At 46.2% G+C, this 115,343-nt stretch carries 115 protein-coding genes (2 of these 115 only partly in view); 36 read left to right on the top strand and 79 right to left on the bottom strand.

Annotation, left to right across the window (positions count from 1 at the left end):
- The 15 genes from L1076_RS07490 to L1076_RS07560 form a co-directional block, all read right to left on the bottom strand.
- Window positions 1-672: the 5' portion of a protein phosphatase CheZ gene (locus L1076_RS07490; protein ID WP_038872065.1), read on the bottom strand. 69 nt of this gene lie to the left of the window's left edge; only the first 672 of its 741 coding nucleotides appear in the window; its start codon is at window positions 670-672; its stop codon lies beyond the left edge, outside the window.
- A gap of 119 nt (window positions 673-791) precedes the next feature.
- Window positions 792-1,160, bottom strand: coding sequence for a chemotaxis response regulator CheY (cheY, locus tag L1076_RS07495; protein ID WP_017635949.1), 369 nt, complete (start codon window positions 1,158-1,160; stop codon window positions 792-794).
- A gap of 45 nt (window positions 1,161-1,205) precedes the next feature.
- Complete coding sequence (locus tag L1076_RS07500) at window positions 1,206-1,940, bottom strand: RNA polymerase sigma factor FliA (protein ID WP_038882136.1); 735 nt, start codon at window positions 1,938-1,940, stop codon at window positions 1,206-1,208.
- Entirely contained in the window at window positions 1,933-2,820 is an 888-nt protein-coding gene (locus L1076_RS07505) for a MinD/ParA family protein (protein ID WP_038882135.1), read from the bottom strand. Before L1076_RS07505 ends, L1076_RS07500 begins: the two co-directional genes overlap by 8 nt.
- Before the next feature lie 14 nt (window positions 2,821-2,834).
- A complete protein-coding gene (gene flhF / locus L1076_RS07510; RefSeq protein ID WP_237303462.1) occupies window positions 2,835-4,346 on the bottom strand; it encodes a flagellar biosynthesis protein FlhF in 1,512 nt (503 codons plus the stop codon).
- 28 nt (window positions 4,347-4,374) lie between these two features.
- Window positions 4,375-6,474, bottom strand: a complete 2,100-nt coding sequence (gene flhA, locus L1076_RS07515) for a flagellar biosynthesis protein FlhA (protein ID WP_237303463.1) — start codon at window positions 6,472-6,474, stop codon at window positions 4,375-4,377.
- Between the two features lie 239 nt (window positions 6,475-6,713).
- A complete protein-coding gene (flhB, locus tag L1076_RS07520) occupies window positions 6,714-7,844 on the bottom strand; it encodes a flagellar biosynthesis protein FlhB (protein ID WP_038872074.1) in 1,131 nt (376 codons plus the stop codon).
- A gap of 9 nt (window positions 7,845-7,853) precedes the next feature.
- On the bottom strand, window positions 7,854-8,636 hold the full coding sequence (gene fliR, locus L1076_RS07525) for a flagellar biosynthetic protein FliR (protein WP_038872076.1): 783 nt from the start codon (window positions 8,634-8,636) through the stop codon (window positions 7,854-7,856).
- A gap of 8 nt (window positions 8,637-8,644) precedes the next feature.
- Window positions 8,645-8,914, bottom strand: a complete 270-nt coding sequence (gene fliQ, locus L1076_RS07530) for a flagellar biosynthesis protein FliQ (RefSeq protein ID WP_005380488.1) — start codon at window positions 8,912-8,914, stop codon at window positions 8,645-8,647.
- 28 nt (window positions 8,915-8,942) lie between these two features.
- Window positions 8,943-9,812 (bottom strand): flagellar type III secretion system pore protein FliP, encoded by an 870-nt coding sequence (gene fliP / locus L1076_RS07535; protein WP_039974181.1) that lies wholly within the window; start codon window positions 9,810-9,812, stop codon window positions 8,943-8,945.
- The gene (fliO, locus tag L1076_RS07540; RefSeq protein ID WP_038872081.1) at window positions 9,799-10,212 is read right to left on the bottom strand and encodes a flagellar biosynthetic protein FliO; all 414 of its coding nucleotides are present in this window, start codon (window positions 10,210-10,212) and stop codon (window positions 9,799-9,801) included. The genes fliP and fliO overlap by 14 nt, the downstream gene beginning before the upstream one ends.
- Before the next feature lies 1 nt (window position 10,213).
- Window positions 10,214-10,624: a flagellar motor switch protein FliN gene (fliN, locus tag L1076_RS07545; RefSeq protein ID WP_005438697.1), complete on the bottom strand. Its 411-nt coding sequence runs from the start codon at window positions 10,622-10,624 to the stop codon at window positions 10,214-10,216.
- 97 nt (window positions 10,625-10,721) lie between these two features.
- Entirely contained in the window at window positions 10,722-11,768 is a 1,047-nt protein-coding gene (gene fliM / locus L1076_RS07550) for a flagellar motor switch protein FliM (protein WP_038872083.1), read from the bottom strand.
- Between the two features lie 7 nt (window positions 11,769-11,775).
- Window positions 11,776-12,276: a flagellar basal body-associated protein FliL gene (gene fliL, locus L1076_RS07555; RefSeq protein ID WP_237303464.1), complete on the bottom strand. Its 501-nt coding sequence runs from the start codon at window positions 12,274-12,276 to the stop codon at window positions 11,776-11,778.
- A 39-nt stretch (window positions 12,277-12,315) separates the two neighbouring features.
- Window positions 12,316-14,322, bottom strand: coding sequence for a flagellar hook-length control protein FliK (locus L1076_RS07560; RefSeq protein ID WP_237303550.1), 2,007 nt, complete (start codon window positions 14,320-14,322; stop codon window positions 12,316-12,318).
- 264 nt (window positions 14,323-14,586) lie between these two features.
- Here L1076_RS07560 and L1076_RS07565 point away from each other — a divergent pair, with 264 nt between their 5' ends.
- Window positions 14,587-14,901, top strand: a complete 315-nt coding sequence (locus L1076_RS07565) for an NIPSNAP family protein (RefSeq protein ID WP_042605278.1) — start codon at window positions 14,587-14,589, stop codon at window positions 14,899-14,901.
- 36 nt (window positions 14,902-14,937) lie between these two features.
- On the opposite strand, the gene fliJ is transcribed toward L1076_RS07565, so the two are convergent.
- From fliJ to L1076_RS07660, 19 genes are all read right to left on the bottom strand, one after another.
- Complete coding sequence (gene fliJ / locus L1076_RS07570; protein WP_237303465.1) at window positions 14,938-15,381, bottom strand: flagellar export protein FliJ; 444 nt, start codon at window positions 15,379-15,381, stop codon at window positions 14,938-14,940.
- 6 nt (window positions 15,382-15,387) lie between these two features.
- Window positions 15,388-16,707 carry a flagellar protein export ATPase FliI gene (gene fliI, locus L1076_RS07575; RefSeq protein WP_038872090.1) on the bottom strand — a complete coding sequence of 440 codons (1,320 nt, stop codon included), beginning with the start codon at window positions 16,705-16,707 and terminating at the stop codon, window positions 15,388-15,390.
- A gap of 3 nt (window positions 16,708-16,710) precedes the next feature.
- Window positions 16,711-17,511, bottom strand: a complete 801-nt coding sequence (gene fliH / locus L1076_RS07580) for a flagellar assembly protein FliH (protein WP_039974185.1) — start codon at window positions 17,509-17,511, stop codon at window positions 16,711-16,713.
- Window positions 17,512-17,613: 102 nt separating this feature from the next.
- A complete protein-coding gene (fliG, locus tag L1076_RS07585; protein ID WP_038872096.1) occupies window positions 17,614-18,666 on the bottom strand; it encodes a flagellar motor switch protein FliG in 1,053 nt (350 codons plus the stop codon).
- A complete protein-coding gene (gene fliF, locus L1076_RS07590; RefSeq protein WP_095760607.1) occupies window positions 18,659-20,401 on the bottom strand; it encodes a flagellar basal-body MS-ring/collar protein FliF in 1,743 nt (580 codons plus the stop codon). Before fliF ends, fliG begins: the two co-directional genes overlap by 8 nt.
- A 14-nt stretch (window positions 20,402-20,415) precedes the next feature.
- Window positions 20,416-20,727, bottom strand: coding sequence for a flagellar hook-basal body complex protein FliE (gene fliE, locus L1076_RS07595; RefSeq protein WP_038872101.1), 312 nt, complete (start codon window positions 20,725-20,727; stop codon window positions 20,416-20,418).
- Between the two features lie 126 nt (window positions 20,728-20,853).
- Window positions 20,854-22,263: a sigma-54 dependent transcriptional regulator gene (locus tag L1076_RS07600; RefSeq protein ID WP_039974188.1), complete on the bottom strand. Its 1,410-nt coding sequence runs from the start codon at window positions 22,261-22,263 to the stop codon at window positions 20,854-20,856.
- Window positions 22,263-23,300 (bottom strand): ATP-binding protein, encoded by a 1,038-nt coding sequence (locus tag L1076_RS07605; RefSeq protein WP_038882126.1) that lies wholly within the window; start codon window positions 23,298-23,300, stop codon window positions 22,263-22,265. The genes L1076_RS07600 and L1076_RS07605 overlap by 1 nt, the downstream gene beginning before the upstream one ends.
- 192 nt (window positions 23,301-23,492) lie before the next feature.
- Window positions 23,493-24,959, bottom strand: a complete 1,467-nt coding sequence (locus L1076_RS07610) for a sigma-54 dependent transcriptional regulator (RefSeq protein ID WP_038872109.1) — start codon at window positions 24,957-24,959, stop codon at window positions 23,493-23,495.
- Window positions 24,960-25,244: 285 nt separating this feature from the next.
- Window positions 25,245-25,655, bottom strand: a complete 411-nt coding sequence (gene fliS / locus L1076_RS07615) for a flagellar export chaperone FliS (protein ID WP_005438665.1) — start codon at window positions 25,653-25,655, stop codon at window positions 25,245-25,247.
- Between the two features lie 12 nt (window positions 25,656-25,667).
- Complete coding sequence (locus tag L1076_RS07620; RefSeq protein ID WP_039974189.1) at window positions 25,668-25,973, bottom strand: flagellar protein FliT; 306 nt, start codon at window positions 25,971-25,973, stop codon at window positions 25,668-25,670.
- A 3-nt stretch (window positions 25,974-25,976) separates the two neighbouring features.
- Entirely contained in the window at window positions 25,977-27,980 is a 2,004-nt protein-coding gene (gene fliD / locus L1076_RS07625; RefSeq protein ID WP_039974191.1) for a flagellar filament capping protein FliD, read from the bottom strand.
- 20 nt (window positions 27,981-28,000) lie between these two features.
- A complete protein-coding gene (flaG, locus tag L1076_RS07630) occupies window positions 28,001-28,429 on the bottom strand; it encodes a flagellar protein FlaG (protein WP_038872115.1) in 429 nt (142 codons plus the stop codon).
- Between the two features lie 80 nt (window positions 28,430-28,509).
- Window positions 28,510-29,640, bottom strand: a complete 1,131-nt coding sequence (locus L1076_RS07635; protein WP_038872117.1) for a flagellin — start codon at window positions 29,638-29,640, stop codon at window positions 28,510-28,512.
- A gap of 299 nt (window positions 29,641-29,939) precedes the next feature.
- Complete coding sequence (locus L1076_RS07640) at window positions 29,940-31,073, bottom strand: flagellin (RefSeq protein WP_005436889.1); 1,134 nt, start codon at window positions 31,071-31,073, stop codon at window positions 29,940-29,942.
- Between the two features lie 263 nt (window positions 31,074-31,336).
- Window positions 31,337-32,476: a flagellin gene (locus L1076_RS07645; RefSeq protein WP_009707383.1), complete on the bottom strand. Its 1,140-nt coding sequence runs from the start codon at window positions 32,474-32,476 to the stop codon at window positions 31,337-31,339.
- A gap of 173 nt (window positions 32,477-32,649) precedes the next feature.
- On the bottom strand, window positions 32,650-34,896 hold the full coding sequence (locus tag L1076_RS07650; RefSeq protein WP_237303466.1) for a hypothetical protein: 2,247 nt from the start codon (window positions 34,894-34,896) through the stop codon (window positions 32,650-32,652).
- A 120-nt stretch (window positions 34,897-35,016) separates the two neighbouring features.
- Window positions 35,017-36,441 (bottom strand): melibiose:sodium transporter MelB, encoded by a 1,425-nt coding sequence (melB, locus tag L1076_RS07655; RefSeq protein ID WP_237303467.1) that lies wholly within the window; start codon window positions 36,439-36,441, stop codon window positions 35,017-35,019.
- A gap of 88 nt (window positions 36,442-36,529) precedes the next feature.
- Window positions 36,530-37,882: an alpha-glucosidase/alpha-galactosidase gene (locus L1076_RS07660; protein WP_104028092.1), complete on the bottom strand. Its 1,353-nt coding sequence runs from the start codon at window positions 37,880-37,882 to the stop codon at window positions 36,530-36,532.
- Window positions 37,883-38,210: 328 nt separating this feature from the next.
- Between L1076_RS07660 and melR the strand changes: the two genes are divergently transcribed.
- Complete coding sequence (gene melR / locus L1076_RS07665) at window positions 38,211-39,221, top strand: transcriptional regulator MelR (protein ID WP_045405845.1); 1,011 nt, start codon at window positions 38,211-38,213, stop codon at window positions 39,219-39,221.
- A 78-nt stretch (window positions 39,222-39,299) separates the two neighbouring features.
- On the opposite strand, the gene L1076_RS07670 is transcribed toward melR, so the two are convergent.
- The gene (locus tag L1076_RS07670; RefSeq protein ID WP_061036114.1) at window positions 39,300-40,202 is read right to left on the bottom strand and encodes a Dyp-type peroxidase; all 903 of its coding nucleotides are present in this window, start codon (window positions 40,200-40,202) and stop codon (window positions 39,300-39,302) included.
- A gap of 41 nt (window positions 40,203-40,243) precedes the next feature.
- Complete coding sequence (locus tag L1076_RS07675; RefSeq protein ID WP_038864785.1) at window positions 40,244-40,729, bottom strand: DUF2919 domain-containing protein; 486 nt, start codon at window positions 40,727-40,729, stop codon at window positions 40,244-40,246.
- A gap of 142 nt (window positions 40,730-40,871) precedes the next feature.
- Here L1076_RS07675 and L1076_RS07680 point away from each other — a divergent pair, with 142 nt between their 5' ends.
- Both L1076_RS07680 and L1076_RS07685 read left to right on the top strand, forming a co-directional pair.
- Entirely contained in the window at window positions 40,872-41,225 is a 354-nt protein-coding gene (locus L1076_RS07680) for a DUF2956 domain-containing protein (protein ID WP_045421118.1), read from the top strand.
- Window position 41,226: 1 nt separating this feature from the next.
- Window positions 41,227-41,559 (top strand): DUF4156 domain-containing protein, encoded by a 333-nt coding sequence (locus L1076_RS07685; protein ID WP_038864781.1) that lies wholly within the window; start codon window positions 41,227-41,229, stop codon window positions 41,557-41,559.
- Window positions 41,560-41,597: 38 nt separating this feature from the next.
- Here L1076_RS07685 and L1076_RS07690 read toward each other — a convergent pair whose 3' ends face one another.
- On the bottom strand, window positions 41,598-41,885 hold the full coding sequence (locus L1076_RS07690) for a helix-turn-helix domain-containing protein (protein WP_038864778.1): 288 nt from the start codon (window positions 41,883-41,885) through the stop codon (window positions 41,598-41,600).
- A gap of 303 nt (window positions 41,886-42,188) precedes the next feature.
- Here L1076_RS07690 and L1076_RS07695 point away from each other — a divergent pair, with 303 nt between their 5' ends.
- Genes L1076_RS07695 through L1076_RS07710 form a run of 4 tightly spaced genes read left to right on the top strand, consistent with a single transcriptional unit; the run spans window position 42,189 to window position 44,637 of the window.
- Window positions 42,189-42,539, top strand: coding sequence for an ArsC family reductase (locus tag L1076_RS07695; protein WP_038879202.1), 351 nt, complete (start codon window positions 42,189-42,191; stop codon window positions 42,537-42,539).
- A gap of 18 nt (window positions 42,540-42,557) precedes the next feature.
- Entirely contained in the window at window positions 42,558-43,694 is a 1,137-nt protein-coding gene (gene dapE, locus L1076_RS07700) for a succinyl-diaminopimelate desuccinylase (RefSeq protein WP_045405847.1), read from the top strand.
- A gap of 41 nt (window positions 43,695-43,735) precedes the next feature.
- Window positions 43,736-44,434, top strand: coding sequence for a M15 family metallopeptidase (locus tag L1076_RS07705; RefSeq protein ID WP_039976993.1), 699 nt, complete (start codon window positions 43,736-43,738; stop codon window positions 44,432-44,434).
- On the top strand, window positions 44,431-44,637 hold the full coding sequence (locus tag L1076_RS07710; protein ID WP_038864771.1) for a DUF2897 family protein: 207 nt from the start codon (window positions 44,431-44,433) through the stop codon (window positions 44,635-44,637). The genes L1076_RS07705 and L1076_RS07710 overlap by 4 nt, the downstream gene beginning before the upstream one ends.
- Window positions 44,638-44,759: 122 nt before the next feature.
- Here L1076_RS07710 and bamC read toward each other — a convergent pair whose 3' ends face one another.
- Together bamC and dapA are read right to left on the bottom strand one after the other, a co-directional pair.
- Window positions 44,760-45,779 (bottom strand): outer membrane protein assembly factor BamC, encoded by a 1,020-nt coding sequence (gene bamC, locus L1076_RS07715; RefSeq protein WP_038879198.1) that lies wholly within the window; start codon window positions 45,777-45,779, stop codon window positions 44,760-44,762.
- 66 nt (window positions 45,780-45,845) lie between these two features.
- A complete protein-coding gene (gene dapA, locus L1076_RS07720) occupies window positions 45,846-46,724 on the bottom strand; it encodes a 4-hydroxy-tetrahydrodipicolinate synthase (RefSeq protein WP_038864767.1) in 879 nt (292 codons plus the stop codon).
- A 409-nt stretch (window positions 46,725-47,133) separates the two neighbouring features.
- On the opposite strand from dapA, the gene L1076_RS07725 reads away from it, so the two are divergent.
- Window positions 47,134-47,676, top strand: a complete 543-nt coding sequence (locus tag L1076_RS07725) for a glycine cleavage system protein R (RefSeq protein ID WP_038864765.1) — start codon at window positions 47,134-47,136, stop codon at window positions 47,674-47,676.
- A 15-nt stretch (window positions 47,677-47,691) separates the two neighbouring features.
- Entirely contained in the window at window positions 47,692-48,162 is a 471-nt protein-coding gene (gene bcp, locus L1076_RS07730; RefSeq protein ID WP_038864763.1) for a thioredoxin-dependent thiol peroxidase, read from the top strand.
- Between the two features lie 64 nt (window positions 48,163-48,226).
- Here the strand turns inward: bcp and L1076_RS07735 are convergent, their stop codons facing one another.
- Entirely contained in the window at window positions 48,227-49,297 is a 1,071-nt protein-coding gene (locus tag L1076_RS07735; RefSeq protein ID WP_038864761.1) for an AI-2E family transporter, read from the bottom strand.
- Between the two features lies 1 nt (window position 49,298).
- On the bottom strand, window positions 49,299-49,535 hold the full coding sequence (locus L1076_RS07740; protein WP_038864760.1) for a sulfurtransferase TusA family protein: 237 nt from the start codon (window positions 49,533-49,535) through the stop codon (window positions 49,299-49,301).
- A 269-nt stretch (window positions 49,536-49,804) separates the two neighbouring features.
- On the opposite strand from L1076_RS07740, the gene L1076_RS07745 reads away from it, so the two are divergent.
- From L1076_RS07745 to L1076_RS07760, 4 genes are read left to right on the top strand one after another with little or no spacing between them, the layout of a single operon-like run.
- A complete protein-coding gene (locus L1076_RS07745; protein WP_038864759.1) occupies window positions 49,805-51,259 on the top strand; it encodes a M48 family metallopeptidase in 1,455 nt (484 codons plus the stop codon).
- 16 nt (window positions 51,260-51,275) lie between these two features.
- Window positions 51,276-51,626: an arsenate reductase (glutaredoxin) gene (gene arsC / locus L1076_RS07750; protein ID WP_237303468.1), complete on the top strand. Its 351-nt coding sequence runs from the start codon at window positions 51,276-51,278 to the stop codon at window positions 51,624-51,626.
- Complete coding sequence (gene wrbA / locus L1076_RS07755) at window positions 51,627-52,199, top strand: NAD(P)H:quinone oxidoreductase (protein WP_038864757.1); 573 nt, start codon at window positions 51,627-51,629, stop codon at window positions 52,197-52,199.
- A gap of 20 nt (window positions 52,200-52,219) precedes the next feature.
- Window positions 52,220-52,660, top strand: a complete 441-nt coding sequence (locus tag L1076_RS07760; protein WP_038864756.1) for a DUF2069 domain-containing protein — start codon at window positions 52,220-52,222, stop codon at window positions 52,658-52,660.
- Window positions 52,661-52,743: 83 nt separating this feature from the next.
- Here the strand turns inward: L1076_RS07760 and L1076_RS07765 are convergent, their stop codons facing one another.
- Window positions 52,744-54,042 (bottom strand): DUF2066 domain-containing protein, encoded by a 1,299-nt coding sequence (locus L1076_RS07765; protein WP_045421112.1) that lies wholly within the window; start codon window positions 54,040-54,042, stop codon window positions 52,744-52,746.
- Between the two features lie 235 nt (window positions 54,043-54,277).
- Between L1076_RS07765 and L1076_RS07770 the strand changes: the two genes are divergently transcribed.
- On the top strand, window positions 54,278-55,531 hold the full coding sequence (locus L1076_RS07770; RefSeq protein WP_038879185.1) for a uracil-xanthine permease family protein: 1,254 nt from the start codon (window positions 54,278-54,280) through the stop codon (window positions 55,529-55,531).
- A gap of 129 nt (window positions 55,532-55,660) precedes the next feature.
- Here the strand turns inward: L1076_RS07770 and upp are convergent, their stop codons facing one another.
- Window positions 55,661-56,287 (bottom strand): uracil phosphoribosyltransferase, encoded by a 627-nt coding sequence (gene upp / locus L1076_RS07775; protein WP_005533963.1) that lies wholly within the window; start codon window positions 56,285-56,287, stop codon window positions 55,661-55,663.
- Window positions 56,288-56,466: 179 nt separating this feature from the next.
- Here upp and purM point away from each other — a divergent pair, with 179 nt between their 5' ends.
- Complete coding sequence (gene purM / locus L1076_RS07780) at window positions 56,467-57,507, top strand: phosphoribosylformylglycinamidine cyclo-ligase (RefSeq protein ID WP_038879184.1); 1,041 nt, start codon at window positions 56,467-56,469, stop codon at window positions 57,505-57,507.
- A gap of 143 nt (window positions 57,508-57,650) precedes the next feature.
- Window positions 57,651-58,289 (top strand): phosphoribosylglycinamide formyltransferase, encoded by a 639-nt coding sequence (gene purN / locus L1076_RS07785; protein WP_054756511.1) that lies wholly within the window; start codon window positions 57,651-57,653, stop codon window positions 58,287-58,289.
- Between the two features lie 84 nt (window positions 58,290-58,373).
- Here purN and L1076_RS07790 read toward each other — a convergent pair whose 3' ends face one another.
- Both L1076_RS07790 and lpcA read right to left on the bottom strand, forming a co-directional pair.
- Window positions 58,374-59,219 (bottom strand): class II glutamine amidotransferase, encoded by an 846-nt coding sequence (locus L1076_RS07790; protein WP_038864746.1) that lies wholly within the window; start codon window positions 59,217-59,219, stop codon window positions 58,374-58,376.
- Between the two features lie 61 nt (window positions 59,220-59,280).
- Entirely contained in the window at window positions 59,281-59,856 is a 576-nt protein-coding gene (lpcA, locus tag L1076_RS07795; protein WP_237303469.1) for a D-sedoheptulose 7-phosphate isomerase, read from the bottom strand.
- A 359-nt stretch (window positions 59,857-60,215) separates the two neighbouring features.
- On the opposite strand from lpcA, the gene fadE reads away from it, so the two are divergent.
- Window positions 60,216-62,660, top strand: coding sequence for an acyl-CoA dehydrogenase FadE (fadE, locus tag L1076_RS07800; protein WP_237303470.1), 2,445 nt, complete (start codon window positions 60,216-60,218; stop codon window positions 62,658-62,660).
- A gap of 105 nt (window positions 62,661-62,765) precedes the next feature.
- Here fadE and L1076_RS07805 read toward each other — a convergent pair whose 3' ends face one another.
- The 5 genes from L1076_RS07805 to dnaQ form a co-directional block, all read right to left on the bottom strand.
- Window positions 62,766-63,029 (bottom strand): hypothetical protein, encoded by a 264-nt coding sequence (locus L1076_RS07805; RefSeq protein ID WP_005436833.1) that lies wholly within the window; start codon window positions 63,027-63,029, stop codon window positions 62,766-62,768.
- Between the two features lie 343 nt (window positions 63,030-63,372).
- Window positions 63,373-63,765: a DUF1353 domain-containing protein gene (locus tag L1076_RS07810; protein WP_237303471.1), complete on the bottom strand. Its 393-nt coding sequence runs from the start codon at window positions 63,763-63,765 to the stop codon at window positions 63,373-63,375.
- A gap of 293 nt (window positions 63,766-64,058) precedes the next feature.
- Window positions 64,059-65,780: a DUF262 domain-containing protein gene (locus tag L1076_RS07815; RefSeq protein ID WP_237303472.1), complete on the bottom strand. Its 1,722-nt coding sequence runs from the start codon at window positions 65,778-65,780 to the stop codon at window positions 64,059-64,061.
- Window positions 65,781-66,053: 273 nt separating this feature from the next.
- Entirely contained in the window at window positions 66,054-67,304 is a 1,251-nt protein-coding gene (locus L1076_RS07820; RefSeq protein ID WP_237303473.1) for a TIGR03503 family protein, read from the bottom strand.
- 15 nt (window positions 67,305-67,319) lie between these two features.
- On the bottom strand, window positions 67,320-68,036 hold the full coding sequence (dnaQ, locus tag L1076_RS07825; RefSeq protein WP_038864738.1) for a DNA polymerase III subunit epsilon: 717 nt from the start codon (window positions 68,034-68,036) through the stop codon (window positions 67,320-67,322).
- Between the two features lie 58 nt (window positions 68,037-68,094).
- On the opposite strand from dnaQ, the gene rnhA reads away from it, so the two are divergent.
- A complete protein-coding gene (rnhA, locus tag L1076_RS07830) occupies window positions 68,095-68,559 on the top strand; it encodes a ribonuclease HI (RefSeq protein WP_038864736.1) in 465 nt (154 codons plus the stop codon).
- On the opposite strand, the gene L1076_RS07835 is transcribed toward rnhA, so the two are convergent.
- Window positions 68,556-69,311, bottom strand: coding sequence for a class I SAM-dependent methyltransferase (locus tag L1076_RS07835; RefSeq protein WP_038864734.1), 756 nt, complete (start codon window positions 69,309-69,311; stop codon window positions 68,556-68,558). The genes rnhA and L1076_RS07835 overlap by 4 nt on opposite strands.
- 36 nt (window positions 69,312-69,347) lie before the next feature.
- Between L1076_RS07835 and gloB the strand changes: the two genes are divergently transcribed.
- From gloB to L1076_RS07850, 3 genes are all read left to right on the top strand, one after another.
- Window positions 69,348-70,106 (top strand): hydroxyacylglutathione hydrolase, encoded by a 759-nt coding sequence (gene gloB / locus L1076_RS07840; RefSeq protein ID WP_038864732.1) that lies wholly within the window; start codon window positions 69,348-69,350, stop codon window positions 70,104-70,106.
- A gap of 252 nt (window positions 70,107-70,358) precedes the next feature.
- Complete coding sequence (locus L1076_RS07845; RefSeq protein WP_237303474.1) at window positions 70,359-71,945, top strand: LysM peptidoglycan-binding domain-containing protein; 1,587 nt, start codon at window positions 70,359-70,361, stop codon at window positions 71,943-71,945.
- A complete protein-coding gene (locus tag L1076_RS07850; RefSeq protein ID WP_045405594.1) occupies window positions 71,942-72,628 on the top strand; it encodes a YIP1 family protein in 687 nt (228 codons plus the stop codon). Before L1076_RS07845 ends, L1076_RS07850 begins: the two co-directional genes overlap by 4 nt.
- Before the next feature lie 17 nt (window positions 72,629-72,645).
- Here the strand turns inward: L1076_RS07850 and L1076_RS07855 are convergent, their stop codons facing one another.
- The 21 genes from L1076_RS07855 to rpsB form a co-directional block, all read right to left on the bottom strand.
- Complete coding sequence (locus tag L1076_RS07855; RefSeq protein ID WP_104037297.1) at window positions 72,646-73,491, bottom strand: endonuclease/exonuclease/phosphatase family protein; 846 nt, start codon at window positions 73,489-73,491, stop codon at window positions 72,646-72,648.
- Window positions 73,492-73,625: 134 nt separating this feature from the next.
- Window positions 73,626-73,964: a nitrogen regulatory protein P-II gene (gene glnB, locus L1076_RS07860; protein ID WP_005436810.1), complete on the bottom strand. Its 339-nt coding sequence runs from the start codon at window positions 73,962-73,964 to the stop codon at window positions 73,626-73,628.
- A 222-nt stretch (window positions 73,965-74,186) separates the two neighbouring features.
- Complete coding sequence (locus tag L1076_RS07865) at window positions 74,187-74,501, bottom strand: cytochrome c (protein WP_237303475.1); 315 nt, start codon at window positions 74,499-74,501, stop codon at window positions 74,187-74,189.
- 64 nt (window positions 74,502-74,565) lie between these two features.
- Complete coding sequence (gene tilS, locus L1076_RS07870; protein WP_237303551.1) at window positions 74,566-75,912, bottom strand: tRNA lysidine(34) synthetase TilS; 1,347 nt, start codon at window positions 75,910-75,912, stop codon at window positions 74,566-74,568.
- 105 nt (window positions 75,913-76,017) lie between these two features.
- On the bottom strand, window positions 76,018-76,977 hold the full coding sequence (accA, locus tag L1076_RS07875) for an acetyl-CoA carboxylase carboxyl transferase subunit alpha (RefSeq protein ID WP_039976971.1): 960 nt from the start codon (window positions 76,975-76,977) through the stop codon (window positions 76,018-76,020).
- Window positions 76,978-77,023: 46 nt separating this feature from the next.
- The gene (gene dnaE, locus L1076_RS07880) at window positions 77,024-80,503 is read right to left on the bottom strand and encodes a DNA polymerase III subunit alpha (RefSeq protein WP_038864719.1); all 3,480 of its coding nucleotides are present in this window, start codon (window positions 80,501-80,503) and stop codon (window positions 77,024-77,026) included.
- A 76-nt stretch (window positions 80,504-80,579) separates the two neighbouring features.
- Window positions 80,580-81,218 (bottom strand): ribonuclease HII, encoded by a 639-nt coding sequence (gene rnhB, locus L1076_RS07885; protein ID WP_038864717.1) that lies wholly within the window; start codon window positions 81,216-81,218, stop codon window positions 80,580-80,582.
- Between the two features lie 9 nt (window positions 81,219-81,227).
- Window positions 81,228-82,367, bottom strand: a complete 1,140-nt coding sequence (gene lpxB / locus L1076_RS07890) for a lipid-A-disaccharide synthase (RefSeq protein WP_039976969.1) — start codon at window positions 82,365-82,367, stop codon at window positions 81,228-81,230.
- 138 nt (window positions 82,368-82,505) lie between these two features.
- The gene (lpxA, locus tag L1076_RS07895) at window positions 82,506-83,294 is read right to left on the bottom strand and encodes an acyl-ACP--UDP-N-acetylglucosamine O-acyltransferase (protein WP_038864713.1); all 789 of its coding nucleotides are present in this window, start codon (window positions 83,292-83,294) and stop codon (window positions 82,506-82,508) included.
- Window position 83,295: 1 nt separating this feature from the next.
- Window positions 83,296-83,748, bottom strand: coding sequence for a 3-hydroxyacyl-ACP dehydratase FabZ (gene fabZ / locus L1076_RS07900; protein ID WP_009707417.1), 453 nt, complete (start codon window positions 83,746-83,748; stop codon window positions 83,296-83,298).
- 174 nt (window positions 83,749-83,922) lie between these two features.
- The gene (gene lpxD / locus L1076_RS07905) at window positions 83,923-84,954 is read right to left on the bottom strand and encodes a UDP-3-O-(3-hydroxymyristoyl)glucosamine N-acyltransferase (RefSeq protein ID WP_039976967.1); all 1,032 of its coding nucleotides are present in this window, start codon (window positions 84,952-84,954) and stop codon (window positions 83,923-83,925) included.
- 6 nt (window positions 84,955-84,960) lie between these two features.
- Window positions 84,961-85,470, bottom strand: coding sequence for an OmpH family outer membrane protein (locus tag L1076_RS07910; RefSeq protein WP_038864801.1), 510 nt, complete (start codon window positions 85,468-85,470; stop codon window positions 84,961-84,963).
- A 13-nt stretch (window positions 85,471-85,483) separates the two neighbouring features.
- Window positions 85,484-87,898, bottom strand: coding sequence for an outer membrane protein assembly factor BamA (bamA, locus tag L1076_RS07915; RefSeq protein WP_038864709.1), 2,415 nt, complete (start codon window positions 87,896-87,898; stop codon window positions 85,484-85,486).
- A 44-nt stretch (window positions 87,899-87,942) separates the two neighbouring features.
- Complete coding sequence (gene rseP / locus L1076_RS07920; protein ID WP_039976966.1) at window positions 87,943-89,301, bottom strand: sigma E protease regulator RseP; 1,359 nt, start codon at window positions 89,299-89,301, stop codon at window positions 87,943-87,945.
- On the bottom strand, window positions 89,301-90,506 hold the full coding sequence (ispC, locus tag L1076_RS07925) for a 1-deoxy-D-xylulose-5-phosphate reductoisomerase (RefSeq protein ID WP_102389866.1): 1,206 nt from the start codon (window positions 90,504-90,506) through the stop codon (window positions 89,301-89,303). The genes rseP and ispC overlap by 1 nt, the downstream gene beginning before the upstream one ends.
- Window positions 90,507-90,558: 52 nt before the next feature.
- Window positions 90,559-91,401 (bottom strand): phosphatidate cytidylyltransferase, encoded by an 843-nt coding sequence (locus L1076_RS07930; protein WP_039976963.1) that lies wholly within the window; start codon window positions 91,399-91,401, stop codon window positions 90,559-90,561.
- Window positions 91,402-91,413: 12 nt separating this feature from the next.
- Window positions 91,414-92,169 (bottom strand): isoprenyl transferase, encoded by a 756-nt coding sequence (locus tag L1076_RS07935; RefSeq protein ID WP_038864695.1) that lies wholly within the window; start codon window positions 92,167-92,169, stop codon window positions 91,414-91,416.
- A 96-nt stretch (window positions 92,170-92,265) separates the two neighbouring features.
- Window positions 92,266-92,823 (bottom strand): ribosome recycling factor, encoded by a 558-nt coding sequence (gene frr, locus L1076_RS07940; RefSeq protein WP_038864693.1) that lies wholly within the window; start codon window positions 92,821-92,823, stop codon window positions 92,266-92,268.
- Window positions 92,824-92,921: 98 nt separating this feature from the next.
- Window positions 92,922-93,653: a UMP kinase gene (gene pyrH / locus L1076_RS07945; protein WP_005436777.1), complete on the bottom strand. Its 732-nt coding sequence runs from the start codon at window positions 93,651-93,653 to the stop codon at window positions 92,922-92,924.
- 153 nt (window positions 93,654-93,806) lie between these two features.
- A complete protein-coding gene (gene tsf / locus L1076_RS07950) occupies window positions 93,807-94,652 on the bottom strand; it encodes a translation elongation factor Ts (RefSeq protein ID WP_045403995.1) in 846 nt (281 codons plus the stop codon).
- 131 nt (window positions 94,653-94,783) lie between these two features.
- Window positions 94,784-95,512 carry a 30S ribosomal protein S2 gene (gene rpsB, locus L1076_RS07955; protein WP_041853288.1) on the bottom strand — a complete coding sequence of 243 codons (729 nt, stop codon included), beginning with the start codon at window positions 95,510-95,512 and terminating at the stop codon, window positions 94,784-94,786.
- Between the two features lie 395 nt (window positions 95,513-95,907).
- Between rpsB and map the strand changes: the two genes are divergently transcribed.
- From map to L1076_RS07970, 3 genes are all read left to right on the top strand, one after another.
- Entirely contained in the window at window positions 95,908-96,786 is an 879-nt protein-coding gene (gene map, locus L1076_RS07960; protein ID WP_237303476.1) for a type I methionyl aminopeptidase, read from the top strand.
- Between the two features lie 100 nt (window positions 96,787-96,886).
- Complete coding sequence (gene glnD, locus L1076_RS07965) at window positions 96,887-99,511, top strand: bifunctional uridylyltransferase/uridylyl-removing protein GlnD (RefSeq protein ID WP_104028110.1); 2,625 nt, start codon at window positions 96,887-96,889, stop codon at window positions 99,509-99,511.
- Window positions 99,512-99,660: 149 nt separating this feature from the next.
- Complete coding sequence (locus tag L1076_RS07970) at window positions 99,661-100,044, top strand: DUF3461 family protein (RefSeq protein ID WP_038864687.1); 384 nt, start codon at window positions 99,661-99,663, stop codon at window positions 100,042-100,044.
- A 94-nt stretch (window positions 100,045-100,138) separates the two neighbouring features.
- Here L1076_RS07970 and truC read toward each other — a convergent pair whose 3' ends face one another.
- Together truC and L1076_RS07980 are read right to left on the bottom strand one after the other, a co-directional pair.
- Window positions 100,139-100,906: a tRNA pseudouridine(65) synthase TruC gene (gene truC, locus L1076_RS07975; protein WP_105068580.1), complete on the bottom strand. Its 768-nt coding sequence runs from the start codon at window positions 100,904-100,906 to the stop codon at window positions 100,139-100,141.
- Window positions 100,907-100,911: 5 nt separating this feature from the next.
- On the bottom strand, window positions 100,912-101,226 hold the full coding sequence (locus L1076_RS07980) for a YqcC family protein (RefSeq protein WP_038864800.1): 315 nt from the start codon (window positions 101,224-101,226) through the stop codon (window positions 100,912-100,914).
- Between the two features lie 76 nt (window positions 101,227-101,302).
- Between L1076_RS07980 and L1076_RS07985 the strand changes: the two genes are divergently transcribed.
- Both L1076_RS07985 and L1076_RS07990 read left to right on the top strand, forming a co-directional pair.
- The gene (locus L1076_RS07985) at window positions 101,303-102,343 is read left to right on the top strand and encodes a DUF3549 family protein (protein ID WP_237303552.1); all 1,041 of its coding nucleotides are present in this window, start codon (window positions 101,303-101,305) and stop codon (window positions 102,341-102,343) included.
- Window positions 102,344-102,353: 10 nt separating this feature from the next.
- Window positions 102,354-102,653 carry a DUF3301 domain-containing protein gene (locus tag L1076_RS07990; RefSeq protein ID WP_039976952.1) on the top strand — a complete coding sequence of 100 codons (300 nt, stop codon included), beginning with the start codon at window positions 102,354-102,356 and terminating at the stop codon, window positions 102,651-102,653.
- On the opposite strand, the gene L1076_RS07995 is transcribed toward L1076_RS07990, so the two are convergent.
- Complete coding sequence (locus L1076_RS07995) at window positions 102,613-103,098, bottom strand: GNAT family N-acetyltransferase (RefSeq protein ID WP_038864682.1); 486 nt, start codon at window positions 103,096-103,098, stop codon at window positions 102,613-102,615. The two genes, L1076_RS07990 and L1076_RS07995, sit on opposite strands and share 41 nt — an antisense overlap.
- A 905-nt stretch (window positions 103,099-104,003) precedes the next feature.
- Here L1076_RS07995 and L1076_RS08000 point away from each other — a divergent pair.
- The 3 genes from L1076_RS08000 to L1076_RS08010 all read left to right on the top strand — a co-directional run bounded on the left by L1076_RS08000 (window position 104,004) and on the right by L1076_RS08010 (window position 105,555).
- Window positions 104,004-104,297, top strand: coding sequence for a hypothetical protein (locus tag L1076_RS08000; RefSeq protein ID WP_042600062.1), 294 nt, complete (start codon window positions 104,004-104,006; stop codon window positions 104,295-104,297).
- Window positions 104,294-104,737 carry a YaiI/YqxD family protein gene (locus L1076_RS08005; protein ID WP_038864678.1) on the top strand — a complete coding sequence of 148 codons (444 nt, stop codon included), beginning with the start codon at window positions 104,294-104,296 and terminating at the stop codon, window positions 104,735-104,737. Before L1076_RS08000 ends, L1076_RS08005 begins: the two co-directional genes overlap by 4 nt.
- A 92-nt stretch (window positions 104,738-104,829) precedes the next feature.
- Window positions 104,830-105,555, top strand: a complete 726-nt coding sequence (locus L1076_RS08010) for a MipA/OmpV family protein (protein WP_237303477.1) — start codon at window positions 104,830-104,832, stop codon at window positions 105,553-105,555.
- Between the two features lie 55 nt (window positions 105,556-105,610).
- On the opposite strand, the gene L1076_RS08015 is transcribed toward L1076_RS08010, so the two are convergent.
- The 3 genes from L1076_RS08015 to L1076_RS08025 all read right to left on the bottom strand — a co-directional run bounded on the left by L1076_RS08015 (window position 105,611) and on the right by L1076_RS08025 (window position 107,815).
- A complete protein-coding gene (locus tag L1076_RS08015) occupies window positions 105,611-107,197 on the bottom strand; it encodes an AbgT family transporter (protein WP_038864674.1) in 1,587 nt (528 codons plus the stop codon).
- A 228-nt stretch (window positions 107,198-107,425) separates the two neighbouring features.
- A complete protein-coding gene (gene ykgO, locus L1076_RS08020) occupies window positions 107,426-107,551 on the bottom strand; it encodes a type B 50S ribosomal protein L36 (protein ID WP_005380299.1) in 126 nt (41 codons plus the stop codon).
- Between the two features lie 3 nt (window positions 107,552-107,554).
- Window positions 107,555-107,815, bottom strand: a complete 261-nt coding sequence (locus tag L1076_RS08025) for a type B 50S ribosomal protein L31 (RefSeq protein WP_038864672.1) — start codon at window positions 107,813-107,815, stop codon at window positions 107,555-107,557.
- A gap of 127 nt (window positions 107,816-107,942) precedes the next feature.
- Between L1076_RS08025 and tsaA the strand changes: the two genes are divergently transcribed.
- The 5 genes from tsaA to L1076_RS08050 all read left to right on the top strand — a co-directional run bounded on the left by tsaA (window position 107,943) and on the right by L1076_RS08050 (window position 111,826).
- On the top strand, window positions 107,943-108,638 hold the full coding sequence (gene tsaA, locus L1076_RS08030) for a tRNA (N6-threonylcarbamoyladenosine(37)-N6)-methyltransferase TrmO (RefSeq protein ID WP_237303478.1): 696 nt from the start codon (window positions 107,943-107,945) through the stop codon (window positions 108,636-108,638).
- Between the two features lie 110 nt (window positions 108,639-108,748).
- Window positions 108,749-110,464, top strand: a complete 1,716-nt coding sequence (locus L1076_RS08035; protein ID WP_063344108.1) for a proline--tRNA ligase — start codon at window positions 108,749-108,751, stop codon at window positions 110,462-110,464.
- 182 nt (window positions 110,465-110,646) lie between these two features.
- The gene (locus L1076_RS08040; protein WP_237303479.1) at window positions 110,647-111,315 is read left to right on the top strand and encodes a tellurite resistance TerB family protein; all 669 of its coding nucleotides are present in this window, start codon (window positions 110,647-110,649) and stop codon (window positions 111,313-111,315) included.
- Window positions 111,316-111,428: 113 nt separating this feature from the next.
- Window positions 111,429-111,635: a YaeP family protein gene (locus L1076_RS08045; RefSeq protein ID WP_038864665.1), complete on the top strand. Its 207-nt coding sequence runs from the start codon at window positions 111,429-111,431 to the stop codon at window positions 111,633-111,635.
- Window positions 111,635-111,826 carry a DUF4250 domain-containing protein gene (locus L1076_RS08050; RefSeq protein WP_237303480.1) on the top strand — a complete coding sequence of 64 codons (192 nt, stop codon included), beginning with the start codon at window positions 111,635-111,637 and terminating at the stop codon, window positions 111,824-111,826. The genes L1076_RS08045 and L1076_RS08050 overlap by 1 nt, the downstream gene beginning before the upstream one ends.
- A 92-nt stretch (window positions 111,827-111,918) precedes the next feature.
- Here the strand turns inward: L1076_RS08050 and L1076_RS08055 are convergent, their stop codons facing one another.
- Window positions 111,919-113,283, bottom strand: a complete 1,365-nt coding sequence (locus L1076_RS08055; protein WP_237303481.1) for a sodium-dependent transporter — start codon at window positions 113,281-113,283, stop codon at window positions 111,919-111,921.
- Window positions 113,284-113,642: 359 nt separating this feature from the next.
- Here L1076_RS08055 and L1076_RS08060 point away from each other — a divergent pair, with 359 nt between their 5' ends.
- Window positions 113,643-115,343, top strand: the 5' portion of a protein-coding gene (locus L1076_RS08060; protein WP_237303482.1) for an Ig-like domain-containing protein. 840 nt of this gene lie beyond the right edge of the window; the window shows 1,701 of its 2,541 coding nt (coding positions 1-1,701); the start codon lies at window positions 113,643-113,645; its stop codon lies beyond the right edge, outside the window.

The following is a 115,343-nucleotide window of genomic DNA, read 5'->3' on the forward strand; positions in this document are numbered from 1 at the left end:
CGGATTCAGAATAGGGCCTTCAGCTTCGCTTGATTGTTTAATCTTTTTATCTGACGGTTCTGGCAAAACTTGAGTCTGTTCTTCTGGTTTATTTGCAGAAAAGACGGTCAAGATCTCAACCAAGCGATCTTCCACTTCATTAGAAAGCGTGATCACACGGCGAATAATTTGACCCGTTAAGTCTTGGAAGTCCTGTGCCATAAGAATTTCGGTCAGTTGACCGCGCAACTCAGTACTGTCACCTTCGACTTGAACTAATAGTTCATCGATACGGTGACAAAGTGTTTTGAAATCGCTTAATTCAATGCGTCCGTGCATGAGTTCGTTCCACTGAGGTCGAACTTGTTGAAGGCACTCATGCAGGTTATCAGCGATAGGTAAACAGCACTCAACCGCATCCATCGTTTTGTTTGCTGCCAGTTCAGTTTTATCAATCACATATTGCAGACGGTCTCTTGCATCCGGTATCTCGGCTTTTGCAATTTCTGTCATGCGCTGATCGAGGTTGAACTGCTTAAGTGAATCATGAAGGTCACGGGTTAATGTTCCGATTTCTTTAAGCATCGGATTCCCGTCGCCTTCATATATCGAGGCAACAAGCGTGTTAGCTTGGTCCTGTTCCCCGTTTTCTAGCATCTGAACGAGCGACTTCGCCTGCTCTAGTGAGATCATCCTGAATAGACCCTTTTTTACGTTTAGTGCTTTCTTTTGCTTTTTTGAGCGTCAACCGAGCCACCCTTTTGTATTAGGTATTAGGAGTGATGACTCGAGTAACAAAGAAAAAGAGAGAGTTATAAACGTTCGAAAATTTTATCTAATTTTTCTTTTAGTGTTGCAGCGGTAAATGGCTTAACGATATAGCCGTTAACGCCTGCTTGTGCTGCTTCAATGATCTGCTCACGTTTAGCTTCTGCTGTGATCATAAGAACAGGAAGGTGCTTTAATTCTGCATCTGCACGGATGTGTTTAAGCAAGTCGATGCCTTGCATACCTGGCATATTCCAGTCAGTTACAACAAAATCGAAGTCACCTTTTTTCAGCATTGGTAATGCAGTTAAACCGTCGTCCGCTTCTTGAGTGTTATTGAAACCCAAGTCACGAAGCAGGTTTTTAACAATACGGCGCATTGTTGAGAAATCGTCAACAATAAGGATCTTCATGTTTTTATTCAAAATTGCCTCCACTGAATCGTAAAATCAGTGTGTTTAGTCATTTTGTGTCCACGCACTGAGCTTGGTGCGTAAACGTTGCATCGCTTGACTCAGTATTTGGCTTACGCGAGATTCGCTTACGCCCAACACATCGCCAATCTCTTTCAAATTGAGTTCTTCGTCATAATAAAGCGAAAGTACCAAAGCTTCACGCTCCGGAAGCTGTTTTATTGATTCAACCAGTGCTTTTCGAAACGATTCATCAGCTACGCCCTTAAATGGGTTGCTGTCATCGGTTTCGTCCGCTGGTGAAATCACGTCATCAGAAACACCTAAATCTTCGATACCCACTAACCTTGAACAATTTATGTCGGTCAACGCACTGTGGTATTGATCTAGTGTCATACCAAGATGCGCTGCGACTTCAGAGTCAGACGGGTCGCGATTTAAGATGCCTTCCAGCTCCGCTACCGCTTGGTTAATTTCACGATTATTTTTATGAACAGAACGAGGTACCCAGTCGCCTTTGCGAATGTCATCTAACATTGCACCGCGAATACGGATACCTGCATAAGTTTCAAAGCTCGCACCTTTAGAACCATCATAATTCTGCTGAGCTTCGATAAGACCGATCATGCCGGCCTGAATTAAATCCTCTACCTGAACACTCGGCGGTAAACGGCCTAACAGGTGATGAGCAATACGCTTGACCAACACAGAATAACGTTCAATGAACGCCTGCTGGCTATTAAACTTGCCATGTTGGTCGTAGGTAATCGCTTTATTCACCAAAAGGGTCCTCTGTGAATTCAGTACGATTTAGCAACCTTTCAACAAAGAACTCTAGGTGTCCACTTGGTGTTTTCGGCAGTGGCCACGTTAGTGCTTTGTTCGCTAATGAGCTGATTGCTAAAGCCGCTGGAGAACGAGGGAATGCATCCACAACGATCTTTTGTCGTTTAACGGCTTGTCGAACTTTGTCATCCAATGGAATACATGCTACGAGTTCAAGGCTGACATTCAAGAAGCGCTCTGTGACTAGCGTCAACTTTGCGAATAATTCTCTGCCTTCACGGTAGCTTCTGACCATATTTGCAACAACTTTGAAGCGTTGGACCTGATGTTCTTTACTCAACAACTTGATTAATGCGTAGGCATCTGTGATAGAAGTCGGCTCGTCACAGACAACAACCACAACATCTTGAGCTGCTCGTGAAAAACTAATCACCATGTCAGAAATGCCCGCTGCTGTATCAATCAGCAGTACGTCCATTTCTTCTTCAAGACTACCAAATGCACGGATGAGTCCAGCATGTTGAGCAGGAGATAGCTCGGTCATGCTTTGTGTGCCAGAAGTTGCAGGGACTATCTTTATACCATAAGGGCCTTCAACAATCGCATCTTTTAGCTCACATTCACCCGCAAGGACATGCCCAAGGTTACGTTTTGAACGGATTCCGAGCATAACGTCCACATTGGCTAGACCTAGGTCAGCATCGAGAACCATCACCTTCTTGCCTTGGCGAGCCATACAGATCGCCAGACCCAGTGTTACGTTTGATTTACCCACACCACCCTTGCCGCCAGTAACAGCAATTACTTTAGTCAATGATGGTTGTGTTAAGCGACGGAGGCCGCTTGCTTGATCGTGTATCATATTCTCAGTCATAGTAGTCCGCCGCCCTAGAGTCCTTCGCTGTCACTGTTCCAAAAGTGAGGTTCGTTCTCTGTCGACTTCTCTAACAGTTCATTTGCTTTCGCAATCATGTATTTTGGTTGTGCTATCACAATGTCTTCTGGCACGCGCTGACCATTGGCGATGTATGCCACTGGCATCGCATTCTGAATCACGACGCTGATAAATTCACCCAAGCTCAATGATTCATCAAGCTTAGTCAAAATACAGCCCGACAGCGGAATGCGTCGGAAATGATCCAGTGTTTCTTGTAGAACACGACGTTGTGCGGTAGCTGGCAAAACAAGGTAGCTATGAATCACTTCTCCGCTCTCTTGCATCAGGGTATCAAGCTGTTCAGAGAGCCTTACATCTCGCTGCCCCATCCCTGCCGTATCGACCAAAATCAGTCTTCTGTTTCGTAGCTGATATATAACATCGGCTAACTCGTTAGAATCTTTAGCAACTCTTACGGGACAACCCATAATTCTTCCGTAAATTGAGAGCTGCTCATGCGCACCTATGCGATATGTATCTGTTGTCACAAGGGCTACGTTATCGGCACCAAACTCCATAGCCGCACGTGCTGCCAGCTTCGCAACGGTCGTGGTTTTACCCACTCCTGTCGGGCCAAGCAGTGCAACCACGCCACCACGCTTTAAAATATCTTGTTTTGGAATCGTGATTTGATCTGCAACAAGAGAAAGCAGTGCTTTCCACGCTCGCGCTGGTTTAGTGTCTTCTGGGATATAGCATGCCATTTGATCCGCAAGCTCCGGGGACACACCCATTCGCTCTAAACGTTTGATCAGCATGGCTCTTAGAGGCTCACGGCGCTCAACTTCTTGCCACATCAAACCAGAGACTTGGTGCTCAAGCAGACGACGAATTGATGTCATCTCTTCTCGCATGTTCTCCAGCTCATCCGCTGCGTCTTCACGCTCATCCGCAGGACGGCGGCGATCGTAGCGGGTTGGGTCCAACTTTGGCGTCGGACGCTCAAAACGGCTGTCTTGAGCAATCAACTTCGCCAAGGGCGAGTCTGGTTGGTAAGGCGCTGGCTTTTCTTGGTTATAGCTTTCACGATGCTTATTTTGGCGTTGCAACAATGCCGATAGCGAATCTTCATTTTCCGCTACGTGGTCATCTGACTCAGCGGCACCGCCACTGTATTGCTTGAGCATGTTCGCGAAACGTTTTGTCATCGAGCCTGATTTTTCATTGTTCGCGTTTAGGCTGATTCTGTCTTCATCTAAACGGCGATCTTGATAACGCTCAGACGCGGATGATGACATTTGACGAGGTTCGCTATAACGATTCGATTGAGCTGCGCTGCGATTAGGAAGCGACTGCGCTTGCGAAGACGGTGCCGCATTGGACTCACCATCTATTGCCGCAACGATCTCGACACCGCCCGCCACTTTCTTATTCGACATGATCACCGCTTCTGCACCAAGTTCTTCTTTCACTTGGAGCAGCGCCGTTCGCATGTCTTTGGCAAAAAATCGTTTAATCTTCAAACTATGAATCCATTAATGATGCGCGGGATCAGTTACCCACGGCTTGCACAATTCTGATCTGTTTCTCGTCCGGTATTTCTTGGTAAGACAGTACGCGGAGGTTAGGTATTGTGTTCTTAACAAACTTCGCCAGTGTGGAACGCAATACGCCAGACGTCAGCAGAACCGCAGGCTCACCTTTCAGTTCTTGCTCTTGTGTCGCTTGGCTCAAGGACGACTGAAGTCGCTCGGCTAACCCCGGTTCTATGCCCGCAGATTCGCCCCCTGATGCCTGCATGGTTTGATGCAATATTTGTTCCAGTTCAGGAATGAGTGTTATCACCGGCAACTCTGGTTCTATACCATTGATTTCCTGAACAATTAGTCGCTTCAGGCTAATGCGCACCGCTGCCGTTAAAATGTCAGGTTCTTGACTCTTACTCGAGTACTCGGCCAACGTCTGCACTATGGTTCTGATATCGCGAATAGGGATGGCTTCGTTAAGTAGGTTTTGTAGCACTTTGACCACCACACCTAATTGCAGTTGATCAGGGACGAAGTTCTCCACCAACTTAGGTGCGCTACGACCAAGCATTTCCAATAGGTTCTGTACTTCTTCATGACCAATCAGCTGTGATGCGTTGTTGGTGAGTAGTTGACTTAGGTGCGTCGCCAATACAGTAGAAGAATCAACAACGGTATAACCAAGAGCTTGTGCATGTTCACGTTGCTCTTCACGAATCCAAACCGCTTCAAGACCGAACGCTGGGTCCATGGTTGGTTCGCCTTCAATCATGCCGTAAACCTGGCCAGGGTTAATCGCTAGTTCTTGGTCGGGACGAATCTCGGCCTCACCAACAGCAACGCCCATCAAGGTAATACGATAGCTGTTTGGGGTCAGTTCTAGGTTGTCGCGGATATGAACCGCAGGAATAAGGAAACCGAAGTCTTGAGAGAGCTTTTTACGCACGCCTTTAACACGTTCAAGCAGTTCGCCACCTTGGTCTCGGTCCACCAATGGGATCAAACGGTAGCCCACTTCCAGACCGATGATATCGACTGGTTGTACATCATCCCATGACAATTCGCGTTGAGAAATGGGTTCGCTGCCATCTTCCGCTTTGGCGGGTAAGGCCGGTTCTTTGGCTTTTTGTTTTTGCTTCTTATCAAGCCAGTAAGCAGCAGCACCAGCAACAGCGGCTAATGACAAGAACGAGAAATGCGGCATACCCGGCACGATACCCATCACACCAAGAATGGCAGCGGTGATCATGAGAGCTTTCGGGTTGTCGAACATCTGGAAAATCAGCTGCTCACCCATGTCTTCATCAGTATTTTGACGCGTTACCATCATCGCTGCAGCGATAGACAGTAGCAACGATGGAATTTGTGCCACCAGGCCGTCACCAATGGTCAGGAGCGTGTAGATTTGCATCGCTTCAGAGAAGCCCAAACCATACTGTGCCATACCAATCGACAAACCGCCGATGATATTGATGAACAGGATTAAGATACCGGCAATCGCATCGCCTTTAACAAACTTAGACGCACCATCCATTGAACCGTAGAAGTCGGCTTCTTTGGTCACTTCAAAACGGCGTATGCGTGCTTGGTCTTGGTCAATCAAACCGGCGTTCAAGTCTGCGTCGATCGCCATCTGCTTACCCGGTAAAGCATCCAGTGTGAAGCGAGCACTTACCTCAGAAATACGACCCGCACCTTTGGTGACCACCATAAAGTTAATGATCATCAAGATTAGGAACACGACCAAACCCACGGCGTAGTTACCGCCAATCACAACGTTACCAAAGGCTTCGATTACGTTACCAGCGGCGTTGCCCCCTTCATGACCGTAAAGAAGTACCACACGCGTAGACGCCACGTTCAATGCAAGGCGCAATAAGGTTGCAATAAGCAGTACAGTTGGGAATGCAGCAAAGTCGAGTGGACGACGTGTGTAAACGGTCACTAACAACACCACCATGGCTAAGGCGATGTTAAAGGTGAAGAATAAATCCAGCAGGAACGCAGGAATAGGCAAAACCACCATCGCAAGGGTGGCCAGTACCATAACAGGCGCACCAATGGCAGGCATGGAACGCTGTGGGATCTTTGGCAATTTATCTGCAAATGGCAGGCTTAACTTCATACTGCGAGGTGTCTCAATCGGTCTGGAGCATCACGTAACTGAAAGCAGTAATTAAACGCTTATAATGAGTACTACGCGACGGCTTTAGCCTAAAAGTTTAGGTATTGTTGTTGATTAACGCGTTATAAGCAATGTGTGTACCATGATTAACGCCAAAATAATGACTAATCGCTCAAAGAAATCACAATCCTTTGATCTAATGCGAATTTTTGTCTACTTCACCCATGCAATTATTTTCATTAGTGGCGATGTTCCGGTGGGATTGGCAAATCGTAATCTTGGATCTTAGGTCGCTGACCGCCACGTTTACGATATTGCTTAAGCTGGAACACAAATGCGAGAACTTGTGCAACGGCAGTAAACAGTCCGTCGGGTATTTCTTGTTCTAATTCGGTGGTGTGATAAAGCGCACGCGCCAGTGGTGGAGCGGGTACAATGGTAATGTCATGTTCACGCGCCACTTCTCGGATTTTCATCGCCATGTGGTCAGTACCTTTGGCAATCACCACAGGCGCACGGTCCGTTTTCTGCTTATAGCGCAGTGCTACCGAAAAGTGCTCAGGGTTGGTAATGATAACGTCCGCTTGCGGGACATCCGCCATCATTCGGCGCTGTGCGGCTTCCCTTTGCAACATGCGAATACGCCCTTTTACTTCTGGCTTGCCTTCGGTCTCTTTGTATTCGTCTTTAATCTCTTGTTTGGTCATCTTAAGTTGATCGGCATGCTGCCAGATCTGAAAGGGAATATCGATCGCGACCACAATTAACAGCGAACAACTGATAAGCAAAATGAAGTTGAGTAGGATATCCAAAGCATGGAAGATGTTTTGCGGATACACATCCATACTGAGTTGAATCAAGTCCGCTTGTGAGGCTTGAATGAGGTATATTGCCATCCCCGTAACAAGTGCGACTTTCAGGATGGACTTGATAAGCTCCACCCAACTCTGCATACCAACCATACGTTTTAAACCGCTAAGTGGGTTCATTTTGGACAGTTTTGGCATTGCCGCTTCAGCAGAAAAACTGATGCCCCCGACCCCTGCGGCTCCAATCATGGCAGCAACAAACAAGGTGATGAGAATCAAAAACAGTGGAAACAGCAAATCTGTCATCGCGCCAAACGCAATATCAAACAACTTTGCAGTATCAAAGATCTCTTCTCGCTTGAGATCAAATAAACGGCTCATAATAGAAAACAGTGAGCGTGCTAAAGCATCACCAAACCACATTAAGGCGATCGCGCCCACAATCAGCACAGAGGCGGATGCGAGCTCTTTAGATCGAGCAACTTGCCCCTTCTCTCTGGCTTGTTGTAACCGTCGGGGGGTGGCTTCTTCGGTGCGTTCTTGACCGTCTGACTCTGCCAATCCAGCCTCCTAGCAATTCAAGCGAATGAGGTTACAAATCTGCTCCTCACCCACAGCCCAGAACAATTCATAATGGCTGTATAAACCCGCCAGAATGTACCAACAAAGCAGCAAGCCCACCATCAAAGCGAATGCAAAACCGAGTGAGAAAATATTCAACTGCGGTGCAGCACGCGTCATTACACCAAATGATAAGTTGATGGTAAGCAATGCGATGATGCCAGATAAAGACATACTCAACGCCGTTTTAAACATGATGCCTAGCCAACTTGCCATCTCATAGAAGTCGACACTTCCTAATGAGCCAGAACCAATTGGTAAGGTTTTAAAACTGAACACCACCAGCTGCAGCATTTTTAAGTGCCCATCGGTGGCAAGGAAGAACATAGTTGCCAAGAACATAAAGAGCTGACCAAGCAGTGGCGTGTTCTGCCCATTCGCAGGGTCAACCATGGAGGCAAAACCCAAGCTCGATTGCATACCGAGGATCTGACCAAGCAGAACAAAGGTTTGGATCATAAATTGAGTCACCATGCCCATGGCAACGCCAATAATGATTTGCTCAGCGATGGTCATGAAACCACGGAAAGAGAGCAATTCAATGTCTTGTGGCACAGCGGGAATAGCAGGCGCAACCGCGAAGGTGATCGCTAAGCCAAGGTATAAGCGAATTCGAGGTGAGACGAAGCGTGCCCCAGTTACCGTCATCACCATCAACATGGCAGAGATACGGGTATAGGGCCAGAAGTAGTTTGCGATCCAGTCTAGGACGATATGAGTTGGATACTCCATACGCGCCTCTAGTAGAGCACCTGTGGTAAGCGTTCTATCAGGCCGTAGAAGTATTCCATCAGCATTTGCGTCATCCAGTGGCCGAACAACATCAGAGCCAACAAAGTGACAATCAAACGCGGCAAGAAACTCAGCGTCTGTTCGTTGATGGAGGTTGCCGCTTGGAAAATCGCCACGACTAGACCAATCAGCAAGCTGGGGATAATAATGGCACACACCATGATCAGCACCATCCAAAGTGCCTCACGGAAAAGCTCGACAAACATTTCTGGAGTCATGTCTTACCCTCTTCTCTCTGTGGCCAATCTAAAGGGCAAAACTGCCGGCAAGTGTCGACAATATCAAGTTCCACCCATCCACCAGTACAAACAGCATCAGCTTAAATGGCAGCGATACGATCATTGGCGATAGCATCATCATACCCATTGCCATCAAAACAGAAGCAACAACCAGGTCGATGATCAAAAACGGTAAGAACAGCATAAAGCCGATCTGGAATGCCGTCTTAAGTTCAGAGGTAATGAAAGCTGGGATCAAGACCGCCATCGAGACATCTTCTGGGTTGGTCACTTCTTCACCTGACATGGTCACGAAGGTTTCCAAATCTTTGATGCGAGTTTGTTTGAGCATAAAAGCTTTCATCGGCGCTTGTGCCGCATCAAAGGCTTCACGTGCTGTCACTTGCTCGTTCAAATAAGGTTGTACCGCTTGATCGTTAATTTCATTCAAGACAGGCGACATGATAAAGAACGTCAAAAATAGCGCGATACCAATAATGACTTGGTTAGAAGGCGTTTGTTGTAGACCCATTGCCTGTCGCAAGATGGACATAACCACCACGATACGGGTAAACGACGTCATCAAAATCACCATGGCTGGCAAGAAGCCAAGCATGGTCATCAAAGCAAGAATTTGTAGAGTAACCGAGTAGTCTTCGCTGCCATCGGCATTGGTCGTCATGGTAAAGGCGGGAATCCCTCCACCATTGCCCACTGACATACTGCGGCTTGAGCCCGACTCACCCTCCATTGCCTTAACCGTCACACTGTCGCCCTGCGCTAGATTGGCAGGCAATGATGATTCCTCTGCTTGTGCAAAAGAAAGCGAAGAAAACAGCACGCCAACGAGCAACATAAAGGTGCTCAGCATCAGGCGGATTGAATTATCCTTTGTCATGTTTTTTTATCAGTTGGCTAAATTGACTAGCAAATGCGCTGGTCGCCAACGCTTCCTCTTTCAATGGCGTTTCAAGCTTGGCCAAGGTTTGGATAGATTGACTTGTAATGCCAACCAAGAACTGTTCTTCACCAACCTGAACAACCGCAATGCGCTCTTTGGTGCCGACTGGTAACTGACTGACAATACGCAGCCCTTTCTGTTGCCCCATCGCTGGAACTTGCATGCGTTTTAGCAACCAAGCCAGTAATAAAATCACACCAATCACAAGCACTAAAGAACCTAACGTGGTTGCTAAATCTAGACTCGTTGGCGCGGCTGCAAATGCATAAGGAGCACTCAGCATTAAGCCGAGTGCTCCTGTAATTTGCTTCAATCGCGTTTTGATTGAACTGCTCATATTAGCGCAGCTTTTTAATGCGTTCAGTTTGGCTGATCACGTCGGTCAGACGAATACCAAACTTGTCATTGACGACAACGACTTCACCATGAGCAATCAAAGTACCGTTAACCAATACATCTAATGACTCACCAGCTAGACGGTCAAGTTCCACAACCGAACCTTGGTTCAATTGCAGCAGGTTACGGATACTGATTTGCGAGCGACCCACTTCCATCGAGATGGTCACTGGGATATCCATGATGGTGTCGAGTTTACGACGCTCATCTTCCGTAATTGGAGCAGAAGTATCTTTTAACTCTTCCAGTGGCGCTGCCAATATCTCATCAACATCGATTGAAGGTGCAGACGGGTCTTCGCCAAGAGCGGCTGCCCATTCGTCTGCTAGCTTTTGATCGTCACTTGGTTCCATTTTTCTGTCCTGTGTTAAGCCTTGCTTACGCCTTTTTGAGTCTCGTCACCAATGACATTGAGAGAGACATCTTGGCGGCTTGTTTTAGCAAGGATTTTTAATCGTTTGTATCGTCGTCATTCTCAAGTTCAGACATGATGTCTTTACCCAAGAAGGCTAAATCGGTTTTGACTACGTGTGGACGCTCGATTTCTTCAGAAACTTGCACGGCAAGCTTGTCGTCAGAACGCCCCATTTTCACACGGTAAGTCGGCAAATCTTCGATGAACATAGTCGCGTGTTCTGGCATTTCAATCGGGATAACATCACCCGGCTGCAGTTCCATCAAATCGCGAAGAGAGATGTCTTTCTCTAACAAGTTCACACGGAAGTTAACCGGGCAATCCATAATTTCTTCGCGCAAAGCAGAGCTCCAACGAACGTCAGTTTCCATCTTGTCGGATTGCACACCTGCATCAAGCAGTTCGCGGATTGGTTCAACCATGGAGTAAGGCATCACTACGTGGAAGTCACCGCCACCGCCATCAACTTCGATGTGGAATGAACTCACGACAATAACTTCGGTCGGACTCACGATGTTTGCCATACTTGGGTTCACTTCGGAATCGAGGTATTCAAATTCCACCCCCATCACTGGCGACCACGCTTCTTTGTAATCTTCGAAAACAATTTTCAGCAGAAGCTGAATGATGCGACGTTCGGTTGGCGTGAATTCTCGGCCTTCGATTTTAGCGTGGAAACGACCATCACCACCGAAGAAGTTTTCAACCAAGATAAACACCAAACGTGCTTCCATGGTGATCAAGGCTGTGCCTTTGAGTGGACGAAAACGCACCATATTCAAACTGGTCGGAACGTACAGCGTATTTTGGTATTCACCAAATTTCATCATCTGTACGCCGTTAATCGACACCTCAGCGGTTTTACGCAACATGTTAAACAGGCTGATTCGCATGTGTCGTGCAAAGCGCTCATTGATAAGTTCGAGCGTCGGCATCCGACCACGGACAATCCTGTCTTGAGACGAGAAATCGAAACTGACGGCACTTTCGTCGCCGGCATCTATGGGTTCATCGACGTCATCAACATCGTCAACCCCATGCAGGAGCGCATCAATCTCGTCTTGGCTTAATAGATCGGTCACGTTTTACCTATTGAATTACAAAATCTGTAAACAGTACTTTCTCAATCACTGGCTTACCAACTGCCGCGTTCAATGCCGCTTTGATGTCGTCTGAAGCGCGATCTCGCAGTTCCACACGACCCGTAGGTGAACGAAGCTGCTCTACGGTTGCCGATGCGAAAGTCGACAACAAAGAGCTTTCAATTAGTGGGGAGTGGTAACGAGCTAATTGCTCATTTTCACTACCGCGCACCATCAGCTGTGCTTTGATTTGTACCAGTCTGTCGCGACGGTCACCCGTCACGTTAAAAATAAACGGTTGTGCAATGTTAACGTAAGCAATGGGCTCTGCAGCGGTCGTGGCTTGCGCTTGCTGAGTTTGAGCGGCTTGCGCAGGCTCGCCAGAACCCATTAAAAAGAAGGCTGCTGCACCACCACCGATAAGCAACACCACTACCGCAATGATGATGACCAGTAGTTTGCCTTTTCCTTTCGGTGCATCAACACCTTGTAGCTGTTCTTCTGCCATTACTGTCTCTTATTGTTCTGTTTTTTCTAGGCCGCTATTTTATGCGTAAAAACTAATTCCATCACGCTTTGAGGCCACATTCAAATCAAGATTCACGTCGGCATCAAAGTTTTCATCTGACTGGCCAGAAAATCCACGACCTTGTCCGCTTTGACCATTTTGATCCGCATTCGCATAGCCACCTTGCTGCTGACCACTGCTTTGTTGTTGCACTGAAGAATCCGCCAGTTGCATGCCTTGCTGCGCCAACATTTCTCTTAGACGAGGCAGTGTTTGTTCAATCAAGTCGCGTGCTTGTGGGTTTGCTACCGTAAAATGAACGTTGGCAAGATCGTTGTTCATTGTCATGCGGATTTGCATACGACCAAGTTCTGGTGGGTCAAGACGGATATCGAGGTTCTTTAAGTTCTTCGACATCATCATTTGCACTTTCTCAGCGACTTGATCATTCGCCAGCTCTTTGGTTAGTTGCAACGGCAACTGAGCTTGCTGAGCGGCATCCACTCTTGTTTGTTGCTGAGCTGTCATACCTTGTTGACCTGCTGCCGCTTGAATTTGTCCCGCTAAACTAGGTTGTGGTTCCGGTTTATCTTGCTTATTCGCAGCACCTTTTAATGCGCCAGCAGCAAGGCCTGCATTCATGACCTTCTTACTCAATTCAGCACTCGATGCTGCGTGATTCACAGGATTCATCGTTGAAGCCGCTAGTGCCTCTGGCATCACAGACATTGCAGCTTTATCGACATTTGGCGTTGCTGCAGTTTGAGCGTTCACTTGTGCGGTCGTATGCTTTAGTTCCTGCGCGGCAAGTTGATGCGCTTGCTGAGCGGTCACCATTGAAGCAACCGTTCTAGAATTGTGTTGAGCTGCTTGATGTTCTGCCATCGCGACTTTTACATCACTTGGTAAGGCAACAAATTGAGCCAACTCTTGCTCTGGAATATCCGCAATAAGTTCGCCCGTTTTTAGCCCTTCAATGATATCGTTCTCTTGCTTAGAAAGCGGCTTTCCTTGCGCTAACTTTGTATCGATGACGTGTAGTTCATCGATAGAGATGCGTTTTACGTCAATCGTTTCAGCGTCGGCGGACAAGGTTTGTTGAAACGCCTCAGATCCAATAACCGGCTGCGCACCTTGTGTGACAACTTGGCCGTTAACCGCAGCTTGCGTCGTCGCGTTTACGGTTGCTTCTGCATGCATGGCTTGAGTGTTTGGTGAATTCCAATCAATTTGTGCTTCTGTCTTAGGGTGTGGGCCAATTGGTTTACCGTCGGCATCCAAAGTCACCGTTTCACCTTGTTTCGACACGGTAATCTCACCTTGCGGTAACGTATTTGACGCTGCTAGTTCGATCTTTTGCTCTGGTGATAACGGCTTACCATCCACTGTCATCATTGACTTTGCTGCAAATGCTGCCTCTGGTGGCAATGCTTTGCCGCTATCAACTAAAGACTCATTAGTTTTTAGCGCTTGGTTTGCTTGCTCAATTCGACCAAGCAACTGTTGACCTTCTCCCATCGCACTCTTTACGTTATCACTCTGTACTTGAGTATCGGATATGTTCTTTTGAGTCCCACTCGCCACCACGGACGTATCCCCTGCGTGGCCAGAATCAAATTTTGTATCAACAGGGACTTCACTGCCGCTCTTTGAAACCGATGAATTTACCCCAACAGTGTCAACATCAGAATCTACAGGCGTCGCTTTACTACCTTGATCGCTTGTTGCCTTTGTCTCGCCTTGAATCAGCAACGCATCGGTCGATTCGGTTGACGTGGTCTTCTCACCTTCTGTTGTGACTTTTTCTTGGCTCTCACCTTCAGAGCCTGTCGAGGCCACTTTCAGGCTTTCGCTTTCAATTTCTGTTGATGCTTCTGGCGTGTCAGACTTCGCGACTGCCTTTTCTGCTTTTTGTGAATCCGTAAATACCCCAGCTAAGGTTTCAAAAAAACCTTTGCTTTCAGGGTTTTCTGCATCAACTTTTGAAGACGCATCGGAAACCGATGACTTACTGGTTGCAGAAACATTCGACAAATTCACATTCATATAGACACTCTCGTTATCGCCAGCGTGAGTCATTCCACTGCCGGATTGCCTTGCATGGCAAAATTAGGTGATTGGAGAACCCGTTTGGCAAATAGAATTGCAAAAATCACGCCAACGCATAACGTGAGTTTTCTGACGCTCATCAGGCCCGATTGAATGATGGAATCAGGATCAACCTCAGAAGAAACGGCTTAGTTCGATGAATTTGACTCAAACGCTTTCAAGGCGTAAACAGTAACCTTGCTCAACCGACGAGGACCGACTGTGAAAGTAACAGAATTACGCCAATACAAAATCAAAACAGGCAAAACAGAGCAATGGTTAACGTGGATGAAAGACGAGTTGCTGCCCTACCAACGCTCCAAAGGCATGCGCGTATTGAACACTTACGTTCACACTGGCGAAGATGGGCACGATTATTTTGTGTGGTTACGAGAATTTGATAGCGAAGCCGATCGTCAGAGACTTTATGCGGACACTTACAATGATTGGTGGATTAGCAACATTCGTCCAAAAGTGTTTGAGTTGATCGAGCAAGACTCGGTTAAAGTCACTTTGCTTGAATCCGTCGACATGTAGCCAACAAAAACAATACTACATAGCGACAGGGGACGCTTAAAAACGTTGCGGTTTTCGGCTATACAGCAAGGTAGAAAACTCATCCATCTGCTTTTGCTCACGCTTAGCTTCCGCAATTTGCTTTTCTTTCTCGCGCTTATCAATCATCCACTCATAAGACATTCGCTCTTTACGCATGTTTAACCAATAGTCTTGGCAGTTGACGACTTGCTCTTTGAAGTGGGTTTCCGCTTGCTTTTGCTTGGAAAGCGTTTCATCAAGCTGGGTTAAGAATCGGTTTAAGTGACCATATTGACTGGCCGTCAGACCTGCCATACCGCGATCGACTAACTGTTGGCAGTAATCTAAACGGTACTTTTCAATCTGTTCGACTTGGCGGTAGTAGTCTTCAAGCTCTGAGCGTGCTTTGTTCAGTGCCAACACCGCTTGGTCTTCACGCTCTTTCGCTTGATCAAGTAGGAATTCCATCGCGTTATTCATGCGCTATTACCCACCTAAAATGCTTTTCAGCATATTGACACACATATCGTATGGTACGGATTCTTTCATACGTTGTTGTAGGTATTCGTCCAATCTTGGCTTGAGGGTAAACGCACCATCGATCGCTGGATCAGTACCCGGCTTGTACGCACCAATCGACACCAAGTCTTGGTTTTTACGGCAAATGGAGAGCACTTGGCGCACAGCTTTCGACATCAATACGTGTTCTTCGGTGGTGATTTGCGGCATAACGCGGCTCACCGATTTCTCAACGTCAATCGCCGGGTAGTGGCCCGCATCGGCCATTTCTCGGGATAACACGATGTGGCCATCGAGGATCGCACGTGACGCATCGGCAATCGGATCTTGTAGATCATCACCCTCGGTTAAAACAGTAAAGAAAGCGGTAATCGAACCTTGGTCATCACTGCCATTACCCGCACGTTCTACCAACGCCGGTAATTTCGCAAATACCGAAGGCGGATAACCTTTGGTTGCAGGAGGCTCACCAACTGACAGTGCAATTTCGCGCTGGGCTTGAGCAAAACGAGTCAGTGAATCCATCAATAGAAGAACATCTAACCCTTGGTCACGGAAGTATTCGGCAATCGTCAGGGCAGTTTGACAGCCTTTCAAACGCATCAAAGGCGAGGCATCGGCAGGCGCGGCCACCACAACAGAGCGACGGCGTCCGTCTTCACCCAGAATCTCTTCAATGAATTCTTTTACTTCACGTCCACGCTCACCAATCAGACCAACGACAACAACTTGCGCCGTCGTGCCTCGTGTCATCATACCTAGAGTAACGGACTTACCCACACCAGAACCGGCAAACAGACCAATACGCTGGCCTTTACCTACCGTCAATAAACCGTTGATAGCTTTCAGGCCGACGTCGAGTGGTTCGGATATCGGTTTACGTGCCAATGGGTTAATAGGTTCGGCATTGAACGAAGCCCGTTGCTCGGTGTAAAGCGGACCAAGACCGTCCAATGGGTTACCCACACCGTCGATCACGCGACCTAGTAGTTCCATACCAACAGGCAGACCGGCCTCGCTGGTCAAAGGTGTCACTTTCGCCCCTGGTAAGATGCCTGTGATTTGCTCACTCGGCATTAAGAAAAGATTGTCTCCAGAAAAGCCCACTACTTCCGCTTCCATATGACCAGACATGGTTTCGACCAAACACAAACTGCCAATTGGCGCACGGCAACCCGTCGCTTCCAAAGTTAAGCCAACAACACGCACAAGCTTGCCGGAAGCAACAGGGCGTGTTGTTAAACCTTCAACTTTGTAGTTTTTTAAGCGGTCGGCCAAGGCTTGCATGGATTACTCGCTCCCTTGATGGCGATTTGCACCACAAAAGCTGTTCAACACGCTTTTTACGCGTTCTTCCATGCGGTAGTTAATGCTCGATTCACCCGCTGCGATTTGTACATCGCCACGGTTTAGCGCCGGTTCAGAGACCAACGTCCAATTACGGCAATCGAGCTCTTCTTCACCATATGCAGAACGGATGATCGCGACGTCATCGGGGTTCAAATGCAAGGTGATTGGATGACCAGAAATAGGCAACGCTTCTACAGACTGCTTCACCGTATCGAGAATAATTTGCGGATTGGTTTGCACTTCCACGTGTACGACTTCTTTGACTAGGCACAACACCATGTCTATCAGCTGCTTTTCAACCTGAGCGTTCATGAGCTCCAAAGGCTGAGCGAACTGGTTTGCCAAGTTCATGAAGGTTTCGACTTGCTGCTGAATGTACTCTTGTCCTGCCGTCACGCCTTCAACTTTGCCGAGCTCCAGACCTTCTGCATGTCCTGCTTGAATGCCTTCTTCTTTGCCTTTGTCGTAACCTTGTTTAAAGCCCGCTTCTTGACCTTGGTACAGACCCTCTTGATAAGCACCTTGCTTGATCAATTCAATCTGCTCTTCTGTCAGCTCAAGCGCTTGCTCTTCCTCTGGCTCTTCAAAGTTTGGCACCCAACCTGGGTCGTAGTTAAACGCGGTTTGCTTGGCCTGCTTTGCTTTCGGCTCGCCGTAATCAGGCAAACCCCAGCGCTGCGGTTCGATCATCGCATCGTCTTCATCAGGACGGATAAATCCACGTTTTCTATCGCCAGCCATGCTTAACCTACAATCTGTCTATGTTGAAATTGATGTTGAAAATAAAGTGCGTTGTTTATGGAAGTGTATTCCTCCCACTTAAGCAGGAGGAATAAGAAAGGATTATAAGAACTCGTCTGCGCCGCCAGACAGCATGATTTCGCCAGCGTCTGCCATACGACGAGCAATCGCCAAGATTTCTTTTTGCGCCGCTTCTACGTCTGCAACGCGAACTGGTGGCATTGCTTCGATATCGTCACGCATCATCTCAGCTGCACGCTTAGACATGTTCTTGAAGACTTTCTCACGTAGAGAGTCATCGGCACCTTTAAGTGCGCGTTGCAGAACGTCCTGTGGAACGTCACGCAGTAATTTCTGAATACCTTGGTCGTCCACTTCCACCAAGTTCTCGAATACAAACATAAGGTCTTGGATTTGCGTCGCCATGTCTTCGTCTTGGTCGCGAATTTGTTCCATCAAGATACCTTCGACGTTGTTGTCTAGGTAGTTCATGATTTCTGCCGCTGCCTTCAGGCCGCCAATCTTCGCGGCTTGTGCACCCGCTTGACCTGCGAACTGTTTCTCCATGATTTCGTTCAGCTCTGCCAGTGCAGACGGTTGAACTTCTTCTAGGTTGGCAATACGCATCATCAGGTCCAAGCGCACACGTTCTGGGAACTGAGATAGGATTTCTGCGGACTGGTCTGCTTCCAAGTAAGACAAAACTATCGTTTGGATCTGCGGGTGTTCGTTGACAATAATGCTTGCCACTTGGCGAGGGTCCATCCATTTTAATGAATCCAGACCTTTCGAGCCGGTACCCAATAGGATTTGATCAACCAAGTTATTCGCTTTGTCTTCACCCAGTGCAGCAACCAGAGCATTACGCATGAAGTCTTCGCTGCCCATACCAATGTTGGTGTATTTCTGGATGTCTTCCAAAAACGCTCGATGAACCGCTGAGACTTTGTCTTGGCTAAGGTCCTTTGCCTTTGCCATCGCACTACCCACACGCTGAACCTGCTTCGGTTCTAGGTGTCGAATAATGCCAGCGGCGTCACTCTCATTCAGGCTGAGCAATAAGATGGCTGCTTTTTCTTCACCGGTAATGGTGGACGCATCAAATTCTACCGGCAATCCGCCATTTTCATCTTGAGGAACGATATCGTTAGCCATTGTCATTCATCCAATTTTTCACAACTTGAGCGGCAAGTTCAGGCTCGTTTGCAACCAGAGCGCGAACCGCTTTCAATACATCTTCATCTTTGTGAAGGTTAGGCAAATCAATGCTTGAACCAAACTCAAACAGTTCACCGCTTTCGATGTCGCTACCAATCAAGCTGGTTTCGCCATCCGCACCAATTGGCAAGCCATCTGGTCCGTACATTTCGTCTTCGTCGTCGCTCGCTGGGTTGAGCAGTTTCTTCAATGCTGGGCGAACCAACACCAAGACCACAACGATGATCACCAATGCACTTGCGAACCAACGAACCCAATCATTAAAGTTCGGATGTTCCCAAATCGGTGGATCGACCATCTGCTCAAGTTCTGGCTCGGCAAACTTCACACTCAAGACATTGAGTAAGTCACCACGATTTTGGTCAAAACCAACCGTACCGATCAGCACTTGACGAATCGCATTAATTTCAGATTCTGACATTGGGGTGTAAGTGACTTCACCCGTGTCTGGATTCACGCTGCGACGGTCTTTGATAGCTACAGAAACGGTTTGGCGTGCCAATGTACCAGTCTGTTTACGTTCGTGACTGATGGTGGTATCGAGTTCAAAGTTGCGCGTTGATTCTTTACGCACCGAGCCTTGGCCGGTAATTGAGCCATCTTTCATCTGCGCGACGTCTTGTGGGATAGACGCGTCCGCCGGCGGTTGATTGCTCAAAGCGCCAGGAATGCCTGCCACCATGTTACCGTTGTTATAATCTTCGAGTGCGTATTCGCTTCGTGTCGCTGGTGTATTTGGGTCGAAACGTTTGCGAGTCTGCTCTACCGCACTGAAATCCATTTGGATGTCTACTTGCGCGGTGTAGTTACCAAAACCTAGGATTGGCAGCAGAACGGAATCAATTTTTTCTCGTAGCGCTTGTTCTTGGCTGCGTTCAAGTTCTTGCTCTTTACGACGAGCTGCAGAGGCAGGATCTTGTGAGCCTGAGCTCAATAGACGACCGTGTTGATCGGTCACCGTAATACGTGACGTCTTCATGCCAGGAACAGCACTCGCCACCATGTCGACGATGGAGTCAACTTCTTGTTGCTTAAGGCTTGTGCCAGTAGAGAGTGTCAAAAATACCGAAGCAGACGCTTCTTGGTTGTGACGTACGAACACACTGTGTTTTGGCAAAGCAAGAAGCACACGTGCTTTACGCACTTGCTTCATCTCTTCAATCGCTTGCGCAAGTTGGCGCTCGCGGCTGAGCTTCAAACGTTCTTGCTCCAAACGTTGTGATACACCAAAGCCCATGTCTTGCAGCAGAATATCATCACCCGCCTCAGTCGCTTGGTTCACACCTGAACGCACCATGCCGAGTTTGATCGAGTTGTAATCACTCGACTCAACCGAGATGGTGTTTCCATCAAGCTTGTAGTTGATTTTTTGCTGATCAAGATAATCCAGCACTGGGATCAATTCTTCGGTTTCATACGCACCTAGAGGGCGCATTTCCGGCTCTTTCACCCAGAAGAACAGCATCACGATTAACGCAACACAGATAGAGATAGACAGCACAAGCACAACCTGTCGAAGTAAATCGAGGTCACCTACTGCCATATCGAATTTTGACGCACTACGCTCTTCAAGATCTGGGTTTTGGCTATCCACATCCAAATCTGAGCCAGCGATCAGTGCACCATCTGCGCCGCCATCGGTGACGGTTAAATCTGTAGACTTGTCTGCCACACTTATTACCTAAATTACACTGGCATGTTCATGAGATCCTTATAGGACTCAACGAGCTTATTGCGGATTTGTACAGTGGCATCAAATGCAACACTGGACTTGTTACGAGCAATCATAACGTCAGAAAGGGAAACATCAGCGTCACCACGATCGAAACGCGTTTGCAGGTCGCCGGATGTTTTTTGAAGTGAGTTAACGTTATTGATGGCTTTAGTGAGGAGATCGCCAAAATCCGCCCCTACTTTCGCACCAGTTGCAACGGGAGCGGTGTTGGTCGCTTCCACCATCATGGCGCGCATTTGTGCTTGAATACCATCAACTTTCATTGTCACCTCTAAGCCAAAAGTTTGACTATTAACTAAAACTGATTATTGACACAGCAATTACTGTGCCATAAGACAATAGTGCCGTAGTGTACCCACACTTTTGTCCTATGGCTATTGATGTGAGTACTAAGCAGGAATATCGATACCAGCGTCACGCATTTTGGCGAGTTTGTAACGCAGGGTACGTGGACTAATACCTAATTTCTCTGCCATCTCTTTGCGGCGGCCGTTACATTCGATCAAGGTTTCCAAAATGATCGCGTACTCTTGGTCACGCAGTTCACCACCAAGGCCTTCACCACCAGCGGCAACACGATTGATCGGATCCACTTGCGCGACAGGCTTAACATCGGGAACCAAAACCTCAGCATTTTGCACAACAGATTGTAGGCTGCTTGCATCTTGCCAATCTACACCTTCCAACAAAATGTGTTCTGCATCGATGTCACCGTTTTCGCTCAAAATGAGTGCTCGCTGAACCACGTTATCCAACTCACGAACGTTACCCGGCCATGGATATTGAAGCAGTTTATCTAATGCAACTGGTGAGAACTTAGGTACTGGCATGCCCATTTTGCTGCAATGACGTTCAGCAAGATGCGTTGCAAGTGGCGTAATATCCCCCTTACGTTCACAAAGTGCCGGCCATGAAATTGGGAATACGTTCAAGCGGTAGTACAAGTCTTCACGGAAGTTGCCCTCTGAGACGTACTGCTTGAGGTCACGGTTACTAGTGGCAAGAACGCGCACGTCGAGCTTGATGCTCTTGCGGCTACCCAAACGCTCCACTTCTCGCTCTTGTAAAACACGTAGCAGTTTCGCTTGTAAGCTCAAATCCATTTCACTGATTTCATCCAGCAAAATAGTACCGCCTTGTGCTTGCTCAAACTTACCCGGACACGCTTGAACCGCACCGGTAAACGCACCTTTCTCGTAGCCGAACAACGTCGCTTCAAGCATGTTGTCTGGGATTGCTGCACAGTTGATTGCGACAAAAGGGCCATCTTTGCGATTAGACGCATTGTGGATGTAACGGGACATGACTTCTTTACCGGAGCCACTTGGTCCCAAGATCATCACGTTTGCATCGGTGCGCGCGACTTTGTCAGCCAAAGCCAATAGGCGCAGACTTTTCTCGTCCGCCACGACCGCGTCACCGTTATCGTCACTCTTAATTGGTGCGTAACGGCTCACCATGTTCAGCAGTACTTCTGGTGCAAATGGCTTCGCCATGTAATCAATCGCACCTTCTTTCATTGCTGATACTGCGTCTTCAATGTTTGCGTAAGCCGTCATAAGAAGAACGGGTAAGTTCGGCCAATTCTGTTTGATATTGCGTAGCAGAGCCAAACCGCCCATGCCTGCCATTTGTACGTCAGAAACCACGATGTCGACCGCGTTTGACTTTAGTTTTACTAACGCATCTTCTGCACAATCGGCTTCTAACCATTCATACCCTGCCAGAGCCAGAGTATCTACTAGGGCTTCACGAAGACCTTCATCGTCCTCTACGATCAGCACTTTGCTTTGCGCCATTATGATTCTCCAGTATCTGCTTGCACTCGCTCTAGCGGAATGCACATGGTAAAGCAGGCTCCATCGCCCTGCTCTGAAATGAGTTCCAATCGACCGTCATGGGCACGGCAAACCATTTGAACTACAGCGAGCCCCAACCCGGTTCCTTGAGAACGCGTGGTAAAAAACGGCTCCATAATCTTGGCTTGTAGTTCTTTTGGTACTCCCGGCCCGCTGTCTTGCACAGAAATGCGCAGTTCACCGTTAACCGGGCGGAAAAAGACATCTATTTGTGATTCCTTTCCAGACATCTGAATCGCATTCATCACCAAGTTACTCAGTGCGGATGCAATGGCGTTAGCATTGCCTAACAGCTCAGTCTGTTCTTCTTCCACTTCTAAGAAGTAGTCAATGTTATTGTTCTTCAGCGCGGTTTCCACCATCGGCTGGTATTCCGCAACAAGCTGAGCAATGTTAAATGGCTTAATGACTTTATTATCACCACCCTTGGCAAAAAGCAGCATATCATTAACCTGCTTCTCCAAATCGTGCAGTCGATCCATTAATTTGCTTTGAAATCGCTCTCTTGTCGCTGGAGGGAGATTTGGCGCACCTAAATTTGATGCATATAGCATGGCACTCGATAACGGCGTTCTTACTTGGTGAGCCAAAGACGCCACCATGCGACCTAAGGAGGACAGTCGTTGCAAATCACTCACGCGTGATTGCAGCAAGCGTGTTTCGGTCAAGTCGGTGATCAGAATCAGCTGTCCCGTCGCCGAAGCGGAGATCGCCAAGCGAACTTTACGTCCGTTACGCAGTGAGATTTCATGACCATCATCTTCACGCGGATCAAAGACCGCTTGGATGATGTTGAACCATTTCTCGTTGACCAGTGGAATCTCTAGAATTCGATGTGCTTCTGGGTTCGCTTCGCGCACAACACCGTGTGTATCGAGCAAGATCACACCAGCAGGCATCACGTCCAAAACTTGTTTGTAACGCTCTACTTGATTCTCTACTGAGTCTAAATGGGATTGGTTGGTGTTATTGTCCATTCACTGCCTGTCGAAATATCGCCATTTAAATACTAAAACAGCTTGGTAAGCAATTAGCATACCAAGCTGTTTTCTATATTTATCATAGCGTTATGTTATCGACAAGAAGTTGACACTAAGAAAAGTGCGGTTTTATTGTCAGAAAAGATAACAAAACGTTCAGAGTTTAAGCGTATGAACGTCAGACTTTACCTATCGTTGTAGGTTGTATTTACGCATTTTCTCAACCAAAGTCGTGCGTCGCATTCCAAGCATATCTGCTGCTCGTGCAACCACACCACCTTGCGCTTCTAACGCTTGGCTGATCATATTGACTTCCATATCGGCTAATAGCTCTTTCAAGTTCACGCCTTCTGGCGGCAGTGCTTGAGGCGCATTCATGTTGTGGTCCAGATCGCTTTGATCTTCAAAACTGAAGTTCTCAGAAAAGATATCTTGGAACACGTCACGCTCTTGTTCTTCAACCGAAGTAAATGGGTTACCTTCTGGTTGGAACTCAGGAATATCACTGTAACGGTACTTGGTTGGCAGATGGTTTACGTCGACCAAACTGTTCGGGTACAGAATAATCATGCGTTCAACAAGGTTCGCAAGCTCGCGAACGTTACCCGGCCAGTTGTGTTCCATTAAGGAGTTAATTGCACGAGGCGTAAAGCAAATTGGTTGCCCACCTTCGGCTTCCAAACGCGTCATCAGTTCTTGCAGTAGCAATGGAATATCTTGCTTACGTGCTTTAAGCGCCGGCATCTCGATTGGGAATACATTGAGGCGGTAGAACAGATCTTCACGGAATGTGCCATCATCGATCATGTTCTCTAGGTTGCGGTGCGTTGCTGCTACGACACGAACGTTTACTTTAATCGTGGTGTTACCACCTACACGTTCAAAACATCGCTCTTGTAGAACGCGCAGTAACTTCACTTGCATCGACATTGGCATATCGCCAATTTCATCAAGGAAGATCGTACCGCCTTCTGCCAATTCGAATCGGCCTTTACGCGAGGTCAATGCCCCCGTGAAAGCACCTTTCTCATGACCAAACAATTCACTTTCCAACAGCTCTGGCGGAATTGCGCCACAGTTAATTGGCACAAACGGACCATTACGGTAAGCAGAATGGTAATGAATATTGCGTGCGACGACTTCTTTACCCGTGCCAGATTCACCCAAGATCAGGACGTTTGCTTCAGTATTAGAAACTTGTTCAATCAAATGACGAACTTCTTGAATGCCACGGCTTTGGCCTACAAGGCTACGGAAAAGAGTATTTTTGCGTGCGCTTGCAACAACGTTAACGCCTTTGCGACCAAGGAAATCTTTGCAGTGACGCAGTGCTTCGCTAAGTTGTGGGTAGTTCAGCGGTTGCTCTAACTCCCCAACGAAATTTGGCAAGTCATCAACAGGCAGCGGAAACGAGCCCAAGATGAGAAGTGGGATATGGTAGGCTTCATTAAGGTGAGCCATCACTGTTGTCGCAGCACTACCCGCCGAGATGTTACCGACAATACAACCTGACCACACGCTAGACCAGTCTACATCGCCTAGCTGGTCAGAACTGACCGCTTCGCAACTTTCTCCAACAAATTCCAATATATTGCTTATATTTAAACGACTTGGTGCATCGTCATCAATTACAAGCAGCTTTGCCAAACCTTGCATAAGTAAGAATGATTGCCTTTATTATGGGTGTGTTGCGGCCAGACCTTGATTTGCGCAATTGAGTGTAAAAAGGGGGGACCACTCTCAATTAACGATAGACAAAATAGGAAAATCAGCAACAAAAAAAAGCCATTAGGGGCCACTAATGACTTCTATTTTATTTGAATAAAAAAATAAGGCAACCAAGCAATAAAGAGGTGTGAGCTTGATTGTAACTTTACTGAATAACTTTCTGTGCAATCAGACGCAATACCCTACTATTTAAGTAAGGTATTGTTTTGATTATTAAATGCCTACTTCAGCAGCTGTTAGGTTGTGGAATTCAGTCGGGATCTGGTCCCAAGCTGATTTTATCTCACGAATAATGTCGATAACGTCGTCGATCGGTTGAGGATCGTTTTGGTGGTTCGCTGCCGAGATCTGAGTGATCATGAACTCGTAAAGTGAATCTAAGTTTGATGCAATATCACCACCGTCGTCCATCGACAGACAGCTGCGCAGTGCGATGATGATGTCCAACGCTTTACCCAGACGTTCACCTTTTGCAGGAATATTGCCTGCTTGCATTGCTGCTTTACCTTGGATCAGACGCTCAATTGCACCCGCCATTAGCATTTGAATGACTTTGTGCGGAGAAGCCGCGCTCAATTGACTGTCGACTGATACCTTTTTGTATGCTTGCAAAGAACCGCGCATAGTATTCCTCTTTTATATAAATTTTTTGTACTGTTGAAGCGAACGCTGACCATAACGGAACTTATGAAGTTCTTTACCCACGTTAGAAGTCTCTGCCTGCATCAGCTCGACAATTCTTTTGGTACGAATAAGCAAGTTTTGCCATTCTGCTTCCTGCTTTAGCACCGGATTGCTCTCGACAATGGGTAGCAGGTTTTGCAATAACCGTTCCCTGATATCGACCAAACGTTGAATTTCTTCAGCATTAACGTCGACTTTTTCCAGTTCTTTCGTAATTAGTTGATCAATATCACTTATTTCAATGAGTTCATTTCGCATCTATTAGCCCAGCGCGTTCATTAACGCTCCAAGTTGGCCTTGCATCTTGCCAGTAGCGTCTTGCATGGCAGCGAATTTTGCATGAGTGCGCTTCTCTAAGCTGTCCATGCGGCGATCGAGTGCCGCTTGATCATCACTCAGACGATAATTTTGTTCAGTCAGGCTTTTTTCACGAGTACGGATACTGCCAGTGAAACCCGTGATGCCTTGAATCGCATCTTCCACACGTTTGGCAAAGCCGGTATTGCCACCAAAGAACTTCTCTAACTCGTTGAAGTTGTTGTTCAACTGACGATCAAGCATGTCGTAGTTGATTTCTAGCGTACCTTGACGAGTCGTAGTAATGCCAAATTCAGTCAGCGATTTTAGGTCTTCTGGTGCTTTTTCAATGTTGGTCGAAAAGACCGATTTCAACCGAGAATCAGCATTACGAACAGTACTGTCACCCGCTAAAGGCCCGCGTTGACCTGTCGTTGGGTCGACATTCGCTAATGCTTTGGATGTTTGATAGAACGCGTTGTAAGCCGAAACAAAGCTTTCGATATCTGAGCGCACGCTTTGACGGTCATATTCAACACCGATTTCAGCAGGCGGTTTACCCAGCTCTGATTTGCCTTTCAAAGTGAGGTTCACGCCCTCAATGGCATCTTCAATGACGTTGTTGTGACTCGACAACTGCGCAACACCATCCAGCATCACCATGGAGTCTTGTCCTGCTTGGACTTGAGCCATACCGGTGTAAGCCTCGAAGGATTTTTGAGCCTCAGCAATTTTAGCTTCTGCTACATCTATCTTTTCAAGACGTTCACGCTCTTCGGGTTCTAATTTAGCGCGATGGATGGTCTGTGCTTGTTCTTCTGTCAGTTCTCCACGTTCCACTTTTTGGTCAAGCGCTTGTTTTTCATCCGCAATCTTTTCTTCGATCTCGGCTTTTTCTTGCTCTAATTGCTGCTTGGCTTCTTTGGTTGTGACGTAAGAATCAGTCAACGTACCTGAGGCGGTATTGTTCCAGCCCGGTACGTCTGGCGCTTTGGCGATCGCATCTTCGTCCAACTCTAATTCCGGTGGACGGTAAGAATCGAGGAGTGTACCTGAAGCGGTTTCAGTCCAGCCAGGGATACTGTCTTGCGGACGCATACCCGCTCGTTGATTGGCTTTTTCTATCGCTTCTTGACCCGCTTTCGCAGCGGCAGCACCGGCCGCAGAGATCGGTTCATCCGTTGCGCCATCTGGCACATTCTCTGCCGCTTGTTGTTCTTCAGGAGGTATAGGATTGCCGTCTGCATCCAACGCTTCCGGTTGGTTTGCATCGGTTTCAGGCGCTTTTAGAGGCCCTAACACTGCTTCAGCCGCTTCACGTGCTTCTTCAAGCGCATTCACTCGGTCTTCCAGTGTTTTGTATTCGAAATGTTTCAGAGGGCTGCCGGCTTCGGCGTCCACACTGACTTTAAGTTGATGGTCCTTGCCCGACAGGTTCGAAGCAAGGATCAAACGCGGCCCTTCTACGTCGTTAATTAAGGAAGCACGTACGCCAGGGTTATCCTTAGCGCCGTTAATTCCACGAACGACATCAACTAGCTTAGAGCTAGAACGGACATTAACGTCGAAGGTGTCATCACCAAGAGAAATCTGCAGCTTACCAGGACCAAACTTAGCGTCTTCTGGCAGAACGTCAGAAGCCACTTTATGGCTCTGTGCAAGCTGCAACACATCGATAGCATACTTACCGGCTATAGCGTCAGTAGTTGCGGTCGCAGATACGACTGCGTCGTCCGTTGTCTCTACAGAACGAACGGCAAACGCCTTCTCCTGACGAAAGTTCGTCATGAGATTTTTCATCGTATCCAACGATTCTCTGAGTCGCCCGTAGGCACTGATGCTGGCGTCAATTGTCGTACGCTCGTTGTCGATGCGTTGCTGCTTTGGCACACGCTCGGCATCTACAATTTTGCTGACCATGGAATTGATATCCATGCCACCAGACATCCCCAAAGGGCCTAAACTCATCAAATCACCTCAAAAACGACTTACACCTTTTCAACTAACAAACCGCGGTTAGCTGTGTGCTCAGCTAGGCGACGCAATACCACTAGCATTTCTTCATCAGGAATCTGACGAATTACATCACCGGTTGTGGCTTCGTAAATCGTCACGACGTCTCGACCCGATTCTTCATCGACTCGAAACGCCACTCCTTTATTCATGGCGCTCACAAATTCATTCATTTGCTCAACCATTTTCTCGCGCTCTTCTTTGTTCAGCTCTTGGCGGGATTCCGCCATTTCAATCGCAGCTTGAACAGAGAGGTCACGTTCGGTTTCCTTCGCTTTTACAGGCGAAGTGTTACCGTTTGAACTTGCTGTGCTAGGCGTGCCTATGCCATTTTCTTTAGCAACTTTTGTGCCACTCGGTGTGCCGTAAGGCTGGATGTTCGATGCGTAGGAGGATATTTCCATTACAATCTCCCTTCCACCTTATGAGCTAACGATTAGGTCTATCGCTTTGGTGATGGTATCACTAGGCTGAGTCGACCCAATTAGCCCAACAAGCTCAGCGCCGCAGATGGTGACTGCTTTGCTTGTGCCAAGATTGAAGTACTTGCTTGTTGAAGGATCTGCGACTTAGTCATCGCCGTTGTTTCCTTCGCGTAGTCAGTATCTTTAATACGGCTGTTAGACGCGTTAACGTTCTCGTTAATGTTGTCTAGGTTGCTGATTGCGTGGTTGAAACGGTTTTGGAATGCACCAAGAGACGCACGTTGGCTGTCTACTGATTTTAGTGCGCCATCGATGATAGCTACCGCTTCTTGAGAACCTGCAACTGACGTTACGTCGATGTCTTTAACCGTTACGTCTTTAGCATCACCGAAGCCAATTTCACCTGCTAGGTTGCCAGAGAATTCAACATCACCTGTTACTTTTTGAGTAGCAGCGAATACTTGCAGCTTACCGTCCTCACCAACAGACGCTTTAACGTCGTCGCTTTGACCGTTGATGTAAGTTGCTAGCTGTTCAATATCATCGCCTTGCTTTGCAGTGATAGTCAGCTCTTTCTCTTCACCTTGCTTGTTGGTGTAGTTCAGCTTAAGTTCAGTGTTGTCACCAACCGCCCAAGATGCATCTTTACCGTCTTCTGCTGCATAGCTCTTACCGCCCATTGCAGAAGTATCAGAACGTAGGTTACCCATAGAAAGCATGACCGCTTCACCAGAGTCCGCACCGATTTGGAAAGATTGAGTACCGTAAGTACCGTTAAGAAGCTTGTTACCACCGAAAGAGGTTGTTTCAGCGATACGGTTTAGTTCGTCGTTAAGCGCTGTAACTTCTTCTTGGATCGCTACACGTTCTGATTTTGAGTTCGAACCGTTCGCAGATTGAAGCGATAGGTCACGCATACGTTGTAGGATGTTGGTAGATTCATTCATTGCACCTTCAGCAACCTGTGCAATGGAAATACCGTCGTTCGCGTTTTTCACAGCCATGTCTAGACCACGGCTCTGTGCGTTCAAACGGTTAGAAATCTGTAGACCGGCAGCATCGTCTTTCGCGCTATTGATTTTATAACCCGAAGACAAACGCTCCATTGATTTTTGTTGACCTTCAGCCGCCTGGTTTAGGTAACGCTGTGCGGTCATCGCAGAAACGTTAGTATTAACGTTAATCGCCATAGTTGATCTCCTTAAGGCTTTAGTTGATGTACCGTCGTGTCTCTCACCTCACTTAGGTACATCTCATTTCTCTCAGTCCCTTTAACGGCGGCCTATAAATATCCTTTAGGAGAAATTTTCAATTTTTTGCGATTATTTTCTTTGGCTTACTGAAGTGTGATGAATCTCTAATATTGTAACTGGAGGTAACTCAAGCTTATCCAAACCTAAAAAACGGGCATAAAAAAACCCAGCCGAAGCTGGGTTTACTCGCTCATCTCTCACCACGAGCCAATGAGGTTCTTGTCTTAGGTTAGAAATTAACCTAGAAGACTTAGCGCTGAGTTAGGCGCTTGTTTCGCTTGCGCAAGGATTGAACTTGACGCTTGCGATAGAATTTGTGACTTGGTCATTTGAGTCGTTTCTTTCGCGAAGTCAGTATCTTTGATACGGCTCTTCGACGCGTTCACGTTCTCGTTGATGTTATCCAAGTTGCTGATTGCGTGGTTGAAACGGTTTTGGAAAGCACCTAGCTCTGCACGGTGGCTGTCTACGTATTTCAATGCCGCATCAATGATAGCCACAGATTCTTGTGCGCCACCTACTGATGTTACGTCGATAGTATCAACCGTTACTTTCTTACCGTCGCTTAGACCTAGCTCACCAGATAGGCCGCCAGAGAATTCAACGTCGCCTTCTACTTTGTTGTTACCAGCGAAAACTTGCAGTTTACCGTCTTGGTCTACTGACGCTTTTACTAGGTCAGTTTGACCATTGATGTACGTCGCTAGCTCTTCGATATCGTCACCCGCTTTCGCGCTGATGTTGATTTCTTGCTCTTGACCAAAGCTGTCAGTCAGGCTGATTTTCAGGTCGTTTTTGCCCGCTTCAACGTTCCAGTTTTTGTCTTTACCGTTGTCAGCTTGGTAGCTCACGCCGCCCATCATTTTATTGTCTGAGCGCATGTCTTTTAGGTTAAGCATTACTGCCTCACCGTTGTCCGCACCGATTTGGAAAGACTGAGTACCGTAAGTACCGTTAAGTAGACGGTTACCACCGAAAGATGTCGTTTCAGCGATACGGTTTAATTCATCGTTTAGTGCCGTTACTTCTTCTTGAATCGCAACACGCTCAGATTTTGAGTTAGAGCCGTTTGCTGATTGAAGAGATAGGTCACGCATACGTTGCAGGATGTTAGTTGTCTCGTTCATTGCACCTTCAGCAGTTTGTGCAATAGAGATACCGTCGTTCGCGTTACGAACAGCCACATCCAGGCCACGGCTTTGTACGTTCAAGCGGTTCGAGATTTGAAGACCCGCAGCGTCATCTTTCGCGCTGTTGATTTTGAAACCCGAAGACAAACGTTCCATAGAAGTTTGTTGTGCTGAGTTTGCGTTGTTTAGGTAACGCTGAGCGGTCATCGCTGATACGTTTGTGTTTACATTCACTGCCATGGTGATTTCTCCAATTGATTTTCCGATGTAGCGGTTTCCGACGTCTCGGAAAACCAAGTAGTTCTCTCAAAGTTACTTTTATTAACGGCGCATGCCCTGTTTTCTTTAGAAAAAATTTTAGATTTTTTTGAAAATAATTCGTTTGGAGAGGTAATCGTGACGAAGCGGATAAAAAAGCAAAAAAACTTTCATTTTTCGCTAAAGCTTCTTTTCGAATTGTCGATACAGGCTGATTTTGCGTTAAATTCGTGTGGTGCGAACCATTAACCAAGCAGCGTCAAAGCAAGGTTTGGCGCTTGTTTTGCTTGTGCCAGAATCGAAGTGCTGACCTGTTGTAAGATCTGCTGCTTCACCATTTGCGTGGTTTCTTTGGCGTAATCAGTATCTTGAATGCGGCTGTTCGAAGCCGCTAGGTTTTCGTGGATATTATCCAGATTATTGATCGCATGATTAAAGCGGTTTTGATACGCACCTAACTCAGCACGACTGCTGTCCACTGTTTTCATGGCGTCATCTAAAATACCGACCGCCATTTGAGCACCACCCACCGTACTGATATCAATTTTATCTACCGTTCGTTTTACAGTGACATACTTGTCAAGCTCTAACTCATCCCCCAAACCACCACTGAAGGTTGGTCCAGGGTATCCTATGGCATCTTTATAGGACATCAGTAACTGCAGTTGCCCTTCTTCATTAACAGACGCTTTTACTTTATCGGTTTGCCCATTAATGTAAGTAGCGAGTTCTTCTATATCGTCGCCTGCTTTAGCTTCAATACGGATCTCCTGCTCTTCAAAATTGTTATCACGATAGTGGATAACAATATCGTTGTTTCCGTTTTGAACCGTCCAATCGGAGCCGAGCCTTTGAGATGATCTCATAGAAAAGCTAGCAAAAGATTCCGGCTGCATAGTCCGTAGGCCAATTTGTACCGCTTCACCAGCAGTTGCACCGATTTGAAAAGACGATGTGCCAAATGTGCCATTCAGTAGTTTACGCCCACCAAATGAGGTGGTTTCCGCAATACGACTTAACTCATCATTTAAAGCAGAGACCTCTTCTTGCAGTGCAGTGCGTTCCGCTTTGCTGTTTGAACCATTGGCTGATTGAAGCGACAAATCACGCATACGCTGCATGATGTTAGTCACTTCATTCATCGCGCCTTCCGCAGTTTGCATGATGGAAATGCCGTCGTTCGCATTACGCACGGCAACATCCAAACCACGCATTTGCGATTGCAGACGGTTGGAGATTTGCAGACCCGCAGCGTCATCCTTTGCGCTGTTAATACGCTTCCCTGAAGACAAACGCTCCATGGATTGGTTCAACATGTCAGTTGCACTGGTCAAATGACGCTGTGCGACAAGTGCTGCCACATTGGTATTAACGGTGATCGCCACGAGTAAAGGTCCTGAAATTAAGGCTTTGGATACTTATCGACCAAATTGCAGAAAGGTTTAGTGTTTTTTTATGAAAAGTGATGTAGTTACGCATTTCCTGACGAGACAGCGAATAGCAAAAAGCCTAGTGATGGCGCACTAGGCTTTGCATTTATGAGCAAAGACGACTCAGATTATTTTCTTACTTCGCTGCTTGAGTTGGCAGCAAGAGTAACTGTCACATAACTCACTCGTTGTCCGTTAACGTGCTTGTGCTCAGCAGGAACAGACTGCCCATCAACAATAAGCGTCGGGTAATCGCCATAGAACCAAGCTTCCCACTCTAAGCTTTGCTCTGAAATGTTGGTAAGCTTGGAGCGTTCCAAACCGTCGTGGCGCAAAGTTAGCTCGTGCTCTCCCATCGGAAGCTGCTCAACTTGAAGCCAGTCAATATCGGTTGTTAGATGTGACGCGGTTACAACTCGATGGTTTGCCGCATCAGGCTTGATGCCCATCAAGCCCTCAATGGTATTCGAAATAAAGGTAAAAGAGATTTCAGGATAGTCACCGTTAGTACCTTGAGTTGGACGCTCATGGGGCTCGTCTTTGATATCCATGATGTACTGCATCCACTTCCATGCTTCCGCATTGCGATTGTAAGGGAAGTAGGTTTCTGGGATATAAGTGTAAGCCTCAATGTTGTATGGCGCTTCCGGCGTACTGCCTATCCCATCGCCAAGGTTTTCAGCAATAAAGTCTAAGTAGCGGTCGTTACGCTCTCCGGGCTCGGTAATCAACTTCATTGGCATAAACCAGCTGTTTTCTTTGCCGAAGTCATTCATTCGGAAGCCATCACGCTGAACGATATTCACGTAATTGTCCTGCGGTTTATTTGGATCCGCGATACTCCACTCTTCATTAAAGAAGTCTTTAAGTTGCTGCGCTTTCTCTTGCCAAAGCGCCGCCTCGCTGTACTCTTCACGAGCCCCAAGCATTGCAGCATACGCAACCGTCGCTTGGTATTGAGAGCCTATGCCATCACCAGCTTCGATTGGGAATTCGCCACGCTCATTGTAAGTTGCAGAGCCTTCAAAAATACCGCCATAACCTTCGGCAATACCGTTAGAGTCTTGATCGTCGTGAAGCGCGATATAATCCGTTAGCACCTTGGTGTAAAAACGCCATAAATCTGGGTCTTCGATGTAACGCTTGTCTCCTGTCCATTGATATTGCTTCCATGCTTTTTCTACGAACTCAAATTGAGCAGGCACTTCACGTACAAACCAGCTGTCATCTTTGTAGTCAATGGTATGTGGCGTGCCATCAAAGTTAACCGCCCACAAGGTATACCATTTTCTCGATTCCGTAGAATGCTTAGCGAAGGTCTTAAACATCGAAAAGTTTTCGGCATCTAGACCAGCGATTTTGGCTCCGCTGACTTGATGTAAGAAGTCGCGAGAGTAGAAAGCCGTTCGGTCAAAATAACCAGCCCAATAAGATGGGATGTAATCAGCCGTGCCATCACCGTCATTATTGTTCTCATCACGGTTAACCAGATCATGCTGCCCTGTCATAACAAAGCGACGTGTTTTATCAATTGCCCATTCAAACGAATCTTGAAGTTTCTGATTCGAGGACGTGACGACAACCTGCTTCTCTTTTTCAATCGCCGTTAATGTCCATTTTTCTTCTTTGCCATTTGCATCTGTTACTACCGCTTGCACTGGTTGAGTAAAGTCCACGATTTCACCCACATCCAAGCTTGGTCGACTTTGTTCAGAAACCAAAAGGGTACTCACCGTTATGGCACTTAAATCGGTGCCATAAGGCACTTGGAAATCGACGGTTCGCTGAGTTTTATCAATGCCCGTCACACCGACCTGTTGCTCGGCTTTAAATTGGATGATTTGATTAAAACTAACAGGCTGGCTCTTGTTCACTCTTACTAAAGACACACTGTCGACGCTCACCCCACCGACATCAGATCCTGTAAACCAGACTTTAATTTGCTCGCCTTTCTCTAGTGGAATAGCTGGCAGAGTGTTTGGCTTATATATTTCACCCTCTGTATTTTCGTCTTTGGTTTTTTCAATCGTCTGGCTGACTAAAACCTCATCAGTCAGATTACTCAAGCCAAGAATGGCGTCATCACTTGGGCTGCTGATGAACGCGGATAAATCATAAAAGCCCGTCTCAGGAATAGTGACTGTTTGGCTTACATGATGGTTAGTTCCGGTGGCAATCCTCGCCATCGACTCACCAACATAAGCGTCTTCATACTTCACATTGGCAAACCAGTAGCTCCATCCTAAACCGTCATTTTCAAAGGTAGAATTTGAGACAAGGTTGTCGCCTTTCGAAGAATCATCATCAGACGAGCTATTACAACCGGACAAAGCAAGGGCGACAAGAATCGCTGAAGCAAGTATTTTCAGTTTCATTTTTTTCTCGTTCGTAGGGATAGCGTGGTTATTGGATAACGTTTATTCGGGATGCTGCCGGCGACATGAAATAAAGACGCCGGCATGTTTATTGTTAATTTTTAATAGCTATAAGATGCGTTAAACCGCTTGAATGGATTCTGGAGAAACTTTCGTTTTCTCATCAGAATCCTTGGCTACGATATGGTCGTATTTCTCGGTCAGATGGTCCTGAATTTTTTGGTGGTAAGCACCGTTGAGTTTGTAGAAGCGGAAGTACACGACCAGTGCGATGGCAAAGAAGAACGCAGGCAGACCGACCATGATGCATTGCATGCCGAAGACCGTATCAGGGCTTTGTTCCATATTCGGTACATAATCCACTGCGGTCAGTGCGATACCAATGAAGAAAGCCGCAAAAGCTGAACCTGCTTTAACCACCAGCGTTTGTACTGAGTAAGCAATACTTTCGCAGCGAGATCCCAGTTTGTACTCACCGTAGTCCACTGTATCCGCCACCATAATGACGTTGAGTACCCAAAATAGCGCCGTACCGATTTGCAATAACACGCCCGCTGTAGAAATCAGCAGAATGCTTTGTTTGTCGTACATGCCTACGTAGATAAGAACTGCACTGCCTAAGATTGGGAAGCTCGATGCGCACGCCCATAAAACTCGACGTGAGAACATTTGCGCCAATTTAGGGAACAACACCAGTGTAATTAGGTTCGCAATACCAGCGTAAGCCATGTAGTAAGGGAAAAGTTCCTCATTTCCGACCACATAGGTGAAGTAGTAAACCGCAAAGGCTGTGATAATGTTGGTAGCGAGGTTGTATGACAGTGCCATACAAAGCACGCTGGTCAGTTGGTCATTTTTGTAGATAAGCGAGAGGAGCTTCTTCAGCGAGACTTTTTCTTCAGGTTTCGTTATGTCAAGGTTGCTGGTTGAGTAGCGCTCTTTCACGTTACGTAGCGTGATATACGTTGAGACGAGGAAACAACCGACAAGCAAAATCGCAAACACTTGGAATCCAAATCCTTTGTCGTCGCCACCGACATAATTGACGAACGGCATTGCGATAGCGGCGGTAACAATCCATGCAAGACTGGCGAAGAATCGTGGGTATGGCACAAGCTCTTCACGCTCACGTTTGTCCAGAGTGAGTGTCGGAACCAGTGACCAGAAAGGAATATCCATTAAGGTGTAGGTCATGCCCCACAAAATGTAAGTCACTGCTGCATAAGCAATAAGCCATGGTCCCTCGATATGGTGCGCACTAAACAACATGAGCAACACCACTGAGTTGGTGATGGTACCAATTAAAATCCAAGGTTTAAATTTACCCCAACGCGTGCGGGTATTGTTCACGATCCAGCCCATAATTGGGTCATTCACTGCATCCCAAATACGCGCAATTAAGAAGATGGTTCCCACCACGGCAGCCGAAATACCAACAACATCGGTGTAGTAGAACATCAGGTACATGTAAACGATGGTGATAGCGAAGTCTTTACCAAATGCGCCAAAGCCGTAGCTTAGCTTGGTATTCATAGAGATACTCATTTGTTACTCCTTACGCCCCCTCATCGAGAAGGCGCAGTATATTCACGTTATTGTCGTTTTTATTGATATTGGTTTTGTGATTCTGGATTTACTGATGCACCCACGCTGGCAACCAACCTTCGTGTGCTTCTATCAAGTCATCAACAAGGGCATAAATCTCTTCGAGTCCAAGCACTGCTGCAGTGTGAGGATCAAGCATGGCGGCATGGTAAATGCGGTCACGGCTTTCCGTGAGGATGGCTTCTGTCAGCAGCGTTTGAACATTAATGTTGGTCTGCATTAATGCCGCTAAGTGATTTGGTAAGCGTCCTGCTTTGATAGGTTGAATGCCGTTTGCGTCCACCAAACAAGCCACTTCCACACAACAACCTTGTGGTAAGTTGTCAATTAACGCTTCGTTCTTCACGTTGCCGTAGATAACACTCGGCGTGCCTGTCCAAATCGAGTTCATGATAGTACTCGCGTATTCATGTGACTCTTTGACGGTGATTTGATCCGCGTTTTTGAAGTCTTCGAGGTCTTTTTTCCAGTCTGCAATTTGTTCTACACAACGTTTAGGATATTCATCAAGTGGCACCTTATAACGTTCAATCAAATCTGGGCGATTTGGCTTAATGAAATATGGCGTGTATTCAGAAAAATGTTCTGAAGATTCCGTTACGAAGTAGCCCAACTTCTTAAACATCTCGTAGCGGACTAGGTTGGTGCAGCGACCATTGTGGTGCAAACCCGGCTTCGGCGCTTTGCCCGATTCAAATGCCTTAAGCAGTTCAGGATAAATGTCGACATACTCCCCCTGCTCGTTTTTCTTTTCGAGCGTCAGGTAGTAAGCCATGTGGTTAATGCCTGCACAGGTGTAACGAAGGTCTGAGTATTGGATATCAAGGTCGCGAGCCAGCTCTTCCGCCGTCCCTTGCACGGAATGGCACAAACCCACTTGTTTGATATGAGGGTATTTCTCGTACATCGCCCAAGTGTTCATTGCCATTGGGTTAACGTAGTTAAGCATGGTAGCGTTTGGACAGATCGCCGTCATGTCCTCGCATACGCTCCAAAGGTGCGGAATGGTGCGAAGTGAGCGCATGATGCCGCCTGGGCCTAATGTATCCGCAATAGTTTGCTCTAAACCATGACGCTTACAGACTTCAAAATCCGTCACGGTACATGGTTCATAACCGCCAATTTGGAACGCAATAACCACGAAGTCTGCGCCTTGCAATGCCTCTTTCTGGTTTAAGTGGCAAGTTATCGTGCCCGTAGCACCGGATGACTCCATTAACTTGCTTACAACGAGATGTGACTCTTCTAAACGGAGTTCATCAATATCCATCAAGGCAATTTGCGCCCCTTTGAACGCTGGCTTGTGGAACACATCGCCAAGAATGTTTTTCACAAAAATCGTCGAACCCGCACCGATAAATGTGATTTTAGGGCTTTTCATAGTTGAATCCTTTTTGCTTTCATACTTTTGTTTCGATGCATTTAAGTTACACCTGTCGCAAGGCCGAATTCGTCTCAGATAAACCAATCACTCTCCCGTTTCCTAATATTTAAAATCAACCAATAAAAATTCTTAGGAAATGGGATGTTTTTGTGTAAATCACGGATAAAAAAGGTGGGAAGATACACTGAGGCTTGCTAGCACGGCGATTTAAGTCACATAACCAAAATCTTATAAAACAGAGTAATCGGTGTTTTTGAAGCTGTTCTGAGTTTTGTTTCAACAGATTTAGTACAAAGAACTTATACAGTTTCCTAAGAGGTGGGCGATGGCGAAGGTAGAGTCCAAGGCAGAGTTAGATACATTGAAAGTCGTGATTCAAGATAAGTATTCTTCCGAAACGGTTTCTGTAAGCCCACTTTCGCTGTACTCATCCTATGAAAAAATCGATATCGAGCTTAGGCCGCCCCACTCTATGCCGGGTTATCACTGGCATGGACAAGTAGAGGTGAACATTCCTTTTGGCGATGATGTCGAGTACATCATTAACGGCAGCCCAGTGGTGGTGAAAGCAGGCTCGATAGGATTGTTTTGGGCGTCAGTTCCTCATCGGCTCACCAACCCGGGCAAGAGTCATAATATGGGGATCATCAATATTCCGATTCACCACTTTATGTCTTGGACGCTAAATCGAGATTTCGTCAATCAGATCACCCATGGTTGTGTGCTGCAATCAAACGCCAGTTCATTAGTCAGCGAGTTTGAGTTAGCACGCTGGGCAGAAGAAATAAGCCACCCTTCGGAAAGTCGCCAGCAATTAGCGATCGATGAAATTGGCTTGATGTTAAAAAGAATGTGCTTAGATGGTTGGCAACAACTGAGCATCAATAAACAAGAGAAGTCGACCAAGAAAGGCGTCTCCAAGCACTCGCAGTTTTACGTCAGTCAAATGCTGGAATACATTGCCACCCATCATAACCAGCCGATCACGATAAAAGATATTGCAGAACACATTGGATTGCATACTAACTACGCGATGAACGTGTTCCAACGAACCATGCAGATGACCATCAAGCAATACATCACGGCAATGCGGATTAACCACGCCAGAGCACTGTTGAGTGATACTGACCGGACAATTTTAGATATCGCTTTAACGGTAGGCTTTAATTCTAGCAGCCGATTTTATGAGACTTTTCAGAATTATATTGGTGTAACGCCAACGCAATATCGCAAGAAGTCACGCGAAGATCATCGCTGGAGCAGTCACAGTACCAGCCCACTTTACGAACTAGAGAAAGGCGCCATTGATGGCAAAAGACCACTGACAGTCAGTTAGTCTTATCAGGCAAGAATGAGGGGGAAACAAAAAGGCAGATCACTCTGCCTTTTTAATCATTGGAAGGGTAGCGAAGAATTACTTAATCGCCAATTCCGCTAGCATTTCTTGTGAAGGAGCGAAGAAGTACGCACCTGTTACCGCTTTAGTGAAGCGAAGCAGTTGGTCAGTCTTACCATCTGTCACACCGTACATGCTCTCAAGCATCACTTTGATATTGTGGATAGTGTTGCAGTAAGAGATGAACAACAGACCGTGTGCGCCCGTTACTGTGCCGTATGGCAAGCTGTGTCGAACGATCTTAAGGCCTTTGCCTTCTTCTTTGATGTCCACACGACCTACGTGAGAAGCAGCAGGAACATCTTCTAGCTCGATAGAATCTGGTTTAGTACGGCCAATCACTTTCTCTTGTGCAGACACGTTCAAACGGTTCCATGCAGGAAGGTTGTGCTCAAAGCGTTGAACCATCACGTAACTACCACCAGCGAAAGCGCCGTCTTTGATCAACGCAACGTCAGCACGTGCATCGCCTTTCGGGTTTTCAGTGCCGTCGACGAAATCTGTCATGTCACGAGCATCTAGGTAACGGTAACCGTATGTCTCATCAACCACTGTCACGTCTTCTGCTGTGTCTACTAAGAACTTACGTAGAACGTAGAAGTGCAAATCATGACGCGTTGAGTGGCAGTGGATCAGAACATCTACGTCCGACGCAGGCGCTACGATGTCGCCTTCACCCAATTGAGGGAAGTCAATCAACTCTTCTGGCATTTGCATGTTTAGGTGCTGCCAAAAAGATTTGGTGAATGCGATAGAAAGGGTTAGATCTGCACCTGGTTGGCTCGCATTGAGCTCTTTTACTAGCTCAGGAAGCGCTTTCAGTTTCGCCAACACGTTTTCACGGTTTTGGTTCACTTTCAACTGAGTGTAAAGTGCAAATGGACTTGCTTCAGGCACAATCGCAGTTTGAGCTTGTGACATTGAGATTTCCTCTATACATTGCCCCTTGCGGGAGCTTTGTTTTAATTTTTTGCTGGCTGTTCTTCTTTGTGCTCAACCTGTGGCACGTGGAAACAGTCTTTTACCCATCTTCCATTAAGAAGATAGATCATAAACCAAGTTAACAAGGTAATTGTAAGCGCGTTCGCCCAATTGAAAACACCATGTTCGAGATAGACATGATACATGGTCTGCGCCAGTTGAATACCGCACAAGATCAAAGTCATCGCACGACCATGCTGAGTAATTTGATTCACCCAACCTCTGTCAGGATGACGCAAGCCCATCAGCCACATCAATAGCAGGCTTGGAATACCCATCGATAGCCCGAGGTATAACGTATTAGAGTCAGGGTAAACAATCGATAGTATCTTGCTACCGCTGTCTCTACTCACTCCTGCCATGGCAAACACCACCCAAGAGCGCGCTAGGAACATCCATCCTAGCCATAACATAATTGGCGCTTTCAAAAATCCATGAGCGTCGTACTGATCGAATGAGTAACGCACAATATCGTCTTCTTAGTTTCATAAAAATGCCACTTTAACCGATCGCTTCAGAGTTGCAACACCGCAAACATGAGAACTAAAGTTCATTTCGTCATCTTACGCAGGTAAACTAAGGTTAGATTTACAGCGACGTCGAAAAAATATGAAAAAGAAAAACACAACAGCACCCGTTCCTTCCCAAGAAACCCAAACTGAAGCGATGAAAATTGCGAAAGCTACACAGAAGCCAGGCCAAACCAAAGAGCAAACCAGATTGGTCGCTCAAGGCATCGAAAAAGGCATTGCTCAGTACAAGAAGCAACAGAAAGAACGCAATCGACAAGCCGATAAAGCGAAGAAAAAACAGCAAAGAGAAAAGCAGCGCCAACATGAAGATACTGCTGAGCAAGAAATGGGAACGGTTCAAGAGCCAGCAACCAAACCAACCATCTTGCCGTGGGCGTTACTTGTTCTTAGTTGGATTGGTTTTGCCGCCTATATCGTAATGGGGAGATAACATGTTTCGTTATGTGATGACTGGAAGCATCGCACTGGCTTTGATGGGATGCTCAACGCCTTCGACTTTGTCCTCTATACCAAGTGACAGTGTACAAATTCGCATTGATAGCCAATTTAACCCACAACATTGTGAATACCTAGGTGAAGTAACAGGCAGTGAGGGGCACTGGTATAGTTACTTGTTCTACACTAATGACGCAATGATGCAGGGCGCAATGCATGACCTGAAAAACAAGGCATCTGCCATAGGCGCGGACACGGTGTTTATGATCTCCCCTCAAGACTTTGTCACTTCATTTAGCGTGCTAGGTGTTGCCTACCGCTGCCAGTAGGTCTATTTCGAATGTAAAAAAAGCCAGCTATTGCTGGCTTATGCACGAAATCCAAGACTGCTAGCGATATCTCCTTCCCGCTCAAGAACCCATTGAACATCAAAAGGCCCCCAATCTGAAAGTTGGTAATAGCCGTCATTATGACGTCGGCCATCTTGAACGAAGATAAGCTCGATGCCGATCCCCGGTAATGCCTTGAGTACATCTTGAATAGTACGACGAGGCCACCCCGTTCTTTCGATCAATTTTGGTACATTTGGCCTTTCTAGGTTTTCCACCAACAAGGCCAAATATAGCCGCCTTGCAAAAACAGGACTCAATTCCATTGACACCTCCTAAAATTGTGCTGATTCATTATTTCTTTTTTGCCCAGAGAGATGTTGCGTTTGATCAATAACTCGACTTTTCCGTGCTATTTAGCCGAGTTTTTTATCAATCTGGATGCCATTTGGTGGTGGATTGAGCTACTAACTCAAACGAAACAGAGCAAAGTTACGCGAAATATTGTCTGCATCATTTTGTCAGTTTGGTTGCTTCTTGATAGGATGCTTAAACAGCCAAAAACAACGCTACATCGGCCATTCATAACGCAAACCGATGAGTAAAAAACAAAAAGAAAAGGAATTAATATGACGATCACCATGTTCGGCATCCCAAACTGCGACACAATTAAAAAAGCCAAAAAGTGGCTAGAAGCAGAAAACGTAGCATTTGATTTTCACGACTACCGTAAACAAGGTATCGACGCTGCAATGGTTACTGAATTTTGTAACGCCTTGGGATGGGAACAAGTCCTCAACAAACGCGGCACGACTTTCCGCCAACTGACTCAAGAACAGAAAGATTCACTAAACGCAGAGAACGCGATTGCTCTATTGGTGGAAAACCCAGCAATGATTAAGCGTCCAATCTTGAAAGTGCAAGATCAACTTCATATCGGTTTCAAAGCAGACCAATACGCGACCATTTTTAACTCTTAATGTAAGGAATACTCAAGGATGACAGACAGTCCAGTACTGGCACTTGCTAAAGACCTGATCAGCCGCCAGTCCGTAACGCCTGAAGATGCAGGCTGTCAGGATGTAATGATCGAACGCCTAAAAGCACTAGGTTTTGAAATCGAAGTGATGGTGTTTGAAGACACCACAAACTTCTGGGCTCGACGTGGTACAGAAGCGCCACTGTTTGCTTTTGCCGGTCACACCGATGTGGTGCCTGCGGGCAAGCTAGAGCAATGGGACACCCACCCATTTGAACCAACCATTATCGATGGTTACTTACATGGTCGCGGCGCGGCAGATATGAAAGGCTCATTGGCTTGCATGGTGGTAGCGGTAGAACGTTTTATCGCAGAAAACCCAAGCCATAAAGGCTCTATTGGCTTTTTGATCACTTCTGACGAAGAAGGCCCATTCATTAACGGCACCGTTCGCGTGGTTGAAACCCTAATGGCACGCGGTGAGAACATCGATATGTGTATCGTAGGCGAACCTTCAAGTACAGAAGTCGTTGGCGATGTGGTGAAAAATGGTCGTCGTGGATCGATCACTGGTGACCTAACGGTAAACGGGACACAAGGTCATGTCGCCTACCCTCACCTAGCAAACAATCCCGTTCACCAGTCTCTAATGGCGATTCACGAACTCGCGACAACCGAATGGGACCAAGGCAACGACTACTTCCCTCCAACCAGTTTCCAGATCCCGAACGTTTCAGCAGGTACTGGCGCGTCTAACGTCATTCCTGGCGAGTTTAATGTTCAGTTCAACCTGCGCTTTAGTACCGAGCTAAGCAACGACATCATCGTTCAACGCGTAACAAAAACGTTAGACAAACATGAATTGGATTACGACTTAAAATGGACCTTCAACGGCGACCCGTTCTTAACAGATACTGGTGCGCTACTGGATGCCGTAGTTGCAGCAGTGGATGAAGTTAACAACACAAAACCAGCCTTGCTAACAACAGGCGGTACATCTGATGGTCGCTTTATCGCCCGCATGGGTGGTCAGGTGGTTGAACTCGGTCCTGTTAATGCGACGATTCATAAAGTGAACGAGTGCGTGAAAGTTGACGACTTAGAGAAGCTGACTGACATGTACGAAAATACATTGAAGCACCTGTTAGCAAAATAAGCCGCATAAGAACGCACAACAACGTATTTAACGAGAACACCATGACACCAGAGCAACTTACCGGAATCACCGATTCGCATCTGCAATCTACCTTAGTAGGGCAAAAGGCTTTTATGCTTCATCCTGAAGTGGCTGACGATTTGCTTAAGATGATTGAAGCGGCAACCGAAGCCGGCTTTAAGATGGAAATTGCCAGCGGCTTTCGTGATTTTCATCGCCAAAAAGCCATTTGGAACGGTAAGTTTTCTGGTGAATTGCCAATTCTTGACTCGAATTCCCAGCCTCTTAGCAAAGCAGAGTTAGGTGACGAAGAAAAGCTCATGGCGATTCTGCGTTGGTCAGCTCTGCCCGGTGGCAGTCGTCATCACTGGGGCTGTGACTTTGACGTTTATGCTCGCAACTTATTGCCACAAGACACAATGCTTCAATTAGAGCCTTGGGAATACCTTGATGGTCACCAGCGTGCATTCTATCAATGGTTAGCCGCTAACCTTGGCTCATTTGGCTTTTTCTTTCCTTATCAACAAGACTTAGGTGGTATCGCTATCGAACCTTGGCACATTAGCCATAAAGCAGTAGGACAACAGTGCCTCGCGCACCTAACGCCTGCGCTGCTAAAAACTCAGCTGACGCAGCAAAATCAGCTCGATAGCATTGCAGGGATTGAAGTCATACTGAATAATTTGGATAACGTCGTAGAACGATTCATTCAAAATATCACGCCGCCGGAGGCTCTATGATAGAACTGCTAACCAACCCTTGGGTCATTATCATCATAGTGCTCAGCATCGTTGTCGGTAATATTGCTGCGCTTAAGTACACTGCTAAGATGAAGTTTGGTCAGATGGATAAAGGTCGTAAGAACGATTTAGACAAACTGAATGAGCTAGACAAAGAACGCTATGACGATAAAGGCCAAAAGAAGAAAGACGAACCTCGTTAATTTAAGGGTGCTCTTTCACTCAAAATCGTAGACTGAACATTAGACCAAGGCATCGTATTCAGAAGATCAAAAAAGGGACCACTGAGATCCCTTTCGTTTATCTGTCTTGAAGACAATTGTAGCTAGTCTTTCACAACCGCGGCTAATACCGGCGCTAGTGATTTCAAGAATTCTTCTTCTACTGGCTTACCAGAAGAGTCAGTAATGTTGATTGAAGTACGGTTGCCTAAATCACCCAATAGGAAAGTGTACTTACCTGGGGCGAGGTCAACTGGCTTCACGCCGATGTCATTCCAGAATTCATCATCTGGAGATGCGTACTTCGCGGTCACCGTACCTTGAGATTGGCTGCGTTCTTCAATCTTGAAGCCCATCTTCGGTAGTGTATCAGGGAGACGATTCCAAACCACATTGTACTGAGCACGAGCGATGATCACTGGCAGGCCACTGCGATCTTTACCCATTGTGATAGGGATGTGCTTCACAAGCTCTTGCGCCTTACGCTGTGCTTCTTCACGAACGTGTTGATCATAACGCGCCGTTACCAAGTTAGTCATAAACACGTTGTAACGCTCACGGTTAGTACGTGTCACTTCTTTGACTTGGTTGCCTTCGCGCCAGTCAATCAAGCTAACCTTAAAGCCATGACGACCATTCATCTCACCACGAGTGATTTCGTATCGGCTACCGATTTCCATCTCTTCGTCTGGTGAGTTCCAAGTGACCCAACCGGTTTCAATGCGGTTGTCAGTTTGGCTTTCTACAGGAATCTTGTTCTCAGAAACCATCTCTTGAACCGTTCGCCAAACTTTATCCAATTCATCCTTGCGAAGCAGCCATAGTGTCACTTCACCGTCGCTGCTACGATCAAGACGAGCGCCAGGAATCAGTTCCAGTACTTGTTGAGGTGGGCGAATATCCACGTTTTTACCAATACCACCGCTGTAGTTTCCTTGAGGAATGCGGTAGTTAGGGTAAAACTGAGGAACAGCACCTGCGGGTACACTCCACTCTTCCAGAGATGGGGTGTTCAAATACTCGAAGTCGTCTTTTGCTTGACGACGTTGGTTGGCACCGCCTGAACAGGCAGTCAATACGAATACAGCTAGTGAGCTTAACACTAACTGGCTTGAAAGCTTCATTTATACTCCTAAAACACTGAGGGCGTACTTGCCCCCAGCATGAACTTCAATCCTAGTCACTCAATCTTAATAAATGCGGGCGTCTGTTAACGCTTGTTCCACAACTGGCTGAGATTTTTCAGAAAGCTCGACAAGAGGAAGACGTAAACCACCTTCTTCAATCAAACCAAGCTTATGTGCTGCCCATTTTACTGGGATTGGGCTTGATTCAACGAACAGATTTTTGTGCAGTGTCATCAAACGTTGGTTGATAACTTCTGCTTCTTCGTACTTATCTTCACTTGCCAAATGGAACATGTCAGCCATGTCTTTAGCCGCAATATTGTTCGTTACCGAGATAACACCGTGACCGCCAAGTTTAACAAATTCTAGGCCAGTCGCATCATCACCACTTAGTAAGATAAAATCTTCGCCACAAAGTTCACGGTGAAGTGCAATTCGGCTTAAATCACCGGTTGCGTCTTTTAATGCCACGATATTATCAAGCTTTGACAAACGTGCCACGGTCTCAGGCAATAAATCTACTGCAGTACGACCTGGTACATTGTACAAAATTAGAGGTACATCACTCGCTTCAGCAATAGCTTTGTAATGTTGGAACAAACCTTCTTGTGTTGGTTTGTTGTAGTAAGGCGTCACACTCAGGTAACCAGAGATACCAGAATCCGCTAATAATTTGCTAAACGTAACTGCTTCGTGGGTTGCATTTGCGCCCGTACCAGCAATCACTGGGATACGACCGTCCGCAAACTCAACGATTTTATTAACGACCTTTACATGCTCTTCAATGGTCAGAGTCGCAGACTCACCTGTCGTGCCTACTGCCACAATACCGTCAGTACCTGCTTCTACATGGTACTCAACAAGCTTTTGCAGACCATCAAAGTCTACTTCACCATCTGGCTTAAATGGTGTAATCAGCGCTACGATACTTCCTGAAAACATGTTTATCTCCCTCAATTTACTCTTTCTGCATGGTACTGTAATGCGATTGACAAACACAAGAGCGTAAACTCGCTTACAAAGTACAAATGAATGAATAATTACCAGTTGTTAGAGGTCTCGCAACTAAATTGTGAATTTTGTTCTCAATTCCAGCCATTCTGATAATCGTATTGTCTTGTGGCAAGCCATTACCCAACTCAGCTTGCCATCTTAAATTAGCCGCGGAATATACTCTTTCACCTTTAAGCTCAAGTCAGCACTGAGTGAATTAATAGAGTGCTCAACAACCAAAGTGTTCACATAATCAACAAAGCGTTTCCATGAGTTTAAAAAAAGAACTGACTCGACATTTCTCTGTTGTATCTGTGCTAACATCTCTCTATTGAAAGAAAGGACAAGAAGCTCATTTATGAAGCAACATCTGGTACTTACAGCGGTTGGAACGGATCGTCCGGGCATATGTAACCAAGTGGTTAGGCTCGTCACTCTTGCTGGCTGTAACATTGTCGATAGCCGTATCGCTATCTTTGGTAATGAATTTACCCTCATTATGCTACTTACTGGGAATGCCAGTAATGTCACCCGTGTTGAGACACAATTGCCACTGCTTGGGCAAGAACATGACCTTATTACCATCATGAAGCGAACGTCGGCGCACGAGTTGCTCGACAACAGCTACACCATGGAAGTGTTTATTGAATCTGAGGACCGCATCGGTCTTACGGAAAAATTCACTCAGTTCTTCGCTGATAAACAGATTGGCCTACATTCTCTTAGTGCGCAAACCATCAGTAAATCAAAAATTCAGCTCGATGCGGATCAATTCCACATCGCAATCACTGCATCAGTGAGTGCGGACTGTAACCTGATGCAACTGCAAGAAGAATTCGATGAACTTTGTCATACGCTCAACGTACAAGGTTCTCTGAATTTCATTAAAAACACACTATAAGTAAAGGAAATAATAATGAATACGCTGACAGCAGGCTCGCCAGCGCCAGCCTTCTCTTTGCTCGACCAAGATGGCAACACCGTTTCTTTAGGTGATTTTAAAGGTAAAAAAGTTCTGTTTTACTTCTACCCTAAGGCGATGACGCCGGGTTGTACGACCCAGGCAAAAGGTCTGCGTGATGTAAAAGCAGCGCTAGATGAACACAACGTTGTCGTTTTAGGCGTAAGTATCGATCCAGTAAAACGCCTTGGTAAATTCATCGAGCGTGATGAGCTAAACTTCACGCTACTTTCAGACGAAGATCATGCAGTTGCAGACCAATTTGGCGTTTGGGGCGAGAAGAAGTTCATGGGTAAAGTGTACGATGGCCTTCACCGCATCAGCTTCCTAATCAACGAAGAAGGCGTGATTGAGCACGTGTTCAACAAGTTCAAAACCAAAGATCACCACGAAGTGGTTGTGAACTACTTGAAGGAAAACGCGTAAGCTTAGCTTTCATCCAAATACCAAAAAGCCCAGCAATCGCTGGGCTTTTTATTGAAATCAGTTTCTATTCTTGTATCGGTTCGGCTTCTTCCGAGCTTGGCAGCGCGTTCCATACTGCTTTCACCAACGTCGCCAATGGAATAGCAAAGAATACGCCCCAGAAGCCCCACAATCCACCAAACACCAATACTGCGACAATGATAGCCACTGGGTGAAGGTTGACTGCCTCTGAAAACAATACTGGCACTAATACGTTGCCATCTAGTGCTTGAATAATACCGTAAGCAACAAGTAACCAGTAAAACTGAGGCGATAAGCCCCATTGGAACAAACCAACAATCGCCACAGGTACTGTCACCGCTGCCGCGCCGATGTAGGGGATCAGAACGGATAAGCCCACGGCAACCGCAAGCAGCGCTGAGTAACGTAAATCAAGAATCGCGAAGGTTACGTAGCTCACGCCACCAACGATAAGAATTTCAAGCACTTTACCGCGAATATAATTCGAGATCTGCTCGTTCATCTCATGCCAAACTTTGTTCGCCAACTTACGGTTTTTAGGCAGAATACCGCTTGCCATGCGTAGCATTTCTTCTTTGTCTTTCAGTAGAAAGAACACCAACAGAGGAACAAGAATCAGATAAACCGCTAACGTAGCCAAACTGACGAGTGACGCCAACGAACCTTTCACCACGCTTTCCCCTAAGCCTATTGCTTGGTTTTTCGCATTGGTTACCAAGGTTTCCACGATTTGTAAGTTCGCCAGTTCTGGATAACGCTGTGGTAAAGTAGCAATGAACTTTTGCAGACCAGCATACATGTTCGGAATGTCGTTGATTAGGTTGCCGACCTGAGTCCAGATGGTTGGCACTAAACCAAACACCGCAATCAGCATCAAGCCAATGAAAATCAAAATCACCGTAATGACAGAAAAAGTACGTGGAATCCCCAAGCGACACATTTGCGTCACTGGCCACTCGAGTAAATATGCGAGAACGATGGCAACTAACAACGGTGCAATCAAATGCCCGAAGAAATAAATGGTGATAAAGCCGAACAGCAAGATCGCTACGAGGCTCACGGCGTGTGGGTCTGAAAAGCGTCGCTTATACCAACGACTTACCATCTCAAGCATCTTATGATGATTCCTTATTGAAGACTGTCAAAATGAAGTGTTCTGACGTGGATTCGCAATCCACTGTATAGCCTTGATTTTGCAAATACTTCACAATGTCTTGTTTAGAGCTCTTGTCTACAACTTGAATAACAAGCTGTTGAAACTGCGATGTTTCTCCTTGAAACACTTCAGCTGCGTGACGCTTAGCAAGTAACAGTGCCATAGGGCAGCGTTGATCACGCAAATCAAGTAACATGGATTCCATTGTATTGCTCTGCAACTATGATAGGGTTGTATTGTAACGGCTTTTTGAGCTGGTGCTAGTGATTTAAGCGTAGACGACAAAGACTTCTAAATTAACAATTTGAAGTTATGTGTATGACAATTGACGAAACCAATTCGTTTATTTTCGGTCTTATAGCTAGCATATTCATCCGACACGGATGACCATAAAGCCTGTGCTGACGTTGAAAGGAATTCATCTCTCAAGCACAGACTCGGTATTTTGGAGAATCTTTAAACCGTATGTTAAAACGCACTCGCTCGCTAGTTTGTTTATGCCTTGCTGCTGCATTGAGTACACCAACACCTATTTACGCCAATAGCCTTGATCTCCCTGATATTGGTACGGCAGCTGGAGGCACTCTGACGATAGATCAGGAGTTGATTTACGGTGACGCCTACATGCGTATGCTCAGAGCCAGCAGCCCTATTGTTAGCGATCCCGTCATCAATGAATACATTGACACACTTGGACACCGCTTGGTCGCCAATGCGAATGACGTAAAAACTCCGTTCCACTTCTTTATGATCCGTGACCGCAACATCAACGCATTCGCCTTCTTTGGTGGTTACGTTGCCCTGCACTCGGGTCTATTTTTGCACGCTCGTACTGAAAGTGAGCTTGCCTCTGTTGTGGCGCACGAAATTGCCCACGTTACACAGCGTCACCTTGCGCGAAGCATGGAAGAACAAGCTCGTCGCTCGCCAGCTACGATGGCGGCACTAGCTGGTGCGCTGTTGCTTGCTATTGCCTCTCCAGAAGCGGGGATGGCAGCAGTGACGGCGGCAACAGCTGGTAATATGCAGAGCCAAATCAACTACACTCGCTCAAACGAGAAAGAAGCCGACCGTTTTGGTATTGCGACCTTGGCAAAAGCTGGGTTTGAAGCTCAAGCAATGCCTCGCTTTTTTGGTCGTCTTGCGGACGAATACCGTTACGCAAGTAAGCCCCCCCCAATGCTTTTGACTCACCCATTACCAGAAGACCGTATTACCGACAGCCGAGCACGTGCTAGAGCGTATCCACCATTGCGAATTCAACCATCTATCGATTACCACCTGACACGCGCTCGCATTGTAGCCCGCTATGCAGGCATTGATGGACAAGCAGCGATGGGGTGGTTTGAACGAACACAGAAAAAAGCGTCACCAGAAATTGTCCCGTCTTTTGATTACGGTCGCGCGCTGGTGCATTTAGATAATAAGCGTCTCGATAAGGCTGAACCGTTGTTGAAAAAACTGCTTCAACAAGACCCAGCGAATCCATTTTATCTTGATGCCATGACAGATCTGTACATCGAGCAGAAACAGCCGCAAAAAGCCGTAGATATGCTAAGTCGTGCCTTAAAGCGCAATCCACAAAACAAAGTGCTGACCATCAACTATGCCAACGCTTTGTTAGAAGCGAATAAGAATGAAGAAGCCGTACGTATTCTTCAACGTTACACGCACGATAACCCAGAAGACACTAATGGTTGGCACCTTCTATCAAAAGGTAACCACGCACTGGGTCGCAATGACGAAGAACTTGCCGCTCGCGCGGAAATTTTAGCGCTGCGAGCTGGATGGAATAAAGCCATTCAATATTATTCTGAAGCAAGTAAAATTGCAGATCTGGGCAGCTTGAAACAAGCACGATACGACGCTCGTATCGACCAGTTAATGATCCAAAGAGATCGATTCATGGCATTACAATAACGAAATGGAGAAAACCATGTCAGTCGTGATTTATCACAATCCTCGTTGCTCAAAGAGCCGTCAAACACTGGAACTGCTAGAGCAAAATGGTGTGACACCCGAAGTGGTTAAGTACCTAGATACACCGCTTAACGTCGCGCAACTCAAAGTACTTTACACTCAACTTGGGTTCTCTTCAGTTCGCGAAATGATGCGTACAAAAGAAGACATCTACAAAGAGCTTGCTCTAGGTGAAGCGTCAGTGACAGACGAGCAACTGTTCGAAGCAATGGAAAAAAATCCAAAGCTTTTTGAGCGCCCTGTTGTTGTTGCAAACGACAAAGCAAAAATTGGTCGCCCGCCAGAGCAAGTATTGGACATTCTATAAATGGATTGCCAGGTTCTCATTTTGTATTTCAGCCGTCATGGCTCTACAAAACAGCTGGCAAGACAGATAGCAAGGGGAGTCGAGTCGACTCCTCATTGTGAAGCGATTTTGCGTACAGTTGAAGAATTGTCACCTCACTCACAGCCTCCTTCTGATCCAATTGTTACTCTAGAAGAGTTGAAAAAGTGCGACGGTCTTGCGTTTGGCAGCCCAGTTTGGTTTGGCAACATGGCCGCACCACTCAAACACTTTTGGGATCAAACCACACCTTTGTGGGTAAACGGTGACCTTATCGATAAACCTGCTTGTGTGTTTACCTCATCATCTTCTATGCATGGTGGCCAAGAAACCACGTTACAGAGCATGATGACACCACTGCTGCATCACGGCATGATGGTGTTGGGAATCCCCTATTCAGAGCCAGAACTGCACACCACCCAATCAGGTGGCACACCATATGGCGCAAGCAGTGTAGGACAAGAACCAAGTCTTACGGCAGAAGAGATTCGTCTCGCACAGCAATTAGGAAAACGACTGGCAGCGACAGCACAAAAGCTGAAAGGCAGTCAGTAAGCTCAAGGATAAGTAAATCGATGACTGACTCTATCGACCAACCACCTCTCAGCAAGCAAACTCAAACCTATCGTTATATGGCGTTGTTTGGCAATTTAGCGCTACTGGCTTGGGTCGCCATTTGGCAACTGGCCTTATCACCTCACCCACACCTGAGCAGTACCACATTAGCCATTGCTTGGTGTGTTCCGTTACTGCTCCCATTACCGGGAATTTTAGCGGGTAAGCCATACACCCACGCGTGGGCAAACTTTGTGCTGATGCTGTACTTCTTACACGGTTTGACCATTTTATACGTCGATGATGGTGAACGCTGGCTTGCCGTTGTCGAGTTACTACTCACCTCACTGGGCTTCTTGGGTAACATCTTATTTGCACGAGCGAGAGGTAAAGAGCTAGGGTTGAAATTGAAACGCCTTTCTCAAGTTGAAAAGGAAGAGAAAGCCAAATTCAACAAGTAGTCTCGTGAAGTTTCAAAACAAATAAAAAGAGTCGCACTAGGCGACTCTTTTTATTTGTTTGAAACCCCAATCAAGACCGTCGATTAACCAACATCTTCTGGATTTTCTACCGTATCTTTTTCTAACACAGGCGCAATTTCAGAATCCGCATCCAGCTCTGGCTCAACTTGAGCACGAACCGGAGCTTTCCACTTGTAAATAAGGTCATATTGCTCTGGAGCGGGCTGAGCAACAACAGGCTGTTTCGCTTCTATTGCGCTCTGCTCTGCCGTCAACTCTTGAACCACAGCACCACTCTCTGTAGCTTGGCCTTGCTCTGTATCAGCAGGAAGTTGCGCTGGTTGCGCAGGCGCTTCTGGAAGTTGTACCGCCGCCGGTTCTAAACCCGCCATTGGATCTTCGGTGACTTCCAATGGACGAATAGAGGAAGCTTCTTGTTCAAACGCTTGTTGAGAAGCAAGGAGGTGAATAGTCAATGTCACAGCATTGCCTTGTACACGCTTGATCTCGGTACTCGCCACAGAGTTTAGCTTAGTTAGGGAATCCTCTAGGTTGAAGAAATCCATTGCTGATTCAACATCAACCACTTTTACATCGATCTCTTCTGAAGATTTGCTCGAGACAACAACCGCGCTTTTCTTCGCATAATAATCAGCGATACCACCAATCATCGCCGGAATCGCATTCGCACCAGATGCAGAGCCACTACGTGGCGATTGCTTAGACTCAGACAATTGCGTTGGCGCTTGGTCATACAAAGTCCAACGGATCTTGTCACCTTGTACGCGTACAACCAAAACGGCATCCACAGGGTAACGTTGGCTTGCTTGGCTGATTGGGTCAACAAAGCCGCCCCACAAATCAGACACGTTCACACCGGTAACATCATCAAAGTCACCTACAGGCATCGTGATAGGTAAGCCTCGTGACTGTGCCGCATCACGCAACGCTGCAACACTTGAAGAATCAGAATGCTCCCAAGTGATAGTACGGTCGTAACCTTGTTCTTCCACTAACCAAACAAGAATGTTGGCACGACTTGCTGACCACGTTGGCAACTGTGCTTGCGTCAACAATGAACGGATTTGGCCACTATTGAACAGCATCTTCAAACTGCTTTGACCATCAAGTTGGCCGTAACCAAGTTGAGAAATATAGCGAGAACTTGAACCCACTGCTTTCTTAATTACTGGGTTGCTAAGGGAAGATTCGCTGCCTGTTGCACGCACAATCACATCTTGCATACCTTGTTGACGGGCGAGTTCTTCGCCGTCTTTTTGCTCACTGTCGATCGCCACTTCGGCACGATAGATATCCACCTGAGTTAATGCATAAACTGGCAGAGACAACCAACCTATCAATAAGAGAGCTAAATAGCGCATAGTTTTCATAATCCTCTGTACAAGAACACGCATCATAAGCAACTATCAAACGGTGAGCAAGAAGAGTACTGAGTGAATTGTCTGTATTCTGACCAAGTTAAAACCCACCATGAAAACAAACTATTCGTCTCTGTTATAAATCCATACAAAAGTTTGATCTAGGCAACATTGCAATCGATTGCTAGATGATAATATTCGCCGGATTTGTCTGCGTATCTCTGAATAGGAAATAATTATGAAAAACGCGTTACAAGGCGCTCAGATGCTCTTTGTCGCTTTTGGTGCTCTCGTGCTGGTACCACTTCTTACTGGCCTAGACCCAAACGTTGCTCTGTTTGGTGCTGGTGTCGGTACTCTTCTTTTCCAACTGATTACTAAACGTTCTGTCCCTATCTTCCTTGCCTCTTCTTTTGCGTTTATTGCTCCTATTATGTTCGGTATCCAGACTTGGGGTATCGGTGCAACCATGGGTGGCTTGATGGCTGCTGGTTTAGTGTACGTTGGTCTTGGTGCGATGATCAAAGTACGCGGCGTTGGCTTTATTCATAAAATTCTGCCACCTGTGGTTGTCGGCCCAGTGATCATGGTGATAGGTCTTGGCCTCGCTCCTACCGCGGTCAACATGGCAGTAGGTAAATCGGGAGACGGCGCGATTCAATTAGTGAATGGCGATGCGGCGGTGATCATTTCAGCGGTATCACTTTTAACGACTATTACACTAAGCGTGTTCGCGAAAGGCTTCCTAAAGTTGGTTCCTATCGTCGGCGGTATTTTGGCAGGCTACACAGTATCCCTGTTCTACGGCGTGGTTGATTTCACACCGGTTGCTCAAGCAGCTTGGCTTGCAATGCCAAACTTCACTGCACCAGAGTTCAACATCAACGCCATCTTGTTCATGATCCCAGTAGCGATTGCCCCGGCGGTTGAACACGTGGGTGACATGCTTGCTATCTCAAACGTAACGGGCAAAAACTACCTGAAGAAGCCAGGCCTGCACCGCACTATCGCCGGTGACGGGGTGGCAACAATTGCAGCTTCTATGGTTGGCGCACCACCAAATACCACGTACAGCGAAGTAACAGGAGCGGTAATGCTAACGAAAGCGTTCAACCCTGTAATCATGACATGGGCAGCGGTTACTGCCATCGTACTTGCGCTGGTAGGTAAGCTAGGTGCGATTCTACAAACCATTCCAGTCCCGGTAATGGGCGGTATCATGATTCTACTGTTTGGTTCTATCGCAACTGTCGGCCTAAACACACTGATTAAAAATAACGTTGATCTACACAAATCACGTAACCTAGTAATCGTTGCGGTAACGCTAGTGTTTGGTATCGGTGGTATGGCTTTCGGTATTGGTGAGTTCAGTCTACAAGGTGTGAGCCTGTGTGGTATCGTGGCAATCATTCTTAACCTAGTGCTACCACACGACCTTGGTGAAAACCACGTGGTAGATAATGCACAGATGGAAGAAGACAACGCGAAGTAAGTATGGTGCGGCTTGATTGATTTAAGTCGCCCTTCCTGATCTCGTAGCTCGCTTCTAAATAGCAGAGACAAAAAAGGCTTGGTTTTCACCAAGCCTTTATTTTTTTGAAATTCAGTAAAGCAATAATGCTTATTGAGTACCGAAGATCTTGTCACCTGCATCACCAAGACCAGGAACAATGTAGCCTTTGTCGTTTAGCTTCTCATCGATTGCCGCTGTGTATAGCTCAACATCTGGGTGCGCTTTTTCTAGTGCTTCGATACCTTCAGGAGCCGCTACAAGAACAAGAATCTTGATTGCCTGACAACCTTTCTCTTTTAGAAGATCGATTGTTGCGATCATAGAACCACCTGTTGCAAGCATTGGGTCAACAACTAGAGCAATACGCTCATCGATGTTAGAAGCAAGCTTGTTGAAGTATGGCACTGGCTCAAGTGTTTCTTCATCACGGTAGATACCTACAACACTGATACGTGCGCTTGGCATGTGCTCAAGAACGCCATCCATCATACCTAGACCTGCACGCAGGATTGGCACTACTGTTACTTTCTTACCCTTGATTTGGTCAACTTCTACAGGACCATTCCAACCTTCAATGGTTACTTTCTCTGTTTCAAAGTCTGCAGTCGCTTCGTAAGTAAGTAGGCTACCGACTTCTGTCGCTAACTCACGAAAACGCTTCGTGCTGATGTCACCTTCTCGCATTAGACCGATTTTGTGTTTCACTAGAGGGTGTTTAACTTCAACAACTTTCATTTCCATCTCCGGCTTTATTGGCAATATTTAAACAAACCTTCAGATTATACATGATTTTTGCAGGGATATCAGGATAGTTCACTAAAGAAAAAAACCGACGCAAACGTTTGCTATCTGTATTTAACCACTGGTAGAATAGCGCCGTTTTCATATCCAACTTAAAAACCGAGGACTTCCCTGTGAGTGGTAACAACTCTTCTCTTAGCTATAAAGACGCTGGTGTAGATATTGATGCAGGCAACGCGCTTGTAGATCGTATTAAAGGTGCGGTTAAGCGTACTCGTCGCCCTGAAGTGATGGGTGGTATCGGCGGTTTTGGCGCATTGTGTGAATTGCCGACAAAATACAAACAACCTGTACTAGTTTCTGGTACTGACGGTGTAGGTACAAAACTTCGCCTAGCGCTGGATATGAACAAGCATGACACTATTGGCGTTGACCTAGTGGCAATGTGTGTAAACGACCTAATCGTTCAAGGTGCTGAGCCCCTATTCTTCCTAGATTACTACGCAACAGGCAAGCTAGACGTAGATACCGCGGCAGACGTGGTTTCTGGTATTGCTGATGGCTGTGTTCAAGCAGGCTGTGCACTAATCGGTGGTGAAACTGCTGAGATGCCGGGCATGTACGAAGGCGAAGACTACGACGTTGCTGGATTCTGTGTTGGCGTAGTAGAAAAAGAAGACGTGATTGACGGCACGAAAGTGGCAGCAGGCGACGCACTAATCGCTGTTGGCTCAAGCGGTCCACACTCAAACGGTTACTCTCTTATCCGTAAGATCCTAGAAGTTTCTGGCGCAGATAAAAACGAAGAGCTAGCAGGTCGTACTATCGGTGAGCACCTACTAGAACCAACTAAGATTTACATCAAATCAGCACTTAAGATGATTGAGAAGCACGACATACACGCGATTTCTCACATCACGGGTGGTGGTTTCTGGGAAAACATCCCACGCGTACTGCCTGAAGGCACAAAAGCCGTTATCGATGGTAATAGCTGGGAATGGCCAATCATCTTCAAATGGTTACAAGAGAAAGGCAACGTTGAAACACACGAGATGTACCGTACGTTCAACTGTGGTGTTGGCCTAGTCGTTGCACTTCCAAAAGACCAAGCAGACGCAGCGGTTGCTCTTCTTAAAGAAGAAGGCGAAAACGCATGGGTGATTGGTGAAGTCGCTCAAGCAGAAGCAAACGAAGAGCAAGTTGAAATCCAATAACTTGCGAATCAAGCTCAAAAAATAAAAAGAATGAGGACGCGATGTCCTCATTCTGCTATCTGGAACATCGAAAACCATTCTAATAGTAGGTAATTTAGCGGATACGCACTTCAAACCTACAATAGCAAGGCAGTCTCAACATCATGAAAAACATAGTGGTCCTCATTTCGGGTAACGGCAGTAACCTTCAAGCCATCTTGGAAGCTTGCGAAGACAGTATGCCAAATGCACAAGTCGCAGCGGTGTTCTCCAACAAAGCTGACGCTTATGGTTTAGAGCGCGCAAAACAGTTTGATGTGAATGGGCATTTTGTCGATCCAAAAGCATTCGAATCCCGTGAAGGCTTTGATGCTGAACTGATGAAACAAATCGATGAATACCAACCGGACGTAATTGTGCTTGCAGGTTACATGCGTATTCTCAGTGGCGCGTTTGTTTCCCACTACCTGGGTAAAATGATCAATATCCACCCTTCCCTTTTGCCTAAATATCCGGGGCTACACACCCACCAGCGCGCTATTGATGCAGGCGACAAAGAGCACGGCACCAGCGTACACTTTGTCACAGAAGAGTTAGACGGCGGCCCTGTGGTACTACAAGCCAAAGTACCCGTATTTGAAGACGACGATACCGATGCCCTAGCCGCACGTGTGCAGACTCAAGAGCACAACATCTACCCAATGGTGACTAAGTGGTTAGTCGAAGGGCGATTGTCGATGACCGAGGGCAAAGCGTATCTCGATGGTTTTGAGCTAGGAGCTCACGGCTACGCCGCCGAGTAACTCTTAATTCCAAACACCAAACGTAAAAAGGCAGCCATCAGGCTGCCTTTTGTTTTATTCAAATGTTTTACTGCGAGAAAACCATCACTCCAACGGTTCTGTCGGTGCTTGGTTACCCGGCTTCGGCGCTGCAAAGGGGACATCCTCCAGAGCCTTGGCATTATTCAACACCAATTCTCCGACATGGAATAAACCAAACTCACCCGGTTTCATTCGTTGCCATGCCTCATTGCCAGTTAATGGTTGAGTCGCAATCACAGAAACCACATCATTTGGCGTGGTCTCTTCTTGGAAGTTGATTTCGACATCTTCATCCAATAGGGCCGCTTTGCCAAATGGTGCGCGACGCGTAATCCAATACAGATGGTTGGTACAGTAAGTCATCACAAACTCACCGTCACTGAGCAGCATGTTAAACACGCCCTTGTCTCTCAACTTATCACAACACTGAGCAACATAAGTAAAGACCGACTCCATATCCTGAGGTGGCTCAGGGTATTTATCTTCCATCTGTTTGAGCAGCCAACAGAAAGCCATTTCGCTGTCGGTTTCTCCCACCGGACGGTGACGACCCGTATACAAATCTTGGTAGTCAGTCAGCTGACCATTGTGTGCAAAAGTCCAGTAGCGTCCCCACAGCTCACGCGTAAATGGGTGCGTGTTCTCTAAATTCACTCCGCCTCGGTTTGCTTGGCGAATGTGGCTAACCACCGCACGACTTTTTATCGGGTAGTTCTGCACCAACTCAGCGATCTGAGAATCACAACTAGGGTTTGGATCTTTGAATGTTCGGAAACCCTTTCCTTCATAGAAAGTAATTCCCCAGCCATCACGATGCGGTCCAGTGCGACCACCGCGCTGCATCAATCCAGTAAAACTGAAACAAATATCGGTTGGAACATTTGCGCTCATGCCGAGCAATTCACACATGGTTAAACGAACTCCTTACCTTAAAACACCACTAAGCCCAAACGAGGCCAAGCTGAAAAGCTTATTCCATCTCTTTTTCAATCAACTGAATGATGATGTGAATAATCTTAATGTGTACTTCCTGAATGCGGTCTGCGTAACCAAAGTGTGGTACGCGGATCTCGATGTCCGCTAGGCCAGCCATTTTGCCGCCATCTTTACCGGTCAGCGCAATTGTCTTCATGCCTTTCGCTTGCGCGGCTTCAATCGCTTTTAGGATGTTGCCTGAGTTGCCTGACGTCGACAAACCAAACAGAACATCACCTTTGCAGCCCACTGCTTCAACGTAACGAGAGAATACGAAGTCGTAGCCAAAATCGTTACTAACGCAAGATAGGTGGCTTGGATCTGAAATAGCAATACCAGCGTAACCCGGACGGTTTTCACGGTAACGACCTGTTAGCTCTTCTGCAAAGTGCATAGAGTCACAGTGAGAACCACCGTTACCGCATGACAACACTTTACCATCTTGCTTGAATGAGTCAGCAATCATTTTTGCTGCAGCTTCGATTTGCGCGATGTTGTGGTCATCACTTAAAAACTTATTCAGAACTTCAGCAGCTTCGTTTAATTCACTTCTAATCAGATCTTGGTACATAAGACGTTCTCTTTATTATTTCGGCCACAGCAGTGAGGTTGAGGCTCTCGCTTGGCAAATTGTTCTGATGCGAATCTCGCACCGGACATTTCATTACTCTGAGTTTACCCACAAACGAGAATTAGTGTCGATAGTGAACCAACAGATTTGGATTCATCGCGGTAATAAACTTGTTAACTTGCTTACGAAATCATCACTCAACTCCCAACTTTAGAATTTTAACTCTACATAGATCACTTTTTACCCAATCTTGGGTTTTACATTTTATTAATATTTTGATTACACTTATGAGAGCTGGTTAGACCTCTTACCAAAATACAGACGTACAACATTAATAAAGTCTGAAAAGGAAAAAACATATGGACATCTTGCTCTCAATCGTAGCGATGACAGTTGTGTTAGGCATAACGCTCTACCACAGAATGTCTCTCGTGAAATCCGTCAGTCTGCTAACTGCTGCCATGCTAGCTCTGACGATCGCAGGCTCAGTTGGTGTTATTGGCTGGGCACTTTATGTACTTGCCGTTGCGGTATTCGCCGTGTCGGGCATTCGCCAATCACTGATCAGCCGCAAAGCGCTCGTGATGTTTAAGAAAGTCCTACCTGCTATGTCTCAGACCGAGAAAGAAGCATTGGACGCTGGTACGGTCTGGTGGGAAGCGGAGCTATTCAAAGGCAAACCGGAATGGCAAAAGCTTCACGCAATCAAAGCGCCCAAGCTGAGCAAAGAAGAGCGTGCATTCCTAGATGGCCCAGTTAACGAAGTGTGTGCCATGGTGAACGACTACCAAGTCACTCACGAGCTTGCAGATTTGCCACCAGGAGTATGGCAATACCTAAAAGACAACAAGTTCTTCGCCATGATCATCAAAAAGAAATACGGTGGTCTGGAATTCTCTGCATACGCGCAATCTTTGGTACTGCAAAAACTGACTGGCGTTTCTGGCGTGCTGTCTTCTACCGTTGGCGTACCGAACTCATTAGGTCCTGGTGAACTCCTGCAGCACTACGGTACAGAAGAGCAGAAAAATCATTACTTACCTCGCTTGGCTGAAGGTAAAGAGATCCCATGTTTTGCACTGACTAGCCCAGAAGCAGGTTCCGATGCGGGCTCTATCCCAGATTTTGGTGTGGTGTGTAAAGGCGAGTGGCAAGGTGAAGAAGTCCTTGGTATGCGTCTAACTTGGAACAAGCGTTACATCACTCTAGCGCCAGTCGCAACGGTTCTTGGTCTTGCATTCAAACTGCGTGACCCAGAAGGCCTACTAGGTGACCAAGAAGATCTTGGCATCACTTGTGCCCTAATCCCAACTGACCTTAAAGGCGTTGAGATTGGTAACCGTCACTTCCCGCTTAACGTACCATTCCAAAATGGCCCAACTCGCGGTAAAGACATCTTCGTACCGATGGACTTCATCATCGGCGGTGAAAAAATGGCAGGTCAAGGCTGGCGTATGCTGGTTGAGTGTCTATCAGTTGGTCGTGGTATCACGCTACCTTCAAACTCAACAGGTGGCATCAAAACCGCTGCGATGGCGACAGGTGCTTACTCGCGCATTCGTCGTCAGTTCAAACAGCCTATCGGTCACATGGAAGGCGTAGAAGAGCCATTAGCACGTCTAGGTGGTAACGCTTACGTGATGGATGCAGCCAGCAACCTAACCGTGGCAGGTATCGACCTAGGTGAAAAACCTTCTGTTATCTCGGCTATCGTGAAGTACCACTGTACGCATCGTGGCCAACAAAGCATCATCGACGCGATGGATATCGTAGGTGGTAAAGGCATCTGTATGGGTCCTTCTAACTTCCTAGCGCGTGGTTACCAAGGCGCGCCAATCGCGGTAACCGTAGAGGGTGCGAACATCCTGACTCGTTCAATGATCATCTTCGGTCAGGGCGCGATTCGTTGTCACCCTTACGTTCTTGAAGAGATGAATGCCGCATACTCGGAGGCTGGTGACGCCGTTGAGAAGTTTGACAAAGCACTAGCGGGTCACGTGAGCTTTACCATGAGTAACCTAATTCGCAGCATCTGGTTTGGTCTAAGTGATGGCCTAGGTTCAACGTCACCAACCAAAGACGCAACCAAGCGTTACTACCAACAATTGAACCGTTACAGCGCAAACCTTGCTCTTCTATCGGATATCTCGATGGCAGTACTAGGTGGTTCGTTGAAACGTAAAGAGCGTCTGTCTGCGCGTCTTGGTGACATTTTAAGTCAGCTATACTTGAGCTCTGCAACATTGAAACGCTTCGAGCAGGATGGCCGCCCTGTTGAAGATTTGCCATTAGTACATTGGGGCTTGCAAGACAGCTTGAAGCAAACTGAAGCGGCAGTTGATGAGTTCCTAGCGAACTTCCCGAACAAAGTCATTGGTCGTGCACTGCGTGTATTGATCATGCCATTTGGCCGTGTACGTAAAGCGCCAAGCGACAAGCTAGACAGCAAAGTAGCCCGTATTCTACAAACGCCAAGTGCAACACGTTCGCGTATTGGTCGTGGTCAGTACCTAGAACCAACAGAGCACAACGCAGCAGGTAAGATTGAGCTTGCATTGTCTGTGATTCTTCAAGCTGAGCCTGTGTTTGACAAGGTATGTAAAGCGCAAGGTAAACGCCGTCCATTCATGCGTTTGGATATGATTGCTCAAGAAGGTCTAGAGCAAGGCTTCATTACTCAAGAAGAAGCTGATTTGCTGAGAGAAGCTGAACAGCATCGCCTAGATACCATCAACGTAGACGATTTTGAGCCAGAGCTATTGGCCGCAAAGCCGCTGTACCCTCAGATGGAAAACGTCGCTTAAGCGAATGATGGCTTAAACGATAAATAGGAAAGCAAAACGGGAGCCGAGGCTCCCGTTTTTTATTGAATCTCTGCTTCGCACAACACGGCAATCGCAAAGAAGCGCTTATTGTTCGTTATCTTCTTCAACAATAAACGACTGTTCAATTCTGCGCAGTTCTTCCTGCTCTTTCAGCTTAAGTTCTTCTTGAAGCGTCGCTTTACGTTCGTTCAATGCTTTCTTTTCTGACTTAGTTAAGAACTTCACCGCTTTTTTGTTTGCCAATGCGTACGCAACGACATCTTCACCTTTTTCACGACGTTCACTCACGCGTTGCGAGAAACGTTCGTTGTCACGTGCTTTACGTTCAGCTGAAGTTAATTTACTCATTTTTATGCCTTTAATAAGAATACAACAGCCCAATTGCTGCCCTCAGGTAAACAAATGAGAAGTCATTCATATAGCTGATGGCGTGAGTCTAGCATAGATATGTAAAGGAACAGCGAAGTGATTGTGTGTGCGTACTAAAACCTACTGCCGAGTACTATGTAGAGAGTGAAGAGACAAACGCCCCAGCGCGCTGACATTAGATTCTTAGTCTCGCTGGAGCTCGCTAGAATGACAGTTTATTTTTAGTTATCAGGTTACTACACGCACAGTTTTCCTAGGTTTTCGTCATTTTGAACAGTGAGAAACGAACATGATTCAGAACCTACTTACCAAGAGAGCTTAACTAGGCAGACAAAAGATCCGGTTTAGAAAAGAATCCGCCAAATACTCTGACTCCGTAATAGATGTACGTCGCTCTAAAATTCGACATACCATGTTCAAGACATATTTGACGCAGAAGCTTATCCGCTTGCTCTCGACTGCTTTGCGGCAATACTTCTTCTCTCATCAACTGGTATAACGCGTCATGAACCAGAGAAGCTTTAAGAATGTTATTGGTATCAATCGCTGGGCCACTCGCCCCATCCCATGAATAGCCTTGTTTGATCGTTAGCAACCCTTGACCGGATAAACTGAGGAACGGACTATCGAAAGGCTGCGCGAGGGTAATACCGGTTTCAATCTGTTCTTCGGAATGAAGGTTATATTTGTACGTCCGACGTTTTTTGTACTTCATCAGAGACCTCCTAGTCACCTAGCTTCTTCGAGGTACTTAACCTAAAGCTTTTCTGAGAGTTTCTTTAGGTAGTTTTAACATATCAAGTATCGTCACTAAAATTGACCATTCATTTTGAGAAGTAAACAATTGACCATACACTCAGATTCCACTACGCATCAATAAGAAATACGGGAGCTTCTGCTCCCGTATTTTAGTTTTTAAAACTAACAAATGGCTTTTAAATCATAAAATCCATTTCGCTAAAAAGATAAACTAAATTAGTTTTAAAATAGCACTAAATGGCCTATGCCTTATAGTCCATGAATCTTCCAAATAGATTTAGCTTGCTTTGCCAGATACTTTTGTCGAGACTCTATAGACTCTGGAGTCCAAGAATCGTAATGTTCAGAAATAGCTTTAGTTGTCTCAATAGAACTATCTGCTAATGCATTTTTCTTGGTCGCATAATCACTATTACCGATAGATGCATTAATACTTCGTTCTAAAATCACCATATTTGCAAGTCTATAGACAGACTGTGAGTGTCTCGTCTCATTAAACTCACTCCAACCAGACGTTACCTTTTGGGGCAAAATATGTTCAATATTAAACTTGTTAGTCGACAGGTCAACGGCGGCTCCAGATATATGCACTTCCAGACTTTTCAAGATGTATTGAACAACTTTTTGGTTTCGACTATTTGTTGTTCTTAATTGCTTAGCCGCGAAAGCTCCGCTGAACAAGGTATCTGTCGGATAAATATCTCTCAAAGCCTGAATGACAGAGCTAAAAGAATCTAGTTCACCATCCTCAATACGCGTCGCAACAGAACTGTATAAACCTTCTTGGTCCTGTGGAGGCAAACTACATATCACATTGTACCTAAAAGAAATTACTGCAATAGCATTAAGAATTTTAGTAAATGTATTTCTATCATTTACATAGAATTCCCTATAGGCAGACATCAACATTGCAATAGGCTGTTTAACTCCGAACATACTTAACTGAGATAATGAGTCTTTTTCGTCAGCATTCCAAATTTCGCTATTTGGATCACGTAAGTTCGCATAAATTTCAGAGTTAAACTCAAGATCCCTAACAAGCTGAAAAGCCTTCTCATGACTATCAATTGACTTTTGTATGGTTTTAAATAGATCTTTTTTACGGACTAATTTGTGTTTACTATTCCAGAATATACGAAGCAGTTCAGGAAAGCTCTCACTACTTAATAATCCAGTAATACGTTCCCATGATTCCTCCAACTCAATGAGTACAGAGTCATGCGGATCTTCGCTACTTAGAACCGAGAACAAATAGTTCTTCAGCAAATCCGTTGATGATAGCTTTACACCACGAGCGTTTAATGTTTCGAACACCTTAAATGCATTTAGCTCATTAGTTACAGTAATTATTGTGAAAAACAACTTGTCTACCAATGAGTCAATAAAGGCTGTAACTTTCTCTCCACTATCTGGTTCTTGCCCGAAGTAACTAGCAAGCTTGTTTGAATACCACTCGTATGACTTACGGAGAAGATGCTCAGATGACTTTAAATTTCTTTGAGGAATTCTATCGGAATTTGTGGCTATATAAGTTTGATAGAATCTATCGTTATGTTTGTTCAGCGTAAGCTTAGACTTAGCTCGCAAGGTTGTAGGATCAATATAACCGATATAAGCCTCTCTAAGCACTTTCTCACGCTGTTCATTCTTATCTGAGTCTATACCTAGGTCAATTAATGTACGTAAATGATTAAGAGCTGCCAAAATTATGATACTGATAGTAGTAATACGTTGCTGACCATCAATAACTAGTTTGTACTTTTCTCCTTGAACACTCTGAAGAACCAAATATCCCATATAGTGTTCTGTTTCTGCATCTTCCTCTCCGCTATACATAGCTAAGATATCAAACCACAACTCTTCCCAGTTTTCTTCTCCCCATGAATAGTCTCGTTGGAAAGGAGGAATGCTGTAAGTAACATTACTTCCGACCAAAGTTCTAAAGTTGTCATTAGCTGTACTAAGGTTCATTCTGTGTCTCTAAGGCCATATAAAACTCCATTTATAATACCATTTATCTTCAACATGCTATAAAAAGAAACAACGTTCTATGACTCATAGCAACTAAAACGAAAAACAAAGCTGCCCCCATCAAAACTAAAATTGGAGCCCTAGGTTGATAAAACAATCAAGTTGCTCCCGAAACGTAGCTAAGCGTTACGTTATCGACTAAACAACAAATCAAGAATGTATTACAAAAAAACGGAGCCAATCGGCTCCGTTTTCAATTTAAATTCTTGCGCCCTACTTCTTAGGCACCTCTAACTGCATCTCTGGCATGGCTTGGCGTTTGGCTTTGAGCTTGCTCCAGATAATCCAGAATAGAATCACCAGAATCAATGCAATCACGTTGCCGATAGCAATGATGATCATGCTGCGTTTACGTTCGGCTTCACGCTCGGCGATGATGCGTTTTTCCATTTCGATGCGGCGTTGCTCGGCGATCTCAGCTTCTTTCGCCAAGCGTGCAGCTTCTAGATCCACTTCATCGACGACGCTGAATGACTGCTCTTTGATAGGGAAGACTAATGAGCGCTTGGTTGCTAGGTCTGTGGCAAAGACTTCACCATGCCATGAGTACTTACCTAACTCTGGATCATTATCCATATTAAGCGCGGTTTTGGTGCCGTCAGCAGACACTTGACCTTGGCTGTAGCTGATGAAACCGTCTGGTGCTTCTTGCTCTACATTCACCGCAATGGATCCCGGCGTGATCATGCCTTGCTCACCACTAACCACCAGCTGGTGTGGTTGGTCTGCATGACGCGCTTGAATAAAGGTGCGTGTGATTGGCGATGGGTAAACCAGTACCACTTGTTCTTGTGCTCGCAAAAATACGCCATTACCCGACGTAATACGTGCACGGTATTTACCCGGCTCGATATCAATTGGCAGTTGAACAGTGAAGACACCATCCCCTGCTTTTTCATCCAAACCGCGGCCATCATCAGCAAACTCGCCAATCACCATAGGTACAGGACGCGCTTCTTTGATCAGTTCGTCTTCGTTTTCTACAAACTTAGTGAAGGTGACACGCAGATTTACGCGGTCTAGGAAATCACGCAGTACGAGCGGCTTATCGTCTGAAGTCAAACGTGCGGTGAACTTGAGCGCTTCATTCTGATAAAGGCGATTTGGGAACACATCAGTGCTGAGCTTTAGGTGCGAGATCAGACGTATGTTGTTTTTCGGGGTGACTTTTCCGACAGCCTGCCACGGACCTGGCATGGGTTTATCTATCGAGATGATATCGAGGGAAGATTCTTGATACCAACGAACGTTATCGTAGGTGCCCCAAGCGTAATACTTTTTACCGTCAGGGCGGACAAGGACGACGGGCTGAGAGCTCTGTTCACGATAAACCAAAAAAGTAATCTGTTCGATGGTTGGATCGACACGAAAGCGGTTATCTAACAAAGACATGGCGGACTCGCTCGCGGCAAACGCGAAACAACTCCAGAACGCTAAAATAGCGACTGACAAAGCCCTCAACATAGTCTCTCCTATTAACTACCAAATACTGTCGTTCACCAGTTCGAGTCTTTTCTGGTGTGCTTCTACTTCATCGGCAGTTGCACGCAAAACCTTTAGCGCTTTTCTTCCTTCAACACGACGAATGCCTTCCGCTTCACCGTCTTTTTTGTTGGCGTTGAATTCTAGACTCGTTTGACCACCCGTCATTAGGAGGTAAACGTCAGCTAGAATCTCCGCATCGAGCAATGCCCCGTGGAGAGTACGGTGTGAGTTATCAATGCCGTAACGTTCACACAAGACGTCGAGGTTGTTTCGCTTGCCCGGGAAGATTTTCTTCGCCATGGCAAGGGTATCGGTCACCTTACAGTAGTCATCCGTCTTACCAATGCTTGGATTGAGCATTTCAAACTCATAATCCATGAAGCCGGTATCGAAGGGCGCGTTGTGGGCAACCAGCTCGGCACCTTTGATAAAGTCGAGAAACTCTTGGTGTACGGCTGAGTAATCTGGCTTGTCGACCAAGAAGTCATCGGTAATACCGTGGACTTCAATCGCGTCTGGTTGGATTTCACGGTCAGGTTTTAGGTAAACGTGAAAGTGACGACCAGTCAGCTTACGGTTGATGATCTCCACGGCACCAATTTCGATGATGCGGTGACCCATGTAGTGAGGACCACCTTCTAGGTTCATACCCGTGGTTTCGGTATCGAGAACGACAATACGATTATGTTCAGAATTGCTGCTGGTATTCATAAGGTTATGTGTGTCAGACTATGCTTTATTAAATGTTTCGGCTAATAGTACCAAAAATATGACCAAACACGTTGAGATTTTCACAGACGGATCTTGTTTAGGAAATCCAGGCCCTGGCGGTTACGGCATTGTCTTGCGTTATAAGCAAACAGAAAAGACCCTCGCCAAAGGTTACACGCTCACCACAAACAACCGTATGGAAATGTTGGCCGCTGTTGTGGCGTTACAAACGCTAAAAGAGCCGTGCCAAGTGACGTTGACTACCGATAGTCAGTACGTGCGCCAAGGCATTACGCAATGGATCCACAACTGGAAGAAACGCGGTTGGAAAACGTCAGATAAAAAACCTGTGAAAAATGCCGATTTATGGCAGGCATTGGATAAAGAGACTGCTCGCCACCAAGTGGATTGGCGCTGGGTTAAAGGCCACGCGGGTCATCGTGAAAACGAAATGTGTGATGAATTAGCACGCACAGCCGCAGAAAACCCAACCGAAGAAGATACCGGTTACCAAGCGTCTTAGTTTTTACTGCTTGATACCTTTTCTACCGCACTGCCCTCTCTGTTCATCACGCCCAGTGGTGTTAACTTTCTCTTCAAGCGCCAATGTGGCTTGATAGGTTTGAGAGGGTAAGTTCGCTTACGAGCGACGATGTAATACAAACTCCCCGCCGGCGATGCCCAATCCCCCAAGCTGTTTTCCAACCATGTCCACATGGTTTTGTAACGTGTCATCGGAAACAGAGCATAACGTTCGCAATGAATCACCTGATAGTTCAATACCCCTAACCAGTCTTTAATCCGATTCGCGGTGAACATTCGTCCACTCCAAGGCAAATTATTTCTGCGCCAAGGCAACAAACTCGCAAGTCCAGTGAAACTGATGGGGTTGAATCCCGTAATAATAAGATAACCGTCGTCCATCATGACGCGATCGACTTCTCGCAGCAATCGATGGGGATCACTTGCATAGTCAAGCTGATGGGCGAGGACCGCAACATCAAAGCTTTTCTCTAAAAAGGGTAATTCGTAACCATCTGCAATGACATTATGCAACGGGTTCTGGATATCTACGTTGACTTGGTGTTGAATGTTACAACTACAGCTGGTTAGCTCACAGCTCAACCCGCCCAATTTAAGCATGTGGTAACCGAACAATTTCGGACACCACTCGTCGAGTCGGGTTTGGATTGACTCAAGTACCCACGGGCCGTTATTCATTTCTGACCAGGTCGACGGGTGCTGTAAAGTTTTGTTGCTGAGTGCTGGTTTCATTAACCACCTGACTTAAAAGGGTGACGGAGAACGAACGTGTTAGAGATCAAAAGCATACCCGCATTTAATGATAATTACATCTGGCTGATTCAAAATAGCGATAAGCGATGCGCCGTGGTTGATCCGGGCGATGCTAAGCCAGTGTTGGAATATTTGCAGGCTAACGAGTTAACTTTAGAAGCGATCTTAATTACACACCACCACAACGATCACATTGGTGGCGTTCCAGATTTAGTTCATGCGTTTCCTCATGTTGCAGTGGTTGGTCCGAAAGCAGAGCCAATTCCAACCTTAACCAACGCAATGGAAGAAGGCGACAAGCTAGAACTGTTTGGCGAAATCTTCATGGTACTGGGGCTGCCTGGCCACACATTAGGTCACATTGGCTATGTTGGTGACGGTAAGTTGTTCTGTGGTGACGTGCTGTTCTCGGCGGGTTGTGGCCGAATCTTTGAAGGCACACCAGAGCAGATGTTTGAGTCACTAAGCAAAATAATGAAACTGCCGGAAGAGACAGAAGTGTTCTGCGCACATGAATACACGGCAAGTAATGTAGCATTTGCACTGGCGGTTGAGCCGGACAATGAACATTTGCGTCAGTACCGTGATGATGTAAACCGTCTACGCGGATTAAATATTCCTACCCTTCCTACGACGTTACGCAAAGAGAAGTTAATTAACCCATTCCTGCGTGCAACGAACGCAGAGGTCATAAAATCTGTAACAAACCGTATCCAAAATAGCGACCCATGCTCGGTTTTTACAGCTTTACGTGAGTGGAAGAACGAATTTTAACCATTTTCTGCTTGTAACTTTGCTAGACGCAAGTATTATCGTGAGCTGATTTTCATAGAAGCGCCTCTGGCGCTTCTATTGCGTTTGGGGCTGATATAAATCTGTTTGTATTTCACCCAAACGCATAAAGTAGCGGCAAAACCGCCTCTACCCTTAGTTAGTGTTACAAGATGTCTATTATCTTGCGACTGCCACGCACTTTGTTGCGCGACAGGCAGGAGAAGATAAACAGGCCCTAAATAGGCTGAAACCATGCGTTTGAAGTACAGTTGGGCGTTGGCGTTACTATTATCTGGCTGTCAATTGACACAGTCAGATTCTGCAAGCACTCCAACACCAGAAACCAATAAGTCAGAACAAGCTGTTAAGCAAAAAACAGCTCAGGCTGACTCCGAGAAAAAGCAATCGATAGCAAAGAAACCTGCTAAAGAGACGCCAAAAGCCCTTTCCCCTCAGGAACAAGACGATGTGTGGCGACGTATCGGCATGCAACTTGAAATGGACATTCCTGACAACAAGAAAGTGGCTTACTACCGCACTTGGTATTTAAAGCATCCTAACCACCTGCGCACAGTATCTGAACGTGCACAGCCGTTTTTGTACATGATTACCACCCGTATCGAAGAACGTGGCCTTCCGATGGAATTGGCGCTGCTACCGATCGTAGAAAGCTCATTTGATGCTTTTGCCTACTCGCACGGCAGTGCAGCAGGTTTGTGGCAGTTCGTTCCAGGCACCGGCAAAATGATGGGTCTAGATCAGAACTACTGGTACGACGGTCGCCGTGATGTTTATGCTTCTACCGATGCAGCACTGGATTACCTAGAGCAGCAAAGCAAGCGTTTTGACGGCAACTGGGATCAAGCGATTGCGGCTTACAACAGTGGTGGTGGCCGTGTATCGAGCGCAATTCGTAAGAACAAAAAGCTAGGCAAACCAACGGACTTCTTCTCTTTGGATCTTCCAAAAGAGACCAGCAGTTACGTTCCTAAACTGCTTGCACTAGCGGACATCATTGCGAACCAAGATAAGTACGGCATCGACATTCCGCCGATCCCGAACAAACCTGTGCTTACGCAAGTCGATCCAAAAGAACAATTGGATCTCGCGATTGCGGCAGATTACGCTGGCATTGGTGTGAAAGAGCTGCAAGGCTACAACCCAGCTTACAACCAATGGTCGACTGCACCTAATGGCCCACACCAGCTTCTTATTCCTATCGAGAAAAAGGATCAGTTCCTTGCTCAGGTGAAGAAGAACCGTGGTAAAGGCATGAAGGTCGCACGCTACAAAGTGAAGTCTGGTGACTCGCTCAGCGTATTGGCTCAAAAGTACGGTACGACAACGAAAGTTATCCAACGCGCTAACGGCCTAAAAAACAACAATATTCGCGTTGGTCAGTACCTAATGATCCCAACGTCAACAAAAGACGATGCTAAGTACGCGCTTACCGCCGAAAATCGCCTGAACAAAACGCAATCTCAAGCTCGCGGTCAATTCAAACTGACTCACGTTGTGCAATCTGGCGAGAGCTTGTGGTCAATCGCAAAAGAGAACAAGGTTTCTCATAAGTCTTTGGCAAAATGGAACGGCATGGGACCAAAAGACACCTTGCGCGTTGGCCAAAAACTGGTGATTTGGAAGAACTCTGATAAAGGCGCAGTGATTCGTACCGTGTTCTACAACGTACGTTCTGGCGACACCATCAGTGGTATTGCAACCAAGTTTAAGGTGAAGGGTAACGACATCGTGAAATGGAATTCTCTTCAAAAGCAGAAGTACCTGAAACCAGGTCAGAAGCTTAAGTTGTATGTTGATGTAACTAAGGTAAGTGTATGAACCCGTCGAGTAACCCGCTTGTCATGTTGTTGGATATCTTCCGATCGCCAACATCTTGCTTCTTAGCGCTGTATCAGCGCGGAGGTTGGGGGTGGCAGCCGTTCATCATTTTGATGCTCAGCCCATTCCTATTCTGGGGCGCCTACTTCTCGAATGTGGATTTTACTTGGTTAAGTGATCAACTGACCGCTCAGTTCCAACAGATCGATCCAAAGCAAATCGAGTTGCTGGAGCCAAACACGCTGATGGCAAGTGCGATCATCAATGACGTATTCAATCGTTTTGCAACACTGCTGCTATTAGCGCTGTGGTTCTTTCTTGCAACCAAGGCAAGTAAGCAGCAATACGGTTACTGGAAATGGTTCGCTGCTGCGAGTGCGATTTTATTCCCAGCCGTGTTGGGCGATATTGCAAGCTACGCGAGCTTATTGCTGAAGCATGGTCAGGTGATGACTTACGCTGCCGATTTGAATAGCCTAAACGGGTTGCTAAAGTTACCTTTGACCAGTGATTGGTCACACTTTGCAAGCTCATTACCATTGCTATTGCCATGGTACATCGTGCTTGGCTATGGTGTAGTTTTGACTTGGACAGAGTTCGAACGCGGACAGGCTCTTGTGATTGCGAGCCTGCCTTGGATTGCGTTTTACGTAATTTGGGCGTTGTATATCGTTATCGCTTAATGGACCAAGGTAATCCGTTAGTCGCTTAACGTAAACGACACCAACAGTGGATTATGATCGGAAGCGTCGCTCTGCGGCGCTTTCGCGTTTTTGAGGGTTAAACCGCGATAAAACACATGATCAAGCGGCAAGCCTGTAATGAACTGAGTTCGATTGTCTTGGCTGAACTTTGCTTCTTTTAGATTGGCTTTTTGGAGTGCTTTCTTCATTGCCATCACGCGCTCTTCACTCCAACTATTGAAATCCCCCGCAAACAAAATCGGGCCTTTGTGCTCTTTCAATACCCTTTCTAACGCAGACAATTGCGAAGTGTATTCCTCGGTACCAACGGTAAAGTTGATCGCGTGAATGTTCACCACCGCTAATGTTTCACCGTTGCTGAGCCTGTATTTGCTATACAGTGCCGATTTCGGCAAGCGCAACCACGGTTCTTTCGATGTGTACGCACAAGCGAGAATGGGCTCTTTTTGCGCAATGCTGATCACACCAGCACCACTTCCTAATGCTTTAAACGCACTGACTTGATTACTGACCCAATGCCCTTCCACCAGCCAGCTTTTGAAGTCGTCCGTTAAGCTTGCTTCTTGTAACAAGAGCAACTGTTTATTGACGGAGAATGTATCCAACGCTTGCTTCCAGTTGTCTCGGTTTTGTTTGTAAATGTTCCACACTAAGACATTTAGCTCGCCATCCTTATCCAGCACTTGCGGCTTATCAAACTCCATGCAGCGGATATCTTGCTTAATGTTCGTCCCTGTTTGAGTAATAATTTGTGGTTGCTCTGGCACGGTAAAAATCACCTGAAAGCTCACCACCGCAGTAATAATAAGAAAAACTAACGCAAAAGCTAAACGCGGATACATAGGCTTACCTAAATACAAAAATGGCACGCATAAAATGCGCATAATAAAAAAGGAGCCCCAGTCGGCTCCCTCTTAGCTTACTCAAATTTTCACCACATGCTGTAGTGAAATCTTATATCTATCTGGATAACAGATTAGATCGCATCTTCGTCTTCTTCACCAGTACGGATACGCACTACGCGTTCGACGTCTGTTACGAAGATCTTACCGTCACCAATCTTACCGGTTTGCGCCGTTTCGATGATGGTTTCTACACACTTGTCTGCAACGTCTTCCGTCACTACGATTTCTAGCTTCACTTTAGGAAGGAAATCCACCATGTACTCTGCACCGCGGTACAATTCTGTGTGACCTTTCTGACGACCAAAGCCTTTCACTTCAGAGACGGTCATCCCTGTAATGCCTACTTCAGCCAATGCTTCTCGAACATCATCCAATTTGAATGGCTTGATAATCGCTTCAATCTTTTTCATGTTCATCCCTTAAGCTTCAATCGTTTGCGCATATTATCGGTTAGCGCCTCACAACATTCAATCCTTGTTGTGACCAAGCACCTGAAAATCCTGACACTGGTGGGATTTATTTGCGGGCGAATGTAACAAAGTCGCCATTCTCAATCATGCCACCAATGAAAAAGCCAGAGCATAAGTCTGGCTTGGTATGTGTTTTAGTGAGCGTTAATTTGAGGCTAACGCTTACTTCAAGTTCGCATAGTATGCCGCCAAGTTAGCAATGTCCTCATCAGACAGCAAACTTGCTTGTGCCTGCATCACCGCCGCTAAACCACCAGTGCGCTGGCCTGCTTTGTATGCCTTAATTGAGCTAGCAATGTACTGCTCATTTTGACCTTTTAAGTTTGGATAGCCAGGAATCACAGCAATTCCATCTGGTCCATGACAAGCAGCACAAACGCCAGCTTTTGCTTGGCCAGCAGCCACATCGCCTGCCGCCATTGCCTGCCCACTTAACATGGCTAGCGTGATTCCTACGCCCATGATTATTTTCTTCATTGCTTCACCTAATCGATTATTATTTAAAGATATTTTTGTTTTATAACCGATATTGTTGCATGAATTACAACATCTTGCGCCAGATCAGTTCACAGTCTTGACCACTAAAGGCTTGATCAACGAACAGGCCAGCGACGGCAACCACTTTATCTTCATACATTAGAATTGGAATTTGACGACGTTGCCAGCTCGGCACATTGTATTCCTGAAAGAGTTTTTTCAGCTTACGACTGTGGTGACGAGTCGTCGGGTGTGCAGACAAGCCTTCAGGGTTAAATGTAATTCTAAGTCGCTCTGGGTGCGCAGGTAGGGTAATACTTAGCTCACATGACTTGGTACTCAACTCAAGCTCCCCTAACGGCTCAGGAAGCTTTAGAGGCGTATTCAAAGGGCACTCGGCTTGCCACGAGGTCACATCCGAAGTTTCAGCGACCCAGTAGAGTCGATGTTGAAAGCGGCGCACTTCACCTTGCTTGATCTTCAATTTTGGGTTGGCGTCCTGTTGAGCCCGCGCCACTTCATCCCAAATCAGGTTCAACTGCACTTGAGACGGCATATTGGCATTGAGTTTTGCCAGCCACATCCGAATCAAACGTGCGCGCGCCAACTCACTGTGTGCCGTTAAAACGTCAATACTCAAACTCAAATCCGGCTGCATCGCCTGATTGAATGCCGCTTCGAGCAACTCATCTAGCAAGGTCTCTTGCTGGGCACACAAAGTCGCACTGCGTTGCACCGCTTGGTGGATGCTCGGCCAACGTTCAGATAGCTCAGGCACAATGCGATGACGGAGGAAGTTACGATCGTAACGAATATCTTGGTTACTTTCGTCTTCTACCCAATCCAGTTTTTGCTCTCTGGCTGCCGCTTCGATTTGCTCTCGCTTAATGGTCAGTAATGGGCGTATTAATGTCCCACTAGCAAACGGCATACTTTCTGCCATCGATGATAAACCTTTCGGTCCACTGCCACGTTTTAGTGCCAATAAGAAGGTTTCGACCTGGTCATCGGCATGTTGACCGGTCAGCAATAAGTCACCGACTGCGATGTGCTTCGCGAGAGCTTGATAGCGCGCTTCACGAGCTAAAAGCTCAATGCTTTCACCACTGTTGATATCTAGGTTCACGTGTTCAACGGAACATGAGAGCCCTGCTTGCTGTGCCCATTGCTTGCACTTTTGTTCCCAGTCATCAGCATTCACACTCAAGCCATGATGCACGTACACCGCATGGCAGCGAACAGATTTAGAACCTGCTGATTGATTGTCTACCGAATGCGCTTGTTGGTAACGACTCAACAGCTCAAGCAACAGACGCGAATCCACCCCACCACTGAACGCCAAAACGATCTTAGTGTTTGGTTGATGATAGCGGTCGAGAACTTGAGCAAAATTTGAGTAAAGCGATTCCATAAGCAATCCGGTAGAAACAAAAAAAGGGCTGGACACATGCCCAACCCTTTCTATTTTATCTGTTATCTCAAGAGAGATCAGCTAGCGCTTAACGGTGACCGTAATTTAGCAGTAACCGTAGTTCATTAGACGCTGGTAACGGCGCTCAAGTAGCGTTTCGTGATCCAGCTGTTCTAGGTCTTCTAGCTGACGAAGCAGATTTGCTTTCATATTCGCCGCCATTTGAACGTGGTCACGATGTGCACCACCTAATGGCTCTTCGATGATTTCGTCGATAAGCTCAAGCTCTTTTAGACGAGGAGCAGTTAGACCCATTGCGTCTGCTGCTTGAGGTGCTTTGTCTGAATCACGCCATAGGATTGAAGCACAACCTTCTGGAGAGATTACTGAGTACGTTGAGTACTGAAGCATGTTCACGTAGTCGCCTACACCAATAGCAAGTGCACCGCCAGAACCACCTTCGCCCACCACGTTACAGATTACTGGTACTTTAAGACCAGACATCACTTTTAGGTTTTTTGCGATTGCTTCAGATTGGCCACGCTCTTCCGCGCCAACACCTGGGTATGCGCCAGCTGTGTCGATGAAAGTGATGATAGGCATGTTGAAACGCTCAGCCATTTCCATCAGACGCAGTGCTTTACGGTAACCTTCTGGTTTAGGCATACCAAAGTTACGCTTCACTTTCTCTTTGGTTTCACGACCTTTTTGGTGACCAATGATCATCACTGGGCGACCTTCAAGGCGTGCAATACCACCAACAATAGCTTTGTCGTCTGCAAACGCACGGTCACCCGCCAATTCATCAAACTCTTCAAACGCGTGCTGGATGTAATCCAATGTGTATGGACGTAAAGGGTGACGAGCCAGTTGAGCTGTTTCCCATGCGCCTAGGTTGCTGAAGGTTTTCTTCTTAAGTTCTAGGCTCTTTTTCTCAAGCTGTTCGATTTCTTTATCAAGGTCAACTGCAGAATCACCACCGTGACGAGATACGTCACGTAGCGCTTCAATTTTCGCTTCTAGTTCTGCAATCGGCTTTTCAAATTCAAGAAAGTTTAGGCTCATCTATGAATCCTTTTTGACTCAGCGTCTAACATATTGCGCTGAATTTTTAGTTAAATTCGAGTTCTACCTGGCCTTTGCCAAGTAACTGTTTTAAATCGTCTAGCAATGTATCACTTGGCGTTACTCGCCATTCGGTGCCCAATGTTAACCGCGCTCTGGCGTCGGCACGCTGGTAGTATACATTGACAGGTACGGTTCCGGCTTTGTACGGTTCTAAAATACGCGTAAATTGCTCAAAGAATTTATCGTTAATTTGGCTCGCATCGATGGATACTGACAAACCACGTGCATATTTTTCACGTGCACTACCAAGATCCATGACCTCACGCGCCGACATTTTAAGGCCACCATTGAAGTCATCAAAGCTGACCTGTCCAGAAACGACCAAAATTTTGTCTTTTTCGAGAAGTTCTGCATATCTATCGAGCGCATCCGAGAACAACATCACTTCCATTCGACCACTTCTGTCATCCAAAGTCATCAAACCGATGCGTGTTCCGCGCTTCGTTGTCATCACACGAGCTGCAATAACCAAGCCCGCAACGGTCACAGATTGATCACGTCGAGTTGGTGTCGCATCTTTTAGTCGACAACTAACGTACTTATTTAGTTCCTTTATGTATGCGTTTACTGGGTGGCCTGTCAAATACAAACCTAGCGTCTCACGTTCACCCTCTAACCATACTTTCTCTGGCCACGCCGGAACTTGGGTGTATTTGTGTTCCACTTCTTCCGGAGCATCGGTCAATACGCCGAACATATCAGTCTGACCAAATGCTTCAGCTTGGTGATGTTGGCTGGCCGCTTTGACCGCGTCATTCAACGATGCCATCAACGCCGCACGATGTGGACCAAGTCGGTCAAGTGCGCCCGCGTAAATCAGTTTTTCGATAACGCGTTTGTTGACCTTTTTCAGATCGATGCGCGCACAGAAGTCAAACAGATCAATGAAGTGACCGCCTTTATTCCGCGCTTCTAAAATCGCATCAATTGGGCCTTCACCCACACCTTTAATTGCGCCAATACCGTAAACAATCGCGCCGTTTTCATCCACGTTAAAGCGGTATAAACCGGAGTTAATGTCTGGCGGTAAGACGGTCAGTTTCATGCGGAAACATTCGTCTACAAGGCCAACGACTTTTTCCGTGTTGTCCATATCTGCGGTCATTACCGCTGCCATGAACTCTGCTGGGAAGTGCGTCTTTAGCCATAGCGTTTGGTAAGAAACCAACGCATAAGCTGCCGAGTGCGATTTGTTAAAACCGTAACCTGCAAACTTTTCTACCAAGTCGAAGATTTTCATCGCCAACTCGCCATCGACGCCGTTAGCAATCGCGCCTTCTTCAAAGGTGGCACGCTGCTTCGCCATCTCTTCAGGCTTTTTCTTACCCATCGCACGACGAAGCATGTCCGCACCACCAAGGGTGTAGCCAGACAGTACCTGTGCAATCTGCATTACCTGTTCTTGATACAGGATGATGCCGTAAGTGGGATCCAGAATCTCTTTAAGTGATTCGTGTTGCCACTTTTCATCTGGATAAGAGATCGCTTCTCGCCCGTGTTTACGGTCGATAAAGTTATCTACCATGCCCGACTGTAGCGGACCGGGACGGAAAAGGGCTACCAGTGCGATGATGTCTTCGAAACAGTCCGGCTGAAGACGTTTGATCAGTTCTTTCATACCACGCGATTCCAGCTGGAATACCGCAGTAGTTTCTGAGTTTTGTAATAGTCGGAAAGACGCCGGGTCCACCAGCGGGATCGATTCAATCTGAACGGATTCTTTACCCTCACGTTCTAAACGTGGGTTAATCAGGCCCAGCGCCCAGTCGATGATGGTTAAGGTACGTAGCCCCAAGAAGTCAAACTTAACCAAGCCAGCGGTTTCAACGTCGTTCTTATCGAACTGAGTAACGGGAAAGTGGCCTTCCGCATCAGCATAAATCGGCGCAAAATCGGTGATCGTGGTAGGTGAAATTACAACACCACCCGCGTGCTTACCGGCATTTCGTGTACAACCCTCTAGGATACGACACTTATCGATCAGCTCTTTGACTTCTTCATCGGCGTCGTAAAGCTCTGGTAGCGCTGGCTCAGCTTTAAACGCTTTCTCTAGCGTCATACCTGGGTCAGGCGGAACCAGTTTCGAGATACGGTCAACGAAACCAAATGGGTGGCCCAATACACGGCCAACATCGCGGATTACCGCTTTTGCCGCCATGGTACCAAACGTGATGATCTGCGATACCGCATCACGACCGTACATTTCTGCTACGTGGTCAATAACTTGGTCACGTTTGTCCATACAGAAGTCAACGTCGAAATCGGGCATGGAGACACGTTCTGGGTTCAAGAAACGTTCGAAAAGAAGGTCATATTCCAACGGGTCAAGGTCGGTGATCTTCAGTGCGTATGCCACCAAAGAACCAGCACCCGAACCACGACCTGGGCCTACTGGAATCGCATTGTCCTTCGACCACTGGATGAACTCCATTACGATCAAGAAGTAACCCGGGAATCCCATTTGGTTGATTACGTCGAGTTCGATTTGAAGGCGATCGTCGTATTCTGGTCGACGCTCTTTACGCTCGGCTTCGTCTGGGAATAGGAACTCAAGACGTTCTTCCAGGCCTTCACGAGATTTCATCACCAAGAATTCGGTTTCTTCCATCCCTTCGGTTGGGAAGGCTGGCAGGAAATATTCACCGAGACGAACCGTTACATTACAGCGTTTAGCGATTTCGACACTGTTTTCCAGCGCTTCAGGAATGTCGGCAAACAGCTCGCACATTTCCTCTTCCGTACGCAAATACTGCTCTGGACTGTAGTTCTTTGGACGTCGTGGATCCTCTAGGGTGTAACCATCGTGGATCGCAACGCGGATTTCATGAGCATCAAACAAGTCTTCGCTGATGAACACCACTTCGTTAGTTGCAACAACTGGCAGTTCTACCTCTTCTGCCAATTCAATCGCAAAGTGAAGGTAGGTTTCTTCATCTGGGCGACCGGTTCGAACCAATTCTAGATAGAAGCGGTCAGGGAAGTATTGGTTATAAAACTCGACGCAGCTGTCGACAACTTTACGGTTGCCTTTTAGCAATGCCTTACCGATTTCACCGTTTTTCGCACCAGAAAGAATGATAAGTCCTTCTGACAGTTCCGCTAACCATGCTTTATCGATAACAGGCTGATGTTGAACGTGACCACGTAAATACGCTTTGGAAATCAACAATGTTAGGTTTTTATAACCGGTGTTGTCCGCCGCTAATACGGTCAGTTGTGTCAGTTCCTCGCCAAACTCATCGGATTGCATTTTAAAGTCTGCACCAATGATTGGCTTAACACCACTACCGTGAGCTGTGCCGTAATATTTCACCAAACCACATAAGTTGGTGAAATCGGTCAGTGCCATTGCTGGCATGCCGAGTTCGGCGACTTTCTTAACGAGCGGTGGAACTTTGTTGATACCATCCACCATCGAGAAGTCACTATGGACACGAAGGTGAATGAACTTGGGATCTGACATTAACAGGTACCGTAAAACTAAATCTTGTTGGGAATTCTAACCTAAGGGCTGGCTTATAACACCAAGCAGCCGCTAATTATTCTTCAATACCAAGCGCTTTCTTCACTGGCTTGAAGCTCTTGCGATGTTCACTGATCACGCCGTGCTCTTCAATCGCTTCAAAGTGCGCTTTGGTTGGGTAACCTTTGTGCTTTGCAAAACCAAACTGTGGGTATTGCTTGTCCAATTCTTCCATTTCTTGGTCACGAACCACTTTTGCAATGATTGAAGCCGCGCTGATTTCCGCAACTCGCAAATCACCCTTCACCACCGCTTGGGAATCCATTGGCAACTGCGGACAGCGGTTGCCATCGATAAGTGCGAGGTCTGGCTGCACTTTCAAACCGGCAATTGCACGTTGCATGGCAACCATGGTGGCTTGCAATATGTTAAGCTCGTCAATTTCTTCAGGAGAACAGCGGCCGACCGCCCAAGCTAAGGCTTTCTCTTTAATTTCGGGCAGAAGTGCGAGACGTTTTTTCTCGCTCAGCTTTTTCGAGTCGTTCAAACCCTCAATTGGGTTATTTGGATCTAAGATAACCGCAGCGGTAACAACGTCGCCGACAAGAGGCCCACGCCCTACTTCATCTACACCCGCAACCAATTGGTAACCTTGTGGGTATTCAAACGGTGGGAGCTCTACTTTCGCTTTGGTCGTTTTTGGTTTTACAGCCATGGTAAATCTCTATTTTTCAATCAGTTTTAGAACCGCATTTGCAGCCTGTTGGTCCGCGTCTTTGCGTATCCAGTGATGCATTTCCGTAAACTTATCCAACATCTGTTGGTTATCGCTCTCTAGTAAGCGAGACACTTCAGTGAATAAGTTTTCTGGAGTGCACTCTTCTTGCAGGTATTCTTTTACTAACTCGCTATCCGACAAAATGTTTGGTAATGACACGTATTTGGTTTTCAATAGTCGCTTAGCAAGAAATGCCGTTACAGCATTAACACGGTAACCCACCACCATTGGGCGTTTAAGCAACATACATTCAAGTGCAACGGTGCCCGAGGCTAACATCACGGCATCAGAGGCAGTAATCACGTTACGTGCTGTATCGTCCACCAACTTGAAATCAAGCTCTGGCGCATGTTCTTTCCATGCTTGCTCAAATTGTTCACGGCGTTTTTGATTCACCAAGGCAACAACAAAACCAAGATCTGGGAATTTTTGATGCAGTTTTTTACAGGTTTCAATAAACGGTTGAGAGAGCATTTTTAGCTCGCTGCCACGGCTACCCGGAAGTACCGCTAACCATTGTTTGTCTTGTTCTAAACCAAGCAGTTCACGTGCAGGAGCCTTGTCTGAATGCAGAGGAATGGCATCTGCCAATGTGTGACCAATGAATTCACAAGGCACATTGAATTTGTCGTAAAACGCTTTTTCGAAAGGTAAGAAAGCCAATACTAGGTTGGTTGCCGCTTCAATCTTGAAGATACGTTTTTGACGCCAAGCCCAAACAGAAGGGCTCACGTAGTGTACCGTTTTGATTCCTGCGTTTTTTAAATCTAACTCAACACGTAGGTTAAAGTCTGGTGCATCGATCCCTACAAAGACATCCGGCGGATTTGCAGTGAAATACTTAATCAGCTCTGCTTTCACTTTTAATAATCTTGGTAAGCGACCCAGAACTTCAACCAAGCCCATCACAGCCAACTCTTCCATTTCAAACAGTGACTCACAGCCTTGCGCGATCATTTTAGGGCCGCCAATACCGACAAATTCTGCGTCTGGGTATTGTTCTTTAACTGCTTTGATGAAGCCTTCGCCAAGAGTATCGCCTGACAGTTCTCCGGCAATGATGCCAATACGTAGTGGTCTTTCCATCTTTCTTTCGCTTTTTCCTATGCGCTTTGGATAGAGAGTAATATCCGAGGATCTTGCTATTTTACCCTATCCATAAAACACAAAAAGACCGCAGCCCAATTGGGCGCGATCTTTTCTCATTAACCGCACATTCGTAAATTAACGAATGATGCCACGTTCCGTTGTTTCCAGAATGTCTGAGAAACGTTTTACTGCTGGCCACTCTTGTGCCATTTCAGCAAGGATCGGCTTCACTTCTTCTAGCGTTTTACCTGAGCGGTAAAGCTCTTTGTACGCTTTTTGCAATGCACGGATTTCTGGTTTTTCAAAACCGTTACGCTTCAAACCAACCAAGTTCAAACCAAATGGTGTCGCATGGTTACCTTGTGCAAGTACGTAAGCTGGTACATCCTGAACAACCGCAGAACAACCACCAACGTAAGCGTAAGCACCTACCGTACAGAATGGGTGAATCGCAGAAAGTGCCATAACGCCGGCATGGTCATCAACCGTTACGTGACCGCCAAGAATCGCGTTGTTGCCAATGTGAGTATGGTTACCAACGATAACATCGTGAGCAATGTGCGCGTTAACACACAGCAAGTTATCATCACCAATCACAGTGGTTGCTTTGTCTTGGACAGTGCCACGATGAACCTGAACCGCTTCACGAATCACGTTGCGGTCACCGATAACCACTGTTGTATCTTCGCCACCGTACTTCTTATCTTGGTTTTCTTCACCAATGACAGCATGTGGGAAAATGCGGTTGTCTTTACCAATTGTGGTGTGACCTTTGATCACTACGTGAGACATCACTTCCGTACCTTCACCGATCTCTACCGTTGAGGTGATGTAAGTGAATGGACCAACAGTCACGTTAGCGCCAATTTTCGCGCCTTCTTCTACCACCGCAGCTGGGTGGATTTTAGCGGTTTCATGAATCATATTAAAACTCTCGACGAGCACACTTCAGCTCTGCTGAACATACTACTTCGCCGTCAACCTTCGCTACACCTTTGAATGCAGCAATGCCGCGACGCTCTTTCAAAAATTCTACTTCAATAATCATTTGGTCGCCTGGTACTACTGGTTTACGGAATTTTGCACCGTCAACACTTGCGAAGTAGTACAGCTCATTTTCAGTTGGCGCACCAAATGATTTAAATGCAAGTAAGCCTGTCGCCTGCGCCATCGCTTCCAGAATAAGAACACCTGGGAAGACTGGCAATTGTGGAAAGTGACCTGTGAACTGAGGTTCGTTAACCGACACGTTTTTAATCGCGTGAAGGTACTTCTCTTCTTGGAAGTCAATCACTCGGTCGATCAATAAGAATGGGTAGCGATGAGGTAGTAGCTCTTGAATTTCAGAGATGTTCATCGTTTTCTTTTCAGTAGTCAAAGTCGTCTTCCTATATCAATACTCAACAACCAAGATGGCAAGGCAGCGGCAAAAGCCACTTAATCAGGAAATGCCTGCAAAGTGTATACCAGCTTGGTGATAAATCTACTTATAGCGCGTCATTATAGAAGAAAAAGACCCGCATTTCGCGAGTCTTTGTTCAGAATTATGGAACTAAGATTCTTCTTTCGGTTCCAGCTGCTTCTCAACAGCTTTCAGGCGTTTGTTCATATCGTCAATGCGATGAACTCGAGTTGCCGTCTTACGCCACTCTCGGTTCGTTTGCAGTGGAATACCTGACGAATACAAGCCTTTCTCTTCGATACTGCGCATAACCATGCCCATACCGGTGATAGCTACGCCATCTGCAATCGTAATATGTCCGTTAAGAACCGACGCGCCGCCGATCTGGCAGTATTTACCAATTTTGGTACTGCCAGCGACAATAGTACCACCTGGCATCACGGTACCATATCCGATCTGCACGTTATGAGCGATTTGAAGCTGGTTATCAAGAATCACGTTGTCTTCAATGATGGTGTCTTCAAGTGCACCACGGTCAATCGTGGTACATGCACCAATCTCAACACGATTACCGATGCGCACTGAACCAAGCTGAGGAATTTTGATCCACTCGCCTTTATCGTTCGCGTAACCGAAACCGTCTGAGCCGATGACTGTGCCAGATTGAACCAGACAGTCATCGCCAAGTGACACTTCATGATAGATAGTAACATTAGCCCAAAGCTTGGTGTTGTTGCCTAACTTTGCGTTTTTACCGATAAAACAGCCCGCACCAACAATAACGTTGTCGCCAAGCTCTACACCCGTTTCAATCACTGCATTTGCACCGACTGCTACGTTTGCACCCATCTTCACGTCTGCTGCAATCACGGCACTAGGTGCAATGTCTTCAGCAGGCTTCGGTGTGGTATCCATAGCTTGAACCACACGAGCAAAAGCTACATAAGGGTCAGCGACAACAAGCGCATTGCCTGTACACTGCTCTTTGTGCTCTTCCTTCACCATCACGACTGTCGCGAGACATTCAGCAAGGTGCTTTGCGTATTTTGGGTTAGACAAAAAGGTAACGTCACCTTCTTGTGCTTTATCCATTGGAGCTACACGGCTTACGACGAGTGACTCGTCACCAAATAGCTCTCCCCCGGTAATTGTCGCCAACTCGGCTAATGTTAATGTCTTCATAACTTCTTATTTTAGAGCTTTAATTACGTCTTCAGAGATGTTGTATTCTGGCTTACCGTACTGAAGAGAAGAAATATCGATTACCATATCGTAACCTTTCTTCGTTGCTACTTTCTTCACAGCATCTTGAATCGTTTTGAATAGCTTCGCTTTTTCTTCAGCTTCACGACGTGCGCTTGCTTTCTCTAGAGCTTGAGCTTTTACTTTGTACTCGCTGTCTAGTTTAGCGATGTCGATACGTAGCTTTTCAACTTCGTCTTGGCCTAGAAGTTGGCCATCACGCTGTAGCTTTTCAATCTTAGTCTTCGCTTTTGCTTGGATAGACTTCAGCTCGTCTGCCTTGCTCTTGAAGTCTTTCTGCATTTTTTGTAGAACCACTTCGCGCTGAGGAAGAGATTGGAAAACCTGAGCCGTGTTTACGTAAGCAATTTTCTGAGCAGCTTCAGCCGCGTTTGCAAACATTGAAGAGCTAAGTACAAGAAGGCCAATCCCAGCCGCTTTGATCATTTTATTCAAAATATTTTCCTCTTTAGAAGGTTCTACCGATAGTGAACGTGAAGAACTCTTCATCGTCGCCATCATATTTCTTAATTGGTTTCGCTAGTGAGAAGACTAGTGGCCCCATAGGAGACATCCATTGCAACGCCGCACCGTAAGATGAACGGTAGTTGGTTGGATCTGAGTAATCGTAGTAGTAACGGTCGCCGTATTCAGCACCTGAGCTACGGTAATCAAATTCGGTATCCCAAATACTCGCCATATCGAAGAAGATACTGGTACGAATCTGGTTACGAACTTCATCCGAAGCAAATGGTGTTGGTACGATCAACTCGATACTCGCCAGCGCTACCGCGTTACCACCAACAGAATCATCTGTTGCGGTGTCCGCACCGTTATTTGAGCCTGAGTAATCACGGTAAACCGCTTTTGGACCTACAGAGTTAGAGCCGAAACCACGTAGTGTTGTAAAACCACCTGCGTAGTAGTTTTCGTAGAATGGGAACAAGTTATCGTTACCATCCGTTTGACCATAACCGTTACCATAACCTAGACGACCACGGAACAAGAGCGTGAATTCATGCTTCTTAGTCAGTGGCACGTATTGACGAACATCATACTGCATCTTGAAGTATTGAACGTCAGAGCCAGGTACGGTCATCTTATAGAATGCACGTTGGTGGTTACCCGCTGTTGGGAAGTAGCCACGGTTTAGGTTGTTACGTGTCCATGAGATGTTGAAGTCAAAATCGTTTGTATTCAATGCGCCGCTAGAGTCGATATTGTCCGCTTGCGCTTGTAGGAACTGTTCTACCTGTAAGTAAGGCGACAAGTTACCGATCTTGTTGTGGGTATAACCAACACCAAACTCAAAACGGTTCAATTCGTCGAATGGGAAACCCCATGTCAAACTTGCACCGTAACTTTGGTTGGTATAGTCAACGATACCCGCTTCAGATGCTTCAAACTCATCATAGAAGATCTTACCACCCAAACTTACACCATCTAGGTTCCAGTAAGGGTCGCGGTAGTCCAAACTCACGTTTTTCTGGTAGTCGTTCATCATCGCGTTAATACCAACGCGATTACCACTACCGATAAAGTTGTCTTGTTGTAGACCAACTTGGAAGCTGACGCCTGATTCAGTACCGTAGCCGACACCAAAGTTAACGCTGCCTGAGTTTGCCTCTTTAACTGAGTAAACTAGGTCTACTTGGTCATCGCTGCCAGGTACACGTACCGTTTGTACTTCTACGTTTTCGAAGTAACCCAGACGGTTTAGACGCGTTTTACCCGTTTCAATCGATTTCGAGTTTAACCAGCTGCCTTCCATCTGACGCATCTCACGACGCAGTACTTCGTCTTTCGTAGAGTTGTTACCCGTGAAACGAATATCGCGTACGTAGATGCGGTTGCCTGGTTCTACGTTCACAACAAGTGATACTTGTTTGTTTTCATCGTCGAACTCAGGAATGGTGTTAACTTGCGGGTAAGCGTAACCAGATTCACCAAGCACACGTTTGATACCTTCTTCCATCGAAGTCACACGAGAACCGTTGTACGTCTCGTTGTCTTCAAATGGAACCAGCTTTTCGAACGTTGCTTCTTCACCGATCAAATCACCACGGAATTTCACGTCCTTCACGGTGTACACGTCGCCTTCTTCAAGACCAAGCGTAATGTATACGCCTTTTTTGTCAGGAGAAATCGCCACTTGTGTCGAATCAACGTTAAATTTCAGATAACCGCGGTCAAGGTAGTAAGACTTCAGCGCTTCGATATCACCAGCAAGTACTTGCTTTTGGTATTTTTCGTCCGCTAGGAAGTTCCACCATGGCACGTCTACGTTTAGGTTGAAACGAGAAAGAAGGTCTTCATCAGAAAAGACTTCATTGCCGATAAAGTTGATTTGCTGAATTTTTGCCGATACACCTTCGGTGAAGACAAATTTCAGATCGGAACGGTTACGAGGCAATGGAGTAACAACCGCTTTTACGGTCGCGTTGTATTTACCAACGCTGTAGTAAAAGTCTTCCAAACCTTTTTCGATGTTGCTTAGCGTAGTACGGTCAAGCGCTTCACCTTCGCGAACACCAGAAGCGTTCAGGTTTTCTTGTAGCTGCTCATCCTTGATTGCTTTGTTGCCTGAGAATGAGATGCTAGCAATCGTTGGGCGTTCTTTCACTTGAACAACCAACACATCACCGTTGCGCAGTACTTTTACATCTTCAAAGTTACCCGATGCGTACAGTGCACGAATGATCTCAGCAACATCGCCTTGGTCAACAGTATCGCCGACACGTACAGGCATCTTCAGCAACGCAGCACCCAGTGCCACACGTTGCAATCCATCGATCTCAATATCTTGAACTACAAAGTTCTGTGCTCCGTTTGCAGATACACTGGTCGCCAGTAAACTTGCAAACAGAATTCGCTTAATCGCCATACTTGTTCTAATTATTCCTTGCTACTGCTTTTGTCTCTGAACTATCACAGACGAGTAAAATCATTAAATAGCGCTAACGCCATGAGCGAGAAGATAATCGCACCACCAATTCGATAACCCATTTCCTGTACCTTTTCAGGTACTGGGCGTCGGATAACGGCTTCGATTGCAAAAAATAGCAAATGACCACCATCCAACATTGGTAAAGGAACGAGGTTGATAATACCTAGGTTAACACTAATTAGTGCGAGAAAACCTAAAAAGTAAACCAGACCGTAGTCTGCCGTCGCCCCTGCTCCTTTGGCGATTGAAATTGGCCCACTCAGATTGTTCAGACCAACATCACCTACAATCAGTTTCTTAAGCATGCTGATTGTAAGTCCAATAACTTGACCAGTTTTGTCAATCGCTTTGCCAATAGACTCGAATACACCAAACTGTAATTCGAAGCGATAACTTTCTGGCCATTCTGCGACTTCAGGTGCGATACCCGCAAAACCAACCACTTGTTTGTTAGCTAGCTCACGGCGACCTGGAGTCAACGTCAATGATTGCTCATCACCCTGACGTAACACCGTCAGGTCAATTGGCGTTTCTGGGTTAGAACGAATGGCTTCAACCACTTCATTCCAGTTAGAAATCTTTTTGCCGTTAATCGCGACAATCTTGTCACCAGCCAGTAAACCCGCCTTTTCACCCGCAGCGCCTTCACTTACTTGCGCTAACTCCGTGTATATCTCTGGAGTGAACGGCGTAAAACCAAGTGAATGCATTGCTGATTGAGTTTCGGGATCAAATTTCCAATCACGGATATCAAGGGTTTTGGTCACTTCAGAGCCCACTTCATTCGATGAAGTTAAGGTCACTGTCATTGAATCATCGCCAATATGAGAGATTAAACCCATGTTGACTGATTCCCAATCCGGAGTTTTGATGCCTGAGATAGATTTTAGTTCCATCCCTGTTTCAATTCCTGCCTGAGCAACGATTGAATTGGGCGTAACTTCACCAATTACAGGTTTAACCGCTGGCACACCAATCAGGAAAACTAACCAATACGCAACGATCGCGAACAGGAAGTTGAAAATAGGACCCGCCGCAACAATTGATGTGCGCTTCCACAACGGCTTTTGATCAAACGCCATGTGCTTTTCGTTTTCAGGTACTTCATCAACACGGCTATCCACCATTTTGACGTAGCCACCCAATGGGATCATTGAAATGCTGTACTCAGTGCCATCTTTGCCTACCTTGCTCCAGATAGACTTACCAAAACCGATTGAGAATTTCTCAACCTTGACACCACAACGGCGAGCAACCCAAAAGTGACCAAATTCGTGCACAGCCACCAAGATGCCCAATGCAACGATAAAAGAAACCAAATTCCACAAAATACCAGTCATTAGCTACGCTCGCGTAAAAATTCTAAGGCGATAGTTCGTGCCATTCTATCTAGCTCTATCAAGCTTTCCAAGCTATTCACATTCTCACTTTTATGGCTTGCAGTTATTTTGTTCAAAACTGACTCATTGATGCGAGCGATATCTGTGAAACCAAGTCGATTATTTAGGAAAGCATCAACGGCAATTTCGTTCGCTGCATTCAGAGCCGTTGTGGCATGTTGGCCTTCGTAGCACGCATCGATAGCCAGCTTCAAACACGGATAGCGTGCAAAATCTGGCTGAAGGAATGTCAATTCACCTACTTGAGTAAAATCTAACGGTTTCACTCCCGCATCCACACGGGATGGATATGACATGGTTAATGCAATCGGGGTTGCCATATCTGGCTCTCCCATTTGCGCCAGTACAGAACCATCGCGGTATTGAACCATGGAATGAATGACAGACTGAGGGTGAATGATCACTTTCAGTTGTTCACGAGCGGCGTTAAATAGCCATTTTGCTTCAATGTACTCAAGGCCTTTGTTCATCATGGTTGCAGAATCAACCGAGATTTTTGGCCCCATTGACCAGTTAGGATGAGCAATCGCTTGTGCTGGCGTCACTTGATCTAACTCTGCAATATCGGTATAGCGGAATGGACCACCAGAACCAGTCAGCAGGATCGAGGAAATGCCATGCTCTTCTAAGTTGCAACGGCCTAGATTAGTTTGAACTTGTTGTGGTAGGCACTGGAAAATCGCATTGTGCTCACTGTCTACAGGAAGTAACTCTGCGCCATGTTCTTCAACTGCGTCGATGAACAGTTGACCAGACATCACAAGTGCTTCTTTGTTTGCCAGTAGCACACGCTTGCCCGCTTTTACCGCTGCCATTGTTGGCAACAGACCTGCAGCACCCACTATTGCCGCCATTACGCTATCGACTTCTTCCAGTGCAGAAACATGACAAAGTGCATCAACACCACCTAATACTTCAGTCTTTGGCGAGATTGAAGCTAGCTCAGCGCTTAATGCCACTGCCGCAGCCTTATCCGCCATAACAGCGTATTTTGGTTGCCATTTGCGGCAAAGTGCGACCATCTTTTCAACGTTAGTGCTGGCCGCTAATGCGACGATAGAAAACAGCTCAGGATTTTGTTCAACCACTTTTAGTGTGCTTGCACCGATTGAGCCTGTTGCACCAAGAATCGTTAACTTTTGCATGATGTAAGACCGTTAGAAAAACTCAGGAGCGACGATGCCGCTCCCGATTAAATTAGAATACGTAGTAAAGAAGAGCAAATACTGGGAATGCAGCGGTAAGGCTATCGACACGATCTAGGATACCGCCGTGACCTGGAATGATGTTGCTGCTGTCTTTGATGCCTGACACACGTTTGAACATGCTTTCAACCAAATCACCAAGCACAGAAATCACGACAGTAACCAATGTGATGACCACCATGTGAATTGGACTAGTAAATTGGATATCAAACCAACCGGCGAACAACCAGCCAACAATCAATGCTGCGATAATGCCGCCAATCAAGCCTTCTATCGTCTTGTTTGGGCTCACATGAGGCGCCATTTTGCGCTTACCCATGCTTTTACCAGCAAAGTAAGCACCACTATCAGCAGCCCATACCAAGAAGCAAACATACAGCACAAGTTTTGCGCCGTGGTATGGATCTACTGCAAAATCAGAAGCCCTAAGAATGATCACACTCCATAAGAAAGGGATCAACGTAAGGAAACCAAATACATGGCGCAACACTTTACTACTTTGCCACAAATTAGTGGTTTTAGGATAAGTAATTGCCATTCCACTTGCGATAATCCACCAAGCAAAACCGAGTGCTAAAACGGTGTAATGCGGAGCTGCCAGTTGGTTAAGGCTTGCTGCATCAGGCGAAATGAATAGAAAACTAAGTCCGGTAACAACGGCAGCCGGAACAAGGGCAGCAATGCGAGATTTGCTTTCTGTAAACTGAGTCCACTCCCAAAAACCTAATAGGGTTATCGCGGTCAATGCGATGATAAAGCCCATTAGTGGTAACTTAAAAATACCTAAAATAACCAGGGGAGCTAAAATTAGTGCTGTTATTATTCTCTGTTTCAAACTAACTAGTCCTTATTGAGCAGCCATCAATGCCTTCACTTGTTCACCAGTACAACCAAAACGACGCTCTCGGTTGATAAACCAAGTCACAGCCTCTACTAAGCTGTCTTCATCGAATTCAGGCCAGTACTCAGGAGTAAAGTACATTTCAGCATAAGCCATTTGCCACAGCATGAAGTTACTGATGCGACACTCACCACTAGTACGAATCAATAGATCGACTTCTGGTAGATCAGCCATAGTCAGATGCTGGGTAATCAACTGCTCATTGATATCCTCTACACGGATCTCACCGTTACGCGCTTTTAACGCTAACGATTTGGCCGCCTCTGTGATGTCCCACTTGCCACCATAGTTGGCTGCAATGTTAATCACCATCCCCGTGTTGCCAGCAGTTAGAGCTTCCGCTTCAAGAATTTTACCTTGTAAGCGTTCACTAAAACGGCTGGTATCGCCAATGACACGTAGGCGTAAGTTGTTTTTGTGCAGCTTTTTCACTTCACTCGATAAGACAGAAATGAATAGCTCCATTAAAAGGCCGACTTCTTCTTCTGGACGACGCCAGTTTTCGCTGCTGAAAGCGAACAAAGTCATGGCTTTGATACCAAGCTTGGAAGCGGCTGCAACGGTCTTACGAACGGCGTTTACGCCCTTTTTATGACCGAATACACGAGGCTTTCCTTTGGACTTAGCCCAACGACCATTACCGTCCATAATGATGGCAATATGTTTAGGAAGGGAATCAGAGAAGGCTTGAGAATTTTGCATAGGGAGTTAATTGAGTTCCATCAGTTGGATAGACTAACACAAAAAAACGCTGAGCTGTGAGCACAGCGTTTTCCAACAGTGATGTGGATGGGAGTATTAAACTTCCATCAACTCTTTTTCTTTTGCAGCAAGAACGTCGTCGATCTTCTTAACTGCTACATCAGTCAATTTTTGAATTTCGTCTTGTGCTTTACGATCTTCGTCTTCAGAGATTTCTTTATCTTTTAGAAGACCTTTTAGGTCGCTGTTTGCGTCACGACGGATGTTACGAACAGCAACACGTGCGCCTTCAGCTTCACCACGAACGATCTTAACTAGGTCTTTACGACGCTCTTCTGTTAGCGGTGGAAGTGGAACGCGGATGATTGTGCCAGCAGACATTGGGTTTAGGCCAAGGTCAGACATCATGATCGCTTTTTCAACTTTTTGAGTTAGTTCTTTGTCGAAAACTGTGATTGCTAGAGTACGAGCGTCTTCAGCAACAACGTTAGCGATTTGGTTAAGAGGAGTAGCTGCGCCGTAGTATTCTACAGAGATGCCAGATAGTAGGCTTGGGTGCGCGCGGCCAGTACGAACTTTAGAAAGGTTGTTCTTTAGCGCTTCAACGCTTTTGTCCATGCGCTCTTGCGCGTCTTTATTGATTTCGTTAATCACGGTTTCACCTTAAAAATGTCATCTTTCATGAAGAAAGCTTAGAGGGCTTAAGCAAAGCAAAACGCCATCCAATGTCTCTTGTTGAATGGCGCTGAGATTTACGCGTCAGCGCAGATCAACGTGCCTTCAGCTTCGCCCATTACCACGCGACGTAGTGCGCCTGGCTTATTCATGTTAAATACGCGGATTGGCATTTTGTGGTCACGAGCAAGTGTGAACGCAGCCAAGTCCATCACTTTCAATTCTTTATCCAGAATTTCAGTGTAAGATAGCTTATCATACAGCTCTGCGTCTGGGTTTGCTACTGGGTCAGCAGTAAATACACCATCAACTTTTGTCGCTTTTAGAACTACGTCAGCTTCGATTTCGATACCACGTAGACAAGCCGCTGAATCTGTTGTGAAGAATGGGTTACCTGTACCTGCCGAGAAGATTACTACACGGCCTTGGCGAAGTTCGCGGATAGCGTCTGCCCAATTGTAATCGTCACACACACCTTTTAGAGGAATTGCAGACATTACGCGAGCATTTACGTATGCGCGGTGAAGTGCGTCACGCATTGCTAGACCGTTCATTACTGTTGCTAGCATACCCATGTGGTCACCCACAACGCGGTTCATGCCCGCTTCAGCCAGACCAGCACCACGGAATAGGTTACCACCACCGATTACCACACCAACTTGAACACCCAGTTCAACCAGCTCCTTAACTTCTTGAGCCATACGGTCAAGAACCGCAGGGTCAATACCGAAACCTTCTTCGCCTTGAAGAGCTTCACCACTCAGTTTTAATAGAATACGTTGATACGCTGGTTTAGGGTTCGTAGTCATGGAGTTTACCTTCCAAAAGAGAGTTGTTGATTAACAGTCACGAATAGACACAAGAAAACTTATAGCTATTCATCACGGCTAAGATTTGCCGCTCTTTTCGTAAAAAGACCGCAGCCTAGGCTACGGTCTAATATTTATACAAGTCGCTAAGGATTAACCTTTTTGAGCTGCAGCTACTTCTTCAGCGAAGCTCATTTCTTGAGCTTTCTCGATACCTTCACCTACTTCTAGGCGAACGAATGTAGCAACAGAAGCACCTTTCTCTTTTAGCATTTCGCCAACAGATTTCTTAGGTTCCATGATGAAAGCTTGACCAGTAAGAGAGATTTCGCCAGTGAATTTCTTCATGCGGCCGATAACCATCTTCTCAGCGATCTCTTGAGGCTTGCCTTCGTTCATAGCGATTTCAACTTGAACTTCTTTCTCTTTAGCAACTACGTCAGCTGGTACGTCTTCTGGGTTAACGAACTCAGGCTTAGAAGCAGCAACGTGCATAGCAACGTGCTTAAGAGTTTCAGCGTCGCCTTCACCAGCAACAACTACACCGATTTTCTCACCGTGACGGTAAGAAGCGATTGCAGTACCTTGTACGTAAGCAACGCGACGGATGTTGATGTTTTCGCCGATTTTAGCAACTAGAGCTACGCGCTCTTCTTCAAATTTAGCAACTAGCTCTTCAGCAGTAGCTTTAGTCGCTAGAGCGTCAAGTGCTACTTTTTCTGCGAATGCAGTGAAGTTACCGTCTTTAGCAACGAAGTCAGTTTGGCAGTTAACTTCAAGAAGAACAGCTACGCCGTTTTCTTCTTTGATGATGATTGCGCCTTCAGCTGCAACGTTACCAGCTTTTTTAGCTGCTTTCGCTGCGCCAGATTTACGCATGTTTTCAATTGCTAGTTCGATGTCAGCGTTTGCTTCTACAAGCGCTTTCTTACATTCCATCATGCCAGCGCCAGTGCGCTCGCGAAGTTCTTTAACTAGAGCAGCAGTTACAGTTGCCATTCTCTATTCCTCGTTTGATTCGAAATAAGGTAAAAAACAGGGGCCTACATTGTCGGCCCCCATTGCTAACTATAACTCAGTCTATGCTACAACAAGGTTTCACATAGACTAAGTGTGACGCAGAGCCGCTATTATTCAGCTTCTACGAAACCGTCTTTTTCAGCAACTACTGCAACGTCTTTGTTGCGGCCTTCAGTTACTGCAGATGCAGCAGCGTTTAGGTATAGTTGAACTGCGCGGATCGCGTCGTCGTTACCTGGGATGATGTAGTCAACGCCGTCTGGGTTAGAGTTAGTATCTACCACAGCGTATACTGGAATACCTAGGTTGTTAGCTTCTTTAATTGCAATGTGCTCGTGATCAGCGTCGATTACGAATAGAGCGTCTGGTAGGCCGCCCATATCTTTGATACCACCAAGAGATTTCTCTAGCTTCTCCATTTCACGAGTACGCATTAGAGCTTCTTTCTTAGTTAGTTTTTCGAAAGTACCGTCTTGTGCTTGTGCTTCGAAATCTTTTAGACGCTTGATAGACTGACGAACTGTTTTGTAGTTCGTTAGCATGCCGCCCAACCAACGGTTGTTAACGTAGTATTGGTTGCTTGCGATTGCAGCTTCTTTAACAGCTTCAGATGCAGCGCGCTTAGTACCTACGAATAGAACTTTACCTTTCTTCTCGCCAACTTTAGCTAGTTCAGCTAGAGCTTCGTTGAACATTGGTACAGTTTTTTCTAGGTTGATGATGTGAACGCGGTTACGAGCACCAAAGATGAATGGCTTCATTTTTGGGTTCCAGTAACGAGTTTGGTGACCGAAGTGAACACCAGCTTTCAGCATATCGCGCATTGATACAGTTGCCATTTTAAAATCCTCTATGGGGTTAGGCCTCCACATCCCCCATAATTCCGACCAAGCTTCTGCTCAGCACCCCGGAACATGTGACGGAATGTGTGTGATTTAAAGATAAAAGTTAATTGGAAGAAGCTTGCTTCGCTACTCTTCTAATGAAAAGTAAAGAGAACAGTCCTCGATTCCGGCGCGCTTTATACCATATTTTAGCCTAAGATGGCTAGTAAAAATTGTTTCTTACACTTCTTACCCCCATTGCATGACCACCCTACTCTTCACCAAATTCCATCACTACACTTTAAGTAAGAATGACTCATATTCTTAACTGGCTTGGGTTAAGCAAGGGTTGTCTGATAGAATGCGCGCATTCGCACGTTTACGTGCTTACGAATAAGTAGAGAAAGCCAATGTCAATCAAGATTAAAACTGCTGAAGAAATCGAACGCATGCGTATTGCGGGCAAGCTAGCCGCAGACACTCTAGAAATGATCGAACCGCACATCAAGGCAGGTGTGACGACAGAAGAATTAAACAAAATCTGTCACGATTACGCTCTAGAGCGAGGCGCTTACTCTGCACCGCTTGATTACCATGGATTCCCTAAATCAATCTGTACGTCAATCAACCACATCGTTTGTCACGGCATCCCCGCGACAGAAGATGAAAAAGGTGCAAATGGCCAAATGAAGCCAGCGGTACTTAAAGATGGTGACATCATTAACGTTGATATCACGGTTATCGTGCCTAACGATGAACACGCAGATCTAAGCGTTCGTCCACAAGGCTACCACGGCGACACTTCTAAGATGTTCCTAGTTGGTGATGTATCTCCAGCAAACAAACGTTTGTGTATGGTTGCTCAGGAGTCTCTGTACATTGGTATGCGTCAAGTTAAGCCTGGAGCAACAGTTGGTGATATCGGTACAGCAATCGAGAAGTACATCAAAGAGAACAACAAGAACAACCCACGCAACAAGTTCTCTATCGTGAAAGACTTCTGCGGTCACGGCATCGGTGATGAGTTCCACGAAGAGCCACAAGTGGTTCACTACAAGAACAAAGACCGTCGCGTACTAAAAGAAGGCATGTGTTTTACTATCGAGCCAATGATCAACGCAGGTAAGTTTGGCTGTACAGTCGACGCACAGGATGATTGGACGGTATACACTGGCGATGGTAAAAACTCGGCACAGTGGGAACACACCATTGTGGTGACGAAAGACGGTTGTGAAGTGCTGACGCTTCGTAGCGACGACACGATTCCTCGTTTAATGAAAAACGCATAATCGCATATCACTTTCCTTATCCCCGCCCATGCGGGGATATTTTTTATCTGCTTCAAATTTGTTAGATTGCTTACAGTAGCAAGTTGCACGGATAGCAAATATGACTCTTCAGTCCCCTCTTTCGTTTACCGATGAACAGATCAACATCGCTGAACTTAAGCAAGAACTCGAAAAATTCAGTTCATTCCAAAAACAAGAATTTCTTAACCACCATCCGGTCACCAATTTGGTGTTGTCACGCGCTGAGTACATGGACTTACTCCTCAACCGTTTGTGGCAACACTTTGGCTTCAAAGACATCCATAATATATCGCTGGTTGCAGTAGGTGGTTATGGCCGTGGTGAGTTACACCCCCTTTCTGATATCGACATTTTGATTTTGTCGAACAACAAATTACCGAACGCCCTTGAAGCTAAAATCAGTGAATTCATTACCCTACTTTGGGATTTGCGCCTCGAAGTCGGTCATGCCGTTCGAACTGTTGCTGAATGTGCGGAAATTGGCCGAGCGGATTTAACTGTTGCAACCAACTTACAGGAAGCTCGTTTGTTGTGTGGTAGTGAAGACACTTTCCAGGCATTGAAGAAAGTGGTGCTATCCGACTCTTTCTGGCCAAGTGAGACCTTTTACCGCGCCAAGATTCAAGAACAACGTGAGCGCCATGCTCGTTACCATGACACCACCTACAACCTTGAACCTGACATCAAGTCAACCCCAGGCGGTCTACGGGATATTCACACTTTAAGTTGGGTAGCACGTCGTCACTTTGGTGCGACTTCATTGCTGGAAATGAGCCGCTATGGCTTTCTTACCGACGCAGAATACCGTGAGTTGGTTGAGTGTCAGGATTTCTTATGGCGAGTCCGTTTTGCTCTGCATATTGAACTACGCCGTTATGACAACCGTTTAACGTTCGGACATCAAGCACAAGTGGCTGAACATTTGGGCTATGTCGGCGAAGGTAACCGCGGCGTCGAAATGATGATGAAAGAGTTCTACCGTACGCTTAGACGTGTAGCAGAGCTTAATAAAATGCTTCTCAAGCTGTTTGATCAAGCGATCATCAACGGTGGCGCCTCTGCAGATGCCGAAATCATTGATGAGGATTTCCAACGCCGTGGTTCACTGATCGAGGCTCGCAAACCCGCGCTGTTCCAAGCTCGTCCTGAAACCATTTTGGATATGTTCCTGCACATCGCCAATGATTCGAGCATCGAAGGCGTGAGCCCTCCTACGTTGCGTCAGTTACGTACTGCGCGTCGTCGCTTAAACAAGTTCTTGCACACTATTCCTGAAGCGCGTGAAAAGTTTATGGCGCTGTGTCGTCATCCAAATGCGCTGCATAAGGCGTTCAGTCTGATGCACAAACTTGGTGTACTGGCAGCATATCTTCCGCAATGGAGCCAAATTGTCGGTCAGATGCAATTTGATTTGTTCCATGTGTATACCGTGGATGAACACAGCATTCGCCTACTCAAACACATCAATACTTTTAGCTACGCAGAAAACCACAGCAAGCACCCGATTTGTTGTGAAGTTTACCCTCGTATTCAAAAGAAAGAATTGCTGATTCTGGCCGCGATTTTCCATGATATCGGTAAAGGGCGTGGTGGCGATCACTCCGTTATTGGTGAAGGTGAAGCGTATGATTTTTGTATTGAGCACGGCCTATCTAAACCTGAAGCGAAATTGGTAAGTTGGCTAGTAAGGCATCACTTACTGATGTCTGTGACCGCTCAGCGACGCGATATATACGATCCAGACGTCATCACTGAGTTTGCGAAACAAGTACGTGATGAAGAGTATCTTGAATACCTCGTATGCCTGACTGTTGCCGATATCTGTGCGACTAACCCAGAGCTTTGGAATAGCTGGAAGCGTACCCTGCTCGCGGAATTGTTCTACTCAACTCAGCGCGCGTTGCGTCGCGGCTTGGAGAACCCTGTGGATGTTCGTGAACGTATACGCCACAACCAGCAAATGGCGTCAGCGCTACTGCGTAAAGAGGGTTTCTCGGCACGCGAGATCGAGGTGCTTTGGCAACGCTTTAAAGCCGACTACTTTTTGCGTCATACCCATAAACAAATTGCTTGGCATTGTGAGAACTTGCTGCGTATGGAAGACGCAAGTAAACCACTGGTTCTGATCAGCAAAAAAGCCACGCGTGGTGGTACCGAAGTGTTCGTCTACTGCCCAGACCAACCAGCCCTATTCGCGACGGTGGTTGCAGAGCTCGATCGTCGTAATTTTAACGTTCATGACGCGCAGATCATGACCAGTAAAGATGGCTATGTACTCGATACCTTTATGGTGCTAGATCAACACGGTAAAGCAATTGAAGAAGGTCGTCATGGCGCTGTCACCAAGCACATTACTCACGTATTGGAAGATGGTCGTCCGACAAAAATCAAAACACGTCGTACACCAAATAAACTTCAGCACTTTAACGTCAAAACCAAGGTCGACTTCCTACCAACTAAGAGCAAGAAACGCACTTTAATGGAGTTCGTGGCACTTGATACGCCTGGGCTTCTCGCCAAAGTGGGGCGTACGTTTGCAGACTTAGGCATTAACTTACACGCCGCTAAGATCACCACAATTGGAGAACGTGCAGAAGATTTGTTTATCCTCACAAGTGATGCTGGTGGTCGTCTGAGTGATGAACAACAAGACGAATTGCGCGAGAAGCTGATTGAAAAGTTGTCCGATTCTGTTTCTGTGTAAAAACGATTAAGCAATAAAACCGTGGGTAAGAACCAGAGCGATCTTGCCCACAAGTTGAGCAATTTGACTAAATATCAGCTATCTAGCTCATAAATGGGCTGCTACAGTTATACGGAAAACTTATTCTAGTTATGAGACAGAGGTAGCCTATGTATCCCCACCTCACTGGTTTGGGTATCCACGAACCAAAACAAATTGAACGTTACTCCCTACGCCAAGAAGCACACAAAGACGTCCTCAAAATTTACTTCCACAAACAAAAAGGCGAATTCTTTGCCAAAAGCGTTAAATTCAAATATCCACGCCAAGTAAAGAACGTCTTGGTCGACAGCGGCAGCCATAAGTACAAAGAAATTACTGAAATCAATCGTAACTTAACTCTAGTCATCGACGAATTAAACAAGATAACTAAACCGGTAAAAACCGCAGAAGTGGACGTGAAGCAGAAAATTCTGTCCGATCTTCGTCATCTGGAAAAAGTGGTTTCGAGCAAAATCGCCGAGATCGAAGCGGATCTAGAAAAGCTGAAATAAAACGTTAAGAACTAAACAATTTAAAAGGGGTTGGTATAGATACCACCCCCTTTCTTTTTGATTGAATCAAAGCGGAGCTCATCAAACTAACGGCTTATTGCACCAATGATTCATCCCACTCGAATCGTGCAAACAATTTTTGCCACGTTTCATCAATACCCGCTTTCATTACGATTTCTTGCTCGGTAAATGGGTGGACAAAACGTAACTCCGACGCGTGCAGCAACAAACGGTGAGAATCAAACTCTGTACGATACAACTTGTTATGCTTACCATCACCATGGCTGGTGTCACCGACGATAGGATGACGTAGGTGGGCCATGTGGCGACGCAGCTGATGCTTACGCCCTGTCTTTGGCTGCATTTCCATCAAGCAATAGCGAGTGGTTGGGAACTTACCTGTTGAATACGGCACCTCAACTTTCGCTAACGGTTTGTAGGCTGTCACTGCATCCTGCGCTTCTTTCTCTTGCGAAGCGAACTTATCGGCAATTTTATCGAGTTCGACTTTCAGAGCGTAATCCAGCAAGCCTTCTTCCTCGATCCAACCTCGGACGATCGCGTGATAGGTTTTCTCCATCTTATGTTCAGCAAACATCGGCATCACTTGCGATGCAACTTCACTCGACAATGCAAACACAAGCACACCAGACGTCGGACGATCCAGACGGTGCAAAGGAAACACATGTTGGCCAATTTGGTCGCGCAGCGTTTGCATCACGAAAACTGTTTCGTGTTTATCTAACCAACTGCGGTGCACCAACATACCTGCAGGCTTATTTACTGCAACAAAGTACTCATCCTGATAAACGATCTCCAATTCCACTGGAGTAACAACTTGTGATGTTTCTTGTTCTGACATTGAGATTACTTACATAGTTCGTCGATGGTTCGGATGGTTACAAGTAGCTCAGCATAATGTGGTTCTTGCTTCCAAGCTTCCGCGAAATACGGTTCGATAGAAAAGCCACGCGGCAAAGGCTGGTTACTTTCCACTAACGCGCGCATACGTGCAATAAAAATCCATTGTAACCACTCATGGGGATGCAGCGTATCAATCGCGAAAGGTTCTGTGCTCTGTAACGCTTCTGTCGTAGGCATGGTTTGTTGCCACAGCTCATAGTGCTGTAATTGCGCTTCAAGTTGTTGAAGTAAGTCGACCAATTGGATGTTTGTTGCCATTAATTCCGTCTCGAACCTTGAATTAGCCGAGAATGATACCATTTCTTGTGAAAAGAACATTAGGATGTCGTATTTAATGGAAAACATTCAAACCCTCACTCAGCTGTTAAATAACAGCCATTGTGAATATCAAATCTTCGACCTTGGTCGTCGTATCAAAACCATCGATGCACAAGTGTTTGCGGATGTGGAAAAAGGCCAGTGCCCTTACCCATTCCCAATGCAGCGTAAAGCGCACCTCGCGATCGCGTACTGGAACGAGCAAAAGCAGCCTTGGATTTGGTTTCTAAAATTTGAGCTGGATGAACGTGGTTTGCTAAAGCAATCCGATATCGGTAACTTCATTAAATACGTTGTAGAGGCGATGGGAACTCGTCTGAATGAGGAAATGTCGGAAGAGCAACAACAAAAGCTTTCTAACAACCCATATACTTTCAAACCCGCTGAAGAGAAGATGGCGGTATTTCATAGCCGAGTTCGCGCTAGTTTAGATTTACCCACCAGCCAGTATTACGAACATACTCAGCACTATTTCACTGGTGGTCTCGGTTGGGAAAACTGGCAAACCGTTGGTCTACAAGGTATTACGGATATGGCCGCACGCCTTGGCCAAGAGCAAAATGCGGTGACACTACGTAAGGCCTTAAACCATCTACCAAACGAACCACGTTACGCTCTGCTTGGTGCCCTAGAACATGTAGAACTGCAAGAGCGCCTAGCACAGCGTATTGCAGAACAAGCACAGCAAGAGATTGAAAGTGATGAGCCTGATCTGTTCCTATTATCTGCCTTAATCCGTGCTCTCGCAGGCGCATCGTCGGAAATTTCACTGCCAGTGTTAAACACAATTTTACAAAGCCCACGTTTAAGTCATCAAGAGGTCTTAATTGGTATCGCAGGCCGCACTTGGCACTTATTGGCTAATTCAAATGTCGCTGAGCAGTTTTTACTGCGCCTTGCTCAAACAGGCAACCAAGCACTCTTCAACCAATTATTTGCCGACTTAGTGATGCTGCCAGAACTAAGAATGGTTCTGCTACCTCTATTACACTCTAGCCCATCGGAAGAGCTAGCGACGGCATTAGTCAAATTGCAGCAAGCGACCAAGGGACAATAAAGGATTAGGGATGATTGGTGACTTACTAGCCATTTTAGGACTGTGCTTTTTCTGCTTTTTGTTTTGGCAACAAAGACGCCAATCAGAATTAGCGAAAGCGGCTATTACACGCAAATGCGAGCAACTTGATCTGCAATTGGTCAGCATCGCATTTGGTGCACATAAAATGAAAACGCCAGACGGAATCTGGCGTTGGCATACAGTGTATCAATTTGAGTTCTCATCTCTTGGTGACGATTGCTACCAAGGAGAGTTGACGATGATCGGGTTTAGGCCGCTGAACTTTCACCTACCGCCACATCGCTTGTAAATTCCATTTCAAAGTAAGGGCCGTATAGGTCCTTGCTTTCTCTTGTCTTTGTAAATCCAAGTTTTTCCAGTACTGCCATGGATGCTTTGTGATGACTATTCACATTTGCTTTGACTTTGTGTAGTCCAAGCTCACGGCACGCCTTCGGGAAAAACGCCTTTAGCGCTTCTGTTGCTAATCCTTTACCCCAATAAGCTTTATCAAAGATAAATCCCAGCTCTGGTTCATGCTCCAGATTCGAAATGAACACGTGTCCCATATAGTCACGACTGGTACTTTCAAGTACCGCCATACTGTAGACATTCTCATCATCCAGAATCTTCTCAAACAACTGTTTCGCAGAAGACACGGTATGTGGTCCATTCATCTCTGCGCGATTCTTAGCGCAGCAATTTAACATCACGAACTCTAGTTGCAACGACTCATTGTAGGGTAGAAGAAGCATTCTTCTGGTTACTATGGTCACATCTGTTCCTTGATTACAGCAAACTTAATTTATCCGCATAGCAGAAGCTCAAGAGCTATTCATTTGTTATGCGGTACATAACGCCTTTTAGAGAAGCCGAAAGTTAAACCAACTGATTGGAAAGGATATTGATCTGGATTGTTTTTTATTCAGTGTTATGAGGAATTTATAAATTATGTGATATTGACACTTTTAATTATCTGAAATTATGAAAGTGCAAAATAAGAAAGACCCCGACACTAGCGTATCGGGGTCATAGTCTTACTCGCAGCAGTCCGGCTACTAAATAGTGCTCCATGCATCATCCATAATAGTGGCTGATTCCGTCAGCTTAGTCCTTACGTCGCCGTCCTAGCGGTGTCCTTATCATCCTGATAGCTAACAATCCTCGTTAGCGCGCATCACTTGTTCCTTGAGCGGTGTCCATTGCATCTTCCTGATGCTGTCCTTACCTCAATCCTAAGAGGGGTCCATTGTCAATCCTTAGTCACCAACATCCTGTTGATGATTGTGTCCTTACAATGTCCTGCGCTCCGTGCTTGATCACTCATCCTGAATAATCAAATCGTCGTCCTGACGATGACCAAATCCTTGGTGCTTTCCTGTTCCATGTCTGCTTCCTGCCGACAAGGTTTAATTTACGCTTTTCCTTTTAAATCACAATCAGCCCAAGATATTCTTTTGTTTGAAAACTTAGTTAAAAAGATGTTAAGTCGTTATTTTTCAAAACCTTATGCCAACTAATTTCTTTTGTTCTGACGACGAAATCGTTTTCTCTCACAACCTCTGTGAGAGATCTCGCACAAGGGTCTGCCGAAATTGCCATTCGCTAATTTCAGCGCCTCAACGTATGATGACAGAAGTCATTGTAGTAGGGACAAAATATGTTAACTCAAGACGTCACTAAAGAGCTGGAAGCCGTGATGGAGCAGTTGCAACAGCAAGGTAAAGAGCCAACCGTTGCTCTGGTCAAAGCTCGAATGAAAACGCCTGTGCCTATGCCAGCATTAATCGCAACCATCAAAAGTTGGAAAAGCGCGAATCGCATTCCTAAAGTTGAAGTTGCGGTACAAACACCGAAAGAAGAAGATCGCATCACTGTTCTGGAAAACACGGTAGCTAAACTGGTGGCTCGTGTTGAAGAGCTTGAAGCCAAACTAAATGAGAAAACAGCATGAAATTATGGGTAGATGCAGATGCTTGTCCGAAAGTCATTCGTGAGACTATCGTACGTGCGGCTGAACGAACCGGTGTTGAGTGTACCTTTGTTGCAAACCACGTAGTTCCTGTACCAAAACGTGCCAATATTCACTCTCTGCAAGTGCCTGCCGGTTTTGATATTGCGGATAACGAAATTGTTCGTCGTGTCGAAGCCAATGATCTGGTGATCACATCAGATATTCCACTTGCAGATGAAGTCATTAGCAAAGGCGCATTGGCACTAAGTTCACGAGGCGAGCTTTACACGAAAGATACTATCAAAGCGCGACTCAATATCCGTGACTTTATGGATACCATGCGATCAAGCGGTATTCAAACGGGAGGGCCAGCAGCGCTGTCTCAAACGGAACGTCGCGAGTTCGCCAATCACCTCGACAGAATCCTCGCAAAACGGTAGGCATTCATTTTTACCCACGAAAATCGTCGCCATTGAAATGAGAACCTCAAAACTCCGTTCTTTGTTGTTATAACAAGAATGGAGTTTTATTTATGAACGCACGGATCGTCGTCCCCTTTTCATTACTTTTCTTTTCTACGACATTGCTTGCCAGCCAAGAACCCTTTGGCATTGTTGGCGGTAGTATCACCTCTGGCGAAAGCGCTTTTTCCGTCAAAGACACACCTCAGTTGGGTGCGACACCTAACTTGTTCTATTCCGGCCCTATCGGTTTTGTCGATGGTAGCTTAGCAAACTGGCAGGCGTTACCTTATGTGGGGCTATCAGCAAACTGGCGCTTCGCGGAAGTCTCCGATACGTTTGCCGATCTGCCAAACGGCATTGACGATCGTGATGAGAATGGTGAACTTGGTATTACTTTGGGCACTGTTGGCGCAAGATTGACTTATCTGCATGATGTCACCTCAGATCACAATGGTTACGAAGTTCAACTGCATCTCGGCCGGACACTAGAGACTTGGTTACCACCGTTTACCCTCACCCCCTTTCTAGAAGTCGATTACCGAGATAAAAAACTCTCTAACCATCTGTACAGTGTCTCTGCGCGAGAAGCGGCAGCATCAGGGCTAAGAGAATTTAAAGCCAATTCTACTTTTGTTTACCAAGCAGGACTTATTGGTCTTTATGAAGTCACACCATCTTGGATTGCAATCACCAAAGCAGAATTTATTCATCATGACAGTGACAGCACATTGATACAGCGTGATATAGGTTGGTCGTTAGAAGTCGGTCTAACCTATCGTTTCGCAGGTCTTTGAACGAAAAAAGCCTGCGATAAACGCAGGCTTTGATTGAGCTGAGTGAGGTTGCCTATTAAGGCGTGTAGTATGTCGCTGCACCTGGACCTACTGGTAGACCGAATACGAATACCCACAGGTAGAACAGCACACTCCAACCAACAAGGAAGACAATCGAGTAAGGCAACATGGTCGCGATCAGCGTACCGATACCTAGATTCTTCATGTAGCGCGTTGCTACCGCAAGGATAAGACCGAAGTAGCTCATCATTGGTGTGATGATGTTCGTCGTTGAGTCACCGATACGGTAAGCCGCTTGAATGGTTTCAGGAGCGTAACCGACTAGCATTAACATTGGTACAAAGATTGGTGCTGTTACTGCCCACTGTGCTGATGCTGAACCAATCATCAAGTTGATGAAGCCACACATTAGGATGAAGGCGAAGAACAGCATTGGACCAGTTAGACCAATTTCTTGTAGGAAGCTTGCGCCTGCTACTGCAAACACTTGGCCAAAATTCGTCCACTTAAAGAAAGCAACAAATTGCGCCGCGAAGAATACCAGTACGATGTACATGCCCATTGAAGACATTGACTTCGACATGGCATCAATGACATCACGGTCATTCTTCATCGTACCAACTACGCGACCGTACACAAAACCCGGTACCGCGAAGAAAACAAAGATAAACGCGACGATACTCTTCAAGAATGGAGAGCCCGCTACTGTGCCAGCGTCAGAACGTAGAACACCATCAGCAGGAACAATAGTCCATGCTAGTAGTGCAGACACTGCCAATACTGCGATACCCGCAAGCTTAAGGCCTTTTTTCTCTACGTCAGTTAGACCGCCCATCTTGTCTTGAGACAAGTCTTCAGCCGCTTCTTCGTCATTATATTTACCAAGTTTTGGTTCAACGATTTTCTCAGTAACAAATGCACCAGTAATCGCGATGAAGAAGGTAGAAACAAACATGAAGTACCAGTTTACTTCTGGACCAACAGAGTAAGTTGGGTCAATCATCTGTGCTGCTGTTTCAGTGATGCCTGATAGCAGTGGATCAACCGTACCGATAAGTAGGTTTGCAGAGTAGCCGCCCGATACACCAGCAAATGCAGCGGCAAGGCCAGCTAGTGGATGACGACCTAATGAGTGGAACAACATTGCTGCCAGTGGAATCAGTACCACGTAACCAAGCTCAGAAGCCGTGTTTGAAATGATACCAGCGAAAACAACGGTTACAGTAACCATGCGCTGAGAAGCGCCCATTACTAGGCCACGCATTGCAGCAGAAAGTAGACCAGAATGTTCTGCAATGGCAACACCAAGCATCGCAACCAAGACGGTACCTAACGGTGCGAAGCCAACAAAGTTTTTCACTAGATTTGTAACAATCAGCTGTAAGCCTTCAGCATTTAGCAAGCTTACGACTTGAATCATACCATCAGCAGCACGGCCAGGCGCACCCTCTGGGCGCGGATCGACAACGGAAACTTCAAAGTAACCAGCGATACCCGACATAACTAGGATTGCAAGACAGAAAATGGCGAAAAGTGTGATTGGGTGGGGTAAAAGGTTCCCCAAATATTCAACTGTATCTAGAAAACGCGTGAACAGCGGCTTCTTTGGTGAGTTTTGTTTCATTGAAGCAGATGAACTCATCTGTTCCCTCCTTGTATTTATTCCTGCGCATTTGTGACAAAAATGTCATAAAGCTTGCGCAGGGTACTCGACACAAGGGTTAAGTGAAAGTTCAAAACGTTACAGAATGTAACTCAAAGGCGGATTTATGACCCATTATCGATAAAAATATAGTTATATCACCCACATACAGATCATAAATCAGAATTATAAGTCACAACATCCCATAAATCGACACGATATTTATGGTTATTTCTGCACCGCCTTAAAGCGTGGGTTCGTTTTGCAAATAACGTATAAACGCCCTCTTCTTTTTACGATCTGACAATCTGGGTGACGGCTTTTTGCGCTCTTTAATGACTTAACAACCTTCATTTTTTACTCCTTATCTTTATTGAATTGACCAAAGCGGCGGTTGAAGTTCGCAATACGACCTTCAGCTTGTACGACACGTTGCTTGCCTGTGTAAAACGGGTGAGAGGCAGATGACACATCCAGTGTGAAATATGGGTAAGTCTTGCCGTCTTTCCATTCAATGGTGCGATCAGTCTGTAGTGTCGAACCAACAACAAAGTATTCGTCTACGCTGGTGTCATGAAATACTACAGGACGGTATTCAGGGTGAATGCCTGGTTTCATATTAAAATTTCCCTCTTGAAGAATTGTTATAATATAACATATCAATTAGGAGTTATTCTCAACAAAAAAGCAAGCGGAATTTTGTGGTACTTTAGTTTTCATCTTCCATGTATAAGACACCATATTCATGTATTCCATTGAGCCTATTGGCGTAATTGAAAGCCCATATAAAGAGAAGTTTGCGGTCCCTCGACAACCTCGCTTGGTGCCTGCGGCGCATTCACGTGTCAAACTTCAAGGCGCAGCAAATAGTCCAGAAGCCCTTCGTGGTTTAGAGCAGTTTTCTCATGTATGGCTACTGTTTTTGTTTGATCAGAACTTAGAAGCGGGATGGAAGCCCACCGTGCGCCCGCCTCGTTTAGGAGGCAATGAACGTATTGGCGTCTTTGCGTCACGTTCTACTTTCCGTCCCAATGGCATTGGCATGTCGGCAGTGGAAGTCAAAGGTATTAGCAAGAAAGGCGATCAGATCTATTTGGATCTTGGTAACGTAGACTTGGTCGATGGCACACCAATTGTTGATATCAAACCATACATCCCCTACTCAGATTCTATTGCAGAGGCACAAGGTGGTTACGCAGAAGAAGAACCCGAAACATCTCAAATCGGCTTTTCTTCAGCTGCACTGGCGGCACTCAAAAAGCGTAGCGATACTGAGTATGTCAAAACAGTGATCGAGCAAGTTCTGGCACAAGATCCTCGTCCGGCTTACAAGAAAAACAAGCCTGACAGTAAGGAATATGCGGTAAATTTGTTCGATCTGAACGTTAAGTTCACGGTTAGCGATAACTTAATAACAGTTACTGCGATTGAAAGCTTTTGACAAAGGCATTTGGCTGATATTATAAGCGGCTAACAATTTTCCCTTTGTGGGACCTCATGCTCCTGTCCATTCTGGCTTGAGTATCTAACTTTAATAAACGGATAAATTTAATGCGTACCAGTAATTATCTTCTTTCTACTCTGAAGGAGACTCCAAACGACGCAGAAGTAGTGAGCCACCAGCTCATGCTACGCGCGGGTATGATCCGTAAGCTGGCTTCAGGTCTATACACCTGGCTGCCTACTGGTCTACGTGTGCTGCGTAAAGTCGAAAACATCGTTCGTCAAGAAATCGACAATGCAGGTGCAGTCGAAACTTTGATGCCCGTTGTTCAGCCGTTTGAACTATGGGAAGAGACAGGTCGTTCTGAGAAGATGGGTCCTGAGCTACTTCGCTTTACTGACCGTCATACTCGTCCGTTTGTTCTTAGCCCTACAGCTGAAGAAGTGATCACTAGCCTTGTGCGTAACGAAGTGAGCTCTTACAAACAGCTTCCGCTAAACCTGTACCAAATCCAGACTAAATTCCGTGATGAACGTCGTCCACGTTTCGGCGTAATGCGTGCACGTGAATTCTGCATGATGGATGCATACAGCTTCGACATCGACAAAGAAGGTCTAGAGAAATCTTACCAAGCGATGCACGACGCTTACTGTAAAGCATTCGATCGCATGGGTCTTGAGTACCGCCCAGTACTTGCTGACTCTGGCGCTATCGGTGGTAGTGGTTCTCAAGAGTTCCACGTGCTTGCTGAAAGCGGCGAAGACCTAATCGCATTCTCTACTGAGTCTGATTACGCAGCGAACATCGAAAAAGCAGAAGCGGCAGCACCTGCAGGTGAGCGCGCTGAGCCAACTCAAGAGATGACGTTGGTTGATACGCCAAACGCGAAAACAATCGCGGAGCTTGTAGAGCAACACGGTCTAGCGATTGAGAAGACAGTGAAAACTCTATTCGTGAAAGCGTCTGATGAAGTAGATGCTGACATCATTGCTCTTATCGTTCGTGGTGACCACGAGCTAAACGAAGTGAAAGCAGAAAACCTACCTCAAGTTGCTTCTCCATTAGAGATGGCATCAGAAGAGGAAATGCGTGCACTGATCGGTGCCGGCGCTGGTTCTCTAGGCCCTGTTGGTCTTGAACTGCCATTCATCGTTGACCGCTCAGTTGCTGTAATGAGCGACTTCGGCGCAGGTGCAAATATCGACGGCAAACACTACTTCGGTATCAACTGGGGCCGTGACGTTGAATTAGGCCAAGTTGAAGATCTACGTAACGTAGTAGAAGGTGATCCAAGCCCATGTGGTCAAGGCACGCTAATGCTTAAACGTGGTATCGAAGTTGGTCACATCTTCCAACTAGGTAATGTTTACTCTCAAGCGATGAACTGTGGCGTTCTTGGTCCTGACGGTAAAAACGTTATCCTAGAAATGGGTTGTTACGGTATCGGTGTATCTCGTGTTGTTGCTTCTGCAATCGAGCAAAACCACGACAAATACGGCATCATTTGGCCAGACGCACTAGCGCCTTTCCAAGTGGCTATCGTGCCAATGAACATGCACAAGTCTGAAGAAGTGAAAGAAGCGGCTGAGAAGCTGTACGCTGAACTGACGGCTATGGGTATCGAAGTACTATTCGATGACCGTAAAGAGCGCCCAGGCGTAATGTTCTCTGATATGGAACTTATCGGCATTCCTCACACTATCGTGATCGGTGATCGTTCAATGAAAGAAGGCAACTTCGAGTACAAGAACCGCCGCTCTGGTGAGAAAACAGCGATTGCTATGGCAGACATCGTTGAACACATTAAAGCTCAACTGCAATAAGCTGCAATAAGCTGCAATAAGCACATTGTGCTGAATACAGAGTGATAAAAAGGGTTGGCTTCGGTCAGCCCTTTTTTACGTCTGTTTTTTAAGCCTTTTGGCCCTATCTAATATTGGCACTGTTAATCTTTGGTTCAGACTCATCACCTTACACTGGATTCAATCTAGTAAGGAGGTCATTCATGGATCTAAAAAGTCTTCTTAACCAAGCGCTCAAATCAGACCTAATCAAGCAAGGTACCGATGCGATTGGTAAACAAACCAGCAATATCAAATCTTCATCAAGCTCTAGCCAACTGAAAACACTTAGTGCCGGCGCGATTGGTGGCGGTCTTATCGGCATGTTAATGGGCTCTAAAAAGAGCAAAAAGATGGCCAAGAAAGTCGGTACAGGCGCACTCAAAGTCGGTGGCGCAGCGGCATTAGGTGCTCTGGCTTACAAAGTCTACAATGATTGGCAAGCGAAGCAGGACACACAGGGCGTCAACGAAAGCTTCGATCCTGATGACAACAAACATGCAAAACTGATCCTTAAAGCCATGATTGGTGCAGCCAAAGCCGATGGCCACGTCGATGAACAAGAAATGGCTCGCATCGAACAAGCACTGACAGAAATGGGCGCAGATGATCATGTAAGACAGTTGGTTCATCAAGAGCTGCATAAACCTCTCGATCCAGCAGAAATCGCGCGTTTAGCAACGTCGCCACAACAGGCATCAGAAATTTATCTGGCGTCGTTGATTGTGGCCGATGAGCAAAACTTTATGGAGAAAACGTATTTGCAGGAGCTTGCGAAGCAGCTCAACCTTTCTCCAGAGGTCACTTATCAGTTAGAAGCACAATTACAGTGATGAATGTTTGCTCAAGTTGCGTGTTAACTTGAGCCAAAACAATTCTCTGCTTTGAGTTTCAAAACGGCTATGTGTATATTTGAGAGCAGTTATCATTTCTTAAGGATTTAGCCATGCAAGTATACGGCTGTTGTGAATTAGTTCGTGAGCTTTACGCTCAAATCGGTAGTGGCGATCAAGGCTACATTCCTCAAGCGATCTCGTGTGCAGTAAAAGCGTTAAACGACATCGCTGCCGACGAATCCCTACCAAAAGAAGCTCGTGAAAAAGCCGCGTTTGCAGCAGCAAACCTGCTGATTTCAGATTTTGAGGATAAGTAATGAATCTGGCAAATTTTGAGTCCATGGATCCAATCATGTTAATGAGCATCCTCAATATGAAGCTGCGTGACGACTTTGCCGGTGATCTGGATAAGTTGGTCGTATTTTTTGATATCGACCGTGCTGCGCTTGAAGCAAAGCTGGCGACAGCAGGTTTCGATTTCTTACCTGATGCAGGTCAGTTCCGTTAATCGTGAGCCGAGACGGATAGCAAAAACACGAATAGAAAAAAGGGCTTGATGCATTCATCAAGCCCTTTTCTTTTATGTTTTGAGTCAGCTTATTAGCCGAACGAAGCCCAGATAACAGTCGCCACGAGAATCGGACAAACAAACTTCACGTATACAGGCCACAACTTACCAAACCAACCTTGGGTGAACTCAGGACAACCTTGTTCAAGCTCTTTGATTTTCGAGTGACGATTCCATACCCAACCACCAAATAGACAGAACAATAGCGCCGCCATAGGTTGTAGATATTGCGTTGCGATGGTCGCAACCATGCCAAACAGTGCACCGAAGTTAAATACGATAACCACACTGAACAGCGCAATCAGGCCACCTAATACCCAGCTTGTCGTGCTGCGTTTCGTGTTGAATCGCTCACCCACCAGTGCAACCGGACATTCAAGCATCGAGATAGATGAAGTCAGTGCTGCGATCGTCAGTAGTAAGAAGAAAACAATTGAGAATAGTTGGCCAAGCAAACCTAAGCTATCAAACATCAGCGGTAGAACTGTAAATACCAATGTATCTGAACTTAATAGCGAACCATCTTCTGCATAGATTTGAACGCCTTTTTGCATCGCAACGAACATTGCAGGCATCACCACTAGACCAGCAATAAAGGCAACTGCAGTATCGACCATAGTCACGTTCATCGCCATCTTCGGCAGGTTCTCTTTCTTACTTAGGTAAGAGCCATAGATAAGCATCGAACAGCCACCGATGGTCAGAGAGAAGAAGCCTTGGCCCATTGCGGCAAGGATTAGTTTGCGATCCCATACTTTCTCAAAATCAGGCACTAGGTAGTGCTTCAAACCTTCCATCGCACCGTTTTGCGTCATGATGTAGATGAACAGCAAACCGAACAGAACAAACAGTGCTGGCATTAGACGTGTAGACCACTTCTCAATGCCCTGCTTCACGCCGCCTTGTACGATCAAAATGGTTAATACATAAAATGTAATCGTACCGAACAAGTTGCGTTCAACGCTGAAGCCTTTCAACCATTGTGTCGCCGCTTCCATGCCCATGATGTCAGTCACTGCACCCAACATAAAGCAGATCAACCAGCCGCCTACAATCGAGTAAAACGCCAAAACCGCACTTGGCACACTCAGGCCAATCCAACCAACTAAGCCGCCAAGCTTCTTGCCCACAGGGTTGTATGTTAGAGAACGCATACTGTCTACTGGGTTTGCTTGACCATGACGACCGATCGCCATTTCAACCACCAGCATTGGGAATGCAACGATAAGAATCATCACCAAGTACACCAACAAGAAGGCACCACCGCCGTTACTTGCTGCTTGGGTAGGAAAGCCCCAAATGTTACCTAGACCCACTGCAGCACCTGCTGCCGCTAAGATGAATCCAAGGCGTGAGCCAAAATGCTCACGAGGCTGAGAAGAAGTTTGTTGTGTCATACCACTCACACAAAATATCAATGAACTAGCTGACTAGTACAGTATAGCAATATCTTCTACTCAACAAGAGTGATTAGGTTAATTACTCGACAATCAGATCAATTAGCAGACATTCAGTTTGTAAATTTCCACGTACATCTCATATTCGCCAAGTATCGTTTTTTGTCTTTTTGATGAATTTATAAATCAGCGTGAAGTGAGCCGAAAAATAATGAGCCGAGTTGTAAAGTACGAATAGTTCAACGTGATTTCGTGTTGAAAAGTGAAACATAACGCTTCGAATTTCTCTCCTGATGTCTATTTATCAACTAGTTATCTAATTAGTTCAACAGAACATCTTGTAACTCAAGGAGAGAAAAATGAAGGTCACGCTACTGCATGGTGCGGTCATCGCGGCACTCAGTGTCAGCTACCAAGCTCAAGCTTATAACTGCCAAAATTTATCAGCATGGGATGGTACCACCGTTTATAACTCTGGCGATCAAGTACGGACCCAAGGCGCAGCTTATGAAGCGGCCTATTGGACCCAAGGCAATAATCCGGTAAACAACTCGGGACCATGGGAGGCTTGGAAAGGCCTTGGGCAATGTGATGGTGGCGGTACAAACCTACCTCCAACAGTCTCATTCTCTTCTCCAACCGATAACGCACAGATACCAGAAGGCAGCGTAATCACTTTGTTAGCAAACGCCGCTGACGAAGACGGCCAAGTGGCTCAAGTCGAATTTCTTGCTGGTAACCAGACCGTTGCTGTTGTTACCCAATCCCCTTTCCAAGCTGACTGGACAGCAGTAGAGGGTGTCTCTCAGTTAACGGCAATCGCCACCGACAACGAAGGTTCGGTAACTACAACCAATGTCTCTATCTTCGTTCAACCACAAACCGAATTGCCACCTCCAACCGTTTCTCTAACGAGCCCAACAGGTACAGAAACACCAAGTGTGGGTGACACTATTTCGGTAACGGCCGATGCAGCAGACAGCGATGGTTTAGTCACCCAAGTTGAGTTCTTCGTAAACAACCAATCCGTGGCTGTCGATACTGCGGCTCCATATGAATATGTCTGGACGGCGGCAGTCGGTACTCATACCTTCAAAGCGCAAGCAACCGATGATTCGAACCTGTCAACCATGAGCCAAGAAGTCTCGCTCGTCGTCAGCGACTCTAGTTCTGGCGGTTGTGCAGACGCCGTGCCTTATGTGGCAGGTAACCGCTATGAAGCAGGTGCACTCGTCTCTAACCTCAACCAGAAATACCGCTGTGATGTTGCAGGCTGGTGTTCTTCTGATGCAGCCTGGGCTTATGAGCCGGGTGAAGGTTTGTACTGGCAGGATGCCTGGACTGGGCTAGGTACCTGTTCGACACCGCCTCAAGTCGCTATCACCGCACCAAGCGAAGGCCAAGTATTACTCGCTGGCGACAATGTTGAAGTCTCGGCGGATGCCAGCGATGCAGACGGTAACGTGACTCAAGTGGAGTTCTTCGCCAATGGCACCAGTTTAGGTGTGGTTGCTCAAGCACCATACTCAGTCTTGTGGAATGCAACGCTGATTGGTACCAATCAACTTAAAGCCGTTGCAACAGACAACGATAACAACACGTCCGAGTCTGTCGTTAACGTGACTGTGAGTGACCAAGATTTGGTGATTTCATTGACGTCACCGAGTGCTGGTCAAACCGTCGGTTTAGGTAAAAATCTCGTTCTAAGCGCGGATGCAACCTCACTAACCTCTGGCGTGAAACACGTCGACTTTATGGTGAACGGTGCCATTGTCGCAACCGACACGACAGCACCTTACTCGGCGAACTGGACACCTGCCGCGATTGGTAGCTTTACGGTAAGCGCTCAAGCCACCGATCTTGCAGGTACAATAGCGCTTTCTGATGCGGCATCGATTACGGTTGTTGAACAAACTGAGAAACGTCATAAGTTGATTGGCTACTGGCACAACTTCGTGAACGGTGCAGGCTGTCCTATCCGCCTCGCTGACATGTCTGATGCATGGGATGTGATTGATATTGCCTTTGCAGAAAACGACCGTAACAGCGATGGTACCGTG

Origin of the sequence: Vibrio sp. MMG023 (assembly GCF_021654215.1) — a bacterium.
Lineage (GTDB): Bacteria > Pseudomonadota > Gammaproteobacteria > Enterobacterales > Vibrionaceae > Vibrio > Vibrio jasicida.

Excerpts from the sequence above, each read along its gene's own strand:
- L1076_RS08035 (WP_063344108.1), top strand. The coding sequence starts at position 108,749 with ATGCGTACCAGTAATTATCTTCTTTCTACTCTGAAGGAGACTCCAAAC.
- L1076_RS07605 (WP_038882126.1), bottom strand. The coding sequence starts at position 23,300 with ATGGACAATAACACCAACCAATCCCATTTAGACTCAGTAGAGAATCAA.
- bcp (WP_038864763.1), top strand. The coding sequence starts at position 47,692 with ATGAATACGCTGACAGCAGGCTCGCCAGCGCCAGCCTTCTCTTTGCTC.
- rnhA (WP_038864736.1), top strand. The coding sequence starts at position 68,095 with ATGACCAAACACGTTGAGATTTTCACAGACGGATCTTGTTTAGGAAAT.
- L1076_RS07710 (WP_038864771.1), top strand. The coding sequence starts at position 44,431 with ATGATAGAACTGCTAACCAACCCTTGGGTCATTATCATCATAGTGCTC.
- dapA (WP_038864767.1), bottom strand. The coding sequence starts at position 46,724 with ATGTTTTCAGGAAGTATCGTAGCGCTGATTACACCATTTAAGCCAGAT.
- L1076_RS07790 (WP_038864746.1), bottom strand. The coding sequence starts at position 59,219 with ATGTGTGAATTGCTCGGCATGAGCGCAAATGTTCCAACCGATATTTGT.
- cheY (WP_017635949.1), bottom strand. The coding sequence starts at position 1,160 with ATGAAGATCCTTATTGTTGACGATTTCTCAACAATGCGCCGTATTGTT.
- L1076_RS07505 (WP_038882135.1), bottom strand. The coding sequence starts at position 2,820 with ATGACTGAGAATATGATACACGATCAAGCAAGCGGCCTCCGTCGCTTA.
- L1076_RS07805 (WP_005436833.1), bottom strand. The coding sequence starts at position 63,029 with ATGAGTAAATTAACTTCAGCTGAACGTAAAGCACGTGACAACGAACGT.
- L1076_RS07640 (WP_005436889.1), bottom strand. The coding sequence starts at position 31,073 with ATGGCAGTGAATGTAAACACAAACGTATCAGCGATGACCGCTCAGCGT.
- L1076_RS07820 (WP_237303473.1), bottom strand. The coding sequence starts at position 67,304 with ATGTTGAGGGCTTTGTCAGTCGCTATTTTAGCGTTCTGGAGTTGTTTC.
- L1076_RS07650 (WP_237303466.1), bottom strand. The coding sequence starts at position 34,896 with ATGAAACTGAAAATACTTGCTTCAGCGATTCTTGTCGCCCTTGCTTTG.
- L1076_RS07990 (WP_039976952.1), top strand. The coding sequence starts at position 102,354 with ATGATTGGTGACTTACTAGCCATTTTAGGACTGTGCTTTTTCTGCTTT.
- L1076_RS08010 (WP_237303477.1), top strand. The coding sequence starts at position 104,830 with ATGAACGCACGGATCGTCGTCCCCTTTTCATTACTTTTCTTTTCTACG.
- L1076_RS08025 (WP_038864672.1), bottom strand. The coding sequence starts at position 107,815 with ATGAAACCAGGCATTCACCCTGAATACCGTCCTGTAGTATTTCATGAC.
- L1076_RS08005 (WP_038864678.1), top strand. The coding sequence starts at position 104,294 with ATGAAATTATGGGTAGATGCAGATGCTTGTCCGAAAGTCATTCGTGAG.
- L1076_RS07635 (WP_038872117.1), bottom strand. The coding sequence starts at position 29,640 with ATGGCGATTAACGTTAATACTAACGTTTCTGCGATGACCGCACAGCGT.
- fliS (WP_005438665.1), bottom strand. The coding sequence starts at position 25,655 with ATGCGCGGTTCTTTGCAAGCATACAAAAAGGTATCAGTCGACAGTCAA.
- L1076_RS07685 (WP_038864781.1), top strand. The coding sequence starts at position 41,227 with ATGTTTCGTTATGTGATGACTGGAAGCATCGCACTGGCTTTGATGGGA.
- fliR (WP_038872076.1), bottom strand. The coding sequence starts at position 8,636 with ATGGAGTATCCAACTCATATCGTCCTAGACTGGATCGCAAACTACTTC.
- lpcA (WP_237303469.1), bottom strand. The coding sequence starts at position 59,856 with ATGTACCAAGATCTGATTAGAAGTGAATTAAACGAAGCTGCTGAAGTT.
- L1076_RS07850 (WP_045405594.1), top strand. The coding sequence starts at position 71,942 with ATGAACCCGTCGAGTAACCCGCTTGTCATGTTGTTGGATATCTTCCGA.
- L1076_RS07985 (WP_237303552.1), top strand. The coding sequence starts at position 101,303 with ATGGAAAACATTCAAACCCTCACTCAGCTGTTAAATAACAGCCATTGT.
- lpxA (WP_038864713.1), bottom strand. The coding sequence starts at position 83,294 with ATGATTCATGAAACCGCTAAAATCCACCCAGCTGCGGTGGTAGAAGAA.
- L1076_RS07680 (WP_045421118.1), top strand. The coding sequence starts at position 40,872 with ATGAAAAAGAAAAACACAACAGCACCCGTTCCTTCCCAAGAAACCCAA.
- fliJ (WP_237303465.1), bottom strand. The coding sequence starts at position 15,381 with ATGAATAACGCGATGGAATTCCTACTTGATCAAGCGAAAGAGCGTGAA.
- melB (WP_237303467.1), bottom strand. The coding sequence starts at position 36,441 with ATGAGTATCTCTATGAATACCAAGCTAAGCTACGGCTTTGGCGCATTT.
- fliH (WP_039974185.1), bottom strand. The coding sequence starts at position 17,511 with ATGGCTGGCGATAGAAAACGTGGATTTATCCGTCCTGATGAAGACGAT.
- tilS (WP_237303551.1), bottom strand. The coding sequence starts at position 75,912 with ATGGAATCGCTTTACTCAAATTTTGCTCAAGTTCTCGACCGCTATCAT.
- fliO (WP_038872081.1), bottom strand. The coding sequence starts at position 10,212 with ATGAGCAGTTCAATCAAAACGCGATTGAAGCAAATTACAGGAGCACTC.
- L1076_RS08055 (WP_237303481.1), bottom strand. The coding sequence starts at position 113,283 with ATGACACAACAAACTTCTTCTCAGCCTCGTGAGCATTTTGGCTCACGC.
- arsC (WP_237303468.1), top strand. The coding sequence starts at position 51,276 with ATGTCAGTCGTGATTTATCACAATCCTCGTTGCTCAAAGAGCCGTCAA.
- tsf (WP_045403995.1), bottom strand. The coding sequence starts at position 94,652 with ATGGCAACTGTAACTGCTGCTCTAGTTAAAGAACTTCGCGAGCGCACT.
- L1076_RS07695 (WP_038879202.1), top strand. The coding sequence starts at position 42,189 with ATGACGATCACCATGTTCGGCATCCCAAACTGCGACACAATTAAAAAA.
- fliN (WP_005438697.1), bottom strand. The coding sequence starts at position 10,624 with ATGGAACCAAGTGACGATCAAAAGCTAGCAGACGAATGGGCAGCCGCT.
- melR (WP_045405845.1), top strand. The coding sequence starts at position 38,211 with ATGGCGAAGGTAGAGTCCAAGGCAGAGTTAGATACATTGAAAGTCGTG.
- lpxD (WP_039976967.1), bottom strand. The coding sequence starts at position 84,954 with ATGAAGACATTAACATTAGCCGAGTTGGCGACAATTACCGGGGGAGAG.
- map (WP_237303476.1), top strand. The coding sequence starts at position 95,908 with ATGTCAATCAAGATTAAAACTGCTGAAGAAATCGAACGCATGCGTATT.
- L1076_RS07725 (WP_038864765.1), top strand. The coding sequence starts at position 47,134 with ATGAAGCAACATCTGGTACTTACAGCGGTTGGAACGGATCGTCCGGGC.
- accA (WP_039976971.1), bottom strand. The coding sequence starts at position 76,977 with ATGAGCCTAAACTTTCTTGAATTTGAAAAGCCGATTGCAGAACTAGAA.
- bamC (WP_038879198.1), bottom strand. The coding sequence starts at position 45,779 with ATGAAGCTTTCAAGCCAGTTAGTGTTAAGCTCACTAGCTGTATTCGTA.
- dapE (WP_045405847.1), top strand. The coding sequence starts at position 42,558 with ATGACAGACAGTCCAGTACTGGCACTTGCTAAAGACCTGATCAGCCGC.
- flaG (WP_038872115.1), bottom strand. The coding sequence starts at position 28,429 with ATGGAAATATCCTCCTACGCATCGAACATCCAGCCTTACGGCACACCG.
- L1076_RS07760 (WP_038864756.1), top strand. The coding sequence starts at position 52,220 with ATGACTGACTCTATCGACCAACCACCTCTCAGCAAGCAAACTCAAACC.
- L1076_RS07865 (WP_237303475.1), bottom strand. The coding sequence starts at position 74,501 with ATGAAGAAAATAATCATGGGCGTAGGAATCACGCTAGCCATGTTAAGT.
- L1076_RS08050 (WP_237303480.1), top strand. The coding sequence starts at position 111,635 with ATGAATCTGGCAAATTTTGAGTCCATGGATCCAATCATGTTAATGAGC.
- L1076_RS07560 (WP_237303550.1), bottom strand. The coding sequence starts at position 14,322 with ATGAATGTGAATTTGTCGAATGTTTCTGCAACCAGTAAGTCATCGGTT.
- fadE (WP_237303470.1), top strand. The coding sequence starts at position 60,216 with ATGGACATCTTGCTCTCAATCGTAGCGATGACAGTTGTGTTAGGCATA.
- bamA (WP_038864709.1), bottom strand. The coding sequence starts at position 87,898 with ATGGCGATTAAGCGAATTCTGTTTGCAAGTTTACTGGCGACCAGTGTA.
- L1076_RS07855 (WP_104037297.1), bottom strand. The coding sequence starts at position 73,491 with ATGTATCCGCGTTTAGCTTTTGCGTTAGTTTTTCTTATTATTACTGCG.
- L1076_RS07670 (WP_061036114.1), bottom strand. The coding sequence starts at position 40,202 with ATGTCACAAGCTCAAACTGCGATTGTGCCTGAAGCAAGTCCATTTGCA.
- L1076_RS07745 (WP_038864759.1), top strand. The coding sequence starts at position 49,805 with ATGTTAAAACGCACTCGCTCGCTAGTTTGTTTATGCCTTGCTGCTGCA.
- flhA (WP_237303463.1), bottom strand. The coding sequence starts at position 6,474 with ATGAAGTTAAGCCTGCCATTTGCAGATAAATTGCCAAAGATCCCACAG.
- glnD (WP_104028110.1), top strand. The coding sequence starts at position 96,887 with ATGACTCTTCAGTCCCCTCTTTCGTTTACCGATGAACAGATCAACATC.
- L1076_RS08040 (WP_237303479.1), top strand. The coding sequence starts at position 110,647 with ATGGATCTAAAAAGTCTTCTTAACCAAGCGCTCAAATCAGACCTAATC.
- L1076_RS08015 (WP_038864674.1), bottom strand. The coding sequence starts at position 107,197 with ATGAGTTCATCTGCTTCAATGAAACAAAACTCACCAAAGAAGCCGCTG.
- fliI (WP_038872090.1), bottom strand. The coding sequence starts at position 16,707 with ATGCAAGCCTTGGCCGACCGCTTAAAAAACTACAAAGTTGAAGGTTTA.
- L1076_RS07705 (WP_039976993.1), top strand. The coding sequence starts at position 43,736 with ATGACACCAGAGCAACTTACCGGAATCACCGATTCGCATCTGCAATCT.
- L1076_RS07995 (WP_038864682.1), bottom strand. The coding sequence starts at position 103,098 with ATGCTTCTTCTACCCTACAATGAGTCGTTGCAACTAGAGTTCGTGATG.
- ispC (WP_102389866.1), bottom strand. The coding sequence starts at position 90,506 with ATGCAAAAGTTAACGATTCTTGGTGCAACAGGCTCAATCGGTGCAAGC.
- truC (WP_105068580.1), bottom strand. The coding sequence starts at position 100,906 with ATGTCAGAACAAGAAACATCACAAGTTGTTACTCCAGTGGAATTGGAG.
- rpsB (WP_041853288.1), bottom strand. The coding sequence starts at position 95,512 with ATGGCAACTGTATCAATGCGCGATATGCTGAAAGCTGGTGTTCACTTC.
- fliQ (WP_005380488.1), bottom strand. The coding sequence starts at position 8,914 with ATGACTCCAGAAATGTTTGTCGAGCTTTTCCGTGAGGCACTTTGGATG.
- dnaE (WP_038864719.1), bottom strand. The coding sequence starts at position 80,503 with ATGTCAGATCCCAAGTTCATTCACCTTCGTGTCCATAGTGACTTCTCG.
- L1076_RS07815 (WP_237303472.1), bottom strand. The coding sequence starts at position 65,780 with ATGAACCTTAGTACAGCTAATGACAACTTTAGAACTTTGGTCGGAAGT.
- lpxB (WP_039976969.1), bottom strand. The coding sequence starts at position 82,367 with ATGGAAAGACCACTACGTATTGGCATCATTGCCGGAGAACTGTCAGGC.
- pyrH (WP_005436777.1), bottom strand. The coding sequence starts at position 93,653 with ATGACTACGAACCCTAAACCAGCGTATCAACGTATTCTATTAAAACTG.
- L1076_RS08000 (WP_042600062.1), top strand. The coding sequence starts at position 104,004 with ATGTTAACTCAAGACGTCACTAAAGAGCTGGAAGCCGTGATGGAGCAG.
- L1076_RS07980 (WP_038864800.1), bottom strand. The coding sequence starts at position 101,226 with ATGGCAACAAACATCCAATTGGTCGACTTACTTCAACAACTTGAAGCG.
- L1076_RS07765 (WP_045421112.1), bottom strand. The coding sequence starts at position 54,042 with ATGCGCTATTTAGCTCTCTTATTGATAGGTTGGTTGTCTCTGCCAGTT.
- wrbA (WP_038864757.1), top strand. The coding sequence starts at position 51,627 with ATGGATTGCCAGGTTCTCATTTTGTATTTCAGCCGTCATGGCTCTACA.
- L1076_RS07845 (WP_237303474.1), top strand. The coding sequence starts at position 70,359 with ATGCGTTTGAAGTACAGTTGGGCGTTGGCGTTACTATTATCTGGCTGT.
- upp (WP_005533963.1), bottom strand. The coding sequence starts at position 56,287 with ATGAAAGTTGTTGAAGTTAAACACCCTCTAGTGAAACACAAAATCGGT.
- L1076_RS07660 (WP_104028092.1), bottom strand. The coding sequence starts at position 37,882 with ATGAAAAGCCCTAAAATCACATTTATCGGTGCGGGTTCGACGATTTTT.
- fliE (WP_038872101.1), bottom strand. The coding sequence starts at position 20,727 with ATGAAAGTTGATGGTATTCAAGCACAAATGCGCGCCATGATGGTGGAA.
- ykgO (WP_005380299.1), bottom strand. The coding sequence starts at position 107,551 with ATGAAGGTTGTTAAGTCATTAAAGAGCGCAAAAAGCCGTCACCCAGAT.
- L1076_RS07835 (WP_038864734.1), bottom strand. The coding sequence starts at position 69,311 with ATGAAACCAGCACTCAGCAACAAAACTTTACAGCACCCGTCGACCTGG.
- fliL (WP_237303464.1), bottom strand. The coding sequence starts at position 12,276 with ATGGCAGAAGAACAGCTACAAGGTGTTGATGCACCGAAAGGAAAAGGC.
- L1076_RS07970 (WP_038864687.1), top strand. The coding sequence starts at position 99,661 with ATGTATCCCCACCTCACTGGTTTGGGTATCCACGAACCAAAACAAATT.
- L1076_RS07740 (WP_038864760.1), bottom strand. The coding sequence starts at position 49,535 with ATGTTACTTGATTTGCGTGATCAACGCTGCCCTATGGCACTGTTACTT.
- purN (WP_054756511.1), top strand. The coding sequence starts at position 57,651 with ATGAAAAACATAGTGGTCCTCATTTCGGGTAACGGCAGTAACCTTCAA.
- rnhB (WP_038864717.1), bottom strand. The coding sequence starts at position 81,218 with ATGGCTGTAAAACCAAAAACGACCAAAGCGAAAGTAGAGCTCCCACCG.
- L1076_RS07770 (WP_038879185.1), top strand. The coding sequence starts at position 54,278 with ATGAAAAACGCGTTACAAGGCGCTCAGATGCTCTTTGTCGCTTTTGGT.
- L1076_RS07935 (WP_038864695.1), bottom strand. The coding sequence starts at position 92,169 with ATGCAAAATTCTCAAGCCTTCTCTGATTCCCTTCCTAAACATATTGCC.
- L1076_RS07620 (WP_039974189.1), bottom strand. The coding sequence starts at position 25,973 with ATGCGAAATGAACTCATTGAAATAAGTGATATTGATCAACTAATTACG.
- rseP (WP_039976966.1), bottom strand. The coding sequence starts at position 89,301 with ATGACTGGTATTTTGTGGAATTTGGTTTCTTTTATCGTTGCATTGGGC.
- tsaA (WP_237303478.1), top strand. The coding sequence starts at position 107,943 with ATGTATTCCATTGAGCCTATTGGCGTAATTGAAAGCCCATATAAAGAG.
- L1076_RS07610 (WP_038872109.1), bottom strand. The coding sequence starts at position 24,959 with ATGCAAGGTTTGGCAAAGCTGCTTGTAATTGATGACGATGCACCAAGT.
- L1076_RS08045 (WP_038864665.1), top strand. The coding sequence starts at position 111,429 with ATGCAAGTATACGGCTGTTGTGAATTAGTTCGTGAGCTTTACGCTCAA.
- L1076_RS07810 (WP_237303471.1), bottom strand. The coding sequence starts at position 63,765 with ATGAAGTACAAAAAACGTCGGACGTACAAATATAACCTTCATTCCGAA.
- fliP (WP_039974181.1), bottom strand. The coding sequence starts at position 9,812 with ATGACAAAGGATAATTCAATCCGCCTGATGCTGAGCACCTTTATGTTG.
- glnB (WP_005436810.1), bottom strand. The coding sequence starts at position 73,964 with ATGAAAAAGATTGAAGCGATTATCAAGCCATTCAAATTGGATGATGTT.
- fliG (WP_038872096.1), bottom strand. The coding sequence starts at position 18,666 with ATGGCTAACGATATCGTTCCTCAAGATGAAAATGGCGGATTGCCGGTA.
- L1076_RS07735 (WP_038864761.1), bottom strand. The coding sequence starts at position 49,297 with ATGCTTGAGATGGTAAGTCGTTGGTATAAGCGACGCTTTTCAGACCCA.
- dnaQ (WP_038864738.1), bottom strand. The coding sequence starts at position 68,036 with ATGAATACCAGCAGCAATTCTGAACATAATCGTATTGTCGTTCTCGAT.
- L1076_RS07690 (WP_038864778.1), bottom strand. The coding sequence starts at position 41,885 with ATGGAATTGAGTCCTGTTTTTGCAAGGCGGCTATATTTGGCCTTGTTG.
- L1076_RS07600 (WP_039974188.1), bottom strand. The coding sequence starts at position 22,263 with ATGGCGCAAAGCAAAGTGCTGATCGTAGAGGACGATGAAGGTCTTCGT.
- fliD (WP_039974191.1), bottom strand. The coding sequence starts at position 27,980 with ATGAGTTTAGGCCCTTTGGGGATGTCTGGTGGCATGGATATCAATTCC.